Origin of the sequence: Xanthomonas sp. A1809, from assembly GCF_017746015.1 — a bacterium.
In the GTDB taxonomy this organism is placed as follows: Bacteria; Pseudomonadota; Gammaproteobacteria; order Xanthomonadales; family Xanthomonadaceae; genus Xanthomonas; species Xanthomonas euvesicatoria.
Genome location: NZ_JAGHWZ010000005.1, coordinates 517,360 through 632,702, shown reverse-complemented (window position 1 = coordinate 632,702; position 115,343 = coordinate 517,360). Strand labels below are relative to the sequence as shown.

90 protein-coding genes, 1 tRNA gene, 1 pseudogene and 1 riboswitch (2 of these 93 only partly in view) are annotated in these 115,343 nt (G+C 64.8%); of the genes and pseudogenes, 51 read left to right on the top strand and 41 right to left on the bottom strand.

Translation table 11 applies throughout. The features are described 5' to 3' along the window. The 15 genes from clpB to J7396_RS08960 form a co-directional block, all read left to right on the top strand. On the top strand, positions 1-1,642 hold the 3' portion of the coding sequence (gene clpB / locus J7396_RS09030; RefSeq protein ID WP_209261322.1) for an ATP-dependent chaperone ClpB. It extends 944 nt beyond the left edge of the window; 1,642 of the gene's 2,586 nt are visible here — the last part of the coding sequence; its start codon lies beyond the left edge, outside the window; the stop codon is at positions 1,640-1,642. Positions 1,643-1,766: 124 nt separating this feature from the next. Then, positions 1,767-2,678 (top strand): DUF6624 domain-containing protein, encoded by a 912-nt coding sequence (locus J7396_RS09025; RefSeq protein ID WP_071118752.1) that lies wholly within the window; start codon positions 1,767-1,769, stop codon positions 2,676-2,678. A gap of 159 nt (positions 2,679-2,837) precedes the next feature. Next, on the top strand, positions 2,838-4,124 hold the full coding sequence (locus J7396_RS09020) for an aminotransferase class I/II-fold pyridoxal phosphate-dependent enzyme (RefSeq protein WP_071118751.1): 1,287 nt from the start codon (positions 2,838-2,840) through the stop codon (positions 4,122-4,124). Between the two features lie 340 nt (positions 4,125-4,464). After that, positions 4,465-4,690: riboswitch (cobalamin riboswitch) on the top strand. A 116-nt stretch (positions 4,691-4,806) separates the two neighbouring features. Then, entirely contained in the window at positions 4,807-6,684 is a 1,878-nt protein-coding gene (gene btuB, locus J7396_RS09015) for a TonB-dependent vitamin B12 receptor (protein WP_209261321.1), read from the top strand. Between the two features lie 279 nt (positions 6,685-6,963). Beyond that, positions 6,964-7,557 carry a hypothetical protein gene (locus tag J7396_RS09010; protein ID WP_029820041.1) on the top strand — a complete coding sequence of 198 codons (594 nt, stop codon included), beginning with the start codon at positions 6,964-6,966 and terminating at the stop codon, positions 7,555-7,557. Beyond that, positions 7,557-8,168, top strand: a complete 612-nt coding sequence (locus J7396_RS09005) for a hypothetical protein (RefSeq protein WP_008571050.1) — start codon at positions 7,557-7,559, stop codon at positions 8,166-8,168. Before J7396_RS09010 ends, J7396_RS09005 begins: the two co-directional genes overlap by 1 nt. Continuing rightward, the gene (cobO, locus tag J7396_RS09000) at positions 8,165-8,776 is read left to right on the top strand and encodes a cob(I)yrinic acid a,c-diamide adenosyltransferase (RefSeq protein ID WP_014090833.1); all 612 of its coding nucleotides are present in this window, start codon (positions 8,165-8,167) and stop codon (positions 8,774-8,776) included. The genes J7396_RS09005 and cobO overlap by 4 nt, the downstream gene beginning before the upstream one ends. A 70-nt stretch (positions 8,777-8,846) precedes the next feature. After that, on the top strand, positions 8,847-9,761 hold the full coding sequence (gene cbiB / locus J7396_RS08995; protein WP_071117913.1) for an adenosylcobinamide-phosphate synthase CbiB: 915 nt from the start codon (positions 8,847-8,849) through the stop codon (positions 9,759-9,761). Between the two features lie 93 nt (positions 9,762-9,854). Next, a complete protein-coding gene (cobD, locus tag J7396_RS08990) occupies positions 9,855-10,838 on the top strand; it encodes a threonine-phosphate decarboxylase CobD (protein ID WP_031423821.1) in 984 nt (327 codons plus the stop codon). Further along, a complete protein-coding gene (locus tag J7396_RS08985) occupies positions 10,835-12,310 on the top strand; it encodes a cobyric acid synthase (protein ID WP_209261320.1) in 1,476 nt (491 codons plus the stop codon). Before cobD ends, J7396_RS08985 begins: the two co-directional genes overlap by 4 nt. Beyond that, on the top strand, positions 12,298-12,822 hold the full coding sequence (cobU, locus tag J7396_RS08980) for a bifunctional adenosylcobinamide kinase/adenosylcobinamide-phosphate guanylyltransferase (protein ID WP_008571057.1): 525 nt from the start codon (positions 12,298-12,300) through the stop codon (positions 12,820-12,822). The genes J7396_RS08985 and cobU overlap by 13 nt, the downstream gene beginning before the upstream one ends. Next, entirely contained in the window at positions 12,815-13,861 is a 1,047-nt protein-coding gene (cobT, locus tag J7396_RS08975; RefSeq protein WP_014090830.1) for a nicotinate-nucleotide--dimethylbenzimidazole phosphoribosyltransferase, read from the top strand. Before cobU ends, cobT begins: the two co-directional genes overlap by 8 nt. Continuing rightward, positions 13,858-14,472, top strand: coding sequence for a histidine phosphatase family protein (locus tag J7396_RS08970; protein WP_008571059.1), 615 nt, complete (start codon positions 13,858-13,860; stop codon positions 14,470-14,472). Before cobT ends, J7396_RS08970 begins: the two co-directional genes overlap by 4 nt. Beyond that, positions 14,469-15,203 (top strand): adenosylcobinamide-GDP ribazoletransferase, encoded by a 735-nt coding sequence (locus J7396_RS08965; protein WP_008571060.1) that lies wholly within the window; start codon positions 14,469-14,471, stop codon positions 15,201-15,203. The genes J7396_RS08970 and J7396_RS08965 overlap by 4 nt, the downstream gene beginning before the upstream one ends. A gap of 429 nt (positions 15,204-15,632) precedes the next feature. After that, entirely contained in the window at positions 15,633-16,769 is a 1,137-nt protein-coding gene (locus tag J7396_RS08960) for a hypothetical protein (protein ID WP_008571061.1), read from the top strand. Between the two features lie 9 nt (positions 16,770-16,778). Here the strand turns inward: J7396_RS08960 and J7396_RS08955 are convergent, their stop codons facing one another. Next, positions 16,779-17,345, bottom strand: a complete 567-nt coding sequence (locus J7396_RS08955) for a hypothetical protein (protein WP_008571062.1) — start codon at positions 17,343-17,345, stop codon at positions 16,779-16,781. Between the two features lie 472 nt (positions 17,346-17,817). On the opposite strand from J7396_RS08955, the pseudogene J7396_RS22525 reads away from it, so the two are divergent. After that, a pseudogene (locus J7396_RS22525) lies at positions 17,818-17,939 on the top strand (IS5/IS1182 family transposase); the annotation flags it as partial. Positions 17,940-18,145: 206 nt separating this feature from the next. On the opposite strand, the gene J7396_RS08950 reads toward J7396_RS22525, so the two are convergent. From J7396_RS08950 to J7396_RS08920, 7 genes are all read right to left on the bottom strand, one after another. Further along, the gene (locus tag J7396_RS08950; RefSeq protein ID WP_008571064.1) at positions 18,146-19,342 is read right to left on the bottom strand and encodes a type III PLP-dependent enzyme; all 1,197 of its coding nucleotides are present in this window, start codon (positions 19,340-19,342) and stop codon (positions 18,146-18,148) included. Then, positions 19,339-21,108, bottom strand: coding sequence for an IucA/IucC family protein (locus J7396_RS08945; RefSeq protein WP_209261319.1), 1,770 nt, complete (start codon positions 21,106-21,108; stop codon positions 19,339-19,341). Before J7396_RS08945 ends, J7396_RS08950 begins: the two co-directional genes overlap by 4 nt. Further along, the gene (locus J7396_RS08940; RefSeq protein ID WP_209261318.1) at positions 21,086-22,282 is read right to left on the bottom strand and encodes an MFS transporter; all 1,197 of its coding nucleotides are present in this window, start codon (positions 22,280-22,282) and stop codon (positions 21,086-21,088) included. The genes J7396_RS08945 and J7396_RS08940 overlap by 23 nt, the downstream gene beginning before the upstream one ends. After that, positions 22,279-24,081 carry an IucA/IucC family protein gene (locus J7396_RS08935; protein WP_209261317.1) on the bottom strand — a complete coding sequence of 601 codons (1,803 nt, stop codon included), beginning with the start codon at positions 24,079-24,081 and terminating at the stop codon, positions 22,279-22,281. The genes J7396_RS08940 and J7396_RS08935 overlap by 4 nt, the downstream gene beginning before the upstream one ends. Next, positions 24,078-25,304, bottom strand: coding sequence for an ATP-grasp domain-containing protein (locus tag J7396_RS08930; protein ID WP_209261316.1), 1,227 nt, complete (start codon positions 25,302-25,304; stop codon positions 24,078-24,080). Before J7396_RS08930 ends, J7396_RS08935 begins: the two co-directional genes overlap by 4 nt. A 236-nt stretch (positions 25,305-25,540) precedes the next feature. After that, positions 25,541-27,682, bottom strand: a complete 2,142-nt coding sequence (locus J7396_RS08925) for a TonB-dependent siderophore receptor (RefSeq protein WP_008571070.1) — start codon at positions 27,680-27,682, stop codon at positions 25,541-25,543. After that, positions 27,683-28,444, bottom strand: coding sequence for an aldolase/citrate lyase family protein (locus tag J7396_RS08920; protein ID WP_209261315.1), 762 nt, complete (start codon positions 28,442-28,444; stop codon positions 27,683-27,685). A gap of 343 nt (positions 28,445-28,787) precedes the next feature. Here J7396_RS08920 and J7396_RS08915 point away from each other — a divergent pair, with 343 nt between their 5' ends. From J7396_RS08915 to J7396_RS08905, 3 genes are read left to right on the top strand one after another with little or no spacing between them, the layout of a single operon-like run. Beyond that, on the top strand, positions 28,788-29,420 hold the full coding sequence (locus J7396_RS08915) for a hypothetical protein (RefSeq protein ID WP_046931919.1): 633 nt from the start codon (positions 28,788-28,790) through the stop codon (positions 29,418-29,420). Then, positions 29,362-30,687, top strand: a complete 1,326-nt coding sequence (locus tag J7396_RS08910) for a DUF6792 domain-containing protein (protein WP_209261314.1) — start codon at positions 29,362-29,364, stop codon at positions 30,685-30,687. The genes J7396_RS08915 and J7396_RS08910 overlap by 59 nt, the downstream gene beginning before the upstream one ends. Positions 30,688-30,716: 29 nt before the next feature. Beyond that, positions 30,717-31,286, top strand: a complete 570-nt coding sequence (locus J7396_RS08905) for a hypothetical protein (RefSeq protein WP_008571075.1) — start codon at positions 30,717-30,719, stop codon at positions 31,284-31,286. Positions 31,287-31,421: 135 nt separating this feature from the next. Here J7396_RS08905 and ybaL read toward each other — a convergent pair whose 3' ends face one another. Beyond that, positions 31,422-33,119 (bottom strand): YbaL family putative K(+) efflux transporter, encoded by a 1,698-nt coding sequence (gene ybaL / locus J7396_RS08900; protein WP_008571076.1) that lies wholly within the window; start codon positions 33,117-33,119, stop codon positions 31,422-31,424. A 445-nt stretch (positions 33,120-33,564) separates the two neighbouring features. Here ybaL and J7396_RS08895 point away from each other — a divergent pair, with 445 nt between their 5' ends. Continuing rightward, the gene (locus tag J7396_RS08895) at positions 33,565-34,758 is read left to right on the top strand and encodes a cytochrome P450 (RefSeq protein WP_127167267.1); all 1,194 of its coding nucleotides are present in this window, start codon (positions 33,565-33,567) and stop codon (positions 34,756-34,758) included. 199 nt (positions 34,759-34,957) lie between these two features. Here the strand turns inward: J7396_RS08895 and J7396_RS08890 are convergent, their stop codons facing one another. The 4 genes from J7396_RS08890 to J7396_RS08875 all read right to left on the bottom strand — a co-directional run bounded on the left by J7396_RS08890 (position 34,958) and on the right by J7396_RS08875 (position 43,597). Continuing rightward, complete coding sequence (locus J7396_RS08890; RefSeq protein ID WP_008571079.1) at positions 34,958-37,357, bottom strand: TonB-dependent receptor; 2,400 nt, start codon at positions 37,355-37,357, stop codon at positions 34,958-34,960. A 346-nt stretch (positions 37,358-37,703) separates the two neighbouring features. Continuing rightward, positions 37,704-40,091 (bottom strand): TonB-dependent receptor, encoded by a 2,388-nt coding sequence (locus tag J7396_RS08885; RefSeq protein WP_014090819.1) that lies wholly within the window; start codon positions 40,089-40,091, stop codon positions 37,704-37,706. A 273-nt stretch (positions 40,092-40,364) separates the two neighbouring features. Further along, complete coding sequence (locus tag J7396_RS08880) at positions 40,365-40,790, bottom strand: VOC family protein (RefSeq protein WP_008571081.1); 426 nt, start codon at positions 40,788-40,790, stop codon at positions 40,365-40,367. Positions 40,791-41,224: 434 nt separating this feature from the next. Beyond that, complete coding sequence (locus J7396_RS08875; RefSeq protein ID WP_209261313.1) at positions 41,225-43,597, bottom strand: TonB-dependent receptor; 2,373 nt, start codon at positions 43,595-43,597, stop codon at positions 41,225-41,227. A 180-nt stretch (positions 43,598-43,777) separates the two neighbouring features. On the opposite strand from J7396_RS08875, the gene J7396_RS08870 reads away from it, so the two are divergent. Further along, positions 43,778-45,694, top strand: a complete 1,917-nt coding sequence (locus J7396_RS08870) for an ABC-F family ATP-binding cassette domain-containing protein (RefSeq protein ID WP_031423791.1) — start codon at positions 43,778-43,780, stop codon at positions 45,692-45,694. A 192-nt stretch (positions 45,695-45,886) separates the two neighbouring features. After that, complete coding sequence (locus J7396_RS08865; RefSeq protein ID WP_209261312.1) at positions 45,887-46,387, top strand: YcxB family protein; 501 nt, start codon at positions 45,887-45,889, stop codon at positions 46,385-46,387. A gap of 15 nt (positions 46,388-46,402) precedes the next feature. Here the strand turns inward: J7396_RS08865 and ampR are convergent, their stop codons facing one another. Further along, positions 46,403-47,278 (bottom strand): LysR family transcriptional regulator AmpR, encoded by an 876-nt coding sequence (ampR, locus tag J7396_RS08860; protein ID WP_008578086.1) that lies wholly within the window; start codon positions 47,276-47,278, stop codon positions 46,403-46,405. Between the two features lie 100 nt (positions 47,279-47,378). On the opposite strand from ampR, the gene bla reads away from it, so the two are divergent. From bla to J7396_RS08845, 3 genes are all read left to right on the top strand, one after another. Next, complete coding sequence (gene bla, locus J7396_RS08855; protein WP_014090815.1) at positions 47,379-48,272, top strand: class A beta-lactamase; 894 nt, start codon at positions 47,379-47,381, stop codon at positions 48,270-48,272. Between the two features lie 113 nt (positions 48,273-48,385). Beyond that, positions 48,386-49,318, top strand: a complete 933-nt coding sequence (locus J7396_RS08850; RefSeq protein WP_209261311.1) for an alpha/beta hydrolase — start codon at positions 48,386-48,388, stop codon at positions 49,316-49,318. A gap of 206 nt (positions 49,319-49,524) precedes the next feature. Then, on the top strand, positions 49,525-51,081 hold the full coding sequence (locus tag J7396_RS08845) for a glycosyltransferase family 39 protein (protein WP_127167272.1): 1,557 nt from the start codon (positions 49,525-49,527) through the stop codon (positions 51,079-51,081). 243 nt (positions 51,082-51,324) lie between these two features. Here J7396_RS08845 and J7396_RS08840 read toward each other — a convergent pair whose 3' ends face one another. From J7396_RS08840 to J7396_RS08830, 3 genes are all read right to left on the bottom strand, one after another. Then, positions 51,325-53,478, bottom strand: a complete 2,154-nt coding sequence (locus tag J7396_RS08840) for a phospholipase C, phosphocholine-specific (protein ID WP_209261310.1) — start codon at positions 53,476-53,478, stop codon at positions 51,325-51,327. A 74-nt stretch (positions 53,479-53,552) separates the two neighbouring features. Further along, the gene (locus J7396_RS08835) at positions 53,553-56,009 is read right to left on the bottom strand and encodes a TonB-dependent receptor (RefSeq protein ID WP_209261309.1); all 2,457 of its coding nucleotides are present in this window, start codon (positions 56,007-56,009) and stop codon (positions 53,553-53,555) included. A 414-nt stretch (positions 56,010-56,423) separates the two neighbouring features. Next, positions 56,424-57,662, bottom strand: coding sequence for an MFS transporter (locus tag J7396_RS08830; protein WP_209261308.1), 1,239 nt, complete (start codon positions 57,660-57,662; stop codon positions 56,424-56,426). Positions 57,663-58,135: 473 nt separating this feature from the next. Here J7396_RS08830 and J7396_RS08825 point away from each other — a divergent pair, with 473 nt between their 5' ends. Continuing rightward, complete coding sequence (locus J7396_RS08825) at positions 58,136-58,429, top strand: zinc ribbon domain-containing protein (protein ID WP_008578079.1); 294 nt, start codon at positions 58,136-58,138, stop codon at positions 58,427-58,429. Positions 58,430-58,897: 468 nt separating this feature from the next. On the opposite strand, the gene J7396_RS08820 is transcribed toward J7396_RS08825, so the two are convergent. Beyond that, positions 58,898-59,665, bottom strand: coding sequence for a DUF3011 domain-containing protein (locus J7396_RS08820; protein ID WP_209261307.1), 768 nt, complete (start codon positions 59,663-59,665; stop codon positions 58,898-58,900). 157 nt (positions 59,666-59,822) lie between these two features. Here J7396_RS08820 and aspS point away from each other — a divergent pair, with 157 nt between their 5' ends. The 3 genes from aspS to J7396_RS08805 all read left to right on the top strand — a co-directional run bounded on the left by aspS (position 59,823) and on the right by J7396_RS08805 (position 65,236). Then, the gene (gene aspS / locus J7396_RS08815; protein ID WP_209261306.1) at positions 59,823-61,589 is read left to right on the top strand and encodes an aspartate--tRNA ligase; all 1,767 of its coding nucleotides are present in this window, start codon (positions 59,823-59,825) and stop codon (positions 61,587-61,589) included. A gap of 470 nt (positions 61,590-62,059) precedes the next feature. Then, a complete protein-coding gene (locus tag J7396_RS08810) occupies positions 62,060-62,593 on the top strand; it encodes an N-acetyltransferase (protein ID WP_008578076.1) in 534 nt (177 codons plus the stop codon). Between the two features lie 456 nt (positions 62,594-63,049). Further along, complete coding sequence (locus tag J7396_RS08805) at positions 63,050-65,236, top strand: ricin-type beta-trefoil lectin domain protein (RefSeq protein WP_074053374.1); 2,187 nt, start codon at positions 63,050-63,052, stop codon at positions 65,234-65,236. Between the two features lie 454 nt (positions 65,237-65,690). On the opposite strand, the gene J7396_RS08800 is transcribed toward J7396_RS08805, so the two are convergent. Together J7396_RS08800 and J7396_RS08795 are read right to left on the bottom strand one after the other, a co-directional pair. Then, complete coding sequence (locus tag J7396_RS08800; protein ID WP_008578075.1) at positions 65,691-65,891, bottom strand: transposase; 201 nt, start codon at positions 65,889-65,891, stop codon at positions 65,691-65,693. A gap of 272 nt (positions 65,892-66,163) precedes the next feature. Beyond that, a complete protein-coding gene (locus J7396_RS08795) occupies positions 66,164-66,430 on the bottom strand; it encodes a transposase (RefSeq protein ID WP_033479515.1) in 267 nt (88 codons plus the stop codon). A 229-nt stretch (positions 66,431-66,659) separates the two neighbouring features. On the opposite strand from J7396_RS08795, the gene J7396_RS08790 reads away from it, so the two are divergent. From J7396_RS08790 to queE, 15 genes are all read left to right on the top strand, one after another. Next, positions 66,660-67,328, top strand: coding sequence for an alpha/beta hydrolase (locus J7396_RS08790; protein ID WP_343124449.1), 669 nt, complete (start codon positions 66,660-66,662; stop codon positions 67,326-67,328). Positions 67,329-67,417: 89 nt separating this feature from the next. Beyond that, positions 67,418-68,146: a YebC/PmpR family DNA-binding transcriptional regulator gene (locus tag J7396_RS08785; protein ID WP_008578072.1), complete on the top strand. Its 729-nt coding sequence runs from the start codon at positions 67,418-67,420 to the stop codon at positions 68,144-68,146. Positions 68,147-68,276: 130 nt separating this feature from the next. Further along, on the top strand, positions 68,277-68,801 hold the full coding sequence (gene ruvC / locus J7396_RS08780; RefSeq protein ID WP_057680643.1) for a crossover junction endodeoxyribonuclease RuvC: 525 nt from the start codon (positions 68,277-68,279) through the stop codon (positions 68,799-68,801). 157 nt (positions 68,802-68,958) lie between these two features. After that, the gene (gene ruvA, locus J7396_RS08775; RefSeq protein WP_008578070.1) at positions 68,959-69,543 is read left to right on the top strand and encodes a Holliday junction branch migration protein RuvA; all 585 of its coding nucleotides are present in this window, start codon (positions 68,959-68,961) and stop codon (positions 69,541-69,543) included. Between the two features lie 196 nt (positions 69,544-69,739). Next, a complete protein-coding gene (locus J7396_RS08770) occupies positions 69,740-71,644 on the top strand; it encodes a potassium transporter Kup (protein ID WP_008578069.1) in 1,905 nt (634 codons plus the stop codon). 2 nt (positions 71,645-71,646) lie between these two features. Then, a complete protein-coding gene (locus tag J7396_RS08765; RefSeq protein WP_011348274.1) occupies positions 71,647-72,765 on the top strand; it encodes an SMI1/KNR4 family protein in 1,119 nt (372 codons plus the stop codon). A gap of 39 nt (positions 72,766-72,804) precedes the next feature. Next, positions 72,805-73,845, top strand: a complete 1,041-nt coding sequence (gene ruvB, locus J7396_RS08760) for a Holliday junction branch migration DNA helicase RuvB (RefSeq protein WP_008578065.1) — start codon at positions 72,805-72,807, stop codon at positions 73,843-73,845. Positions 73,846-73,897: 52 nt separating this feature from the next. Continuing rightward, positions 73,898-74,356: a tol-pal system-associated acyl-CoA thioesterase gene (ybgC, locus tag J7396_RS08755; RefSeq protein WP_008578064.1), complete on the top strand. Its 459-nt coding sequence runs from the start codon at positions 73,898-73,900 to the stop codon at positions 74,354-74,356. Positions 74,357-74,367: 11 nt separating this feature from the next. Beyond that, complete coding sequence (tolQ, locus tag J7396_RS08750) at positions 74,368-75,147, top strand: protein TolQ (RefSeq protein WP_008578063.1); 780 nt, start codon at positions 74,368-74,370, stop codon at positions 75,145-75,147. A gap of 157 nt (positions 75,148-75,304) precedes the next feature. Next, positions 75,305-75,754, top strand: coding sequence for a protein TolR (gene tolR / locus J7396_RS08745; protein ID WP_005913652.1), 450 nt, complete (start codon positions 75,305-75,307; stop codon positions 75,752-75,754). Next, positions 75,744-76,784, top strand: coding sequence for a cell envelope integrity protein TolA (gene tolA / locus J7396_RS08740; protein ID WP_008578062.1), 1,041 nt, complete (start codon positions 75,744-75,746; stop codon positions 76,782-76,784). The genes tolR and tolA overlap by 11 nt, the downstream gene beginning before the upstream one ends. Before the next feature lie 188 nt (positions 76,785-76,972). Further along, a complete protein-coding gene (gene tolB, locus J7396_RS08735) occupies positions 76,973-78,292 on the top strand; it encodes a Tol-Pal system beta propeller repeat protein TolB (protein WP_003482565.1) in 1,320 nt (439 codons plus the stop codon). A gap of 57 nt (positions 78,293-78,349) precedes the next feature. Next, the gene (gene pal, locus J7396_RS08730; protein ID WP_003482562.1) at positions 78,350-78,868 is read left to right on the top strand and encodes a peptidoglycan-associated lipoprotein Pal; all 519 of its coding nucleotides are present in this window, start codon (positions 78,350-78,352) and stop codon (positions 78,866-78,868) included. Between the two features lie 6 nt (positions 78,869-78,874). Further along, positions 78,875-79,693 carry a tol-pal system protein YbgF gene (gene ybgF / locus J7396_RS08725; protein ID WP_007971751.1) on the top strand — a complete coding sequence of 273 codons (819 nt, stop codon included), beginning with the start codon at positions 78,875-78,877 and terminating at the stop codon, positions 79,691-79,693. Positions 79,694-79,734: 41 nt separating this feature from the next. Beyond that, positions 79,735-80,418 carry a 7-carboxy-7-deazaguanine synthase QueE gene (gene queE / locus J7396_RS08720; RefSeq protein ID WP_008578060.1) on the top strand — a complete coding sequence of 228 codons (684 nt, stop codon included), beginning with the start codon at positions 79,735-79,737 and terminating at the stop codon, positions 80,416-80,418. A gap of 250 nt (positions 80,419-80,668) precedes the next feature. Here the strand turns inward: queE and J7396_RS08715 are convergent. Both J7396_RS08715 and queC read right to left on the bottom strand, forming a co-directional pair. After that, positions 80,669-80,744: transfer RNA gene (locus J7396_RS08715), tRNA-Lys, on the bottom strand. Between the two features lie 48 nt (positions 80,745-80,792). Continuing rightward, entirely contained in the window at positions 80,793-81,467 is a 675-nt protein-coding gene (gene queC, locus J7396_RS08710; protein ID WP_008578058.1) for a 7-cyano-7-deazaguanine synthase QueC, read from the bottom strand. A gap of 275 nt (positions 81,468-81,742) precedes the next feature. Between queC and J7396_RS08705 the strand changes: the two genes are divergently transcribed. Both J7396_RS08705 and J7396_RS08700 read left to right on the top strand, forming a co-directional pair. Then, positions 81,743-82,750, top strand: coding sequence for an HWE histidine kinase domain-containing protein (locus tag J7396_RS08705; RefSeq protein ID WP_008578056.1), 1,008 nt, complete (start codon positions 81,743-81,745; stop codon positions 82,748-82,750). Then, on the top strand, positions 82,747-83,106 hold the full coding sequence (locus J7396_RS08700) for a response regulator (protein WP_008578055.1): 360 nt from the start codon (positions 82,747-82,749) through the stop codon (positions 83,104-83,106). The genes J7396_RS08705 and J7396_RS08700 overlap by 4 nt, the downstream gene beginning before the upstream one ends. Before the next feature lie 269 nt (positions 83,107-83,375). Here J7396_RS08700 and J7396_RS08695 read toward each other — a convergent pair whose 3' ends face one another. Then, positions 83,376-84,278: a LysR family transcriptional regulator ArgP gene (locus J7396_RS08695; RefSeq protein WP_008578054.1), complete on the bottom strand. Its 903-nt coding sequence runs from the start codon at positions 84,276-84,278 to the stop codon at positions 83,376-83,378. A 101-nt stretch (positions 84,279-84,379) separates the two neighbouring features. Between J7396_RS08695 and J7396_RS08690 the strand changes: the two genes are divergently transcribed. Further along, positions 84,380-85,006, top strand: a complete 627-nt coding sequence (locus J7396_RS08690; protein ID WP_033479514.1) for a LysE/ArgO family amino acid transporter — start codon at positions 84,380-84,382, stop codon at positions 85,004-85,006. A 358-nt stretch (positions 85,007-85,364) separates the two neighbouring features. On the opposite strand, the gene J7396_RS08685 is transcribed toward J7396_RS08690, so the two are convergent. Continuing rightward, positions 85,365-87,533 (bottom strand): methyl-accepting chemotaxis protein, encoded by a 2,169-nt coding sequence (locus J7396_RS08685; RefSeq protein WP_008578052.1) that lies wholly within the window; start codon positions 87,531-87,533, stop codon positions 85,365-85,367. Positions 87,534-88,048: 515 nt separating this feature from the next. Continuing rightward, positions 88,049-88,255, bottom strand: a complete 207-nt coding sequence (locus tag J7396_RS08680; RefSeq protein ID WP_008578051.1) for a hypothetical protein — start codon at positions 88,253-88,255, stop codon at positions 88,049-88,051. Between the two features lie 231 nt (positions 88,256-88,486). On the opposite strand from J7396_RS08680, the gene J7396_RS08675 reads away from it, so the two are divergent. After that, entirely contained in the window at positions 88,487-89,197 is a 711-nt protein-coding gene (locus J7396_RS08675; RefSeq protein WP_008578050.1) for an rRNA pseudouridine synthase, read from the top strand. An 895-nt stretch (positions 89,198-90,092) separates the two neighbouring features. On the opposite strand, the gene J7396_RS08670 is transcribed toward J7396_RS08675, so the two are convergent. From J7396_RS08670 to J7396_RS08650, 6 genes are all read right to left on the bottom strand, one after another. After that, positions 90,093-90,488, bottom strand: coding sequence for a hypothetical protein (locus tag J7396_RS08670; RefSeq protein WP_244669578.1), 396 nt, complete (start codon positions 90,486-90,488; stop codon positions 90,093-90,095). Between the two features lie 87 nt (positions 90,489-90,575). Next, on the bottom strand, positions 90,576-90,803 hold the full coding sequence (locus J7396_RS22520) for a hypothetical protein (RefSeq protein WP_244669576.1): 228 nt from the start codon (positions 90,801-90,803) through the stop codon (positions 90,576-90,578). Positions 90,804-91,021: 218 nt separating this feature from the next. Then, positions 91,022-91,426, bottom strand: coding sequence for a response regulator (locus J7396_RS08665; protein WP_008578047.1), 405 nt, complete (start codon positions 91,424-91,426; stop codon positions 91,022-91,024). A 78-nt stretch (positions 91,427-91,504) separates the two neighbouring features. Then, a complete protein-coding gene (locus tag J7396_RS08660) occupies positions 91,505-92,002 on the bottom strand; it encodes a hypothetical protein (protein WP_008578046.1) in 498 nt (165 codons plus the stop codon). Positions 92,003-92,140: 138 nt separating this feature from the next. Continuing rightward, a complete protein-coding gene (recQ, locus tag J7396_RS08655; protein ID WP_071118513.1) occupies positions 92,141-93,937 on the bottom strand; it encodes a DNA helicase RecQ in 1,797 nt (598 codons plus the stop codon). A gap of 223 nt (positions 93,938-94,160) precedes the next feature. Beyond that, a complete protein-coding gene (locus J7396_RS08650; RefSeq protein WP_003482535.1) occupies positions 94,161-94,709 on the bottom strand; it encodes a Dps family protein in 549 nt (182 codons plus the stop codon). Positions 94,710-94,811: 102 nt separating this feature from the next. Here J7396_RS08650 and hrpA point away from each other — a divergent pair, with 102 nt between their 5' ends. Next, positions 94,812-98,933 carry an ATP-dependent RNA helicase HrpA gene (gene hrpA, locus J7396_RS08645; RefSeq protein ID WP_209261305.1) on the top strand — a complete coding sequence of 1,374 codons (4,122 nt, stop codon included), beginning with the start codon at positions 94,812-94,814 and terminating at the stop codon, positions 98,931-98,933. Positions 98,934-99,148: 215 nt separating this feature from the next. On the opposite strand, the gene J7396_RS08640 is transcribed toward hrpA, so the two are convergent. The 9 genes from J7396_RS08640 to pqqA form a co-directional block, all read right to left on the bottom strand. Then, a complete protein-coding gene (locus J7396_RS08640; RefSeq protein ID WP_209261304.1) occupies positions 99,149-101,785 on the bottom strand; it encodes a TonB-dependent receptor in 2,637 nt (878 codons plus the stop codon). 102 nt (positions 101,786-101,887) lie between these two features. Continuing rightward, entirely contained in the window at positions 101,888-102,922 is a 1,035-nt protein-coding gene (locus J7396_RS08635) for a glucokinase family protein (protein ID WP_209261303.1), read from the bottom strand. Positions 102,923-103,214: 292 nt separating this feature from the next. Continuing rightward, the gene (locus J7396_RS08630; protein ID WP_209261302.1) at positions 103,215-104,729 is read right to left on the bottom strand and encodes a PhoPQ-activated protein PqaA family protein; all 1,515 of its coding nucleotides are present in this window, start codon (positions 104,727-104,729) and stop codon (positions 103,215-103,217) included. Between the two features lie 428 nt (positions 104,730-105,157). Next, positions 105,158-105,670 carry a hypothetical protein gene (locus tag J7396_RS08625; protein WP_014090790.1) on the bottom strand — a complete coding sequence of 171 codons (513 nt, stop codon included), beginning with the start codon at positions 105,668-105,670 and terminating at the stop codon, positions 105,158-105,160. A 61-nt stretch (positions 105,671-105,731) separates the two neighbouring features. Continuing rightward, positions 105,732-106,850 (bottom strand): pyrroloquinoline quinone biosynthesis protein PqqE, encoded by a 1,119-nt coding sequence (pqqE, locus tag J7396_RS08620; RefSeq protein ID WP_014090789.1) that lies wholly within the window; start codon positions 106,848-106,850, stop codon positions 105,732-105,734. After that, positions 106,847-107,125, bottom strand: a complete 279-nt coding sequence (gene pqqD, locus J7396_RS08615; RefSeq protein WP_136732838.1) for a pyrroloquinoline quinone biosynthesis peptide chaperone PqqD — start codon at positions 107,123-107,125, stop codon at positions 106,847-106,849. Before pqqD ends, pqqE begins: the two co-directional genes overlap by 4 nt. Continuing rightward, positions 107,122-107,874: a pyrroloquinoline-quinone synthase PqqC gene (gene pqqC / locus J7396_RS08610; protein ID WP_014090788.1), complete on the bottom strand. Its 753-nt coding sequence runs from the start codon at positions 107,872-107,874 to the stop codon at positions 107,122-107,124. The genes pqqD and pqqC overlap by 4 nt, the downstream gene beginning before the upstream one ends. Then, complete coding sequence (gene pqqB, locus J7396_RS08605; protein WP_014090787.1) at positions 107,871-108,770, bottom strand: pyrroloquinoline quinone biosynthesis protein PqqB; 900 nt, start codon at positions 108,768-108,770, stop codon at positions 107,871-107,873. Before pqqB ends, pqqC begins: the two co-directional genes overlap by 4 nt. Positions 108,771-108,852: 82 nt before the next feature. Next, positions 108,853-108,933 carry a pyrroloquinoline quinone precursor peptide PqqA gene (gene pqqA / locus J7396_RS08600; RefSeq protein ID WP_002812057.1) on the bottom strand — a complete coding sequence of 27 codons (81 nt, stop codon included), beginning with the start codon at positions 108,931-108,933 and terminating at the stop codon, positions 108,853-108,855. A gap of 291 nt (positions 108,934-109,224) precedes the next feature. Between pqqA and J7396_RS08595 the strand changes: the two genes are divergently transcribed. Both J7396_RS08595 and J7396_RS08590 read left to right on the top strand, forming a co-directional pair. Beyond that, complete coding sequence (locus J7396_RS08595) at positions 109,225-111,411, top strand: bifunctional (p)ppGpp synthetase/guanosine-3',5'-bis(diphosphate) 3'-pyrophosphohydrolase (RefSeq protein WP_008575218.1); 2,187 nt, start codon at positions 109,225-109,227, stop codon at positions 111,409-111,411. Positions 111,412-111,671: 260 nt separating this feature from the next. Next, on the top strand, positions 111,672-113,114 hold the full coding sequence (locus tag J7396_RS08590) for a hypothetical protein (RefSeq protein ID WP_057680659.1): 1,443 nt from the start codon (positions 111,672-111,674) through the stop codon (positions 113,112-113,114). Positions 113,115-113,469: 355 nt separating this feature from the next. On the opposite strand, the gene J7396_RS08585 is transcribed toward J7396_RS08590, so the two are convergent. Beyond that, a protein-coding gene (locus J7396_RS08585) for a glycosyltransferase (protein ID WP_209261301.1) crosses the window boundary here: on the bottom strand, positions 113,470-115,343 show its 3' portion. 229 nt of this gene lie beyond the right edge of the window; only the last 1,874 of its 2,103 coding nucleotides appear in the window; its start codon lies off the right edge, out of view; its stop codon occupies positions 113,470-113,472.

Below are 115,343 nucleotides of genomic sequence, written 5' to 3'. Positions count from 1 at the left end.
GCTGGACGAATACCGCAAGTACATCGAAAAAGACGCCGCACTGGAGCGCCGTTTCCAGAAAGTGTTCGTGGGCGAGCCGACTGTGGAAGACACCATCGCGATCCTGCGCGGCCTGAAGGAGCGCTACGCGGTGCATCACGGCGTGGAGATCACCGACCCGGCCATCGTGGCCGCGGCCACGCTGTCCAACCGCTACATCACCGACCGCCAGCTGCCGGACAAGGCCATCGACCTAATGGACGAAGCGGCCTCGCGTATCCGCATGGAGATCGACTCCAAGCCCGAAGAACTCGACCGCCTGGAGCGCCGCCTGATCCAGCTCAAGATCCAGCGCGAGATGCTCAAGAAGGAAAAGGACGAGGCCTCGCGGCAGCGCCTGGCCGATCTGGAAAGCGATATCGACAAGCTCGAACGCGAGTTTTCCGACCTCAATGAAGTGTGGAAGTCGGAAAAGGCCGCGCTGCAGGGCACCACCAAGATCAAGGAGCAGATCGAGCACGCAAAGCTGGAACTGGAGGCCGCACAGCGCCGCCAGGACTACGCCAAGATGAGCGAGATCCAGTACGGCGTGCTGCCGCAACTGGAAAAGCAGATGCTGCTGGCCAACGAGGTGGAACACCACGATTTCAAGCTGGTGCAGGACCGCGTGACCGCCGAGGAAATCGCCGAAGTGGTGTCGCGCTGGACCGGTATTCCGGTCAACAAGATGCTGGAGGGCGAGCGCGACAAACTGCTGCGGATGGAAGACGAACTGCATGATCGCGTGGTTGGGCAGAACGAAGCGATCAAGGTGGTATCCGACGCGGTGCGCCGCTCGCGTGCCGGCCTGTCCGATCCCAATCGTCCCAGCGGTTCGTTTCTGTTCCTGGGTCCCACCGGCGTGGGCAAGACCGAGCTGTGCAAGGCGCTGGCGGATTTCCTGTTCGACAGCACCGAAGCGATGATCCGCATCGACATGAGCGAGTTCATGGAGAAGCACTCGGTGGCGCGGCTGATCGGTGCGCCTCCGGGCTATGTGGGCTATGAAGAGGGCGGTTATCTCACCGAGGCCGTGCGTCGTCGTCCGTATTCGCTGATCCTGCTGGACGAAGTGGAAAAGGCGCACGCAGATGTGTTCAACATCCTGCTGCAGGTGCTCGACGATGGCCGTCTCACCGATGGCCAGGGCCGCACCGTGGACTTCCGCAATACCGTCATCGTGATGACCTCCAACCTGGGTTCGCACCAGATCCAGGAGCTGTCCGGCGACGATAGTGCCGAGGCGTACACGCAGATGAAGGCGGCGGTGATGGGCGTGGTGCAGGCGCACTTCCGTCCGGAGTTCATCAACCGGCTGGACGACATCGTGGTGTTCCACCCGCTGGACAAGGCACAGATCAAGTCGATTGCGCGCATCCAGCTGCAGGGCCTGGAAAAGCGTCTGGCCGAGCGCGGCCTGAAGCTGGACCTGGACGATGCGGCGCTGGAGCTGTTGGGCAATGTCGGCTTCGACCCGGTCTACGGTGCGCGACCGCTGAAGCGCGCAATCCAGTCGCAGGTGGAAAACCCGCTGGCGCAGCAGATCCTGTCGGGCCAGTACGCCAGCGGCGAGACCGTGCGCGTGCGTGCGCAAGGTGGGCATCTGGAGTTTGGCAAGGGGTGATCGTAGGATGGGTCGTCCCGCAGGATGCGGGGTGACCCATCCTTGTCATGCCGTGGGTCTGTAGTGCGTCCACGCTGCCGCGTTTCGCCCCCCAACGCGTGATTCATCTGGCAAGGAATTTCAGATGCGCCTTGTGTATGTTCCGATCTACATCGGTGTTGCCATGGGAATGGCCGGTAGCCTCTACGCAGGCGACGCGCCGGATATCTTTGCCGCGCTCAAGGCCTATGACGCCAAGGACTATGCGCGTTGTGCCGAGGTGATGGACGCACTGCAGCGCGCGTCCAGCGAACTTCCAGAAAACGGTGAACTTCTGCGTGCAGAATGCCTGGCCGCGGCGGGAAAGACAGACCAGGCCCTGCGGTATCTCGATGTCCAGATTCCGCGCGGGCGGATCTCCATCGATGATCTGCGCAGCAAGGACCTGCCGGGCCTGAATCGGCTGCGAAAGATGGATGGGTGGCCTGCGCTGCTGGCGAAAGCCGAGCGCGTCAATGCGCAGCAGCAGGCAACACTGAATCCACAATTGCGCCAGGAGCTGATCGCGCGCGTAGAGAAGGATCAGCATGTGCGCAATGCGGCGATCGCCGCTGGGGGCAAGCCCGCCGACTGGGCATCCATTGCGCCGGTGGATGCCGACAACACCGCATGGCTCAAGCAAGTCGTCGCGACCCAGGGTTGGCCGGGCCGGCGCCTGGTGGGGGAAGATGGCGCCAAGGCGGCATGGATCCTGGTACAGCATGCCGACGCCGATCCAGCGTTTCAGGCGCAGGTTCTGGCGTTGATGGAAGCGGCGCTGGCCACGCAGGAGGTGGCGCCTGACGATGTTGCGTTGCTCACCGATCGCGTCTTGCTTGCGCAAGGCAAGCCGCAGCGCTACGGCACCCAATTCAAGAACGATGCGGATGGCGGCATGTCATTGCAGCCTACCGAAGACGAAGCGGGGCTGGACGAACGCCGCCGTCGTATGGGGTTACCGCCCATGGATCAGTACAAAAAGATGTTGCAGGACGCTTACCGACAGCCTGCGCATTGATCGGCGCATTGAGTGGGGGCAGTATCGCCAGGGCCACTGTATGCGAGTGGGTCCGCCATGCCGGACGTGATCGTTGGCGATGTCGTCATGGCGCGCCGTCATAAGAGGCGATGCGGCAGCCGCGTATCGTCGGGCCCTCTATCCAGAGCGAGCCTTGCCATGACCGATCCGCAGTGGAAGCCAGAAACCATCGCCGTGCATGGGGGCTATCGTCCCGATCCCACCACCCGCGCGGTGGCGGTGCCGATCTACCAGACCGTGGCCTATGCCTTCGACGATACCCAGCATGGTGCGGATCTGTTCGATCTGAAGGTGCAGGGCAACATCTACAGCCGCATCATGAACCCCACCAACGACGTGCTGGAGCAGCGCGTGGCGGCGCTGGAAGGCGGCATCGGGGCGCTGGCGCTGGCATCCGGGCAGGCGGCGGTGACCTATGCGATCCAGACCATCGCCGAGGCCGGCGACAACATCGTGTCGTCCAGCGCGCTGTACGGCGGCACCTACAATCTGTTCGCGCATACGCTACCGCAGTTCGGCATCGCTACGCGCTTTGCCGACTATCGCGATCCGCAGGCCTTTGCCGGGCTGATCGACGAACGCACCAAGGCCGTGTTCGTCGAATCGATCGGCAACCCGCGCGGCAACATCACCGACATCGAAGCGGTGGCCGCCGTGGCGCATGCGCACGGCGTGCCGCTGATCGTGGACAACACCGTGGCCACGCCGTCGCTGCTGCGGCCGATCGACTTCGGTGCCGACATCGTGGTGCATTCGCTGACCAAGTATTTGGGCGGGCATGGCAACAGCATCGGCGGCGCGATCGTGGATAGCGGGCGCTTTCCGTGGGCCGCGCACAAGGCGCGCTTCCCGCGCCTCAACGAGCCGGATGTGAGCTACCACGGGGTGGTGTATACCGACGCGCTGGGCGAGGCCGCCTACATCGGCCGTGCGCGGGTGGTTCCGCTGCGCAATACCGGTGCGGCGTTGTCGCCGTTCAATGCGTTCCTGATCCTTCAAGGCATCGAAACGCTGGCGCTGCGCATGGAACGCATCAATGCCAACGCGCTGGCGGTCGCCCGTTATCTGCAGCAGCATGCGCGCGTTGCCTGGGTCAATTACGCCGCGTTGCCGGATCATCCCGAGCATGCATTGGCGCAGAAGTATCTGGGCGGCCATGGCTCGGGCGTGCTGACCTTCGGCTTGCCCGGCGGGCGCGCGGCCGGTGCCCGCTTCCTGGATGCGCTGCAGCTGTTCACACGGCTGGTGAATATCGGCGATGCCAAGTCGCTGGCGACGCATCCGGCCTCCACCACGCACCGCCAGCTCGGCCCGGCCGAACTGGAACATGCCGGTGTGAGCGAGGACACCGTGCGCTTGTCGATCGGCATCGAGCATATCGATGATCTGCTGGCGGATCTGGAGCAGGCGCTGCAGGGGGCGTGAGATGCACACAAGGCTGCGCTCGCACCCTCATCCGGCGCTGCGCGCCACCTTCTCCCGAAGGGAGAAGGGAACAGGCCCCTCTCCCTTTGGGAGAGGGGTTGGGGTGAGGGTACGTAGGCGAAGCCCACTCGTATGTGAGAGATGAAGCTCGGTGGCGGACATGCGTGCAACCAGCATGCTGCTTCCATGCATCGCATGAGGCTTTGCTCCATAGCCTCATCCGGCGCCGCGCGCCACCTTCTCCCGGCGGGAGAAGGAATTGGCAATTCCCTCGTTAGGCGCTTGGCGACGCGCTGCGCCTGGTCGGCCGCCACCCCCGGAGCGGCGCCGCCAATCCTGTTACCATGCGTGCCCCTGAGGTGACTGCCGGCTGACCGGTGGTTTAAACGGGAATTCGGTGCGCGCATCGCCTTGGCGGGACGCAATTCCGGAGCTGCCCCCGCAACGGTGGGCGAGACAAGGGTCTGCACGACACGCCACTGTGCATCGCATGGGAAGGCGCAGATCCGGGGAGCGACCGCTTCCGCTCGCAAGCCCGGAGACCGGCCTGAAGGGATTGACCCGGCACGCGGTGGGCGTGGCCCTGTGCATCCGGTGCTCGCGCGCCGGACGCCTGGCCCGTTGCTGCCTGTCGACCCCATTGCCTCCGCGCGGGTAGGCGCGGTTCCAGGAGCAGCAGTCGATGTCCGTTTCTTCCGTTTTGCCGCGTCGCACCGTGCTGGCCGCGGCGCTGTCGCTATGCGCGACCAACCTGGCGCAGGCCGAGGCTGCCATCGATTTCGACGAGGTGGTGGTGACCGCCTCGCGTACCGCACAGACCCAGGACCAGACGCTGGCGCCGGTCACCGTGATCGACCGCGCGCAGATCGAGCGCCGCCAGGTCAACTCGCTGCAGGATCTGCTGCGCGGCGAAGCGGGCGTATCGCTGGCCAACAACGGTGGTCCCGGCAAGGCGACCTCGCTGTTCCTGCGCGGCACGGAGTCGGACCATCTGGTGGTATTGATCGACGGGGTACGCATCGGTTCGGCCACCGCCGGCGGTGCGGCGTTGCAGGATCTGCCGATCGAGCAGATCGAACGCGTCGAGATCGTGCGCGGGCCGTTTTCCAGCCTGTACGGCTCCGAAGCGCTGGGCGGGGTGATCCAGATCTTCACCCGTCGTCCGCAAGGCCGTTTCGTGCCCACACTCAGCGTGGCGACCGGCAGCGACAACGCGCGCCGCTACGGCGCGGGCATTGCGGGGCGCAGCCCCGGCGATCCGAGCGAAGCCGGTGGTTGGTATGCGGTGAACGCGGTGCACGACGAAACCGACGGCATCAACGCCTATCTGGACACCGGCTCCAGTGCCTACGATCCCGATCGCGACGGCTATCGCAACGATTCGTTGAGCGCGCAGGGCGGCTGGCGCTTCAACCGTCAGTGGGATGCCGATGCGCATGCCCTGCGCACGCAGAGTCGCAACGAATACGACGGCTCGGCCTTCGGCGGTAATCTCGGCAAGGGCGTGCAGCAGGCCATCGGCGGCCGCGTGCGCTATGCGCCGAGCGAGGCGCTCACGCTCACTGCCAGCGTGGGCAGCAGCGCCGATCTGAGCGATGCGTATTACCAAGGCGCCTACCTGTCGACCTACGACACCCGCCGCAAGCAGGGTGCGTTGCAGGCCGATCTCGACACCGGCCCCGGTCTGCTCACGGTCGGCTTCGATTGGCAGCGGGACGCCATCGCCAGCAGCGACAATTACAATGCCGACAGCCGCATCGACCGCGCCGCATTTGTGCAGTGGCAGCAGACTTTTGGCAGTCAATCGCTGCAAGCCAGCCTGCGCCGCAACGACAACAGCCAGTTCGGCGGCAAGACTACCGGCAGCCTGCTGTGGGGTTGGGATTTTGCCGAGCATCTGCGCCTGACGGCCAGCTACGGCACTGCGTTCAAGGCACCCACCTTCAACGAGTTGTACTACCCCGATTACGGAAACCCGCTGCTCGGGCCGGAAACCTCCAAGAGTGCCGAGCTCGGTCTGCGCGGTCGCTACGATTGGGGCACCTGGACGCTCAGCGCGTTCCAGACCCGTATCGACGATCTCATCGCCTACGACGCGTCGTTGGTGGATGCCACGCACCCGTTCGGGCAGCCGAATAATATCGATCGGGCGCGCATCCGCGGCGTGGAAGCCGGCTACGACACCGCGCTGGCCGGCTGGACCGTGCGCAGCGCGTTGACCTGGCTTGCGCCGCAGGCCGATGGTGAAGTCAATCATGGCAATTGGTTGCCGCGGCGTGCACGCCAGAGCGGGCGTATCGATGCCGACCGCAGCATCGGTGCATTCGGCATTGGCGCGAGCCTGTTCGGTTCGGGTGCTCGCTACGACGATCTGGCCAATACCGATCGGTTGGCCGGCTACGGCTTGCTGGATCTGCGCGTGAGTTATGCAGTGAATGCGGACTGGAAGGTGCAATTTGCCGCCAACAATGTGTTCGACCGCCACTACGAAACCGCACGCTGGTATGCCCAGCCAGGCCGCAATTATCAGCTGACCTTCCGCTACCAACCGGCGCACTGAGAGCAGCCGACGACACGACCGCGCAGCCACCGCATGGTTGCGGGCGGTGCCCGGATCCGCATGGACCAGGCGGATACTGCGTCTGCTCATGCTGTCTGCATGCGCCTGGCGAGTGCGCGCGACATTGTGTTAGCCCGTCCAAGCGCGCCGCCGACACCGGCTGCGCGGTCGGCGCTTGCCGCTGGGTGCAAGGATCGCTACGGTTTGCAGGGGGCGATCATTTGCCAGATGTCTGTTGCGCCATCCGGGTGGCGATCGAAAATCTGAAGGAAACCATCGATGCCACCTTTATCCCGCTCTTGCGAACGCCTGGTGTTCATCGCTTCGATGCTGCTGATGACCGCGACCCGCTTCCATCATGTCAGTGACTGGCTGCACCTGCCGGATGCCTCCATGGCGGTGTTCTTTCTCGGTGGCCTGGCATTGCGGCGGCACGGCGACTTCGTTGCCTTGCTGGGGTTGTCGGTGGCGATCGATTGGGCTGCAGTGCGCCTGGCCGGCGTCAGCGACTTCTGCATCACGGCGGCCTACGCGGCCTTGCCGGTGGCCTATGGCGTGCTCTGGTACGCCGGGCGCGCATCTCTCGCACGTGGGCGGCCAGGCGCTGCGTCGCTGAGCATCGCCTGGGGTCTGGGCACCTTGGCCGCCGTGCTGTCGTTCTTGATCTCCAATGGCGCGTTCTACTGGTGGGGCGGGCGCTATGCCGACCCGCACTGGGCGCAGTACCTGCAGCGCGCCTGGCAGTGGGGGCCGTTGTTCGTGCGCACGACAGCGCTGTATCTGGCGGTGGTGCTGGCAGCCGCATGGTGCGTGCTGCGCTGGCGTCATCTGCACGCCGCAGCGCCGTTGTCCACGCCATCGGATGTGTCGTGATGGTGGCGCGGCGCGCTGCAGCGACACCGTTGCCGTTGCCGTTGCACGGCACAGCGGCCAGAGCGTGCGGCATCGCACTTGCCGGCTTGATGGTCTGCGCGCGCGGCGAGCATTTTGCAAATGTGGATGCCTTGCCCACGGCCTCATGGGCGGTATTTTTTCTGGCCGGTGCGCTGCTACGCCCGCTGTGGATGTTGCCGCTGCTGTTCGGGATCGTATCGCTGCTGGATCTGATCGGCCTGGCCTCGGGCAGCAGCAGCGACTGGTGCCTGTCGCCGGCGTACTGGGCGTTGGCATTGGCGTACGCCGCGTTGTGGTGGGGCGGGCTGCTGTTTGCATCGCAACTGCAGCGCCAGGCCTGGCGTCGCGTCACCGGGCCGCTGTTGGCCTTGCTGATCAGCGGCAGCGCCGCCTATGTGCTCTCCAAGGCCGGTTTCTATTTCCTGTCTGGTCGCTACCCGCATGCCACGCTCAGCGGGTTCATTGCGCGCGTGCCGGCGGACTATCCACACGCACTTGCAACACTGGCCGGCTATATCGGCCTGGCTTTCGCCCTGTTGGCTGCACACCGCGCCGCTGGTGCACGTCCACCCATGGGAGCACGCGCATGACCACCCCCGAGCACGATGAGGCGCATTACCGCGAACGTGCGCAGCGCAAGAAGGAATTGATCGACCGGCGCATCGCACGTGCAGTGATCGACCGCGGTGTGCTGCTGGTCAATACCGGCAATGGCAAGGGCAAGAGCTCGTCCGGCTTCGGCATGCTGGCGCGCTCGCTTGGGCATGGCCTGCATTGCGGCGTGGTGCAATTCATCAAGGGCACGTTTTCGACCGGCGAAGAGGCGTTTTTCCGTCGCTTTCCGGATCTGCTCGATTACCACGTCATGGGCGAAGGCTTCACCTGGGAAACCCAGGACCGCGCACGCGACATCGCCGCCGCGCAGGCGGCCTGGCAGCGTGCGCGCGGCATGCTGGCCGATGCGCGCTACGACTTCTTGCTGCTGGACGAACTCAACATCGCCCTGGTGAAGGACTACATCGCGCTGGATGAGGTGCTTGCCGCCGTGGCCGCGCGGCCGCCCGGCCAGCATGTGGTGATTACCGGGCGCGGCGCGCCGGCCGGGTTGATCGAGGTCGCCGACACCGTGACCGAGATGCGCCTGGTCAAGCACGCCTTCAATGCCGGCATCAAGGCGCAACTCGGCATCGAGCTGTAGCCGTGGGCGTGCGCGCGCAATGCCTTGCATGGCTCGGCATGTTGGCTGGCATGCGCCGGGACTGCACGCCATGCTGCTGGTGACTGCCACCGTTGCCGTGCTGCTGGATTTGCTGCTCGGCGAGCCGCGGCGCGGACATCCGCTGGTGTTGTTTGGCACCTGGGCGCAACGTATCGAAGCGCGCCTGCACTCCAACCGACGCAGCGCGGGCGTCCTGGCGTGGTGCGTGAGCGTGTTGCCGTTGACCTGTATCGCTGCAGTGGTGCAATGGGGGCTGTGGTGCGTGTCGCCCTGGGCGGCGGCCGCGTTTGCCGCGATCACGCTGTATCTGGCGCTGGGCCTGCGTAGCCTGGGCGAACACGCGCAAGCGGTGATCGATGCGCTGCAGGTCACTGATCTGCCTGCCGCCCGCGCTGCAGTGGGTCGTATCGTCAGCCGCGATACGGCTGCGCTGGACGCTACCCAAGTCGCTGCCGCAGCGACCGAGTCGGTCTTGGAAAACGGCAGCGACGCCGTGTTCGCCGCGCTGTTCTGGGGCGTCGCGCTGGGCGCACCGGGCGCGGTGTTGTACCGGCTGTCCAATACGCTGGATGCCATGTGGGGCTATCGCACGCCGCGCTACGTCAACTTCGGCTGGGCCGCGGCGCGCATCGACGATGCGTTGAACTGGCTGCCGGCGCGGCTCACCGCAGCGACCTACGCCGTGCTGGGTCGCACCCGTGCGGGCATGCGCTGCGCGTGGCGGCAGGGACGCGGCTGGAAGAGCCCCAATGCCGGCCCCGTGATGGCGGCGGGCGCAGGCGCGCTGCATGTCCGATTGGGCGGGCCTGCGCCGTACCACGGCCATTGGCAGCCGCGCCCCGCGCTGGGCGAGGGCGCGGCAGCAAGCGCAAACAGCGTGCAACGCGCATTGCGGCTGGTGCGCGCCGGGGTCGCGTTCTGGCTGCTGCTGGGCGCGCTGGCAACCGCGCTGGCGATGCGATGATCGGCACGCGGATGGCCTGGCGTTGCACCAACACGCACCGGCGCACCGTTCACGCCGGCGCAGGTAGCGCCGCTCCATTACCGGGAGTGCGCAATGCTTGAACATGGCGGGCGCCTGCGCCGCGCTGCGCAGGCTTACAACATTCCGCTCGCGCACTGGCTGGACCTGTCCACCGGCGTGAGCCCGTTCGCCTGGCCGGTGCCCGCCATTCCGGAACATGCGTGGCAGCGCTTGCCGGAAGACGACGATGGCCTGGCAGAGTGCGCGGCGGCATATTACGGCGCGCCGCAGGTACTGCCGGTGGCCGGCTCGCAGGCGGCGATTCAGGCCTTGCCACTGCTGCGCGCGCCCGGCCGCGTCGGCGTACTTACGCCTGGCTACGCCGAGCATGCACAGGCATGGCGGCGTGCCGGGCATCAGGTCGTGCCGATGAGCGCCGCGCAATTGCTGCACGCGGGTGAGACGCTGGATGTGGCCGTGCTGATTCATCCCAATAATCCATGCGCCGAGTGCTTCGATCCCGACACGCTGCTGCAGTTGCATGCGCGGCTTGCAGCACGCGGCGGGTGGCTGGTGATCGACGAGGCCTTCATGGATGCGACCCCGCGACACAGCGTCTGCGCTTTCAGCCAGCGGCCCGGTCTGGTGGTGCTGCGCTCGGTGGGCAAGTTCTTCGGCATGGCAGGCGCACGTGCGGGCTTTGTCTGCGCAGATCGCGCATTGCTGGATGCCGTGCGCGAACGCTTGGGACCATGGACGCTGAGCGGGCCGGCGCGATGGGCCGTGCAGCAGGCATTGGCCGATACGCCGTGGCAGGTTCAGGCACGTGCGCGCCTGCACGCGGCATCGCAGCGGCTTGCGCAGCTGTTGCATGCGCATGCGATCGTACCTACCGCAGGCACGGCGTTCTTTCAGTGGTGCCGGCGCGACGACGCGGCTGCCTTGCACGTCGCGCTGGCGCAACGCGGCATTTTGACGCGGCTGTTCGACACACCGAACAGTCTGCGCCTGGGTCTTCCACCCGACGCCGCGGGCGAGGCGCGCCTGGACGTGGCACTGCGCCAGGTGCTGGCATGAGCGCGCGCGTACTGATGGTGCAGGGCTGCACCTCCGATGCGGGCAAGAGCACGCTGGTGGCCGCGCTGTGCCGGTGGCTGCATCGGCAGGGCATTGCGGTGGCGCCATTCAAGCCGCAGAACATGGCGTTGAATTCGGCAGTGACGGTGGACGGTGGCGAAATCGGCCGCGCGCAGGCATTGCAGGCACAGGCATGCGGGCTGGAGCCGCAGACCGATTTCAACCCGGTGTTGCTCAAGCCCAACAGCGATGCCGGTGCGCAGGTCATCGTGCACGGGCATCCGGTCGCCACCCTGGATGCGGTGGGCTATCACGCCTACAAGGCGACCGCATTCAACGCCGTGTTGGCCTCGCACGTGCGCCTGGTCGAGCGCTTCGATGTGGTGCTGGTGGAAGGTGCCGGCAGCCCGGCCGAGATCAATCTACGCGACAACGACATCGCCAACATGGGCTATGCCGAAGCGGTGGACTGCGCCGTGATCCTGGTGGCCGACATCGACCGCGGCGGCGTGTTCGCTCATCTGGTCGGCACGCTGGCGTTGCTCTCGGCCAGCGAGCGCGCACGCGTTGCCGGTGTTGTGATCAACCGGTTTCGCGGAGATCTGGCGCTGCTGCAGCCCGGCCTGGCGTGGCTGGAGCGCGAAACGGGCAAGCCGGTGCTCGGCGTCCTTCCGTATCTGCACGGCCTGCAGCTGGATGCCGAAGATGCGGTGCCACGCAACGCGCCGCAGAAACCACAGTCGCAATTGCGCGTGGTGGTGCCAGTGCTGCCGCGCATCAGCAATCACACCGATGTCGACGCGTTGCTGGCGCATCCGCAGGTGGATGTGCGCTTGATCGGTCCCGGGCAGACGCCGCCGCCGTGCGATCTGATCCTGCTGCCGGGCAGCAAATCCACCCGGCACGATCTGCAGTGGCTGCGCACGCACGGGTGGGACACCGCCATTGCCCGTCACCTGCGCTACGGCGGAAAACTGCTTGGCATCTGCGGTGGTCTGCAGATGCTGGGCACCCATCTCCACGACCCGGATGGCATCGAGGGGGCAGCGGGCAGCAGCCCCGGTCTTGGGTGGCTGTCGCTGCAAACCACGCTGCAGCCGCACAAGCAACTGCATCGCGTGCACGGGCGCCTGCTGCTGGGCGATGCCAGTGTCAGCGGCTATGAAATTCACTGCGGTCTCAGCAGCGGCGCCGCGCTGGCACGGCCATTGCTGCAGCTGGACGATGGGCGTACCGATGGCGCCATCTCCGACGACGGCCAGGTGCTCGGCACCTATGTGCATGGGGTGTTCGACCACCCGCAGGCACTGGCTGCATTGCTGGCGTGGGCCGGTCTGGCGCAGGCCGCGCCACTGGATCTTGCCGCGCTGCGCGAAGCCAGCCTGGAGCGTCTGGCCGATGCGGTGCACACGCATCTGGATACCGCGGCACTGACACGCCTCATCAGCAGGGAACCGGCATGCAGCAACTGATTCTTGGCGGCGCCCGTTCGGGCAAGAGCGCGCTGGCCGAGCGCATCGCGGCAGCGTCCGGGCGCGCAGTGACTTACCTGGCTACAGCGCAAGCCTTCGATGACGAAATGCATCGGCGCATTGCCCATCACCGCAGCGAACGCCCCGCGCATTGGCAGTGCGTGGAAGAGCCCATCGCGCTGGCGGCGACGTTGCAGGCGCATGCCGCGCCGGATCGCTGCGTGCTGGTGGATTGCCTGACCCTGTGGCTGAGCAATCTGCTCGGCCACCCGGATGCAGGCATGTTCGCGCGCGAGCGCGATGCGCTGCTGGCAACGCTGCCGCAGTTGCCGGGGCAGATCCTGCTGGTCAGCAACGAAGTGGGGCAGGGCATCGTGCCGTTGGGCGAACTCACGCGTCGGTTTGTGGACGAGGCTGGCTGGCTGCATCAGGCATTGGCGCTACAGTGCGAGCGTGTGGTGTTGGTGGTGGCAGGATTGCCGATGGTGTTGAAGGAGAGCGCGTGTGAGTAGCGATTGGATTTTTGGTGCCTGCGCAGTGCCGGACGCGCGCATGCGCTCTGCCGCGCTTGCCCGGCAGGAACAGCTGACCAAGCCGCCCGGCGCATTGGGCCGGCTGGAACACCTGGCAGTGCAGCTGGCCGCCTGGCAACGCACCGATCGGCCCGGAGTGCAGCGGGTCTGGATCGCGGTGTATGCCGCCGACCATGGCGTAGCGGCCGAAGGAGTCTCGGCTTTTCCGCAGGCAGTGACCGGCGAGATGGTGCGCAATTTCGCACGCGGTGGCGCCGCCATTGCGGTACTGGCGCGCGAGTTGGGCGCGCGGCTGGAAGTGGTGAATCTGGGCGTGGTCAACGACCCCGGCGACCTGCCGCGGGTGCGGCGTGCCTGGATTGCGCCTAGCAGCGCCAATATCTGCGAGCAGCCGGCGATGACGGCCACCCAATTGCGCGATGCGCTCGCCGCCGGCGCCGACAGCATCGCGCAGGCCAAGAGTTGCGATACCCAGCTATTTGTCGGCGGCGAGATGGGCATCGGCAACACCACCGCCGCCGCGGCGCTGGGCTGCGCCTTGCTGTCGCAGTTTCCGCAGGCGATGGCCGGCGCAGGCACCGGCCTGGATGCCGAAGGCATTGCGCACAAGGCCACCGTGATCACGCGTGCGCTGGCCTTGCATGCCGATGCATCGAGCCCGCTGGAGCGTCTGCGCCGGCTGGGCGGATTCGAAATCGCTGCCTTGGTCGGCGCCTATATCGCCGCCGCGCAGGCCGGCATCCCGGTGCTGGTGGATGGCTTCATCACCACGGCGGCGGCACTGGTGGCCACTCGCCTGAATCCCGGCGTGCGCGAGTGGTTGTTGTTCGGGCATCGCTCGCAGGAGCGTGGGCATGCAGCGCTGCTGCGCGCAATGGATGCCGAGCCCTTGCTGCAACTGGACCTGCGTCTGGGCGAAGCCAGCGGCGCGGCGGTGGCGATTCCGCTGCTGCGCAGCGCCTGCGCCTTGCATAACGGCATGGCGACGTTTGCCGAAGCCGGGGTGTCGGACGCATGAGCGCGCAAATCACCTTGTTGCGGCATGGCGACACCGGGCAACGCAGCTATCGCGGCCAGCTCGACGACCCGCTCACCGAACTGGGCTGGCAGCAATTGCGTGCGGCCACTGCCGATGGCACGTGGGACGCAGTCGTGGCGTCCACGTTGCAGCGCTGCGCGTTGTTCGCCACCGAGCTTGCCCACGCGCGTGCCATTCCGCTGCAGCTGGACCGGCGCCTGCGCGAATATCACTTCGGCCGCTGGCAGGGCGTGCCCGTGGCCGACATCGATCGCGACGAAGGGCAAGCGCTGGGCCGCTTCTGGGCCGACCCGCTGCGCCATCCGCCACCGCAGGCCGAACCGTTTACCGACTTCTGCGCGCGCCTGTCGGCCGCGCTCGATGCCATCGTCGCCAGCTACCCGGCACAGCGCGTGCTGGTGGTCACCCACGGCGGCGCCATCCGCGCGTTGCAGTGCCTGGTCGCCGGGAGTGGCTTCGGCCGGATGACCGAACTGGCAGTGCCGCATGCGTCGCTGCATTCGCTGGCCTGGCCGCCGACCGACGCGGCTGGCGGCTTGAGATCGCCGGTCTCATCCACGGCATTGCCACTGGCGCACGACACCGAATGATCGACGGGTTGCTGGCGGCGATCGGGTTCCTGACCCGCATCCCGGTGCCCGCCCGGGTGTTCACGCGCGCAGGCGCGCAGGCGCGCTCGCTGTGCTGGTACCCGCTGGTGGGCGTGTTGCTCGGTGGGGTGGTGTGCGGGTTGGCCTGGTGCCTGCGCGAGGTGGCGCCGTTGCTGGGCGCAGCGCTGCTGTTGAGCGCCTGGGTATGGCTGACCGGCGCGTTGCATCTGGATGGCCTGGCCGACACGACCGATGCGTGGGTCGGCGGCATGGGCGAGCGCGCGCGCACGCTGGCGATCATGAAGGACCCCGCCAGCGGCCCGATGGCAGTCACCGCAGTGGTGCTGGTGTTGCTGCTCAAATGCGCCGCACTGGCCAGCCTGCTGGCGCAGGCGCCGACCACGCTATGGCTGGCGCCGCTACTGGCGCGCAGCGCGCTGGTTGCCGCGTTCCTAAGTACGCCGTATGTGCGCGCCGGCGGGCTGGGCAGCGCGCTGTCGGGCGCCCCGCGTGCAGGCCTGTGGCTGGCGCTGAGCGCCGGCACCGCGGTGTGCATCGTTGCCGGGCTGGCCACCGCGGCGTTGTGCGTTGGTATCACCGCACTGGTGTTCGCACTCTGGCGCCGCGCCTGCCTGCAGCGCCTTGGCGGCATGACCGGCGATACCTGCGGCGCATTGGTGGAACTGACCGAAACGGCCGTGCTGGTGACGCTGGCGCTGTGGTCGGCTTGAACAGGCAGGCGCTGCAGCTGACGCAATCGTCCTCACGACTGATGCCCCAGCCCCCGAGTCGTCTGCGCCTGCGTAGCGGCCGTGGGCGCTGCGACCAACGGCATCCGTCAGCGTGCGTCATCTGTTGAGTTCTCCGGCGCAGGTGCAACGCCAGCGTCGCTCGTGGCTTCCCGGCACTCAGAGAAGTCCCTTGTTTGGTCTATAAGCCTAACGAGGGCATTCCGCAACAAGGCTTAGCATTTCCGACGTCGCTGCAGCACAATCGACCTGGAAGCGCCAGGTTCCGGCAGAAGCTTCAAAATTGCGTACTCAAATTTTGAGAACGTCTTGATATCAGTAACATACGTGCGCGGTAGAACGCGAGTTTGTAAAACGGGTAAGGAAGCGCTCATGACACGACAAATCACAAAACTCGTAATCGGTGCGGGCATGATGGTCATCGCAACGCAAGTCGGGGCCAGCAAGTTTCTGATCGATATGCAAGGTGCAGCCGGAAAGCGTGTCAACGTCTACGCCAGTGACGCAATTATGGACCACACACCGATCAATGCTGATCTCGCAAATCCTGACTCAAGCCGTGTCATTCAGATTGATTTGACGATGGTCTATGAAGCGGTCGACCAACCCCTATGGTTGGAATATCAACTTCAGTTCAAATGCCCCAAGTCGCTTCGGCGCGGCCGTGGCGCACCCAAGCGCAAGGCTGATTCAACCGGCATATTGGACACGCCGGATTCCGTAGAATTCCGGGTGGCCAGCGGCGCAAAGACCATGAAACAGGATCCGGCGATCATCGATCTCCAGCCCACCGATTGGCAAAGCACGACCAGCTACACGATGCGACAGGCATGGAATGTAGCCTGCAACAGTGCCAGCATTGGCGATGCCAAACAAGCTGCGGTGGTCGATCATGTAATTAAGTCCGATACATTGCGAGCGAAACTGGCAGCCATTGGCTTGAATGGACTGGAACTGGTCCCCGCCGGACTGTCGATGAGTTCGCTTGCCGATTTTACCTGGGAAACGCTGTGGTCTGACGTGCCGAAGCCCGCGATCAATGGCGGCCGCAAGCTGACGCCAGCAGAATCGACAGCGCTCAAGGCAAAATTGGCACAAGCGCAGCAACAAGTAGCCGAAGCCCAGGGGAAGGTGCAGGGCAATCTGGCAGCAATGAAGGCCGATATGGACTTTACTCAGACCGCCGCTGAATACCGTGGAAAAAGGCGTTTATCGCGCAGTGAATCGCTCCTGATCCAGGTGTGGCTGGGTAAGACTGAGCAAGAGGTCGTCGCCGCAAACGGCAACCCCGCTGTCCGTCAGGCCGGGATCGCGCGGACGCTCTCTTATGGGCAGGCCTTTGACAATCGCGTCATGTGGCAGAATCTTGTGACCGGCGCGACTTACAATGGCGGCGGTTATAAAAGTTGCAACGTCCGCTATGCGCTAATCCCGGACAGCGCCGGGATGCTGAGGGTTGCCGATGTGAATATCTTCGTTGAGTCAAGTGGCGACACAAGTGGGATGGGTCGCGCCTGCACCGACATCTTGAACGTGCCAAACGGCTGAAGTGATGGTCTATTTTCGAGCCGCGCTCATGCAAGCCGAAAGCTGGCGATACGCCAGCTGCAACTGGACAACTTTTGACCGGAACACCTCTTTCCCCTGAAGCTGGATGGCGAGCTCATTACTGTCCGGCTTTTCCTGTACCGATTTCTGCACGTCGATGGTCAGCAACAACGCCCCACTGCTCTGGCCAGGCATGCTCACATGGGCGGCCTGAACATTCTGCGTAGGGTGGTTGGTGGATGACAACGTGATCGGAGCAATCTCGGGCTTTGTCACCGGGGGGATTGCCTCGCTGATGAACCAAAGAGTGCCATGACCCTTTTTCGCCATCCCAGCGTCGGCGGGACCGCGAAACGACAAGGTGGAATTTGGCGTGATGAAATTAACCGAGCAGTGGTAACCGGTGTTGACGGGTTCGCGTACCAGCACCCAATTGCCCTCAATCCCTTTGTAGAAGGATTCGCTGAACATCGGCTTGTTCGGATCCGCGCCCCCGAGTAACTCAGGGGCGATTTGAGCAGCGCAGGGGCTAGTCCATGCCATGGTGACTACTAAGCCGATCAGCCAATTCTTCATCTGAAATCGTTCTCCATTCGTTGGTCATTGACATACGGTTTCGTGCATTCTTGTCGTGACCCCATGCAAGCGGCTACGGGCCATAGCTTAGCCTTCCAGGATTGCAGTGGGAGTTCTACCCCGTTTTCACGGACACTGACAAGAAGGTCGACTCAGGCCATGATGAGTTGTCCGTGTCAAAGCCTAGGAAGGTCAGTGCCGAGTTCAAGCGCGGTGCGGTTGAGCAACGGTTCCGAGCGTGCAGCTTCCAGCATCCGGCGCCATTCCTGCGCTTGGCAGGCGGTGAGCGACAGCCATGCCAAATCTTCCGGGAGCAGCTCGCGACCCTCGGGGAGTGATCAGGCGATCACCGAGGAAATAGAACCGGTCCGAGGGCTGGTCAGATCTATACGCTGATGCGGGTCGAACTCAATCATGCCGCGATCTCATCCTTGGCCGGGGTCTGAGGGCGCAGGCAAGAGCGGAGCCAGAGGCCAACTGATGGATGGTGCGCTGGCAATTGCTGCCGGTCCGGGGTAATGCTGCCTGGGGGCAGCTAAAACCGCTAGAAAGTTGCGGAAATCGCACCAAACCCGACATGTTGCTCGTCATTGACATGCAAGAAGCCGGAATTTGAGAGGTCTAGCGGGCCATTCAGACCATCCCTAGGAGAATTGCCACTGGGCAACGATCCGTTTGGCTAACGTCTACGAAATTTCTGTACAGCTACTTCGAGTCACCTCAGGAAATTGCGGCAACAGCATATCTGCCTGTGAGCCTGCTGACGCACGCCTGAGGGTTGTTCGTCCGCAATCGGTAAGTCAATGCCCCTCCGTTAGAAACACCATCTGCGGCGGCGGGTGCATCAGGAACTGCTGGTGCGAAATATTCCACGCATAGGCACCGGCCAGCGGGAAGGCCAGGCAATCGCCGGGTGCGAGTGCGGCGACATGCTGGTCGCGTGCCAGCACATCCTTGGGCGTGCATAACTGGCCGACCAGGGTGACCGGCGTGTCGCTGATCACGGGGGTGCGGGTGCCGCGCAATACGCGGAATGGATGATCGTGCGCCTGCGCGGCCGGCGTGCGGAAGTGATGGGTACCACCGCGCGCAACCGCAAACCAGGCGCCGTGGCTGCGTTTGAGATCGAGCACTTCCATCAAGTACCAACCGCAGCTGGCGCTGACATAGCGCCCCGGTTCCAGGCGCAGGCGCAGGTCGGTGCCATGTTCGCCCAGCAGGGCTGGTAGCCCGGCGCAGAAGCCGGCCCAGTCAAACGACGCGTCCGGTGCCCGGTAGTCCACACCGAAGCCGCCACCGGCGTTTACCCGCAGTGGACCAAGCGCATAGGTCTGTCGCCATTGCTGCACGGTGCGCAGGTAGGCGGCCACCAGATGCAGCTGCGCAGCGGCGCTGCGTTGATGCGACATCAGATGGAAATGGAAGCCTTCCAGGCGCAGCGATGGATTGGCCTGCACTCGCCGGATTGCTGCATCCAGATCGCTTGGATCCAGGCCGAACGGCGAGGGTTGCCCGCCCATCATCAAGCGCGTGCTCTGCGCGCCGGGTACGGCGATATTCATGCGCAGGAACACGGGCACGCAGCGGCCGGCGTGCGCTGCAATTGCCGCCAGGCGTTCGAGTTCGCTCAGGCTTTCCACATGCACGGTGCAGTCGGGCAGGGCGGCTGCCTGCGCGAGTTCGGTATCGAGTTTGCCCGGGCCACCGAACAACAACGGTGCCTGCGGTTGCTGCGCATGCAGCCAGGCGAGTTCGCCGCCGGATGCGGCTTCGAAGCCATCCACGTGCGCTGCCAGCGTTTGCAGAATCGGCGGTTCTGCATTGGCTTTGGCCGCATAGAACAGCTCGCACTGCGCCGGCAGCTGTGCACGCATCCAGGCCGCGTGTGCGTCCAATGCCGCCAGATCGTAGACATACGCGCAGATCGGGCCTTCGCAGCGCGCGCGCACCTGCGGCAAGGCCGCAAGCAGTGCGGCGGTATCGATGTGCAGACTCACGCCGCCACCTGCCGCTGCGCCGTGATGCGGGGGATGGGGTTGGGCAGCGCGGTGTAGTCGGATTGGCGGTCGGCACGCTGCCATAGACGGGTCCCCAGATTGTTCTTGCCCGGCAGCGGCGCGCCGTCGACCAGACCCTGCAGCGCCGCTTGCGCGCCATGGCGTTGTTGCCAGCGCAGCGCGATCTCGCCCACGCATTGCCATAGCCGCGCTTCGAGTGCGGCATCGCCTTCGCCCAGATGAAAGATCGCCTCGGCCAGATTGTTGACCAGCGCGCAATACGCCACCCGGTTCCAGCCCTGTTCTGGCGTGTAGTACAGCGATTGGCGTGCGCGTTCGCCGACGCCGCGCAGGCGCGCGGCCGGCCAGTGATGGGCGAGCAGCTTGGTGCCTTCCAGGTCGCGAACCCATACCCGCGTTGGCCAGCCGTCGGCAAAGCCGATCACGGTGTTTTGCAGATGCGGCTCCAGCGCGATGCCGTGCTGGAACAGCGCGCTCCACACTCCGTCCAGCAGCAGGCCGGCGTAGGCGCGGAACCACAGCAGCGTTGCGGTTCGGTGGCCCATCTGCGCGCTGCCGAGCGCCCGCAGGCGCGCGGCGCACACGCTATTGCCCTGCGCATCGCAGGTGAACAAGGCCGCAGCCACCTGCGGTTGCCAGCGTGCACGTTGCGCGGCGGGAATGTTTTGCCGGTACAGAATGCCGAAGCTCTCCGACAAGGTGCGCGCCGCCAACGGGTCGGCGGCATGCAATGCGGGATCGACCGACGCTACGTCCAGCGAAGTCGCCGCCGGCTCCAGCATCACATCGAAGCCCGGCACCTGTGTGGCCAGGGCACGCCAGCTCGGTGCCAACAGCTCGGTGAGCGCAACCGCGCTCTCCAGTTCGTACCATGCATTCTTGCGCACGCAGTTGGTGAGCCGCACATGCACCGAGCACTTGAGGAAATACGCAAGTTCCGGGTGGTACAGCGTGCGGACCGACGAGGTGGGCCGCAGTGCATCGCCTAATGGGCCGACCGGCGTAATCAGGCCGCGTGCCTGCAAGCTGCGCAGCAAGGGGGCGTCGAGCAGCCGCTGCGCTTCCCAGGGGTGGCAGGGATAGAGATCGTCGCTGCCGCTGAGCTGCTTTAATGTCGCGCGCACGTCGCGTCCCTGGATGCGCAGCAGGCGCGGGTCGATGCGGAACCAGAACAGCTGGAACGACGCGCGCGCTTCCGGTGCGCAGGCCAGCACCTGATCCAGATCCACGCCTTCGCGGCTCTTGGGCGTCGGGTGCAATGCATGCCCCCACAGCATCGATTGTTCGGCGTCGATCATTACCTCGCCGGTGGCGGCGGCGACCTGGGCCTTGCGCAATAACGCAGCGGTGACGGCCACGCTATTGGCGCTTTGCGCCAGCAGCTCCGGGTTGATGTCCTGCGCGCTGCCCAGGGCCTGCAACAGGCAGCGTGCCAGCGTTTGCGCATCCAGGCTATGCCACGGCTTGCCGGCGCTCTTGAGAAACGGCGCGGAGGCGAACCGGCAGCGGCCCAGGCGATCGGCATAGGCGATGCGCACGCACAGCGTACCGACCTCGCCCAGATCGATGCGCAGCCAGCGTTGTTCGGCCACGCGCGGGCCGGGTCGATCCAGCCCGCGATAGTCGAACTGCACTGCACGCTGCGGAATCGCGAATTCGCGCAGATAGCAGTTCAACCAGCAGCTGCAGGCCTGCGCGTCGGCCATGCTGTCGTACCAGGGGTCATGCATCGTGTGCGGCGACATCGGCAGTTCTCCTCGAAGGAAAGCGCACCAGAACGGTGAGCGCAGCAACGGTCGCGGCCAGCGCCGCAGCCAGGAAAGGGGTGGCGGGGCCGGACGCCTGTGCCAGTGCGCCGGCAGCGGCACCGGCGAACACGCCGGCCCATTTGCCGCAGGCATCGAAGCGGCCGAACAGGCGCCCGGCGCCATGCCCGCTGGCAATGTGCGCCAGGCTGCGGTTGAGCCCACGCAGCCCGAACAACATGCCGAAGCCAAACAACAGCCGCGCTGCCGCCAGTGCGAGGGCATCGTGCAACAGCGCCTGCCACACGCAGGCCACCGCAAACAACGCCAGGCCCGGCACAAGCCACGCCTCGCTATCGCCGCGTCGCCACCAGGGCAGCACCACCAGATAGACCAGATGCGGCAGGCTGTAGAGCAAACCGGCAAGCGCATCGTGGCCGGCGCCGCGCGCAAGCGCATACGGAATGAAATACGGGAATGTCACCACCATCGCAAAGCAGAACAAGAACTGCGCGAGCAGCAGGGCTGGCCACAACGGCGCGGCATGGGTGCGCGGCGATGCAGGCGATGAAGCTGCGTGCCCGGAAGACGTAGCAGCCTTGCCGGCAGTGTGTTCTCGCGCAGCAGGCCGATCGGCCGGCAGTCGCCACGTCAACGCAAACGCCATCAATGGCAGCAACGCCAGTGCGCGATACAGCGATTGCGCAGGACCCAGCGCCAGTGCCATGCCCAGCAGTGCCGGTGCGCTTACCATGGCAAGGCGGGCCGAATACTGTGTCCAGTCCAATGCACGCGCCAACGGGCCGGCCTGCGGCTGGCTGGCCAGATACGCATTTGCCGCCGCCAGCGAACCACCACAGGTGCCTTGTACGAGCAGGCCGATCACCAGCCAGGTCAGCGACGGCGCGAAGCCGGCAATCGCAAAGCCCAGCGCCAGGCCCAGTTGTGCGCGCAGCAGCGAACGTTTGCGTCCATGGCGGTCCGCCCAACGCCCCCAGCTGCTTGCCGTCAGTGCAGTGCAGAGCGTGGGCAAGACATACAGCACGCCGCTCCAGCCCACCGCGGCCGATGGTGCGAGTTCGGCCAACACCTGCGGCAGAAACAGCGGCATGCCCAACGCCGTGAATGCCGCCAGATAATGCGCAGCCAGCACCGGACCCAGGATGCGCCTCATCGCGGCACGCCCGCTTGCCTGCGCGGCGGTTGTCGCGTATCCGCGAACGCATCGCCGAATGGATTGGGCGCGCTGTCGCCGTAGAACTTGTTGATGTCGGTGGCGCCGGTGAGGTGCTTGCTGAGCAGGCTGCCGGCGCTGAGCAGGTATTTCACCGGCAGCCGTGGCGCAGCCAACAGCCGGCGCGCAGGGCCGGTATCGATGCCATCGGCGTCCAGTTGCGCCAGCGTCGCAACGAACTGGTCCTGCAGCTGCGCGTATAACGGTGCGCGCAATGCGGGTTGCCATTCGGCCAGGCCTTCCAGCACTGCCTGCAGATCCAGCTGCAGCACGATCGTGCAGAACATCTGCGTCAACGCCTGCGGATCGTCCACCGCAATACGCGCATCCTGCAGCGGGCCCATTGCATCCGGCTCCGGCAGCGCCGCGCGCAACTGGGGCAGCGCAATCCGCGCAGCGTCGTTGTCCTTCATCAACAGGCGCGTGGCTTGGCCATCGGCATACACCAGCACGCTGTTTTGCTGATTGGCTTCCAGTGCAATGCCATAACGCAGCCACAGGCGCAGATGTACGGCAAGCAGCAGTTCGGTGTAGTCGCGCCACCAATGCAGCAGGTCGCCATGCGCAAAACGCTCGGCAAGATGGATCGCCATCGGGCGGCCATCGGGCATGGGCGCGCATAGCGCAGCCACCGGGACCAGCGTGGCATCGTCCAGCGCGGGGTAACGCCGCACCAGATAGGCCAGATGCCGCGTCTGCCCGACATGCCCGCCGTGCGACTCGTCGACGAACACGCAGCGGCCTTGCAGCGCAGGATCCAGCGCATCGATGCGCCGCAACGCGCGCTCCATCCAGTGCCCGTCATACAGCGTGGACGGCTTGATCAAACGCAGGTTGAGGGCGCCCAGCGTGCGCATCGGAATGGGCAATTTGAGATGCAGGTGTGGATGCCGCAGCGGCACCAGCGTGCGCACCGACAGCGTCGGGCGCACGTCCAGCCAGGCGTTGGGCGCTCGCAGCACGTCCTCGGGCAGTGCGAAGCCCTCCTGCTCCAGGCGCTCCCACACCAGCGGATGCACCGGCCAGGGCAGATGCGTGGCGGCCAACTCGGGCGGCAGGCCCAGGCTGGCGAAATCCGGCCACAGCTCGGCCGGCGGGGCGCTGGTGCATTGCGCCAACGCCTGCGGAACCGCCAGCCAACGCAGCGCGAAGGTCGGCGCGAATTCCGGCGCGTAGTGGCGCAGCTCGGCCGCATCCAGCCCGGCCTTGGCGCGCGCGGTGGGATAGAACGGATGGTCGCGGTAGCTGGCCAGTTGGTCGCAGCGGTAGGCACGCTCGGCGGCATCGCGGTGATGCAGCGCAGTGCGCAACGCCGGTGCCTGCGCGTGGTAGGCCTGCCGCGCCAGCCCGCGGTGCGCGGCGGCGCAGTCGGCTTCGTCGGCGTAGGCGCGATGCAGCTGTTGCGTTTCGCTGTCGAGTTCTGCGCTCAGGCGGTGCAGCCAGGCGTGCGCGCCACGTTCGACATGCACGCTGTCGTCGCTGCGCACAATCCAGCTGTCGCCGCAGGCACCGATGTCCTGCAGCACGCCTTGACGATGGATCGGCAGCCACATCGTGCCGCCGGGCAGGTGAGCGATGCGCCACCATCCATGCACCGGGCTGGGGTCGGTCCACTGCGCCAGCACCTGCGCATCCGGCACCGCCGCACTGCCGCGGGTCGCAATCCCACGCAGGTCTTCGCGCAGGCAGGCATCGATGATGCGGGTGGCGATGTAGCGTTGGTCGTCCGTGCTGCTCATGCGCGCAGTTCCGCGCCGTCGATGCGCCACTGCAGGCCCGCTTCGGCCTGCACCACTGCGTGTTGCAGTGTCTGCGCATCGCGTGCCAACGCACTCAGCACGCCCAGGTAATCCTTGTTGGAATGGCTCAGGCGGATGCGCTCGCCCGGTGCGCGCATCCGCCGGTACTGCACGTCGCTGTGCGCATCGCGCTGGCGGCGGTCTTCGCTGGCGGCGACCAATTCGCCGTCGTGTTCGGCCACGTAGTAGCGCAGCAAAGCATGCGCATGGGCACTGCGGAGCTGTGGCAACGGCAGGCCCAGATGCGGTGCCAGCGCCGCGTTGAACCATTGCTTGGAAAACATCTCGTCGAGCAGGAATTCGCGCCGATCGCCGATGCTGCGGTAATTGATTTCCACCAGCACCGGGCCATCGGCGGTGAGGATGAATTCGCTATGGCACAGCCCGAAGCCGACACCGAACGCGCGCAGCTGTTGCAGCGCCTGCGCGATCACCGGCGTGTCCACGTTGGCATCCCACTGCGCTTCGCATTCGACGAAATGCGGAGGCGGCGACAATCGCACCTTGAAGCCGCCGATGGCTTGCAGGTGCTTGCCATCGCCCAGCGTTTCCAGCGTAAACAGCGCACCTTCCAGCATGCTTTCCAACAGCACGGTGCGCTGCGGATGGCGCTGCCATCCATCGTCCAGGTACGCCTGCAATTGCGCTGCATCGGTGCAGCAGCGCACATCCAGGCTCGCCACGCCCTCGCGGGGCTTGGCCACCACAGGCCATGGAATCTGGGCCGTCAACGCCGCGCCCGGCGCCAGCGTGCAAAACCACGGGCAGGGCAGTCCACGCGCACGCAAGCGTTGGCGCATCGCAGCCTTGTTCTTGGCGGCGTAGCACACCTGCCAGTCCTTGCCCGGCAGGCCAAGCGCTGCGGCCACCAGCGCGGTGCTGGTCTGCAGATGGTCGCTATTGCTGAACACCGCGCGCGGGGTGATGTCTGCATCGTGCAGTACGTCGAGGACGCCGAGCGGATTGAACACATCGCATTCGATCACCCGCTGCGGTGCATGGGCGGGATGCTCGCGGAAATAGGCCAGGTGATCGAGCCGGTGGTCGGTCAGCAACCATACGGGCAGGCCCAGCGCGCGCGCGGCGGGCAGGAAACCTTCGTTGATGGCCGGATGGCAGACATGGGTGAGGATCACCAACGGTGCAGCGGATGTCGCAGTCATGGCAGCTCTCGTTCGACAGGACGGTGGGGGAAACCGGTACTGAACGGGCTGCCTGGCGCCATGGCGGCGTTGGGTGGCCTGCGATACGTCGATCGCATGCCGCGTGCTGCGGCAATGATGCGTGCCTCATGCACGCCGTGTTGTCTTGGCGGCTGTCAGTACGACCGCCGTCGCTTCGCGCGCAACCTACGCCTGTGTGCGTCGGTCGTGTGCAGCGCTTGCCAGGTGATGCAGGTTCAAAACGTGTACTCCAGTCCGGCAGTGACGGTGCGCGCAGGCGCGGCCTGACGCCCCCAGGGGCTGGTGTCCACGCCACGGAACCAGTATTGCCGGTCGAACAGGTTGTTGATCGCCAACGATGCGCTGAACTTCTGTCCATCGCGTTCGAACAAGGTATGGCTCACTTGCGTGTTCCACACCATGTAGGCCGGCAACTGACCCACCGAAGCGATGGCATTCTCCTGCACGGTGTTGGCAGCGTCGCTGAAGGCCTTGCTGAAGTAATAGCCGGAAAGCGCGACAGTGGTGTGACCAAGCGCGTAAGTGCCGCCCAGCGTGATCTGGTTGCGCGAGGTGTAAGGCACGCGCAAGCCGCGGAATGCACCCGATTCCTGGCTGGCATCCAGATAGGCATAACTGGCGTTGAGGGTGAGCGCACGCAGTTGCTCCGGGCTCCATTGCAGTTCCAGCTCGCCACCTTGATGGCGGGTCTTGCCGAGATTGCGGAACACGCGCGTGGTGTTGTCGAGCTGAATCTGCTGATCGAAATCGATGAGGTAGCCGCCCAGCTGGACACGTGTCCGCTCGTTGGGCTGATAGCGCGCGCCCGCCTCGTAATTCCATGCCAGTTCGGCATCCAGGTTGTTGCCGAAGATGATCTGGGTGACCTGCGGCGCACGCATCGAACGCTGCCCGTCGGCGTAGAAAAACCATTGCTCGTTTGCCTGGAAGCCCAACGTCAGCCCCGGCAGGACATCGCGCGTCTGGTTGAGCGTGCTGACGCCGGTGGCGCGATTGAAATAGCGCGAATCCAGGCGTTCGTAGCGCAGGCCCGGCGTAATCGTCACGCGCTCGCCCGGCAGGGTGATGGCGTTGCTGAGGTATGCGGCCAACGCGCGGTCTTCGAACCGCCAATCGCGCACGGTGGTGAACAGCCCGTCGCGCAGACGCAGATTGCCCACCAGAAAATCGATGTCCTCGCGCACTGCACGCACCCCGGCTGTCCACTGCTGACGCACGCCACCGGCATCGCCCATGCTCCAGCTCAGCCGTGGCTCGCTGCCGACCACGCGGAAATCGCGCGGTGCGGTCTGGCGCAGTTGCGGCGGCAGGTCCGAGCGCCACGTTTCGGTGGAGGCCTGGCGCATGCCGACAATGAAATTGCGACTGCTGCGTGCACTGAAGTTGCTCCAATCCAGGCGCACCTCCTGCATCGGACCCCAATCGCCCAGCAGCTGTTCGTAGCTCAGCGACGCACGTGTGGTGCGGCCGTTGAAGCTGTCCAGCGGGCGGGTGGACTGGCGCGGGTCGCGCCGGTAATCGTCCGGACTGAGGGCACCGGCCAGGTCCATGTCGACCAGATAACGCTGCACGCTGGCCTTGAGCAGCTTGGTGTCGTCCAGCCACCATTCGGCACGGACGCGCAGATTGCTGATGTCGGTGTCGCTATGCGCGCGCCAGTACTCGCCATAGGTGCGATTGGCATCGACCTGCATCCCGAAGTTATCGGTGAGATATCCGCCGCTGCTGAGCGCACTGTCCTGCAGGAACCGGCCCTGGCCGCCGGCAGTGACCTTGTGCGCCAGCGTGGTGCTCCACGCGCTCGGGATCTCCTTGCTGACCAGGTTGATCACCCCGCCCACGTTGTTCGGCCCGTACTGCACCGCCGCGCCGCCGCGCACGATGTCGATGCGGTCGATCTGGCTCAGTCCTACCGGAAACAGCGACAGGCTGGTCTGCCCATACGGGGCCAACGCCAATGGAATGCCGTCTTCGAGCACCTGCACGCGACCGCTGCGGCTTTCGTACAGACCGCGCAGCATCAGCTGCGGCAGTGCGCCGGTGCCGGTTTCGTCGAAGATCTTGATGCCGGGCACGCGCTGCAATGCATCGTCCAGAGAACGGTTGCCGCCATTGCGCAACTGCTCGCGGTCGATCACCTGGCGGCTGCCGGCATAACGCTGCACATCGTCGGGTTTGGAGCGACCGAGCAGGCTGCCTTGCACCTGGATCGCATCCAGTGCACGAATCGGCGTGCCGCCACCGCTGGCATCAAGCGCATCGGTCGTCGGCGTATCGCTTGCGCGCGCCAGCTGCGGCAGCGTCAGCGTGCTCGCCGCAATAGCGATGGCCAGGGCGTGGAGACGGAACGTCGACATCTACGGCGTGCTCCTGCAGGCGGGAGGTGATTGGAGGACGGCAAGGCTGGCCAAATGGCCGCGCAGGGCGCGTTGGATCAGCGCGCGGTCTTCGCCGGCCAGCAGCCAGCGCAGCTCTGGCTGCTGCAGCCAGTGCGCACGCTGCGCGTCAGTGCGCGGGTTGGGGCAGAACGGGACGTTTGCAGCAACGCACTGCGCATGCAGTTGCAGCAGCAATTCCCACACCTGCGGGTGGGTGGGCTGCGGGCCCAGACCCAGATCCAGCGCAAGATCCAGCGCACCTTCCATCACCAGGGCCACGCCTGGGATGGCAAGAATCTCCGGCAGGGCAGCCACGCCGGCGGCGCTTTCGATCATCGGCACGATACGGGTGTTCGCATTGGCATGCGCGATGTAGGTGGGCAGATCGACATTGCCAAAGCCGGTGACACGGCCGCCGGTGATGCCGCGCCGGCCCAGCGGCGGGAAGCGCGCCGCGGCGATGGCGTCGCCGATCTGCGCCGCAGACTCGGTACGCGGAATCACGATTCCGCGCGCGCCGGCATCCAGCACGCGGCCAATCAGTTTTTCGTCCACCTCCGGCACGCGCACCCAGGCCTCGCAGCCCGACAACTCGCAGGCGCGGATGGCATGCTCCAGCGTGTCGGGCGCGTGCAGCACATGCTCCAGATCGAGCACCACGAAGCCATAGCCGAGGCGGCCCAGCAACTCGCAGAGCTGCACGCTTGGCAATGCATTGAGGATGCCGACTGCAACCGCCATGGAAGAGGCCGCCGAGGAAACGGGCGCTCATCCTGCACTTGATGGGAATGATTATCAAGTGTGTCTAGCGGTCTTTTTGGGTAACCACTGCGGCGTGATTCCGATGGGTTAGCTTGGAGCCTGTAGACAGTCATCCCCCACACCCGGATCGTTGCTGCGCACTTGGAACTGTTTAACAGCACGTGTCTTACGCCGAACCCAATGTTGTTGCTGCCCAGGAAACGCCGTAGCCTTGAGGAAACAAGGCGTTTATCGGCCAACCACTATGTACCGCACTTCAGCCGCGCTGCTATACATCTCTCTGACGATTTCGCTGTGCGCGTGCGGAGCAAAGGAGACCACGATGCAATCGAGGGACGCGCAGGCGCGCGACGAAGACGGCGATCCGATCTATCGGAAGAACCAGCATCCGAAGCAGGCCTATAGGGTGACCATGACCATTGAGAATGCGCCGGGGCCGTTTGGGGCTGCGTCAGCTAAAGCGTTTTACGACATGAAGGATCGTGATCAGTGCGCGCCATTCGATGCTTCATTGGGGATGTCGACAAAGCCAAAAGAACACGCGATACCTGTTTCTTTTCAGAAGATCAACGATACGGTTTTCACGGCGATGATTTATATGGATGGCATGGTCGATGCTGACTACTACGGCAAGGGCGTCTGCCACTGGGAATTTGGAGGTTTCGGTGTTTCCCTGAAGGCGACAGGTGGCAGGGCGGAAACAGCTTTCTCGCCTAGTCTAGAAAAAAAATACTTTGACGAACTTAAGCAAAAAACAACTTTTTTTTGGTCAGGGGGGTATCCCAGGAGTAATTTGGAAGACTATGTCGATTTTGGCGAAGAGTCTGCTGACAAATACGCAGAGCCAAATCGAAGTAACTTATTTCGTATAAATCTCAAGGCGGAAAGGGCGCCCCATGAGTCTCACCAGCCAGCAGTACGCCGCACTGACCCGCGATGGCTACGACAAGCCTGAAGATACCGGAGAGCGAAGCGCTGTTGTAAATATCGGCGGTCTACCTGTCCGACGTTTGCAATACGTGGACAAGCCGTCAGGCTACCAAGGCGTCATCTACGAGAGAGCCGATACCAGGGAAATAGTGGTTGTCCACCGAGGAAGCGAGTTTGATCGCCAGCCCTTACTGGACGGTGCACTGGCCGACGGTGGGATGGTCGCGACTCGCCACAATGCGCAGGTAGCAGACGCCATCACGTTTACGCAGCGCGCCTTGAAATATGCAGAGCAAAAGCATCTCAGTACCGGTCTACCAATCCCCGATGTGACGGTTGCTGGCCACTCGCTCGGTGGCAATTTGGCACAAGTCACTGCGCATCACTTCGGCCTTAAGGGGCAGACCTTCGACGCCTACGGCGCGGTCAGTCTGGATCGGCGGATTCCGGAAGGCGGCAGCGATGTGATCAATCACGTTATGGCCGGCGATGCAGTCAGCGCCGCAGGCCGCCATTACGGCCAAGTCAAGGTCTATGCCATACCGCAGGAAATTGCTGTCCTAAAGGCCGCGGACTACGTCAACGACCGCAGTGCGCTGGACGCGCGTGATCCGCTTTCGGCGGCTGTCAGGTTGGGTGAATCGCATCGCATGCATAACTTCCTGCCAGTCGATGGGGCCGGCAAAGCGGATACCTCCGTCTTGGAAGACCCTTCAACGCAGCAGCTCGCTCGGCGGTACGCGCCGATGATCGAGAAGTATCGCGGCGACATCGAGACGCTACGGTCCGGCTTGACGGTGTACTCGCGTGGAATCCCTGGGCTGGCCCGCGATGGGGTCGATCACCTGCGCGGTCCGTTGGAACCGGGAACAGGACGTCGAGAGATGGATGCGCCGACCTGGCAACAGCAGATGCAGCAATTCCAGCATGACCGCGAGCGCAGCCATGTGCCGCAGGCGTGGCAGGTGCCGCTCAAGGGAGAGGCGCAGGGAGCGCATGATGCGCGTGCGATGTCGCCGACTCACAGCGGAAATATGCCCTCGTTGAAGGACGACCCAAGCGCATTTCTCGATCGCATGTTGGCCGCCGCACAGAGCGGCGACCGTGATCAGTTCCGTCAGATGACGCAGAGCCTTGCCAATGAGCCGCATGGCCGCGCATTGCACGCCGAGGCCGTCGAGACGGTGAACCAGCAGGAACAGCAGGCGGCCCGGCAGGCGATGCAGGCACAGCGGCAACAGGCCGAGTCGCAGCAGCAAGAGACCATGCGCATCGGCGCACGCAGCCTGTAGTCGTCATCACCAGGAAGACTGGAGGCACGATGGACGTACAAGACCCGATGGCGCTGGTCAGCAAAGCCGCCATGCTGATGGAACAGTTCGAGCGTCGATGCGCCGAACTGGAACAACTTCAACGCCGCCTTGCCCAGCAGTTGGAGCAAGTCGCCCAGTCGTTGCCAAACGTGGTCACCCGTTCGGCCGAGCAGACGCTGCAGCGCGTACCCGACACCTTGATTCGGAGCATTCAGCAGGGCTTGGATCAACCTGTCGCCGGTTTCGAAAAGCGGCTGCAGCAGGCCGGTGGTTTGATCGGGGAAGGCGCGCAATCATTGTCCGATCAGCTCAAGCGCATCGAGCGCGGGCAGCGCCTGCTGCTGTGGAAAGGCGCTGCGGTTGTCCTGGGAGGTCTACTGCTGTTGTTGGGCGGCGGTGGGTGGTTGTTGACCCAATATCGTCAGGAAATACGTGACAATCGGTTGCGTGCCGAGTTGCTGCGCGCTTACAACGGCGCCGACGTAATGCTTTGCGGCGACCGTTTATGCGCGAACGTGGACACCAAGGGCGCTGCGTACGGCGATCGTCGTCAGTACCGACCGGTCAAGCCACGCTGATGTTGATAGCGGCTGTCGTGTGTCTTGGTGACGGCCGCGTGGCGATGCAATCGGCAGTAGCTACCCCATAGTGAGTCCATTGGGTAATGTGCGTCGTCTTGGCGCTGAGCACTGGGGGCATCGAACCAGCAACTGTCACGACGCCGGCACGTTCAACGCGCGGTACGGCGGGGTGGACATCACCATTTCGGCCAGCGAATAGGCCAGTTCGCGCTCGGCCAGTACCGCGCCGTCGGCGCCGTGTTCGAGCAGGTGCTTGACCTCGGCGTCGCTGTGGGCGCGCGCCAGCAGTGTCAGCGAGGGGTTGATGGCGCGCAGCTTGGCCAGTGCTTCGCCGGCTTCCAGCGGCTGCGGAATGGCCAGGATTGCGATCTTGGCATGCTCCGGGCGTGCCTCGGCCAGCACGCGGTCGGCCGCTGCGCTGCCCCGGATGCCGGGAATACCAGCCGCATGGGCCTTGGCGACGTGGTCGCCGTTGTCGTCGATCACCAGCACCGGCACGCCGCGGCTGCGCAGCAATTGCGCCAGCGAACTGCCGACGCGGCCGTAGCCGATCACGATGGCATGCCCATCGGCCGGCAATGGCGGGCCAGGCGGTAGTTCCGGTTCCACGGCGGCGGGCGCGTCCTGCGCCTGCTTGGCCTGCCAGCGGTCCAGCCACGAGAACAGGAACGGGTTGGCCACGATCGACAGTAGCGCGCCGGCCAGGATCAGGTCGCGCCCGGTTTCCGGCAGGATCGCCAGTTGCACGCCCAGGCCGGCCAGGATGAAGGAAAACTCGCCAATCTGCGCCAGGCTGGTGGAAATGGTGAGCGCCGTGCCGGTGGGGTGGCCGAACGCGCGCACGATCAAAAATGCCGCCAACGACTTGCCCACGGTAATGGTCAGGAAGGTCGCCAGAACCTGCCACGGGTGCGCGATCAGGATCATCGGGTCGAACAACATGCCCACCGACACGAAGAACAACACCGCAAACGCGTCGCGCAACGGCAGCGAATCGTTGGCGGCCTTATGGCTGAGTTCCGATTCCTTGAGCAGCATGCCGGCGAAGAACGCGCCGAGCGCGAACGACACACCAAACAACGTAGCCGACACGAATGCCACGCCCAGCGCGATACCGAGCACGGCCAGGGTGAACAGTTCGCGTGAGCCGGTTGCCGCCACTTTTTCCAACGACCAGGGAATCACGCGCCGGCCGATCACCAGCATCGCCGCGACGAACGCCACCATCTTGAGCAAGGTCACGCCCAGCGCGGCCAGCAGCGAGGGCGATTGCGCATCGTGCGTCGTGGCTGGTGCGCCGCTACCGAGCACATCCGCCAGCGCCGGGAGCAACACCAATGCCAGCACCATCACCAGGTCTTCGACAATCAGCCAGCCCACCGCGATGCGGCCGCGCTGGGTGTCCAGCAAACGGCGTTCTTCCAGCGCACGCAACAGCACCACCGTACTGGCCACCGACAGCGCCAGGCCGAACACCAAGCCGTGAATCAGCGACCAGCCCATGCTCCACGCCAGCGCCCAGCCGAGCAGGGTGGCCACCACGATCTGCGCCAATGCGCCAGGCACCGCGATCCACTTCACTTCCATCAAATCGTCGAGCGAAAAATGCAGCCCCACGCCGAACATCAGCAACATCACACCGAGTTCGGACAACTGGTTGGCGATGGTCTGGTCGGCCACGAATCCGGGCGTAAACGGCCCTACGCACACGCCGGCCAGCAGGTAGCCGACCAACGGCGAGAGCTTCACCTTCTGCGCGAGCGTGCCAAGGATGAAGGCGACCGCGAGGCCGACGGCGATGATGTCGATGAGGCTGGTGTCGTGATGCATTCCAATCCGTTGTGAGAGTGTCCGGGAGATCGTCGAGCCAGCCAACGGCACTGCGCCGGGCATCGCCTGCGGGCATTGCGTGGTCATGGCTGGAGTCCGGCAGGGGGAACTGGACCGCAAAACAGGTCCAGTTGGCCGGGCGCCCATAGTACACAGCGCATGATTAACGCGATGCGACACGCGGCGCATGCGTGCAAACAGATGCATGCGTCAGGTGGCGCGCGTAAACCGCTGTCGCCTGCGCCTGCGCCTGCGCCTGCGAGCCGAGACGCACGGCGCAAGTCCGGCATGCCGAGTCAACATTGACGACACCGCTTCGCGCTTGCGCAAGGCCGGGGCGCGATGCGTGCAGATAATCGGGGCATCCCGTCGAGCACCTGCGTCCTTTGGCAGGTGTACGCATGCATCGCCCCTATTTCGGGGGTGATGCCACATGAGCCAGGCTATGCATCTCAGCGATTTGGCAACACCCCAGTTCCGCCACGATCCCTATCCGACCTACGCACGCCTGCGCGAAGAAGGCCCACTGGTGCAGGTGGCGGACGGGCGGCTGATGTCCGGCCGCTACGCCGTGGTCGATCGCCTGCTCAGCGACCGACGGGTCGGTCGCGACTATCTGCAGAGCGTTCGTCTGCGCTACGGCGAGGCGGCGGTGCACCTGCCGCTGTTCCAGGGCATGAGCCGCATGTTCCTGCTGCTCAATCCGCCGCTGCACACGCAGTTGCGCGGACTGATGACGCAGGCCTTCGGTGCGCGGCAGATGGAGTCCATGCGTGAGGTAGCCAGCGATACCGCCGCCGGGTTGATCGACGCTTTCCAGGCCAACGGCCACTGCGATCTGCTGGCCGAGTTCGCGTTCCCGCTGCCGATCGCCATCATCTGCCGGATGCTGGATATCGATGCAGCCGATGTCACCGCGCTGAGTCACGCGACCAGCGCGCTGGCGAAAGTCTTCGATCCGATGATGACGGCGGAAGAACTGCAGGCCACCAGCGTTGCGTACGACCAGCTGGCAACATATTTCCACGGCGTGATCGCGCAACGTCGCAGCGCTGGCGGCGACGATCTGATCGCGCGCTTCATCCAGGCCGAGGACAACGGCCGCCGCCTGAGCGAGGAGGAGATCGTCTCCAACGTGATCCTGCTGTTCTTTGCCGGCCACGAAACCACCTCCAACATGATCTGCAATGCGCTGGTCGCGCTGCATCGGCATCCGCAGCAATTGCGCCTGCTGCAGGAAACCCCGGGCCTGCTGCCCAATGCAGTGCTCGAATGCATGCGCTACGACAGCTCGGTGCAGATGGCCACGCGCACCGCCTTGCAGGATTTCGAGATCGAGGGCGTGGCGGTTCCCCGGGGCGCCATGCTGTATCTGATGCTGGGCGCGGCCAATCACGACACGCTGCAGTTCACCGACCCGCAGGTGCTGGATATCCGCCGCCAGCAGGGCCGCGCGCTGTCGCTCGGTGGTGGTATCCACCACTGCCTGGGCAACCGGCTGGCCATGATCGAAGTGGAAGCCGCGCTGGCCTGCCTGCTTGCGCGTCTGCCGGCGCTTCGGTTGGAGCAGCTGGACACGCTGAGCTGGAACGACCGCGCCAACCTGCGCGGTGTCGACACGCTGCTCGCCTCCTGGTGAGCAGCGGTCATCCAGTGCAGTGACGTGACCAGCCGGGACGGCATCGCAGCGGCAATCACTGCGCTGGCGATCGTCGCGGCAGATGACGCGCAGCCGCGGCACCCGAATCGAGATGCCCTCAACGACAAACACCGCCGATCACTCGGCGGTGTTTGCGGATACACATGCGCGGATCGGCAGGTTCGCTCGAGCCGGCCGATCAGAAGCGGTAGGTCACCCGGCCGTACCAGTAGCGACCGTTGAAGCCGAACGGCGACAACGAGGAATACTGCAGACCGCTGGCGCGATCATCGTAGCCGGTGGTCAGCTGTGCCTTGGTCGGATACTGGTTGGTGACGTTGTCGGCACCCACGGTGAAGGTCAGCGCCTGCCAGGTGTAGTTGGCCGCCAGATTGAGGATCCAGCGCGCCGAATATGTCTGGTCCTGGCTGCCGTCGGCCGGATCGCCGATTCGCTTGATCGCGCCATAGCGGGTGGCATTGCCGTTGAGCGAGAAGCCGCCCAAGGTCCAGTCCGCTGCCAGCATGTACTTGGTGCGTGGCGTGGATTCGGTCAACAGGCCCTGGCTGGCACGTCCGAAATTCGGATTGGACAGCTCCAGAATCTTGGTCTTGTTGTAATTGGCGCTGGCGCTCAGGTTGAGGCTGCCGCCGGCACCGAGATCGGCCCGATAGCTGTTCACCCAGTCGACGCCGCGCGTGCGGCTGGTGGCGCCGTTGACGAAGAATTGCACCGCACCCACCTGGCCGATCGGCTGGGCGAGCTGGATCTGGTCCGAATACAGGATCTGGTCCCAGATGCGGATCTGGTACACGTCCAGCGTCGAGGTGAAGTTGGCGGTCGGCTGCCAGACGCTGCCGATCCCGTAGTTGGTGGACTTTTCCGGGCTCAGCGGGCGCGCGCCCAGCTGCACGGCGATCGGGTCGGAAGTGCGATAGGTGCCGACCTGGATCAGCTGCCCGTCCTGCGGCAGGGTCACCACCGAGGCGTAGTTCTGCTGCGCCAGCGAGGGCGCACGGAAGCCGTTGGAAACCGTGGCACGCATGGAGAACGTATCGGTGAACGCATAGCGTGCCGACAGCTTGCCAGAGCGGGTGGAACCGGCATCGCTGTAGTTCTCGTAACGCCCGGCGATGCCACCGGACAGCTTGTCGGTCAGGTCCGCTTCCAGCGCTGCATAGGCCGCGTTGCTGTGACGGCCGAACTTGCCCGCTACCGAGGGCTCCAGACCGGAGAACACCTGCGCACCGCCGGGGTACGGGGTTCCGGTTTCCGGGTTGATGGTGTCGGGGTCGAAGAAATACGACGCCGGCGAGCCGGCGACGATCTCGTAGCGGTCCTGGCGATGTTCCACACCGAAGGCCAGATTGACCGGATAGGCCAGGCCCCAATCGAAGGACTTGTTGAAGTCGGCGTTGAGCGTGCCTTGTTCGGTTTCGAAACCGCCGGAATTGAAGTTCGTCGGCGAGCTGCCCGTGCTCCAGTACAGATTGGTGTTGATGCTGTTGAGGATGTTGAAGGTCATGTCGTTCTTGCCATAGGTGGCCGACACGTCCCAATGCCAGTCGCTGGCCGTGGTGCCCTTGACGCCGAGCACCGCCGAGCGGTCGTTGATCGGGTTGTAGATCTGCGGCAGGAAGCCGTTGGGATACACCGCCTGCACGTTGCGGTCGGTGTTGTCGTAGGCACGGTAGTAGCCGTTGGAGGTCACTTCGCGGCGGCTGAGGCTCAGATGGCCATACAGCTCGACGTTGGGCGTGAAGTCATAACCGAACGCGACCAGGCCCTGGTAGAACCTGGCATCCGGATCGCCATGGCGCTGGTAGGGCACGCCGCTGGGATTGGCGGCGCCGGCAAGCGTGGTGGCGCGATTGGTGTTCTCGCTGCGGTTGGTGTCCATCGAATTCTGGTAATTCCACGACAGCCGCACCCAGCCAGGCGCGGTGTCGCCGCTGGTGGCGCCGAACGGCAGGCCGACCGAGCCGTCGACGCCGTTCTGTGCGCCGTCGCCCTTGTCCATGATGCCGCCATTGACCGAAATGCTGTTGCTGCCGGCCGCGGCGCCATGCTTGAGCACGATGTTGACCACGCCGGCGATCGCGTCGGAGCCGTATTGCGCCGACGCGCCATCGCGCAGCACCTCGATGCGGGCGATCGCCGACATCGGCAGCGAGTTGAGATCGGCCGGCGCTGAACCACGACCGACATAGGGGTTGTAGTTCACCAGCGAGGAGGTGTGATAGCGCTTGCCGTCGACCAGCACCAGCACGTTGTCCGGCGACAGCCCGCGCAGCGTGGCGGGACGGGCGGCGTCGTTGCCGTCGGCGATGGCCGGGCGCGGGAAGTTCAGCGACGGCAACAGCTTGCCGAGCGCGGTGGCGACATCGGTGGCGCCGGTGGCCTGCAGGGACTCCTCGGAGATGATGTCGATCGGCGATTCGGATTCGGCCACGGTCCTGTCGCTGACGCGCGTACCGGTGACGATCAGGGTGTCGAGGGTTTTCTGCGGCTGGGTCGATTGCGACTGCGCACTGGCAGCGAAGGAACAGACGGTGAGTGCGACTGAAATCGCCAGCGAGAGTGCGTTGGAGTTGTGCATGGGAGTCAAGGCTCGAAAGGAGTGATGGACGTAGCGACGAAGCACCGTAAATACCGGGGGAATGCAACTGCGAACGGGTAATCGGCCATGCCTGCGCGCCGCATGCGTCCGCAGGACGGAGCAATGCGCACGAGTGCAGCAACCGGCAATGCGCGGTGTGGCGCCTTGCGCGCTTTGCTGCGCGCATCCTTGCTGAAGCGGTGCAACGTGCAACGTGCAGCGGAAAGCGTCTAACCTGGCCACCTCATGTGTGCGAGGGTGGCCAGGGACGGTGACGTCGGCGACACGTCGAACATGCAGTGCCGCGCGACTCAAATGCCGGCCGTGACCGACCGGCATTTGGGAGTTACCACTTGTAGTTCACGTTTGCATAGACCAGCGCGCCGTTGAAACCGAACGGCGAGGCGCTGCTGTAGGGCAGGTAGGTGCGCGTGCCCAAGCCGGCTTGCTGGCGGTCAGGATATTCGTTGAGCACGTTGTCGCCACCGATGGTGAAATTCCACGCGCCCAACTTGTAGGACGCGGCCAGATCCAGCGTCCACTTGGCCGCGTAGGTCTGGTCGCTGCCGGCGTTGGTGCCGAACGTACTGAACTCGCCCCAGCGCGTGGCGGTGCCGGTGAACGACCAGTTGCCCGGCGACCAGGTCCCGCCAAGGAAGAACTTGTCGCGCGGCGTGCCTTCGGTGATACGGCCGATTTCGGCGCGACCGATGCGCACCGCACTCGGATCGATCGCCATCAGCGCTGCCGGGTTATCGGCGATGCGTTTGATTTCGGTCTTGTTGTAGTTGTAGCCGGAGGTCAGCTCTGCGCTGCCGCCATCCAGGTTCCAGCGATAGGTGCCGACCGCATCGACGCCTTGCGTCTTGGTGTCTACCGCATTGGTGAAGTAACGCCCGCCACCGATGCCCGGGAAACCATTGGCCTGCAGGTAGTTGCGGACCGCAGTCGAGGTGAGGTTTTCAGACAGCACGATGCGGTCGTCGATATCGATGCGATACGCATCCACCGTGATGTACAGATTCTCCACCGGCTGCAGCACCACGCCCAAGCCGTAATTCTTGGACTCTTCGGCCTTGAGCGGTTCGGCACCGAGCGCGATCGCGGCAGGGTTGTCGGTACGGAAGGTGCCGATCTCGAACGGAATCGCGGTCACCGTGCCGTTGGGCTGCGCCACGTTGAGGAACTGGGTGGCGATCGACTGGAAGTTCTGCTGCTGCAGCGACGGCGCGCGGAAGCCGGTGGATGCAGTCGCACGCACCGCCACCTTGTCGGTAAAGGCATAGCGCAGCGACAGCTTGCCGGTGGCGGTGTCGCCGAAATCGCTGTACTTCTCGTAGCGCCCGGCCAGCCCGGCCGAGAACTTCTCGGTCAAATCGGTTTCCAGGTCGGCGTAGAACGAATGACTGTTGCGGTTGTAGTAACCGGCATCGGAGGGCTTGAAGCCCGGAAACACCTGCGCGCCGGGAATCAACGACCCGTTGGCCGAGGGAATACCGCCGTTGGCCGAGGAAGCCGCATCGCCAGGCGATTCGTTGAATTTCTCGCCGCGCCATTCAGCACCGAAGGCCAGCGTCACCGGATAGGCCAGGCCCCAATCCAGCGTCTTGGTGAAATCGGCATTGAGCACGTTCTGCGTCACTTCCAGCGTACCGGCGTGGAAGTCGGTCGGGCTGGCCAGCCCCAAGCTGTTGTTCAAGCTGTTGCGCACATCGAAGGTGAGATTGTTCTGGCCGTAGTTGTAGCTCAGATCGATGTTCAAGCCACCTTCGGTGGAGGTCTTCAAGCCGCCCACCCACGAGACGTCCTTGCTGACGTTGTAGATCTGCGGCAGGAAGCCGTCCGGATAGATCTCCGGGCGGTTGCGATTATCACCGGCAAAGCGGAAATAGCCGTTGGACAGCACTTCGCGCCGGCTCACCATGCCGAACGAATAGAACGTGAGGTAATCGGTGGGGCTGTATTCGCCGTTGAACGAGAGCGCGCCCTGGTCGATGTCGGGGTCGCCATAACGCTGCTCCACACGGCCCTGGAACGGCAACGCGCGATTGGTCTGATCCGAATGCCCGGCCTGTGCGGCCAGGTGCACCTTGCCGGTGCCGGCGAAGCTGAAACCGGCATCGCCGGACAGTTGGTACTGCTCGCCGTCGCCAGCGCTGTACTTGCCGTAGCGGCCATTGATGCTGCCGCCTTCGCCGCTGCCCTTGAGCACGACATTGATCACGCCGGCGATGGCGTCCGAGCCGTATTGCGCAGACGCACCATCGCGCAGCACTTCGATGCGCTCCACCGCGGCGATCGGGATGGTGTTGAGGTCTGCCGGCGAAGAGCCACGCCCCTGGGTATCGTTGAGATTGATCAACGCCGTGCTGTGATAGCGCTTGCCGTTGACCAGCACCAGCACCTGATCGGGCGACAGGCCGCGCAACTGTGCCGGGCGCACCGCGTCGGAGCCGTCGGAGATGGCCGGGCGCGGAAAATTGAGCGAGGGAATCGCGCGTGAGAGCGCGGTCGCCAATTCGGTGGTGCCGGTCGATTCCAGTGCCTGCGGCGAGATGATGTCGATCGGCGATGCCGATTCGGCGACCGTGCGATCGGCCACACGCGTGCCGGTCACGATCAGGGTGTCCAGTGTTTTCTGGGCCGGCGCCTGCGATTGCGCAGACGCGGTTGAAGCGGAAAACGACAGTGCAAGAACAACGGCGACTGCGAGTGGACTGGTCTTGCAATTCATGCGGTGACAACTCCGAGTGGGGAACGGATGCATCGCAGGGGCCCCCTCCCGGGCCGCGTCCAGCGCGGCAGCTGCGGTGCGTTCTCAACCATTAACCACGCGTAACCGCATGTCAAATTTTGGTTACGTTGCGCAAGCAACTGTCATCTCTGACGTGCTACTGGCAACGTTGTCATCGTGCACCAAAGTGATGCGACGCCTGCACCAAACCTGCTGGGGCAGGCGCTCGCTTGCACCATAGTGGACGGCAATACCAGTTATGAAACTTGTGCATCAGAATGTGATCTGCACCGCATCAGCACTGCGTTGCGCAACACCATGGAAGACCGCTTCGATGTTGTTGCCGTCCGGATCGAGCACGAACGCGGCGTAGTACTGCGGGTGATAGGGGCGCAGGCCGGGCGCACCATTGTCGCGACCACCGTGGGCGAGCGCCGCCTGATGGAAGGCATGCACCATTGCCACATCGCGTGCCTGAAATGCCAGGTGGTGGCGGCCGGTGAGCACGCCCTGTGCCACCGTGTCGCGGTCGGAAACGAATAATTCGTCGGCCCAGAAGAACCCATCGCCTTCGCCGCCGACCGGAATCCCAAGAACGTCCAGCACGGCCTGGTAGAAGCGCCGGCTGGCCGGCAGGTCCTGCACCACCAGGTGCAGATGGTCGATCAAGCGTCCGCGCGACAGCTGCGATGTTTCCATGGAGCGTGCTCCGGCAATGACGGGAGCACCGTTGATACCACCGCAGCTGCCGGCAGGTCTTCACCTCGCAGCGATACGGTGCGCACAGTGGCGACCAACGCGTCGCGCGTAGTCCGTCAGGTGCGCGCCGACGGCGACACCAACCGCAGTGCACACAGAGTCGATGCCGCGGCCGCGTCCGCCTGGTGCCGGCAGCGAGTTTGTGTGCCGTTCCAAAAAGACCTTAGGCAGATGCGCACACGCCCCAGGCTGGCCGGGGCGCGTGGTCGACCCTGGATGTCGAAGGATGCAATGGCGACACGCCATGCATGCAGCGACGTTGCATTTGCCGATCACAGCAAATGCGGCGGATGTCTCGCGCTGATCGCGAGATGGCCGATCGCATCGCCCGCCTCACGATCACAAAGACAACCTCGGCTGCTCAAGCGCAGCGCTTACCAGCGGTAGTTGATGCGCCCATACACGTACGCACCATTGAAGCCGAACGGCGACAGATTGCTGTACGGGAATTGTCCGCTGGTGGAATTGGCGAAGTTGTTTTCGTCCGGGTATTGATCCAGCACATTGTCTGCGCCCAGCGTCAGCGTCCAGCGATCGATCTTGTAGCTGGCCGATGCATCCACCACCCACTTGGCGCCGAAGGTCTGGTCGTTGCTCGCGTCCGCTGGGCGGGTGCTGTACTTGCCATAGCGCGTGGCCCCCAGGGCCAGCGTCCAGTGTTCGGAGTTCCAGCTGCCGTTGATCAGGAACTTGTCGCGCGGGAAGCCTGCTTCGATGCGGCCACGCTCGGTGCGGTCGATGCGCTCCAGGCTCAGCCCGTTGGCCGACAACGCGGCCGGGTTGGCGGCCACGCTGCGCACTTCGGTTTCCGAATAGTTATAGCCGGCAGTCAGGTCCACGCTGCTGGCGGCCAGCTGCCAGCGGTAGCTGCCCACCACGTCCACGCCGCGCGTACGCGTATCCACCGCATTGGTGAAGTAACGCCCGCCATTGATGCCGAAGATGCCCTGCGACTCCAACAGACTGCGCACGCCCGCGCCGGTCAGGTTGGACGACAGCACGATACGGTCGTCCACATCGATCTGGTACGCATCCACGGTGAGGTAGAGCGCATCAGTGGGCTGCAGCACAAGGCCCAGGCTGTAGGACAGCGAGGTTTCCGCATCCAGCGGCTCGGCGCCGAGCGCGCGCGCCACGGTGCTGTCGGCGGGGAAGGTGCGAATCTCGAACGGGTTCGGGTTGCCGGCCAGGAAGGTGGTGCTGGTGGACTGGAAATACTGCTGCGCCAGCGACGGCGCGCGGAAGCCCGAGGACACCGTGCCGCGCAATGCGATCCTGTCGGTGAACGCATAGCGCGCGGAGAACTTGCCCGAGGCCTGGCTGCCGAAATCGCTGTAGTCCTCGTAGCGGCCGGCCAGGCCGGCAGAGAACTTGTCGGTGAAGTCGGCTTCGATGTCGGCGTACAACGCGTAGCTGTCGCGCGAGTAGCGGCCCGACACGCTAGGAGCGAAGCCGCCGAATCCCTGCGCGCCACCGGCCAGCGTGCCGGCCTGGAAATACGAGCCCACTTCGCCCGGCGACTGGTTCCACTTTTCGTTGCGGTATTCGGCGCCGAAGGCCACCGTTACCGGATACGCCAGGCCCCAATCGAAGCCGCGCTTGACGTCCAGGTTGACGATGTTCTGCGTAGTTTCCAGCGCGCCGTCGTAGAACGCCGTGGGCGAGGTCGGCCCCAGGCTGACATTGAGCGTATTGCGGGTGTGGAAATCGATGCGGTTGTAGCCGTAGTTGTAGCTGGCGTCCCAGTCCCAACCGCTGGCAGTGGAGCCGCGCACGCCGGCCACCAGCGAGCGGTCCTTGGCGTAAGTCTGGATTTCCGGCAGGAAGCCCTGCGGATACACCGACAGGATGTTCTGGCTGCTGCCCGGCGCGCGGAAGAACGCGAACGAGGTGATGTCGCGGTTACTGGCGGTGGCGAACGCATAGCCGGTGATGCTGTCGCTGAAGGCGAATTCGGTATTGGCCGAGACCGCCTGCGCATTGACCTCCGGGTCGCCGATCTTGAACGCCTTCTGGCCGACTGCCGGCTGCGAGACGCTGGGCGCGCCGGCGTAGGCGCGTGCACGGTCGGTCGGGTCCTGCTGGTTGAGCTGGGCGGCCACGTGCAGCCAGCCACGGTCGCCGCCGTAGGCCACGCCGGTGTCGCCGGAGAGCTCGTAGTTGTTGCCGTCGCCAGCCGAATACTGGCCGAAGCCGGCTTGCAGGCTGCCGCCCTTTTCTGCGCCCTTGAGCACGATGTTGACCACGCCGGCAATGGCGTCGGAGCCGTACTGCGCCGAGGCGCCGTCGCGCAGCACTTCCACCCGCGCGATGGCCGCGACCGGGATGGTGTTCAGATCCACCGCCGCCGCGCCACGACCGATGGTGCCGTTGAGGTTGAGCAGCGAGGAGGTGTGGCGACGCTTGCCATTGACCAGCACCAGCACTTGGTCGGGCGACAGGCCGCGCAGCTGCGCGGGACGGATCGCGCTGGTGCCGTCGCTCAGGGCAGGGCGCGGGAAGTTCAGCGATGGCAGGGCGCGCGCCAGTGCGGTGGCCAGTTCCGGGGTGCCGGTGGCTTGCAGCGATTCGGCGCTGATGATGTCGATCGGCGACTGCGACTCGGCCACGGTGCGGTCCGACACGCGGGTACCGGTGACGATGACCGTATCCAGGGTGTTGGCCGGGGCGGCGGTCTGGGCCAGGGCGGGGGAAGCAAGCAGTGCAGCGACCACGGCGGTCGCAAGCGCGGAAAGGGGGGCGTTCATGACAACTCCGAAAACGTGGGTCCAGGCAGGACCAGGCAAGGCTAGGCAGGCGGCGGTCGCGGGAGGGCGAACAAGACGGCGGCCACGCTGAAGGCGCTAATTATTCGTTAACGCTAGAATGGCGTCGCAGGAATGCTGCTCATCTGCTCATTCCTTTTCGTTCTATCGGACTGTCCATCAATGATTTCCCTGCGTAACTTCTCCATGCGACGCGGCGAGCGTCTGCTGCTCTCCAACGTCGACCTGACCATGCACGCCGGCTACCGCGTCGGTGTGGTGGGCCGTAACGGCACCGGCAAGTCCAGCCTGTTCGCTGCGGTGAAGGGCGAGCTGGAGGCCGACAAGGGCGATGTCGATCTGCCCGGCAAGGTGCGCACGGCCAGCGTGTCGCAGGAAACTCCCTCGCTGCCCGACCCGGCGCTGTCGTTCGTACTGGGCGGGGACATCGAGGTGTCTGCGGTACTGCAGGAAGAAGCCGCAGCTACCGCGCGCGAGGACTGGGAGGCAGTGGCCAATGCACACCAGAAGATGGCCGAGATCGGCGCCTACGACGCCGAAGCGCGCGCCGGCAAGTTGCTGCACGGCCTGGGCTTCCCGGCCGACACGCACCATCGCGCGGTGTCGTCGTTCTCCGGCGGCTGGCGGGTGCGGCTGAATCTGGCGCGCGCGCTGATGATGCCCAGCGACCTGCTGCTGCTCGACGAGCCGACCAACCACCTGGACATGGATGCGGTGCTGTGGCTGGAGCAGTGGTTGCTCAAGTACCCGGGCACGCTGCTGCTGATTTCGCACGACCGCGAATTTCTCGACAACGTGGCCACCCACACCCTGCACCTGCATGGCGGCACCGCCAAGCTGTATGTCGGCGGCTACACCGATTTCGAACGCCAGCGCATCGAGCATTTGCGCCAGCAGCAGATCGCGCACGAGAAGGAACAGGCCGAGCGCGCGCATCTGCAGAGCTTCATCGACCGCTTCAAGGCGCAGGCCAGCAAGGCGACCCAGGCGCAGAGCCGCATGAAGCGGCTGGCCAAGATGGCCGGCACCGAGGCGGTGCGCGCCGAGCGCGAGTTCCGCATCCAGTTCGCGCAGCCCAATCGGCTGCCGTTCTCGCTGATCCGGTTGAATCATGCGGCTTGCGGCTATGCCGCTGTGCCGCGGGAATCGGGAATGGGGAATGGGGAATCGCAAAAGCGTGGTTCCAGCGATGCCATTACCGTGCTGCATGATGTTGGATTCGGGCTAGAGGCGGGTGACCGGATTGGTTTGCTTGGGCCCAATGGCGCGGGTAAGTCCACCCTGGTCAAGACCTTGGTGGGCGAACTGGCACCGCTGGCAGGCGAGCGCAGCGCGCATCCGGATTTGCGCATCGGCTACTTCGCCCAGCACACGGTGGAGTCGCTGCACGAAGGCCAGTCGCCGATGGACCATTTCCGTGAGTTGTCGCCGGATGGTTCCAACCAGGCGTTCCGCGACTTTTTGGGGAAATGGAATTTTGCCGGCGACCGCGCCTTCGAAGTGGTGGATGGTTTCTCCGGCGGCGAGCGCGCGCGCCTGGCGCTGGCGTTGATCGCCTGGCAGCAGCCGAACGTGCTGCTGCTGGACGAACCGACCAACCACTTGGACCTGGAAATGCGCGAAGCGCTGGCCGAGGCGCTGAGCGATTTCGAAGGCGCCATCGTGATGGTCTCGCACGATCGCCATCTGATCGGCCTGGTCTGCGACAGTTTCTGGCGCGTGGCCGATGGCGTGGTCGAGCCGTTCGCCGGTGACCTGGACGAATACGCCGCCTGGTTGCGGAGCCGCCCGGCCGCGCAGGGGACCAAGCAGAAGATGGCCGAGGCGGCGCCGACCCCGCCACCGCCGACCAAGCCGCTGCCGCCGAAAAAAGCCGTCAACCCGCACAAGCTGGCCAGTGCCGAAAAGCGCGTCGGCGAGCTGGAAGCGGCGCTCGCTGCGCTGGATCGCGAGCTGGCCAATCCCGGCAACTACGCCGACAGCGAAAAGATGGCGGTGCTCGGACGCGACCGCGAAGCAACCGCGCAGCAGCTGGCTGAAGCCGAGACCGCATGGATGGAGTTGATCGACGGTGCGTAAGCGTCACTGACAAAAACGCCTGCGCAACCGTACGATGGCGTGTCAGATGGTCGTTGCGAGATGTACCAGGCGTACATCGCGGTTGCCGCGCCTGGTCTACACCTAGCGGCTGCCTGCGCGCTGCGTCGTGTTGGCCACGATGAAAGCGCGTGGGTTACGCTGCGCGTTGAGCCACACACGGATGTCGCGCGCATGATCAGCGTCACCATCAGTCTGGAAGACCATCTGGCCGCGCAGCGCTTGCATGCGCGTCACGATGCGAAACGCCTGCTCGTGTTTCTGGCAGTCCTGCTGTTGATCGGAGCGGGGCTGCTGCACCTGAGCGGCGCGAGCGAGATTATCGGCCCGGTGCTGATCGGCGGCGGTGGCGGTGGGTTGCTCGGCCTGGTGGCGTTGCACGTGTGGGGCCTGCCGCGGCGGATCAAACGCCTGCATGCGCAGCAGGCCTCGCTGCGGCATACCTACACCTACGCATGGGACGAGAACGGGCTGGAAATCACCTGGACGGACGGCCATCTGCGTCGCCCCTGGTCCGATTACATGCGCATCCGCGAAAACGACCGGGTGCTGTTGCTGTACCACAACGACCGGCTGTTCGAGCTGTTCTGCCCGCACTGGTTCGCCGACAGGGCGCAGTTCGAGGCGTTTCGCCAGTTGGCCTTGCGGGTGGAAAAGACATCCAAGGCGCTCTGAGAGTGGCAGCGCTGCTCAGCTGCTGACGTGCTGTTGGGCCAGTAGCCAATCGCGCAACCGGCGCCCGGCATCGCTTTGCGGCCGCGACCGTAGCCGCGTCAGCCAGTAGCGCCCGGCGTCGATGGTGATCGGGAACGGGCAGACCAGGCGCCCGGCATCCAGGTCCTGGCGAAACATCGGCAACGGCAACAACGCCACGCCGGCGCCGGCTGCCGCTGCGCTGGCCAGGGTAAGCGACGAATCGAACATGCTGCCGCGCGCAGGCACCTCCGTCGCACGCGCCGCGCGGAACCACTGCGGCCACTCATCCAGGCGATACGAGCGCAATAGCGGCACACGCGCCAGATCCTCCGGCACGCGCAAGCCGCGCGCCATTGCCGGCGCGCACACCGGCGCGAAGGGCGCTTCCATCACGGCTTCGGCAACCTGGCCCTGCCAATCGCCATCGCCGAAGCGGATGGCCAGATCCAGGCCCTCTCCGGCCAGGTCGACGCGGTTGTTGTGGGTGGACAGGCGCAGTTCGATATCCGCGTGCGTTGCATGAAATGCAGCCAGCCGTGGCAACAGCCAGCCGGTGGCGAAGGTGCCGACCACGCCCACGCTGAGCACCTCGCGGTAACGGCCATCGGCAAAGCGTTCCAAGGTGGCGGCGATGCGGTCGAAGGCCTCGCCGAGCACCGGCGCCAGCGCGGCGCCTTCGTCGGTCAGCGCTACACCGCGCGGCAGGCGGTGAAACAGGCTGGTGCCCAACTGCTGCTCCAGCGCCTTGATCTGGTGACTCAGCGCGGCCTGGCTGACGCATAGCTCATTGGCCGCGCGGGTCAGATTCTGATGGCGCGCGGCGGCTTCGAACGCGCGCAGGGCATTGAGCGGCAGGCGGGGGCGGGGCATGGGTAGAGATTAGTTCAATTCATGCCTGAGATCGAAACATCGCGATGGTCGGCTGCATCCTGCGCATCGATACTGCGGGCTCTCTCAAGGAGGCAACCGCATGTTGAATCGGCGACAGTTCCTGCACGCAACCGGCGCTGGCGTGCTGCTTGCAGCGTCCAGACCCGCATGGGCACTCACCCCCGCGGTAAACGTGGACGACATGCTGCGGGCGCAGTGGGCGCAGATCGAACGTGGCACCGGAGGCCGGCTGGGCATCTGCCTGCTCGACAGCGCCACCGGCAAGCGCCTCGGGCAGCGCGAGGACGAGCGCTTTCCAATGTGCAGCACCTTCAAATTTGTATTGGCTGCCGCGGTGCTGCGGCGGGTGGACCAGGGCAAGCTGACGCTGGCGCAGCAGGTCAGGATCCGTGCCTCCGACATGCTGGAGCATGCCCCGGTGACCGAACGCCATGTCGGCGGTTCGCTCAGTGTTGGCGAGCTCTGCCGGGCCACGATGATTTATAGCGACAACCCGGCCGCCAATCTGCTGTTCCCGCTAGTCGGCGAACCGGCCGGGGTGACTGCGTTCCTGCGCGGTATCGGCGATGCCCAGACCCGCACCGACCGCTACGAGCCGCAGATGAACCGGTTCGCCGACGGCGACCCCCGCGACACCACCACGCCTGCGGCAATGGCCGCCACGCTGCGCACGCTGCTGCTTGGCGACGCGCTGCAGCCAGCCTCGCGCAAGCAGCTGACCGACTGGATGATCGACAATCGCACCGGCGACGATTGCCTGCGTGCGGGGCTCACGGCCGGCTGGAAGATCGGCGACAAGACCGGCAGCAACGGCACCGACACGCGCAACGACATCGCCATCCTCTGGCCACCGAAGGGAAGCGCGCCCCTGTTGCTGACCACGTACTTGAACGGTGCCAAGGTCGACGACGCGGCACGCGATGCGGCGTTGAAGGCGGTGGCGGTCGCGGTGCGCGAGAGCATCGCGGCGTGAGTGCAAGGCTCCGGTGTCTCACGCGCGTCATTCGCGCATGAGTTCACGACGTGCTTTCTGTTTCTTCAACCCTTCAAGGTCCAATCGTGCAAATCAGGTCGTGTCATGGGTGGATGGCAGTTGCGCTGCTGCTTGTGCATGGGCTCGCACCGGCGCGCGCCTGGCAGCCAGCGCCTGGTCAGGTCGAAATACCGCTTTGGCCGCGCGCGGTGCCTGATGCGGTGCGCCACCCGAAGCCCGAATCGGTGGGCACCGGCGAGGGGCGTTACCCATGGACCAAGCTCAGCGATGTCAGCCGCCCGACGATGACGGTATACAAGCCCAAGGCTCACAACACCGGCGCGGCGGTGCTGGTGTTTCCCGGCGGTGGCTATCAAGTCCTGGCCATGGATCTGGAAGGGACCGAAATCTGCGACTGGCTGACCGCGCGCGGTATCACCTGTGTGCTGTTGAAATACCGTGTACCGAACTCGGGGCCGACCTGGGTCAACGACCGCCGCTATTACCCGAAGGTGCAAACAGCCCTGCAGGATGCCCAACGGGCGTTGGGGATGGTGCGCGCGCAGGCGGACCAGTTGGCCGTGGATCCGCACAAGATCGGTGTGCTCGGCTTTTCTGCCGGTGGTCACCTGGTGGCCGCGATCAGTACGCATTTTGCAGCGCGCACGTATCTGCCGGTGGATGCCGCCGATCGCGTGAGCTGTCGCCCGGATTTCGCCATTGCCGTGTATCCGGGCCATTTGTGGGCGCACGAGGACGAGGATGACGCCACCCGCGATCCCACCCATCTGGACCTGCGTCCGGACATTCGCGTCGTCGCCGATACCCCGCCGACCTTCCTGTTGCAGGCGCAGGACGATCACGTGGACGGCGTTTCGCAGGTGCTGGCCTACTACGTCGCGCTCAACCAGGCGGACGTGCCGGTGGAAATGCATGTGTACTCCCAGGGTGGCCATGCCTTTGGTCTGCGCGCCAAGGGGCTGCCGATTGCGCGGTGGCCGCACTTGGTGGAAAGCTGGTTGCACACGATCGGCGTGCTGCAGTGATGGATCCGCGCTGCTGAAGAGGCGGCAGCTCGATCATTGCGTGCGCCACGGTGATCGCAGGTGTGATGGCATTGCTGGACCGGCAGCTGCGGCCAGTTCCTGGCAGCTGCCGGTCCAGCGACGGCTTGCGCTCGCTGCCCGCAGAACCGACACTGCGCGCCCGGCCGCCTTGTGCCTGATGGCCGGCGCCTACAGGAGCGCGACGCGTGACCCAGCAACTGACTCCCGACCGTGGCCTGCTGCCGGCCCGGATCCTGCTGTGCTATTCGGCCATCGCGCTGTTGATCATGCTGGTCTTCAGCTGGTCGATGCCGCCCATCGATGCGTCCGGTTTCAGGCAGACGCAGACCGTCCTCTCGATCGACTGGATGCTGCGTGGCGGCCCTTTCCTGTCGTATCTCACGCCGGTGCTCGGCGCGCCGTGGTCGATCCCGTTCGAGCTGCCGCTGTTCCAGTGGCTGGCCGCGTTGCTGTCCAAAATCACCGGCATGAGCGCCGACAACAGCGGGCGTTTGTTGTCCACCCTGTTCCACGTGGGCTGCATCTGGATGAGCTATCGCATTGCCCTGGTACTGCGCCCCGACCGCGTGCTGGCACTGTGCATCGCTGGTGCGTTCGCGGTGTCGCCGCTGGCCCAGTTGTGGGGGCGCTCGGTGATGATGGAATCCACCGCGGTGTTCTTCGGCCTGGTGTTTGTCTGGGCGATGGCACGGCTGTACGCGCAGCCGCGGGCCTGGCACGGCGGGGTTGCCGTTGCCGCCGCAGTACTGGCAGCACTGATCAAGATCACCACCTTCTTCGGTTTTGCTGTCTTCACCGTCCTGGCCCTGGCCTGGGTGGCGCTGCATGAGCATGGCTGGCGTCCACAGTGGCTGGTCGGTCACTGGAAGCTGTTGGGCTGGGGCGCTGTGGCAGCTGTGGCAGCGCTGGTGGCGCTGCTGCTCTGGCTGCACCACGCTGATGCCTTGAAGGCACACTCTGTTCTGGGTCAGCAAGTTACGTCCGACAGCCTGTCGGGCTTCAATTACGGCACCCTGCAGCAGCGCCTGGATCCGGCCATCTGGTGGGGGACCATCTTCAAGAAGCGCTTCGCCGGACCGGTCGGTTCGAACTGGGTGTTCCTGATCATCCTCATCGCCGGCTTGTCGATCCGCCAGATCCGTGCGGCGGTGATAGTGCTATTGCTCGCCTACCTGGCGCCGATGCTGGCCTTCACCAATCTGCAGGTGGTGCATCCCTATTACCAGTACGCGCAGGTGGTGTTCGCCGCGTCGATCGTCGGCCTGGTGCTGTGGTGGGTGGTGCAGCGTGGCCAGGCGATCGGTAAACCCGGCCGCGGTGTGGCATTGGCGGTGTTCCTGTGCCTGTTGTCACTGGGCTCTGGCTTGGTGAGTTCGCTGAAGAACATGAAGCAAGCGCGTGCGCCGACGCCGATCTCGCAGATCGCCGAACAGATCCGTGCCGCGACCCCCGAGCAGGGCGTGGTGGTGGCTTTCGGCGATGACTGGTCTTCCGAACTACCCTATCGGTCCGGGCGCCGCGCGGTGATGATTGCCGACTGGGCGTCCGATCAGGCGTTGCAGTCGCTGGCCAGCACCGACACTGCGCTGGGTGGCCTGCCGCTGGCGGCGATGGTCGATTGCCCCAACAAGGTGGGCAGCACGCCGCAACGGGCGCAGTGGCACGCGGCGATCGTGCAGCGTTATTCCGCGGGCGCGCAGCCGCAGACGATCGGCGACTGCAGGTACTGGCTGCATCGGTAGTGCACGCCGGCGGCTTGGCCGGCGACGCGGTGTGTGTTGGCAAAGGGCGGTCAGGGGCAGCGCATCGATGGCTGTCCTTGCCGTGCCAGGCATGGTGTGACCGCGGCAGCAGACCCTGTTGCCGCCCGCACGGAACAAGGCCATCGGCGACGCCGATATGCAGGGCGCGACGCCACGATGGCGAGCCGATGACGGCACACCGATCCGCTTCGTGCCGCATCCCCGCTGCCAATCCCGCGCGTTTCAGGCAGGTCCTGGGCCGTCGATGCGGGGAGGATCGTCCTGATACAGCCGTGCCGGCCCCCCGAGCGCTGGGTCGCTGATGCCAGGCTTACCGGTTTCCACGCGCCCGGCCAGGCGCTGGCGCGCTCCGCCCTGGACCAGCCACAGGTCGTACCAGCCGCCGGTCGGTGCAGCGCTCCAGCGCTCATGGTGCTCGCTGCCGGCAGCGATGGTGATGCGCTCGCGCGGTTGCGCTTGCGTGTAGGCACCAGGTTCCAGCGTGACCTGCAGTGGGCGGTCGCCGGGATTGCGTAAGGTCAGGCACAGCACTTGCGCATCGTCGGCGTCCTGCGCGATCTCGGCCAGCAGCGGCGCTGCATCGAGGTCGCCGCGGTAATGGCGATGGAAGCCGTTGGGGCCGAGCAGCCACAGATCGTAGCGGCCGTCGTAGGTGGTCCACGTGCCGTCCACGATGGCGTCGTTTCCCACTGTGTAGCGGCGTGGAATTGCCGCTAGATCGAAGCGGTCGTAGACATGCAGCACCGCCGCCGCGCCCGCATTGGCCATGCGGAGCGTCACTTCGCCGCGCTCGGGCAGGTGGGCCAGCTCCACGCTGGGACGATATGGCAGCCCACGCGAGCGGCGCACGCCGAACGGTTGTTCGGGCGGCTGCAACGTGGCCGGCAACGGCGGCAGTGCGTGTTCGCGCAAGGCGGCCGCTCGCGTAGCGGTTGCACCGACATCCGGCAGCGCGGCGACGAACGCGCGCGCATCGGCCTGGCGGAAATCGAAGGCATTGGTCAAATCGCCGCACACTGCACGCCGCCAGGGCGTGATTTCCGGCGCGGGCACGCCGAAGCGGCGCTCGAGCAGGCGCAGCACCGAGGTGTGGTCGTACACCTGCGAATCCACCCAGCCGCCGCGGCTCCATGGCGAGACCACATACATCGGCACGCGCGGGCCAAGCCCATAGGGCCGCCCACGGAGCTCGGGAAGATCCACGTTCTGCTCGCCCGGCGCCGGGTGGCGGTGATAGTCGTCGTCGGTGGCCAGCGTCGATGCGCCGGCAAACCCGCCCGTTGCGCGTGCATCCGGCGACGGCGGTGCGGGCGGCGGCAGATGGTCGAAGAAGCCGTCGTTCTCATCGAACATCACCAGCAAGGCGGTGCGACTCCACACCGCCGGATCGGCAGTGAGCGCATCCAGCACGCGTGCGGTGTAGGCCGCGCCCTGGGCGGGGCTGGACGGATCCGGATGCTCGCTGCCGGCCGCGTCGGCAATGATGTAGCTCACTGCAGGCAGGCGCCTGCCCAGTACGTCCTGGCGCAACTGGGCGAGACCGCGCGTGCTCACGCCACGCGCGCGCAACTGCGGATCATGTCCGGGCGCGGCGCTGTACGCTTGTCGAAATGCCGCAAAGCCGGCCAGCGGGTTGTCGGTGAAGTTGTCTGCCATGTCCTGATAGATCTGCCAGGACACACCGGCGTTCTGCAGGGCTTGCACGTAGGTGCCCCAACGATACGGCTCGGCAAAGCCGCCCAGTTCCGCAAAATTGTCGTGCGAATTGCCGATCACCGGGCCGCCTGCGCGCGCCTGCGGATCGTTGCCGCCGGTCCACAGGAACACGCGATTGGAATTGGTGCCGGTCTGGATCGCAGCGTGGTACGCATCGCAGATGGTGAAGGCATCGGCCAGCGCGTACTGAAACGGAATGTCCGCACGCGTGTAATAGCCCAGTGCATGATTGTGCTTGGCGGCAGCCCAGTGCCCGAGCCGTCCATGGTCCCAGGCCTGTTGTGCATCCGGCCAGCTATGCGGGGTGCCCTTGACACGCATGAAGCCGAACTGCGCGGCCGTGTCCAACGCGAACGGCGTCAGCCACTGGCGGCCGTCCTCGCTGGGTTGCAGCCACACCGTGCGCGCGGGTGCGCCCGGCAAGGGCGGCGCAGGGATCGGGAAACGGTCGCCGAACCCGCGCACGCCGGGCAGCGCGCCGAAGTAATGATCGAACGCGCGGTTTTCCTGCATCAAAATCACCACATGCCGAAGGTCCTCCAGCGTGCCGCGGCGGCGGTCCGGCGCGATGGCTGCGGCGCGCGCGATGCTGGGCAGCAACGCGGCCGCGCCGCTGGTGAGGCCGGCTTGCAGCAGGCGGCGTCGGGGCAGATCGATCATGTGGGCTCATCGCATCGGAAGGACTGCCCGCGCCGGTGCCTGGTGCGGGCATCGCATAGCATGGCAGTTCGCCGTTACAGGTCCAGCGTCAGGGTCAGGCCGACGGTGCGCGGGGCGGCAATGAAGGCACTGTCGCTACCGTCCACACCTTCCAGATAGCGCTTGTCGGTGAGGTTGCTGACGTTGAGCGCGAGCTGCAGGCCTTTGAGCTGCGAGGTCAGTTGCGAAAGTTCCACACCCAGATTGGCATCGAAGGTGGTCACGCCATCGAGTGCGGCGCGGTTGGATGCGTCTAGGTAGCGCTTGCCCAGGTAGCGTCCGGACACACCGAAGCGCCATGCCTGGCCGCGCCAGTCGGCCGACACCACCAGCGTATTGCGCGGTTGGCCGATCACCTGCGCACCGGGCGTGATCTCCAAGGCGGTATCGCGCGCGGCATCGCCGCTGCCGAGATAATCGGCCTTGTTGTAGGTGTAGGCGCCATTGATGCGCCAGCCGTTGTCCCAGCCGTAGCCCAGCGCTGCTTCCACGCCGCGCGCATGCACACCGCCGAAGTTTTCGTACACGCCATCGGTTTCGCCCAGGTAGTCGATACCGGTGACGAAGTTGGCCGGCACGTACACGATGCGGTTGTCGAAGCGGATGTCGTACAGCGTGACGCTGCCGGTCAACGGCCAGCGGCTGACACGCAGGCCGAGTTCGATGTTGTCGGCGGTTTCCGGTTTCACCCGACTCAGCGCCACCGGGTCGGTTTCGCCCAGCACGCCGGACGCAATCGCGGCGAAGTTCTGCGAGTAGCCGGCAAAGGCCTCCAGGCCCTGCACCGGTGTGGTCCAGGTCAGGCCGGCCGACAGCAGCGGGTCGGACCGCGAATCCGATTGCACATGCTGCGCATCGCCGATGCGGCGGTCGCGGGTCTGGTCGACAAAGAACTGCTTGACGCCCACGCGCCATGCGAATGCGCCGTAACGCATCACGTCTTCGACGTAATACATCTGCTCGTCGGTCTGGTAGTTGTCCTTGAACTGCACCCAGTACGGCTGATGATCGAAGCTGATGTTGGTGCCGACGTTGAGCAGGCGGTGCCAGTCGCGGGTGACGCTGCGCTCAACGCGTTCCAGCCAGGCACCGGCACGCACGGTCTTGTCGATGGCGCCGAGATCGGTGCGCCATTCCACATCGGCCATCGCGCCGGCGCGGTGATTGTCGTAGTGGCTATGTCGATACGATTGCACCGGCATCGAACCGGCCGGATAGCAGGCCGGATTGGATTCGGCCGGCACCGCGTCGCTGCCGGCGCAACCGGCCAACATGGCGGCAGCCGCGCCGCCGGGGGTGAGGTAATACAGTTTGCCCAGATCGCTGCCGCCATACACGGTGTTGCCGCCACGCGCTTCGGATTCGGGTGCGCCGGCGCCATCGTTGCTGACATCCACCAGATACGGCGGAATCCAGTCGCCGCGCCCCTGCATGCGGTGCGCATAGCCGGTCAGCGTGGTCTTGAAACCATTGCCGCCATCGAAGGCGCCACGCAGGTAGCCGAACGTGTTCTTGCGCAAGGCACGCGAGCCGGAGCGGTAGTTCTGGTCCAGGTACGGAATGCCGGTGAGCGTGCCGGTCAACAGGTCGTGCTCCGGGTCGCGCGCGAATTGCTCCGGGGTCACGCTGGTGTATTCGGATTCGTCGGCATCGTCGTAGGATGCGTATCCGCTGAGCGTCCACTGATTCAGCACGCTGACGAATTTGCCGGCCAGGTGATCGCGGCTGGTGTGCCCGCTGCCGTCGATCCAGTCGTCATTGCGTGCCGACGAGCCACTGACCCAGGCACGCGTATTGCCGCCGATCAGGCCGGTGTCGTAGCGCGCGTAGTACTTGCGCGCCTGGTTATCGCCAATGCCGCCGATCACGCGCACACGCTGCGTTTCCAGCGGTTCGCTGGTGAGGTAATTCAAGGTGCCGCCCAGGGCTTCGTTGGAGCGCGAGGCGATGTCGGCGGTGCCCTGGCTCACTTCCACCGTTTCCAGATCCGGCATGTCGATAAAGCGATTGGCCTTGGAGCCGCCGCCGTATGCCGAGCCGCCATTGGGTACGCCGTCGATGGTGGTGCCGATCTGCTGCGTATCGCGATTGCTGACGAAGCCGCGCATGCTGATCTGCGTGCCCCAATCCGAGGAGCCGAAGGCATCGGCTTCGGTCACCACCACGCCGGGCAGTTCGTTGAGCGCATCGTTGACGCTGCCGAGCACGAACTGGCGGTCCAGCATCTCCTTGCTGACGGTGGTCTTGGAATAGGTCATTGCCTGGCCGACCACCTGCACCTGATCCAGCGTCGATACTTGCTCGTCGGTGACGGCCGGGTCGGACGTTGCGCCGTCGGGAACCTGCTGTGCATACGCCGGTAGGGTGAGCGGAACCAGCAGTAACGCCAGCGTGGCAGGACGGCGCACGCGCAAGGAGGACATCGAATCCATTGAAATCCACAGCGGGGTAGGGGGTCTGGAAAGACTGCCGCGCTTGCGTTGCGTGATCATGACCGCGCTACAGGCGAGGTCGCGATCACGCGCCGGATGTATGCAGCCTCATAGCCAGAGCGAAGACTTGGTTAGCTTGGTTAGCTTGGTTAGCGGCGTTCGGATACTTCCAGCTGAGCTGACGAAATCTTGGGCCAAGCGGGATGTGGGTTGGTGAACGGGCTGGGTCAAACGCGGAGTCGGTCGATAGCGCGATGCCTCACCGCTTTTGGACACGCCGTGAGCCCATCCCTTGAGGACTCGATGGCGGCATCCATGCCGCCAACGGTCCCGCAATCGGCGAGGCCACCGCACCAGACAGCGAGCGAAGTTTCGAGATCCAGCACAACCGCGCTGGCCGCAGTCGCAGGTGTGCAGTCCGCTGATCGAATTGTTCGACCATCCTAAAGCCAGCGCGAAAGCGCATGGTCAGCGTTACTTGGTTCGCGGTGGCGTTTCGGTCTGCTGTGTTTCCGGCATCAACTCCAGTGCCGACGGCGTGGTGCGCAGCATCGGGCGGAAGGCGATCGGATGGGGGCGGCGGCGGGTGAAGCGCAGCAGCCGCGACAACGTGAAGCCCGCCAGGGCTAACAACATCACCGCGAAGTACACCGGCAACGCGGCCGGGCCGAACTTCTGCATTGCGCCGCCGGCCAATGCAGGGCCGATCGCCGCACCCACGCCATGCACCAGCAACAAGCTGCTGCTGCCGGAAAGCAGGTCTTCGCGCGGCAGGTAATCGAGCATGTGCGCCACCGCGAACGGGTACAGCGAAAACGCCAACCCGCCATAGACGAAGAACAGCACGAACAACACGGTGGTCTGTGTCTGCACCATCGGCAACGCGGCAGCGATCGCGATGCAGGCGGCCAGCACGCTCACGGTCACCAGGCCGATGCGGCGGTCATGCCCGTCGCTGATGCGCCCGATCGGCCACTGCAGCACCGCACCGCCCACGATGGCGGTGAGCATGAACATCGCCACGCCGTCGGAATCCAGCCCGATGCGGTTGGCATATACCGGCAGCAAGCCCCAGAACGCACCCATCGCCAGGCCGGAAAGGCCGGCGCCGATCGTGGCTACCGGCGCCAGGGCATACAGCGTGACCAACCGCAGGCGCGATACATGCGGCACCTCGGGCGGGATCAGCCGCGTGGTCATCACCGGCATCACCGCTGCACAGAACAGGATCGCCGTCAGCGTGAACATCGCCGGTGCGCCTGCATCGCCGATGGTGAGCAGGACCTGGCCCAGTGCCAGCGCCGACAGATTGATCGCCATGTAGACCGAAAACACCCGGCTACGCCGGCGTGCGTCGGGCTCGGCGTTGAGCCAGCTTTCGATCACGGTGTACAGGCCGACCAACGCCGCGCCAGTCACCAGGCGCAGCACGCCCCAGCCCCAGGCGTTCAACCAGATCGGATGCAGCAACACCGCAATGGCTGCCAGCGCCGCATAAAACGCAAACGCGCGGATATGCCCGATGCGGCGAATCAGCGGCGGTGCGAAGAAGGTGCCCAGAAAGAAGCCGGCGAAGTAGCCGGACATGATCAACCCCAATGCCCGCGCATCGAAGCCGGCCTGATCGCCACGCACGGCGAGCAGCGTGCCGAGCAACCCGCTACCGGTGAGTAGCAGGGCAACGCCCAGCAGTAAGGCAGTCAACCGCAACATGGATGCGGCCCTCGTGGGGGAAAAGGCGCGTCGATCACGTGTTCGAGTGTAACAGCCTGGTCGGTGCGGCTCGATCGGCGCCGTTGGCGCGTGCGCGGTTTTCGGCGATTGTGCGTGAGGATGTGATTGCCGCGGGGGGTGTTTTGCGATTGCTCGTGCGTTGCTTGGATACGCAACCCATGCATGTGTCGATCGCATGGCGTGCACGCAGAGGTGTTGTGCGCTGCGCTCGCCCCACGCTGCCGCCAGCCACGCCTGCGCGCAGGGTGGGGCGGCATTGCGTCGGTGCGCGCAGCCCATCGGCGTGTGCGGGGCGTCGAAGCGGCCACTGCACATTGCCGCCGTCGCCTGGCGCCGGCCAAGTAGACGCATCACTGGCTGCCTGCTGCCCGTCGCAGGCGGCGCGCTGCCCTTGCCTGCCCGCATGCGTCTAGAATTTGCGCCCCTTGCAACGTCTTCAGCTGATCCCTGCCATGCCCATCTACGGTTTCCAGTGCACTACCTGCGGCCACGCATTCGACCGCCTGCAGAAAATGGCCGACCCCGATCCGCAAACCTGCCCGGCCTGCGCCGCTGCCACGATCAAGCGCCAGGTCACCGCGCCGTCGTTCCGCCTGTCCGGCAGCGGCTGGTACGAGACCGACTTCAAGTCGGCCGGCGAGAAAAAGAAGAACCTCACCGAAAGCAGCAGCGCCGGCGGCGATGCCAAACCGGCAGCAACCGCGGAGAGCAAGCCGGCCGCCAAGCCCGCATCCGATCCGGCATAAGTGGCCGCGGCGTGCAGGTTGCGCCGCACAGCGCGGTTGCGCGTTGCAATGACTCCACGTCGAGCACCGTGCTGCCGGCTGTGTCGCGGAGGATTGCGTGGGTGCTTGCCGCCAGCCCGCACGGCTGTGCCATCCCACCGCCGTTCGCCGCGGCCAGGACTGCGTTCCCCGGTAGCGCCCGGCATGCGCGGTGGACGATCTCGCTGGCCGGGCCGGTGTCGATACATCCACGTCAGCCGGCCACGTGCAGTCCCGGCAAACTGTGGTGAAGCATGGCGGGTAGCCGCGAGGCTGCAAGGCCCTGACGCACGCGTTGCGCGTGCGGTTTGCCGCCCTTCTATGGAGTGCCCCGACTGAAGTTGACAGCCGCATCCGCCTGGATGCGCGCCGTGGTCCAGAACGCTGGCGCCGGTGTCTCGCCGACGCGCGCAGGCCTATCTCACCCAGCCAGCCTGCGCGGCCAGTGCATCAACGCGCCTCGAAACGCGCCCGGCAGCCGTCGTTGACCCACACCGTGGCGCGACGATCGTCGTAGCCCCAGGTGCGACCTTCCTCACAGCGGGTGTCCGACAACTGGCGGGTCAGCACCGGGCGGCCATAGCGGCCATCCCAGGCGCAGGTGCGCAGGCGGCGGTCGTCGCTGGCGCAGGTGATCGCATAGTCGTTGCCGGGGCGGTCATCGCGGCCGCCATAGCCGCCGTCCCAGCCACCGCCACCTCGGGCCTGCGCGAATTCGCCCCGGCAGCCGTCGTCCACCCAGATCCGGCCGCCTTCCTGGCGCCAGTTGCGGCCTTCCACGCAGGGCGTGTTGGAGAGTTGGCGCACCAACATGGCGCGGCGCCAGCCGGTATCGCAGATTTTCTGGCGCTGATCGTTGCTCTCGCAGCGCACTGTTCCAGCGACCCCGCCACCGCCGCCGGGGCCATAGCCGCCGCCCCAGCCGCCACCGCTGCGGGCGTCGACGAAACGGCCGCGACAGCCATTGTCCACCCAGATCCGGCCGCGCTCGCTGCCCCAGTTGCGGCCTTCGATGCAGCGCGTGCCGGAGATGTTTTCCACCAGCACCGCGCGGCCGCGGAACGGCGTATCGCACTCGCGGCGGCGGTTGTCGTTGCTGGAACAGGTGATGCTGGGACCATTCCAGCCGCGCTCCTGGGCGCTGGCAGTGACGCTGGCAAATGCGCCGGTCAGGGTGATCAGGCCGAAGCCGGAGAGCAGCAGGGCAGTGCGCAGCATCGTGTCGTCCTTGGTGCAGGAGGGGCGTAGCGCCTATTCAGCCGGGCACCGACTTAAGCGCCCATGAGCGCCCGCGCATTTGCTCCTGCCGCTCGCCGGCCCCAGAATATCCGGCTTTCCGGCGCTGTCCTGCGTCGGGTTTTCAGCGGAGCTTTCGATGCGTACCCACTTCTGCGGCCTGGTCGACGAGACCTTGATCGGCCAAACCGTCACTCTCGCCGGCTGGACCGACGTGGCCCGCAACCTGGGCGGGGTGTGCTTCATCGACCTGCGCGACCACGAAGGCATCGTGCAGGTGACGGTGGAGCCGGTGGCCGGCGACGACGCCAGCGCAGAGCTGTTCAAGGTGGCCGCCAGCCTGGGCTACGAGGACGTGTTGCAGGTGGAAGGTGTGGTGCGCGCGCGTCATGCGGTCAACGACAAGCTGCGCAGCGGCAAGGTGGAAGTGATCGCCACGCGCATCAGCATCCTCAACAAGGCCGCGCCACTGCCGTTCCACGCGCACGAGAACCCTGGCGAAGAAACCCGCCTGAAGTACCGCTACCTGGACCTGCGCCGGCCGGAAATGCAGCGCATGCAGCGCACTCGCATCAAGCTGGTGCAGGCGCTGCGCCGGCATCTGGATGCGCGCGATTTCCAGGACATCGAAACCCCGATCCTGACCAAGGCCACCCCGGAAGGCGCACGCGACTTCCTGGTGCCGGCGCGCATGCATCCGGGCGAGTTCTACGCCTTGCCGCAGAGCCCGCAGCTGTTCAAGCAGATCCTGATGGTGGCCGGCTTCGACCGTTACTACCAGATCGCGCGCTGCTTCCGCGACGAAGCGCTGCGTGCCGACCGCCAGCTGGAATTCACCCAGCTCGACATGGAATTCGCCTTCGTGCGCGAGCGCGACGTGCAGGATTTCGTCGAAGACATGATCCGCGCCATTTTCAAGGAAGTGGTGGATGTCGACCTGGCGGCGCAGTTCCCACGCATGACCTGGGCCGAGGCGATGCGCCGCTTTGGGTCGGACAAGCCGGACCTGCGTATCGCGCTGGAACTGGTCGACGTGGCCGAGCTGGTCAAGGCCAGCCAATTCCCGGTGTTCACCGCTGCCGCCAACGATGCCGATGGCCGCGTTGCCGCGCTGCGCATTCCCGGTGGCGCCAGCCTGTCGCGCAAGCAGATCGACGAATACGCAGCGCACGCCGCCAAATACGGCGCCAAGGGGCTGGCCTACATCAAGCTGTCGGAGACCGGCGAGGTGAGTTCGCCGATCGCCAAGTTCTTCAGCGAAGAATCCTTCGCCGCGCTGCTCAAGCATGTCGGCGCCGGCAATGGCGACATCGTGTTCTTCGGTGCCGGCGGCTACACCAAGGTGTCCGACTTCATGGGCGCGCTGCGCCTGAAGGCCGGCAAGGACTTCAACCTGGTCGCCGACGGCTGGGCGCCGCTGTGGGTCACCGACTTCCCGATGTTCGAATGGGACGATGAGGCGCAGCGTTACGTCGCGTTGCATCACCCCTTCACCGCACCGGCGGTGGACGATATTGCCGACCTGCGCGCCAACGCCCGCACCGCGGTCTCGCGCGGTTACGACATGGTGCTCAACGGCAACGAAATCGGCGGCGGCTCGATCCGTATCCACCGCCCGGACATGCAGAGCGCCGTGTTCGAACTGCTCGGCATCGGCGCCGAAGAAGCGCGCGCCAAGTTCGGCTTCCTGCTGGATGCGTTGAACTACGGCGCGCCGCCGCACGGCGGCATTGCCTTCGGTATCGACCGCATCGCCGCGCTGATGGCCGGTACCGAGTCCATCCGCGACGTGATCCCGTTCCCCAAGACCACCGGCGCGCAGGATCTGATGACCGACGCCCCGTCGCCGATCGCTGCCGACCAGCTCGCCGAAGTGCACGTGCAGGTGCGCCCGAAGCAGGTCTGACCCGTCATCGAACACACGGCCACGCCCATTGCGTGGCCGTGCTGTTCATGCGCAGCGGGCAGCTGGCGCAAGGCGTTGCTGGCCGATCTGCGCTGACGCAACGCGCGTATCGAACAGCTGCACGCGCAGCGCGGCGTGCGTAACTAACTGCCAAGCAATCGCGCACCGCGACTTTCCGTAACCCTGAGTGCTTGTCAGCAACTGCACCCAAGCTCTAGCAGGTGACGCAGCGCGTTTTTTGCATGCCGCTCCGATACGCGCGGCAATTCCAACGCACGCGGCAACCAGGCCTCTGGGTGGTAAGACCACCAGCCGGGCAGACGCATCTGATGCCCGACCCGCAGGGCGCTCGGCAATTCCCATTCCCCATTCCCCACTCCCGATTCCCGATTCCCGATTCCCGATTCCCCACTTGCAGCAACGCCGCAGCATGCGAGAAGCTGCCGCGTCGACTTGCCAGAGGGGCCCGCATGACCCGCATTCGCCGCGCCACGCCGGACGATGCCGAAGCGCTGTCGCTTCTGGCCGCGCAGACCTTTACCGAAACCTTCGGGCATCTGTATCCGGAAGAGGACCTGCGCGGTTTTCTGGAAGAGACCTATGCCGTGGAGCGCGCGCGCACCGTGCTGTCGCATCCGGATTACGCGATCTGGCTGCTGGAGATGGACAACCTGCTGGTCGGCCATGCGGCCGCCGGCCCCTGCGGGCTGCCGCACGATCAGGTGCGTCCCGGCGATGGGGAGCTGAAGCGGTTGTATCTGCTGAAGGACTATCAGAACAGCGGCTGGGGCAGCCGATTGTTCGAAACTGCGCTGCAATGGTTGGAGCGCGATGGCCCACGCACCTTGTGGATCGGCGTGTGGTCGGAGAATTTCGGCGCGCAACGCTTTTACGCCCGCTATGGCTTCGAAAAGGTGGGCGAATACGCTTTTCCGGTGGGCAAGATCGTCGACCGCGAATACATCCTGCGGCGGCTTGCGCAACTAACAAAATTTATTGAATGAGATTACTAAAAAAGAGCAGGTTGTTAATTTATTTGGGGGTAGTTGGCGCAATTTAATACGATCTATCCCCTCCCTGTCTACCCTTAAAAGAAGCCACAGAATTTGATTCATATCACAATTTACACACTTAGTTCTATCATGGATTGTCTCCGGCTTAATTAATTTGGGTGTGGCTGCCGTATCAGATCTCAGATTCTCCATCTTTTTGCAGTTAAAGAAACCCTAAAGATTTCATTCTTCAGGCCGCTACCCTAGTGGGTGGGCAGTGCAATAGTCCTCAGGACTAGATCGCAAGGACTATTTGCTAGCTGACCATCGAAAGGTTGACTCACCCCAAACGTGAGGCCTTAGCCTTTGTGTAGCCAGTGGCTATGTGCGTTCTATGAAGTTGAAAGTTGGCAGGCCATCCGCAACAAAATCACTGCGCACCCGCAGTAAACAAGGAGATTTACTGAAATGTATAAGAAGAGCATCATACTGGCATCATGCGTCGCAGTAGCGACGGGTGCTTGGTATGCGGGCGCCGCAAAGGTTGACGTAACTCATTTTGTGCCTCAAAAAGCCCAAGGTATCGCGCGTTCCGGATCTCCTGCTGGTGCAGTTGACCAAATCAGTGGTTCTGGCTCGGCTAGGGCTTTGTCGGCCTACTTTGACGCGCCAGACAACGGTACCCTGGTTGCATACGAAAAAAAACCGCCGATCAAAGAAGGTCCATTCGACCTCTACCCTGCTCGTATCAGTGAAAGCTATGCATTGCGAGCGACTATAGAAGGCCAAATGACAGTTGTCGCTCCAGACGGCAGTCGCTTGAAAATGGATTATGTCCGCCACGTCGAGGGGAAAAATGGCAATTGGACATGGGTAGGTCGCCTGCCTGGCGCACAGATCGGTGAGGAATCGATCGTGACTTTTGGCAAAAATGCGGTGTTCGGATCGCTCGGTAGCAGCGGAGGCAAAGTTTATCGGATATCTACAATCAACGGCCAACCATATGTGATGGCCGCGTCTCAGGTCCAATTGCAGGCAGCAACTCCGAGCAAACGTAGCGATGCACTTATGCCTCCGCGAGCTGCTGCAGGCACGTCGACTAACCGGGCTGGTGCGATTCCTTATTACACCAGTCTGGCCCAAGTCAACGCAGCAGCTGGCACAACATCGACCAACACGATTGACATCGTTCTTGGTTACACACCTGATTACAAAGCCTATCGAGGCGGAGAGTCGGTGATTGACACTGTTATGACAAATTTGGTTGAGATTGCTAATCAAGCCTTCGCTAATGCAAACGTGCAGGCGCGATATCGCTTGGTGGGAACCATAGAGGTTGCCTATACAAACAACAATGATAACAGTCAGGCGCTGGAAGAGGTTACCTGGGTTCGCGCCTCCAATGATGCGTTCCGTCCGATACGCCAAATACGTGAAAACTACGGTGCTGACCTTGTTGCGTTAGTTCGCCGTTATAATGATGTTAGCCAAAATAACTGTGGTGTAGCGTGGGTAAATGGGCAAACTGACTCGCGCTATGCCTATGCAGTCGTTTCTGAAGGCGTAGACGGAAACTACTACTGCCCGCCGACCACACTTGGGCACGAACTAGGGCATTTGCTTGGCTCATATCATCAGAGGGAAACTGGACAGGAGACCGGCTTTAACTATGGACATCGCAGCGACGTAGGCAGCTTTCATACCTTGATGGCTTACAGTATCAACGGCCAGCGCGAAGTCAATGTGTATTCGTCGCCCTTTATCCAAGGGTGCTATGGGCAGTCATGTGGCGTGATTGGCCAAGCCGATAATGCCACGGCGTTTGTGATGACCATCCCCAATATTGTTCAATTTCGCCCCACTGTGGTCCCGTTCGACGACTCAAGTTCTCCTGGCCAAATCGTCGGTCCGTCCGGAAAGTGCTTAGATGTGACAGGTGGCTGGACTGCCGATACGGCTCCCATTCAAGTCTGGGGCTGCAATGGACTGCGGCAGCAAAAATGGCATTGGCAGAGCCAGAGTCGCTCTCTTCGAAGCAATGGCACCGACAAGGTGCTGGATATCGAAGGAAGGAATTCCAACAATGCCGCACGGCTCCAGCTTTATCAGCTGAGTAGTTCTCCTAATCAACGCTGGAACTTCAGAACGTCGTCAATCATTGCTAGCGGAGGCAAGGTTCTTGACGTCGCCAATCGAGGCACTGGAAACGGGGCGCGTCTGCAGACTTGGGACAACCTCGGGGGCTCCAATCAAATTTGGAACTTCAATCCAACCACTGGAGCAATCCAGGTCTCCACTGGCAGGTGTCTGGATGTTGCAGGATCTGGGGTTACAAGCGGTACACCTGTGCAGATCTGGGACTGCTCAGGCAACAAGAACCAAAAGTGGTCGCTTGGAAAGAACGGCTCGATCATCGGCTACGGCGGCAACTGCTTGGAAGCAGCTGGAGATTTTGGTGCAAATGGCCGCTCGATCGTGATGGCTACTTGTAACGGCACTCAAGCACAGACATGGCGCATTCGTGGGCAAATTCGTAGTGACCTGAACAACAGGTGCCTGGACGATTCTGCTGGAGGTACCACCAATGGAGCGCGTGTACAGATGTGGGACTGTATTGGCAACGCCAATCAGACGTGGGAAGTCCAGCCGAGTTGACACGAGGGCAGAGAACGCCCAAATGGCAGCCCAGCTCTATTCTGTAGCCGTTCAAGCTGTCCTTGCCCTGCAGGTGGCAAGGACAGTATCCGTAAGCTTGATATGTTATTGAGCCTTCGTAATTTGATGCTAGGTGAAGCGTCTTCGTTTGTTTGAGTCACTCAGAAGTACAGGCAGGTGGTGAATGTGTCATTGCGAAGCGGATGGGCGCCAAGCCGACGAGTGATCGATGTGGCCGTTGATGGTATATCGGTGACGCCATTCTTCTGCCATGCGCCCAACCTCTTCGAGCATAATGAACACGAAGCGGTCCAGCACTCGAATAAGGAGGGTGCGGCTGTAGCGTTCGATCTAGATGTTCTGGTTGGGTTTACCAGGCTGGATGTGGATCAGGGGGACGCCGTGCTGCTGTGCCCACTGCCTGAGTGCTGCGCTGATGAAGTCCGGCCGTTGTCTAGGCGCACTCCCGTGGGGCACCACGCAACTCGATCAACTCGTCCAGTGCACGGATGATTCGTGCCGAGGGCAGGCTGGCGTCGATTTCAATCTTCATCGATCCGCTGTCGAGGTCATCGTTGATGTTGAAGCTTGGGAGGCGACTGCCAGCCCAAGGGGCGTCGGAGATGAAGTCTGCTGACCAGGTATGGTTCACCACTTGCGGAATCTCTAGTGCCGCGAGGATGCGCTAAGGTAGCCGTCGCTTTCCCGCTACATAGAAGGTTGAGTTTTAGCGCAGTGTAGAACCGCCAGGCACGGATCTTGCCCCAGCTCGCCGCTGCAATACCCAAAACGGGCCATCGTCGCGCTGGTGCAGACAATAGTAATGCCGTGCAGATCGGGACAGCTGCGACATCCGATTAGCTTGATGGGCACTGAGGCCGTGAGCGGTTTGCATGGCCAGACCAAATTGTGGTCGACGAGGTTGGCTCAATCTTCTCGCGACACGACGTCCTTTAGCGCGTGATGATCCAAGGCCAGCTTGGCATACATGCGCTTGATCCGGGCCAGCTCGGCTTCCACGCCCTTCAAGTGGCGCAACTGCCACACCTCCATGCCGGCGAGTTTGGACTTCCGGACGTAATTAGGTCGGCTCGCTGATCCATGTTTGCGACAGGTCTCGCCGACCTTTGCAACGGCCTCGACCTCTTCGAGGCTCCGAACCATCTGTTCTTCGATGAACGTGGACTTATTCACGCAGAGCTTCGTGGGTTGGAACTCTAGTTCCAAGTGGATTCAATTAACGAGGACGCTTTAACCCTACTGCCGGCAACCCGGCCAGTCTGTCGTTGGAATGCGGGCGATATACCTGCTGTGAGTACAGTTCGAGCGCCATGCTCATGTGCCGAGGCGCGGTAGCTGTAGAGGAAGTGAGTGATTAGTTAGCTATAGGCTCCAAGTGTTAGGTCCCAAACCAGGGGCTCCAATGCAGACGAGAGCAAGCTCCTCGGACGAGCGCGACGCTTTCCGGGGGGAGGAAATCGGCCACACGGACGTGCTGCTGGTGCACGGCATCTGGAACACCGCGCACTGGCTGCTGCCATTGGCGCGGCGGATGCGTGCCTACGGGCTGGCGCCTGCGCTGTTCGGTTACGCCAGCGTGCTCGGCGGCCCCGCGCATGCGGTGCCGCGTCTGATCGAACGCCTGCGCGCCAGCCGCGCGCAGCTGGTGATCTGTCATAGCCTGGGTGGGCTGATGGCCCTGCAGGCATTGCAGGATGCCCCCGACCTGCCGGTGCGTCGCGTGGTCTGCCTGGGCTCGCCGTTGTGCGGCAGCGCCGCCGCGCGCGGGCTGGCGCAACGTGGCGGGCTATGGGCGCTGGGCCGCAGCGCCGCGATCTTGCAACAGGGCTTTGTGCGCTGGGACGGCCAGGCCGAGATCGGTCAGGTGGCCGGCAACGTGGCACGTGGGATCGGCCGCTGGCTCGCCCCGCTCGACGGCGGCTCGGACGGCACCGTGGCGCTGGCCGAAACCCGCCTGCCCGGGCTGCGCGATCATTGCGTGGTGCAGGCAAGCCACAGCGGCCTGTTGCGCTCGCCCGAGGCCGCCGCACAGGCGCTGGCCTTTCTGCGCACCGGCCGCTTCCAGTGGTGAACATGCGCAGGCGGATGTCGCTGCCCCGGTGAGGGCGGGCAATCAGGTAAAATCCGCGCCCTGTCATTGAAGCCAGTCTGGAACCACCCATGGGTAGAGGTCCCTCGATCGAAGGCCGCAAGAACGCCTCCGACGCCAAGCGCGGCAAGATGTTTACCAAGATCATCCGCGAGATCAGCGTGGCGGCCCGCGCCGGCGGCGGCGACCCGTCCAATAATCCGCGGCTGCGGACGGCCATGGACAAGGGCCTGTCGTCGAACATGTCCAAGGACGTGATGGAGCGCGCCATCAAGAAGTCCACCGGCGAGCTGGAAGGGGTGGAATACGAAGAAGTGCGCTACGAGGGCTACGCGCCCGGCGGCGTGGCGGTGATCGTGGACTGCCTGACCGACAACCGCGTGCGCACCGTGGCCGACGTGCGCCATGCCTTCAGCAAATGCGGCGGCAACATGGGCACCGAGGGCTCGGTGGCCTTCATGTTCAAGCGCCTGGGCGTGCTGAGCTTCGCCGCCGGCATCGATGAGGACACCCTCACCGATGCCGCCATCGAAGCCGGCGCCGACGATGTGGTGGTGTACCCGGAAGACGGCGCCATCGATGTGCTGACCGCCCCGGACGCCTTCGCCCAGGTCAGGGACGCCCTGGTCGCTGCCGGGCTGGAACCGGCGCACGCCGAAATCACCTTCCGCGCCGACAACGACATCGCCGTGGACGGCGAGACCGCCGTGCAGGTCCGCAAGCTGCTGGACATGCTCGAAGACCTGGACGACGTACAGGACGTGTATTCGAACGTCGATCAAGCGGCGCTTGGCGCCTGAGGCGCCGGGAATCGGGAATGGAGAATCGGGAATCGAAACAGCAGCATCCTGCATCGCTCGGCAATGTCGAGCACGCCAGTAGGCCGCTTTACCCATTCCCGATTCCCGACTCCCAATTGCTGGCCGCTCAATGACCCGCATCCTGGGCATCGATCCCGGTTCGCAGCGCACCGGCATCGGCATCATCGATATCGACGAGGGCGGTCGCAGCCGGCATGTGCACCACGCGCCGCTGATGCTGCTGGGGGAGGGTGATTTCTCCCAGCGGCTCAAGCGGCTGCTGCAGGGGCTGGGCGAGCTGATCGAGACCTACCGGCCGGATGAGGTGGCGATCGAAAGGGTGTTCATGGGCAAGAGCGCCGCTTCGGCGCTCAAGCTCGGCCACGCGCGCGGCGCGGCGATCTGCGCGGTGGTCATGCGCGACCTGCCGGTGCACGAGTACGCTGCCACCGAAGTCAAGCTGGCGCTGGTCGGCAAGGGCGGCGCGGACAAGGTGCAGGTCCAGCACATGGTCGGCATCATGCTCAACCTGAAAGGCAAGCTGCAGCCCGACGCCGCCGACGCATTGGCGGTCGCCATCACTCACGCCCACGTGCGCGCCACCGCGCAACGCCTGGGCGTCAATACCCAACAGGCCTGGAGCCGCAAGAAATGACAATCGGGATTCGGGATTTGGGATTGGGGATTCGCAACCGCGAGTTCGCGTGCGCTGTACCGCTTCGGCGGTGCGCAGCCGTCGTCAACGGCAGCGAGGGAGTTCGCCAATCCCCAATCTCGAATCCCCAATCCCGGCACCACAACGGCGGTGCCCAATGATCGGCCGTCTGCGCGGGATCCTGGCCTACAAGCAGCCGCCGTGGCTGGTGATCGACGTGGGTGGGGTGGGGTATGAGCTGGAGGCGCCGATGAGCACCTTCTACGACCTGCCCGATGTCGGTCGCGACGTGATCCTGTTCACCCATTACGCGCAGAAGGAAGACAGCGTCGCGCTGTACGGTTTCCTGCGCGAAGGCGAGCGGCGGTTGTTCCGCGATGTGCAGAAGGTCACCGGTATCGGCGCCAAGATTGCGCTGGCGGTGTTGTCCGGGGTCAGCGTGGACGAGTTCGCCCGCCTGATCACCAGTGGCGACATCACCGCGCTGACGCGCATTCCCGGCATCGGCAAGAAGACCGCCGAGCGCATGGTGGTGGAACTGCGCGACCGCGCGGCCGATTTCAGCAGCGGCGCCCCGATCACCGGCCAGTTGGGGCCCGACGCCGTTTCCGAAGCCACAGTGGCCTTGCAACAGCTGGGCTACAAGCCGGCCGAGGCCGCCCGCATGGCGCGCGACGCCGGTGCAGAAGGCGACGAGGTCGCCACGGTCATCCGCAAGGCACTGCAAGCCGCGCTGCGCTGAGCGCGGCCACGAACCTTCGCCTGGCCGCAAAGCGGGCGCGGCCGGCACTCGGCATCGACAGGGGCGGCCCGTACACTGCGCATCCTTGCCCGCGGCCAGCCCGTACCTTGGGTGTCTGTGACGTCAGTGCAGGCACCTTCGACAGGTGCTGGCTCCCTCATCATCTTCACGCTGTCTGGCGAAAACTGCCCACCTCATGTCCCACACCCCCAAATCAGCCGGCTCCAGCCACGCGCCCGCCAACAGCCAGACCGCCCTGGTCATCGGCGCGATCGGCGTCGTCTTCGGCGATATCGGTACCAGCCCGCTGTATACGCTCAAGGAAGCGTTTTCGCCGCACTACGGGCTGACCCCGGACCACGACACCGTGCTGGGCATCCTGTCGCTGGTGTTCTGGGCGCTGATGCTGGTGGTCACGCTCAAGTACGTCACCGTGATCATGCGCGCCGACAACGACGGCGAGGGCGGCATCATGGCGCTGACCGCGCTGGCGCAACGCACCCTGCCGGGCGGTTCGCGCTCGATGTACGTGGTCGGCATCCTCGGCATCTTCGGTGCCTCGCTGTTCTTTGGCGACGGCGTCATCACCCCGGCGATTTCGGTGCTGTCGGCGGTGGAGGGCCTGGAGGTGGCTGCGCCCAGGCTGGAGCCGTTCGTGGTGCCGATCACCTTGGTGGTACTGGGCATGCTGTTCCTGGCGCAGCGCTTCGGTACCGAACGTGTCGGCAAGGCATTCGGGCCGATCACGCTGCTCTGGTTCTTCGCGTTGGGCGCGATCGGCGTCTACAACATGGCCCGCGCACCGGAAGTGCTGCATGCGCTGAATCCGTGGTGGGGCGTGCGCTTCTTCGCGCAACACAACTGGCATGCGGTGTTCGTGCTGGGCGCAGTGGTGCTGGCAGTGACCGGTGGCGAAGCGCTGTACGCGGACATGGGCCATTTCGGCGCCAAGGCGATCCGCCGCTCGTGGCAGTTCGTGGTCCTGCCGATGCTGACCTTGACCTACCTAGGGCAGGGCGCGCTGATGCTGCGCAATCCGGCCGCGGTCAGCAACCCGTTCTACGAGGCGGTGCCCGAGTGGGCGCTGTACCCCATGATCGTGCTCGCCACTGCAGCCACGGTGATTGCCTCGCAGGCGCTGATCACCGGCGCCTATTCGGTGGCCAGCCAGGCCATGCAGCTCGGCTACATCCCGCGCATGCACATTCGCCATACCTCGCACTCCACCATCGGCCAGATCTATGTGCCGGCGGTGAACTGGTGCCTGCTGGCGCTGGTGGCGGTGGCCGTGATCGGTTTCGGCGACTCGGCCTCGTTGGCCACCGCGTACGGCGTTTCGGTGACCGGCACCATGCTGATCACCACCGTGTTGATGATCATCTATGCGCGCGCCAATCCGCGCGTGCCGGCGCCGCTGCTGTGGTTGTTCGCGCTGGTGTTCCTGGCGGTGGACTGCGCGTTCTTCTACGCCAACATCATCAAGTTCCTGGACGGCGCCTGGTTCCCGTTGTTGCTGGGTCTGATCCTGTTCACCCTGATGCGTACCTGGCGCCGCGGCCGCAAGCTGCTGCACGACGAGATCCGCAAGGACGGTATCAAGCTGGACACCTTCCTGCCCGGGTTGATGCTGGCGCCGCCGGTGCGCGTGCCCGGCACGGCCGTGTTCCTGACCGCCGACCCGATGGTGGTGCCGCACGCGCTGATGCATAACCTCAAGCACAACAAGGTGCTGCACGAGCGCAACGTGTTCCTGACCGTGGAAACCCTGCAGGTGCCGTACGCGGCCGCCGGGAAACGGCTCAAGATCGACGCGATCGGCGACGAGTTCTACCGCGTGCATGTGCGCTTCGGTTTCATGGAGACCCCGGACGTGCCGCTGGCGCTGATGCGCTCCTGCGATCAGGGCGGGATCTATTTCGATCCGATGGACACCACCTATTTCGCCAGCCGCGAAACCATCGTGGCCAGCGCCAATCGCGGCATGCCGATCTGGCGCGACAAGCTGTTCGCCCTGATGCATCGCAATGCCGCCCCGGCCACCGGATTCTTCCGCATCCCCGGTAACCGCCTGGTGGAGTTGGGCGCGCAAGTGGAGATCTGAGCGTGGCCGCGCTCAAGTGGATGGTCTACGGGCGCTCACCGAGCCTGGACACCTTCTGGGATGACGCACTCAACCTCGGGCGCGTGCCGGCCACCGAGGCCGCGATCGCGGCGGCGCAAGCGCGGCTCGGTGTCCGCCTGCCGGCCTGGCTGCGTGAGTTGTACGCACGCTACGACGGCGGCGCGGTGCAGATGGCGCGTGGTCAGTCCCTGGAGGAGCCGGACAACTGGCTCAAGGCCGAATGGCTGTTCCCGCGCGCGCGCCTGCTCGGCAGTGCGGAGCTGTTTTCCTTTGCGCAAGTGCGTGCCCGCGAGGAGTACCGCGACGACGCGTTTGCCGGGCTTGCTGCCGGTGGCGATGATCGCCATCTGATCGTCATCGCGGCCGATGACCGTTCGCCGAGCCGGGCGCTGTGCCTGGACTACTCCGCATTCGGTGCCGAGCCCACACTGGTCTACGTCGATGCAGGCGACAAGCGCCGGTTGGCGGTGTTCGCCAACGTGGAGGACCTGCTGGCGCAGTTGGTCGATGTCCACTATTGGTCCCCCGCGTTGCAGGCCAAGCACGACGCAGATGTGGTGCAGTGGCAGCCGCAGCCGCCGGCATTGACCACGTTCTGGAGCGGCGCCGATGGGCGGAACGACGGCGGAGCCGCAGCGGACGCCGATGCCTTCGCTGAGGCCGAAGCACGCCTGGGCGTGCGCCTGCCGGCATTGTTCAAGCGTCTCTACAGTGTCCAGGACGGGGGCGATACCGGCTGGTGCTGGGTGCCGCGTACCCGTTTTCCGTCCGATCACTACGTGGATTGGGAATGCGTGCTGGTTGATCGCGATCTATCGCCGCTGGCGCAGATCCGCAGCGTGCTGGATTTTGCCGATGCCTTCGAAGACCGGAGTGACTTCCGCGCTGCGGCCTGCCTGCACGCCGGCCTGGATCAGGTGCTGGTGCTGTCTTGCCATAACGTCGATAGCCTGCTGTGCCTGGACTACCGCGCGCGCGGCCCGCAATGCGAGCCGGAGGTCGTCTATTTCGAGAACTGGGAAGGGCTGGTGCCGACCTGGCGCGCCGCGCGCTTCGATGCCTTCTTCGCAGTGCTGCGCCAGGCCGAGCTTGATGTCTAGATGTTGGGCCATCCGCGCGCGGCATGAGAAGATGGCCGGATGACTGAGCAGCGCATCATCGCCAGCAGCTCCACCCGCGAAGACGACGCCGCCGATGCGAGCATTCGTCCCAAGCGCCTGGCCGATTATCTCGGTCAGCAGCCGGTGCGCGAGCAGATGGAGATCTACATCCAGGCGGCCAAGGCGCGTGGCGAGGCGATGGATCATGTGCTGATCTTCGGGCCGCCCGGGCTCGGCAAGACCACGCTGAGTCACGTCATCGCCAACGAGCTGGGCGTGAGCCTGCGCGTGACCTCTGGCCCGGTGATCGAAAAGGCCGGCGATCTGGCGGCGTTGCTCACCAACCTGCAGCCGCACGATGTGTTGTTCATCGACGAAATCCATCGCCTCTCGCCGGTGGTGGAAGAAGTGCTGTATCCGGCGATGGAAGATTTCCAGATCGACATCATGATCGGCGACGGCCCGGCCGCGCGCTCGATCAAGATCGACCTGCCGCCGTTCACCCTGATCGGTGCCACCACCCGTGCCGGCCTGCTCACCGCGCCCTTGCGCGACCGCTTCGGCATCGTGCAGCGGCTGGAATTCTATTCCCCGCAGGAATTGACCCGCATCGTGATTCGCTCGGCGGCCATCCTGGGCATCGACTGCACGCCCGAAGGCGCGGCGGAAATCGCACGCCGCGCGCGCGGCACCCCGCGTATCGGCAACCGGCTGCTGCGTCGCGTGCGCGACTACGCCCAGGTCAAGGCGGCCGGGCATATCGATCTGCCGGTGGCGCAGGCGGCCATGCAGATGCTGAAAGTGGATCCGGAAGGCTTTGACGAGCTCGACCGTCGCATGTTGCGCACCATCGTCGAACACTTCGATGGCGGCCCGGTCGGCGTGGAATCGCTGGCCGCCTCGTTGTCGGAGGAGCGCGGCACGCTGGAAGACGTCATCGAGCCGTATCTGATCCAGCAGGGCTTTCTGATCCGCACGGCGCGCGGCCGCATGGTCACGCCCAAGGCCTATCTGCATCTGGGCCTGAAGGTGCCGCGCGAGCGCACCCCGGGCATCGGCGAACCGGGAGATCTGTTTTGACGACGCTCTGCTGGTCGCCAACCTGGGCCGTCACGACCGAAATTCCGTGCCCATGACCATCGAATCCCCATTCTCCAATCCCCAATCCCTGCCTGTATTCAGTTGGCCGACACGCGTCTACTGGGAAGATACCGACGCCGGCGGGGTGGTCTACCACGCGCGCTACGTGGCCTTCATGGAACGTGCGCGCACGGAGTGGATGCGTGCGCTCGGCTACGGGCAGGAGCGTATGCGCCAGGAGCACGACCTGGTGTTTGCGGTCCGCGCGATGCAACTGGATTTCCTCAAGCCGGCCCGGCTCGACGACGCGCTGTCAGTGTCGGCGGTATTGCTGCGATGCAGACGGGCCAGCCTGCTGTTCGCGCAATCGGTCCGTCGCGAAGGCGAAGTGCTGCTGACCGCCGAGGTGCGTATTGCCGCGCTCGGTACCAGCGACTTCCGTCCGCGTGGCATGGACGATGCGCTGTATGACGTGTTGAAAGCTCTAGAAACCCCAGAATCCGATTACTGAGGAACGAACGGATGTCGATTGCATTGCTCCTGGCCCTGCAGGACACGGTAGTGGAAGCACTGCCGCAGGACGTCGCCGCTGCCGCGGCGCAGACCGCCAGCGTGGCGCACAACAGCAGCATCAACTATGTAGACCTGATCCTGCGCGCCAGTATCCCGGTCAAGATCATCGTGTTGCTGCTGCTGATCGGCTCGTTCATCAGCTGGGTGATCATTTTCCGCAAGGCGCGTGCGTTCAAGCTGGCCAATCGCGAGGCCGACGAGTTCGAGAACCGGTTCTGGTCCGGTGCGGACCTGGCCAAGCTGTACGCCTCGGCCACCGACCGCAACCGCACCGTGGGCGGTCTGGAATCGATGTTCGAAAGCGGCTTCCGCGAGTTCTCGCGTCTACGCGACCGCCGCCGTCTGGATGCGCGCGTGCAGCTGGAAGGCGCGCAGCGTGCCATGCGCACCGCGTTCACGCGCGAAGTCGACCAGCTCGAGCGCAACCTCGAACTGCTGGCCAACATCGGCTCCACTGCGCCGTACGTCGGCCTGGTCGGCACCGTGTTCGGCATCATGGTGACCATGCACGACATGGTCAGCAGCGGCGAGCAGGCCGGTATCGCCGCGGTGGCGCCGGGTATCTCCGAAGCGTTGTTCGCCACCGCCATCGGTCTGTTCGTGGCGATTCCGGCCGTGTGGGCCTACAACCGCTTCACCACCCGCGTGGAACGGCTGTCGGTGCGCTATGAGACCTTCGCCGACGAGTTCAGCTCCATCCTGCAGCGCCAGGCCGGCGCGGACGAGTGATGCGCGCTGCCGGCATGCCCCCGCATGGCGTGACGCGGGAAGTGTCCGGCAGGGCCAGTCGCGTCGGTGCGCAGTGCCACGTGCAGGTGTCCCTTTTCGGGGCACCGTGCAAGCGCACTGCCAGCCGGCGCCGAGGACTAATTAGGAACGTTTCGCGATGATCTCCGGTATTTCCCGTCGTAAGAAGCGCAAGCTCAAATCCGACATCAACGTCGTGCCGTATATCGACGTGATGCTGGTGCTGCTGATCATCTTCATGGTCACCGCACCGTTGCTGACCCTGAGTACCGACGTCAGCCTGCCCAGCTCGCGCGCCAAGGCGCTGGAAAGCAAGCAGGACCCGGTCGTGGTGGTGGTCGCTGCCGATGGCAAATTGGCGCTGCAGCTGCCCAAGGGCAAGCCGCAGGCGATGGACGTGGCTGCGCTGCAGGCACAGCTGGCTGCCATCGTGGCGCAGGACAAGGACGCACGTGTGGTGGTGGCCGGCGATCGCGCCGCGCCGTACCAGAAGATCATGGATGCCATCGACGTGCTCAAGCAGGCCAAGGTCGAGAAAGTGGGGCTGATTTCCGACTCCGGCGGCACCGCAGGCAGCGATGCACGCTGACGCACTCCCCACGCAGACGGCGCGCGATGACGGCTGGTTTCGACCGGTCGTCCTGGCATTGGTCGTGCACGTCCTGGTCGCGCTGGTGTTTATCGCCGGCTGGCTGTGGTCGCCCGAACGCTCGGTGGAGCCCGCGGCCGGCGACCCCAGCATGGAGGCCTCGCTGGACGTGTCGGCTGCCGAGGCGCGGGTTGCGCGCCAGGCATTGAAGGCCACGCCGGTCGAGACGCCGCCCCCGCCTGCGCCGTTGCCCGAACCCGCGCCGGAAGACAGCGTGCCACCGCCACAGCCGATCCCCGAGCCGCGCCCGCAGGATGCGCCCACGCCGCAGCAGGCGCAGGCACAGGAGCGCATAGCCCAGCCCGACAAGGTCGACCAGGAGCGCGTGGATGCACTGGCCATTTCCGCCGAAAAGGCCAAGCAGGAACAGGAAGCCAAGCGTCGCCAGGAGCAGATCGACCTGACCGAGCGGAAACGCCAGGAAGAGGCCGAGCAGAAATTGCGCCTTGCCAAGCAGCAGGAAGAGGCCGACGCCAAGAAGAAACAGGCGGCCGCACAGCAGGCGGCGGAAGAAGCCGAACGCCAGAAGAAGATCGCCGATATCCGTCGTCAGCGCGCGCAAGCCGATAAGGAGATGGCGCTGGCCGAACAGAAGTTGCGCCAGGTCGCCGCCGCACGTGCGCAGCAGGCCTCCGCGGCCGCGGCGACCAGCGCGCAGCCGACCGCAGGGCAGGGCGGTACCAGTACCGACCTGTCGGCCAAATACGCCGCGGCGATTCAGCAGAAAGTGTTGGCGCAGTGGGTGCGTCCGCCGTCGGTGCCGCCAGGCCAGAAATGCACCATCAACATCCGCCAGTTGCCGGGCGGCAGCGTGATGGAGGCCAAGGTGGCGCCGGGCTGCCCCTACGACGAGGCTGGCCAGCGTTCGATCGAAGCGGCCGTGTTGAGCGCCCAGCCATTGCCTTACCGCGGGTTCGAGTCGGTGTTCCAGCGCAACCTGACCTTTGTGTTCACTGCGCAGGATCAGTAATCGTTGTCGGGCTGCGGCGGCCACTGGCGCCGCAGCCTGGTGCCACCCCGCGTGATCGCCCATGGGGCTGTCCATGTCGTTACACCATCGCTCGCTCCGTTTTCACGTCAACTCATTCACGATTGCGAGTATGTTCACTCGTTGATTGCTATCCCTTGCACACTTTTCCTGCCCGATCCGAGCCGTCCATGAAAAAACCGCTGCGCTGGCTAGCCGCCTTGACCGCCCTGTTGTTGCCGCTGAGCGCACTCGCGCAGCAGCAAGGTCTCACCATCGATATCGTCGGCGGTAGCGCGTCTGCCACGCCGATCGCTGTCATTCCGATGCCGTATCAGGGCTCGGGCACCGCGCCGCAGACCGACGTGTCCGCCGTGGTCGGCGCCGACCTGGATCGTTCCGGGCAGTTCCGCACGTTGCCGGCCGCGCAGATCGTCGAAAAGCCGACCCGTGGCACCGAGGTGCAGTTCCAGACCTGGCGCACCCTCAAGCAGAACTACATCGTGGTCGGCCGCGTCATGGACGCCGGCGAAGGCGCATACCGGGTCGAATACGAGTTGTTCGACGTGGCCAAGGGCGAGCGCATGCTGGGCCTGGCGATGACGGCGCGTGCCAATGCAATGCGCGATGTTTCGCACCAGATGGCTGATGCCATCTACGAGAAAATCACAGGCGTGCGCGGTGCCTTCTGGACCCGCATTGCCTACGTGACCGCCAGCGGCAAGGGCGGCGCCATGCGTTATGCGCTGATGGTGGCCGACTCGGACGGCTACAACCCGCAGACCATCGTGCGTTCGGCCGAGCCGCTGCTGTCGCCCAACTGGAGCCCGGACGGCAAGAAGCTGGCATATGTGAGCTTCGAGCGCGGCAACTCGTCGATCTACCTGCAGGACATCGCCACCGGTGCACGCGAACTGGTGTCCAGCTTCCGTGGCATCAACGGCGCACCATCGTTCTCGCCGGACGGACGTCGCCTGGCGCTGGCGCTGTCGCGCAGCGGTAACCCGGAAATTTACGTGATGGATCTGGGGAGCAAGCAGCTCACCCAGCTCACCAACCACTTCGGCATCGACACCGAGCCGACCTGGGCACCGGATGGCGGCAGCATCTACTTCACCTCCGATCGCGGTGGGCGTCCGCAGATCTATCAGGTGGCAGCCAGCGGCGGCAGCGCCAACCGTGTGACCTTCCAGGGCAACTACAACGCCACCGCCAGCGTGTCGTTCGACGGCAAGAAGATTGCCGTGGCTCAGGGCAGCGGCAACACCTACCGCATCGCGATGATGGACCGCAGCCTGGGTTCGCCCAGCTGGAGCACGCTGTCGCCGGGGTCGCTGGACGAATCGCCGAGCTTTGCGCCTAACGCCAGTATGGTGTTGTACGCCGCACGCGAAGGCGGCCGTGGCGTGCTGTACGCGGTCTCCTCCGACGCTCGGGTCCGCCAGCGCCTGGTGCTGGCCGACGGCGATGTGAGAGAACCCGCATGGGGGCCTTACCGAACCGCGCATTAATGTTAATATTTCGCTGCGTTAAACCACTCATTGGCCCAGAGCCTCCATAGGTACCCCATGAACAAGTCCACCCGCGTCTTGCTTGTCTCCCTGCTGTCCGTTGCTGTGCTGGCTGGTTGCTCGAAGAAGGTGAAGGAAACTCCGCCTCCTGCGACCGATACCACCGCTGGTTCCTCGGTTCCCACCGGCCCGTCCACCTCTGGCCTGTACGGCCCGGGCGACCTGGATACCGATGCCTGCCTGCGTCAGCGCGTTGTTTACTTCGATCTGGATCAGGACTCCCTGAAGCCGGAATTCCAGGCCATCATGGCTTGCCACGCCAAGTACCTGCGTGACCGTCCTTCCTCGCGCATCACCCTGCAGGGCAATGCGGACGAGCGTGGTTCGCGTGAGTACAACATGGGTCTGGGCGAGCGTCGCGGCAATGCCGTGTCGTCCTCGCTGCAGGCTGCCGGCGGCTCGGCCAGCCAGCTGACCGTCGTCAGCTACGGCGAAGAGCGTCCGGTCTGCACCGAGTCGAACGAGTCCTGCTGGTCGCAGAACCGCCGCGTCGAAATCGTGTACACGGCTCAGTAAGAAGCGATGCGCTTTCGAGTGACATCCCTGTTCGTCGCGGCGGCCCTCGTGGTCGCCGCGCCGGCATACGCCCAGCGAGCCAGTCTCGCTGATCGTGTGGCCGTGCTCGAGCAGCAGCAGGCCAATAGTCAGGCCAACAACGATCTCCTCAATCAGCTGCAGCAGGCGCGTTCGGACCTGCAGGCATTGCGGTCGACCGTCGAACAGCTGCAGCACGACAATGAGCAACTCAAGCAGCAGTCCAAGGACCAATATCTGGACCTGGATGGACGCTTGAACCGGTTGGAAGGCGCAGGTGGCGCAACACCGCCATTGCCCCCAGCGACCGGCAGCGTGACCCCGGCCCCGGCACCTGCCGCGCGGCCCGCAGCGGCGGCAACTTCCGAGAAGCCGCCAACCGTCCATGGCGACCCAGGCACCCTGGCCGTCAGCAACGACGAACGTACGGCCTACAACGTGGCCTTCGATGCATTGAAGAACGGCAAGTACGACGATGCGTCGCAGCTGTTCCTGAGCTTTCTGGAGCTCTATCCCAACGGCGTGTATACCCCCAATGCCTTGTATTGGCTGGGCGAGAGCTATTACGCCACCCGTAATTTCCAGCTTGCCGAGGCGCAGTTCCGTGATCTCGTCAGCCGCTATCCCACGCATGACAAGGCCGCCGGCGGCTTGTTGAAGCTTGGCCTGTCGCAGTACGGCGAAGGCAAGAACAACGAGGCCCAGCAGACCTTGCAGCAGGTTGCTTCGCAGTACCCCGGCTCCGACGCGGCACGCGTTGCGCAGGAGCGCCTGCAGTCCATCCGTCTCGGCCAGCAACTGCGCTGAGCCTCGCGTTCGTGCCTGCCGGCACGGCGCATACTTTGCCCATGAATGCCGCCGCCGTCCCCAGCGAGATCGTCCAGTCGCCATTGCCGCGATTGAAGATCACCGAAATCTTTTTGTCCTTGCAAGGCGAGGCCGAAGCAGCTGGCTGGCCTACGGTATTCGTGCGCCTGACCGGCTGCCCGTTGCGCTGCCTGTACTGCGACACCGCCTACGCGTTCCATGGCGGGCAGTGGCATGACATTGACGCAATCGTTGCCGAAGTCGCCAGTCACGGCGTGCGCCATGTCTGCGTGACCGGCGGCGAGCCGTTGGCGCAGAAGCGTTGCCTGGTTCTGCTGGAGAAGCTCTGCGACGCCGGTTACGACGTCTCGTTGGAGACCTCCGGTGCGCTGGACGTGTCTGCCGTCGATCCGCGCGTCTCGCGCGTGGTCGACATCAAGACGCCCGCATCCGGCGAGGAGGCACGCAATCGCTGGGAAAACCTGCCGCTGCTGACCGCGCGCGACCAGATCAAGTTCGTGATCTGCAGCCGCGCCGACTACGAATGGTCGCGCGAGATCGTCGCCGCGCATGCACTGGATCGCCGCTGCACGGTGTGGTTTTCGCCCAGCAAAAGCGAGGTGAGCCCGCGGCAATTGGCCGACTGGATCGTGGCAGACCGCTTGCCGGTGCGCTTCCAGATGCAGCTGCACAAGCTGCTGTGGAACGACGAGCCTGGGCGGTGAGGATCAGGCGCGTAGCGCAGTGCATCAGGCGACTGCCTTGCGCTGGCAAAAAGTCCGGACGGTGTTTTGATTTGCTCAGGTAGCCGGCGATCCCGCAACGTGGCAAAGACCTGTAAGCCGCTATGCGGTGATGCGTTAGCGTAACGGCGCACCGGTGTCCGCGCGCTCGTACGGGCGAGCGAATACTGCGCAATTGCGGAGCGGATGCCTTCTGCGGAGCGATGAAGTTCGCTGAAAGCCTTGCTGGAGATGGTGGGCCGTGATGGATTCGAACCATCGACCAAAAGATTAAAAGTCTTCTGCTCTACCGACTGAGCTAACGGCCCACTGACCCCGACATTGCGTCGGGGTGCGCATTCTACCCTACGCGGGCGTCAAGACAAAATGGCGTAGTGCGTGGGGTCGGGAACGCCGGCATCGGCAAAGCCGGCCGCGCGCAGGCGGCAGGCGTCGCAGTGGCCGCAGGCGCGTCCATCGGCATCGGCGCGGTAGCAGGAGACGGTGAGGCCGAAGTCCACACCCAGGCGCACCCCTTCACGGACGATGTCGGCCTTGCTGAGGAACTGCAGCGGTGCGTGCACGCGCAGCCCTGCACCTTCCACGCCTGCCTTGGTGGCCAAGTTGGCCAGCACCTCGAAAGCGCGCACGAACTCGGGACGGCAATCGGGGTAGCCGGAGTAGTCCACCGCATTGACGCCACAGAACAGGTCGTTGGCGCCGACGACCTCGGCCCAACCGAGCGCCAGCGACAGCATGATGGTGTTGCGCGCGGGCACGTAGGTGACGGGGATGCCGTCGCCGCCAGCGTCGGGGACGTCGATGTCGTCGGTCAATGCCGAGCCGCCGATGCTGCGCAGGTCCACGTCGACCACCTTGTGTGCAACGACGCCCTGCGCGGCAGCGACGCGCGCTGCGGCGTCCAGTTCGGACGTATGGCGTTGGCCATAGCGCACGCTCAGCGCGTAGACGGCAAAGCCCTGCTCCTGCGCGAGTGCGATGACGGCGGCGGAATCCATGCCACCGGACAACAGAACAACGGCTTTTTTCATGGCGAATCGGCGATCACTGCGGAATAAGCCCGAAGGCTATCAGGGACGATGGCGCAGGGCGACCGGGAACCGGTCTTCGATCGGCTTCGGTTGGCGCGGGATTGGCCGGTGCAGGCACGAAACAGTGGAATGCGCTTGCGGCGTTGGTCGATTGCAACCGCTTTGTCTGGCGACGGCGCGCGTTTTTGTTGAGCTGGATTTGACGTCAAATACGCATGATCAGGCGTTCACGTAAGTCCATTTATCGTTCGCTTCAATTTTGGAACCATGACGCAATGGCCGAGCATCAGGAAGACGCAGCGAAATCGCGCATTTACGAGGCCCTGCTACAGGCAACACCGGATCTTTTGTATGTGTTCGATATCCAGCATCGCTTCGTCTACGCCAATCAGGCGTTGTTGACGATGTGGGGCATGCGCTGGGAAGACGCCTGCGGCAAAACCTGCCTGGAACTGGGCTACGAGCCCTGGCATGCGGCCATGCACGATGAAGAGATCGAACAGGTGATCGCAACAGGCCAGCCGGTGCGCGGCGAAGTGCCATTCCCGCATACGACCAAGGGCCTGCGCATCTACGACTACATTTTTACCCCGGTGTTCGGACCCGACGGCAAAGTCGAGGCGATCGCCGGCGCCACGCGCGACATCACCGAACACAAGCAGCATGAGCAGCATCTGCAGCTGTTGATCAACGAGCTCAACCACCGGGTCAAGAACTCGTTGGTGATGGTGCAATCGTTGGCGCGGCAGTCGTTCACCAACGCCGGTGGCCTGGCCGACGCACAGGAAAAGCTCGACGCGCGTTTGCTGGCGCTGTCGCGGGCACACGACACGCTGACGCGCGAAAACTGGGTCAGCGCCGACATCCTGGAACTGACCCGCGACGCTGCCGCGCTGTATGAGTCGCACGACAGCCAGCGCTTCACGTTGCAGGGTGATTCCTGTCGGCTTGATCCGCGGCGGGCATTGGCGCTGTCGATGGCGCTGCATGAGCTGTGCACCAACGCGCTCAAGCACGGCGCCTTATCCTTGCCAGCTGGCAATGTGCTGGTTTCGTGGGAGCGCAGCACGCGTGGCGAGCAGGAGCTGCTTGAATTGATCTGGCGGGAAACCGGCGGGCCGCCCGTGCAGCCACCCACGCGCAAGGGGTTCGGCACGCGTCTTCTGGAGCGTGGCTTGAAGCACGACCTCAAGGGCGACGTTGAGCTGTCCTTCGATCCGGCTGGCGTGCGCTTCCGCGTTTCCATCCCGTTGCCGCCCGAGCATGCCGAGGCACGGCCATGACCATGCGCGTGCTCCTGGTCGAAGACGAATCGTTGGTGGCGATGCTCTTGGAGGATTGCCTGGCGGAACTGGGCTACGAGGTGGTGGCAACCGTGGCCGACGTGGACGCCGCGTTGCAAGCGGTGCAGGCAGGCAACCTCGACCTGGCACTGCTGGACATCAATCTTGGCGGCACCTTGTCGTTTCCCATTGCGGAAGAACTGGATGCGCGCGGTGTTCCGTATATCTTCGTGACCGGCTATGCGCAGGGCGGGATTCCCGAAAAGTACCGGCACCGGCACGGCCTGCAGAAACCCTTCCATTTTCGTGATCTAAAACATGCGCTATCGCTGCTGCAGCAGCGCAGCGCCGAGTGATCAGCGCGGGTCTTGTTGCAGTTGAACGACATGGGGGCGCTGAGAAGTTCGATATCGCCGACTGCCGCAATACTCCGACGTGCATGGCACCGCGGCATTCAACCGGTGCGGACAGTGATTGGAATCGGCACTTGGGCGTGCCTGCGCAGCGATTACCCGGCTAGCGTGGCAGGTGTAGCCAATGTGGCGATGGGTGCCGGAATTCGCAGCGTATGCAGATGCATGGCAGCCCGGCGACGGGCAGGTGGTGAGAACGATGGCCGTGGTGTCTATCTGCTGCCACGCAAGCTGGTGGCAGCGGCCTCGCGCAGTGCCTGGTTGAGTTGCTGCAACACGTTCGAGCGCACAGCGGCGTACTGCCAGTACAGCGGAACATCGAGCCAGCGGGTGGGGTCGACGATGACGACCTGCTTGTTGCGCACCGCAGGCAGCACCATCGCTTCGGGCGCCAGGCACCAGCCCAGCCCGCGTGCAGCGGCTTCGACAAAACCGGTGGAGGTGGGCAGGTAATGCGTGGGCGGGCTCAGCCGGCTACGCGTGACCCGCCTGACGAAACGCGCCTGCAAGGTGTCCTTGCGATTGAACACCAGCATCGGCGCCTTTCCCAGCGCGTCGGCAGTGAAGCCGTCCTGGAAATGCGCAGCGACGAACGCCGCCGATGCGATCGCGTGGTAACGCATCACGCCCAACGCCTGGACATTGCAACCCTGCAGTGGCGCGCGCTCGGAGGTGACCGCGCCCAGCACGCTGCCAGCGCGCAGCAACTCCAGGGTGTGGTCCTGGTCGTCCATCTGCACATCGAACAAGAAGCCGTGCGCCTGGTGGAGCGAAGACAGCGCCTGCAGGAACCAGGTCTGCAACGAGTCGTCATTGACCGCGATGGCGAGGGTACGTGGGTGCCCGGCGATGCCATCGCCAGGCAGGAAGTCGGCAATCGCTTCGGCTTCGAGGACCTGCATGGGCTTGAGCCGGCGCAGCAGCCGTTCGCCGGCCGGCGTGGGCCGGCAAGGCGCCGTGCGCATGACCAGTACCTGCCCGAGTCGGTCTTCGAGCGCCTTGATGCGTTGCGAGATTGCCGAGGGCGTCAGTGCAAGACGCTGCGCGGCGGCGTCGAAGCTGCCTTCGTCCAGCACGGCTGCGAAGGCGGCCAATTGCGGATGCAGAAGATCCATGCGTTCACCTGCATTAGAAATGCTAATCAGCATACAGATTATTTAGTTTTCCTAATTCGATGTAAGGGCACACGATGCGCGCCTGCCTCGGAGACACCACCATGATCGTTCAAGCAACAGTGGCCGGTTTTCTTGCCGGTGCCGGTCTCATCGTCGCGATCGGCGCGCAGAATGCGTTCGTGCTGCGGCAAGGGCTCAAGCGCCAGCACGTGGGATTGGTGGTGGCGATCTGTGCACTTGGCGATATCGCGCTGATCCTGCTCGGCGTTGCTGGAATCGGCGCGTTGGCGCAGCAATACGCGGGCCTGCTGCAGCTGTTGCGCTACGCAGGCGCCGCATTCCTGGCGGTGTATGGGTGGATGGCCGCCTGCCGGGCCTGGCGCGGAGATGGCGCAATGTCGCCGGCAGAACACGGCGAAGACCGCTGGCAACGCGCCATGCTCACCTGCCTGGGGTTTACCTTCCTCAACCCGCACGTCTATCTCGATACGATGCTCTTGCTCGGCAGCCTGGCCACGCATTACCCCGGCGCGTTGCGCTGGGCATTTGCACTGGGTGCGTGTATCGCCAGCGTGAGCTGGTTCTCTGGCCTGGGCTATGGGGCCCGCTTGTTGCAGCCGGTGTTCCGGCATCCGCGTGCGTGGCGGATACTGGATGGACTGATCGCGGTCTTCATGCTGCTGCTGTGTGTGCTGTTGCTGCTACCCGAGCACGCGGCGCTGCGCTAATCGCTCTGGCTGGACGGTGTGATGCAGTATCGCGCATGACTTGCGACGCATCAGAGCTGGGTATCCCGATCCATCGTGATCTGTTGCCGTACACCGCCAGGCCAGGGCCACCGGATCGTCGCTGACGCTGCGATTGCGCGCCACTTCGCGGTGTTTGGGCCGTTTCATCGGCAGCGAACAGGCGGCATTGCCGTGGATGGTGCCCCTGGGATGTGGACGGCGCCGTTGCAACATCCAGGCGCGCCTCCCAGGGCGCGCTTGGGACGAGGTCAGTGGCGTGTTGCGATTGCCGCCGGCAACCGCTTCGGTGCGCTCACGCCAGCTGCGCCTCTGCAGGGCAGCCAGCGGGCCACGCCACTCAGGCGTGGCGTACCTTGTCCAACAGATACGCGACTGGTGCGGTAGCACGCGTGTCTGCGCGGCGTGCGTGCCGTGCATCGATCTTGAAGATGGCGACCGCGTCGGTGAGGTGCACGGCTTGTTCTTCCATGGAGCGGGCCGCGGCAGTGGCTTCTTCCACCAACGCCGCATTCTGTTGCGTGGTCTCGTCCATGTGCGTGATGGTGTGGTTGACCTGTTCGATGCCGGCAGATTGCTCCTGCGAGGCCGCCGAAATTTCGCCCATGATGTCGGTGACGCGCTGGACGCTGGCCACGACTTCGCCCATGGTCTTGCCGGCGCTGTGCACCAGTGCCGAGCCTTCTGCCACGCGTTGGACGGAATCGTCGATCAGGTCCTTGATCTCCTTTGCTGCGCCGGAGGAGCGTTGCGCCAGCGTGCGTACTTCCGAGGCGACAACCGCAAAACCACGGCCCTGCTCACCTGCCCGGGCAGCTTCCACGGCGGCGTTCAGCGCCAGGATGTTGGTCTGGAAGGCAATGCCGTCGATGACGGAGATGATGTCGGCGATCTTCTTGGACGAGGCTTCGATACCACTCATCGTGTCCACGACCTTGCCGACCACATTGCCCCCCTCCGAGGCCACGCGTGCGGCGCCGATCGCCAGTTGATTGGCCTGGCGCGCACTCTCGGCATTCTGCTTGACGGTGGAGGTCAGCTCTTCCATCGAAGCGGCGGTCTCTTCCAGGTTGGCCGCCTGCTGCTCGGTCCGCTGGGACAGATCCTGATTGCCCGCGGCGATCTCGCTGGCCGCCGCGTTGATCGACACGGCCGATTGCTGGATGTTGCCGACGATCTGCGCCAGCTGGCTCGCCGTTGCGTTGGCGTCATCGCGCATCTGTGCGAACACGCCGCGGAAGTCGCCGCTCATGCGTGCGGTGAGGTCGCCCGCTGCGATCGACTGCAGCAGTGCCGACAGCGATTGCAGATTTCCGTCCGCGGTGGACATCAATTGGTTCAGGCTCTCCACCATGATGCGGAAATCGAACTGGAAGCGTTCGACATCGCCACGGGCGCTGAAGTCGCCATTGGCAGCCGCCTGTGCAAGGTGCCTGATTTGGTGATTCATCGCCGACAGGTTGAGCTTGACCTGCGACATGGTGTTGCTGAAGGCGGCTTTTTCGCCCGGCAGGGGCTGCATGTCTTCGGAGAGTTCGCCGATGGCATAGCGCCCCATGATGCGCGCCAGATCGTTTTGCACGGCCACGTGCGAGGCCACCAACGCGTTGGTGTCGTTGGCCATGCGGCCGTAGTCGCCCGGGAACACGGTTGCGTCGATGCGGAAGCTGATCTGGCCGTTGTCGTGATGCTTGGCCATGTCGGTCTGCGCCGCGATGAGGTTGCGCAGCTGCAGTTGCATCTTGTCCATGGCCTGCAACAGGCGACCGGTTTCATCCGTTGCGGTGGTGTGCACATCGTTGCGCAGATTGCCTGCGGCGATGGCTTCGGCAGTGCGCGTGGCCTGGCTCAACGGCGTGGTGAGGCTGCGCGTGATCAACCATGCGAGCAGCGCACTGATCACCAGCGCAGCGATACCGCCGCTGGCCAGGATGATCTTGCCGTTGTGCATCGATGCAACCGCTGCCGCGTATGCGTCTTTGCTGAGGCGGCGCTCTAAGGCCGCATTTGCAGCAATTGCGGCTTGTTGCTCGTCCATCGCCGCAGCGGCAGCGCCTTGCAACAAGGCCTGCGCTTGCTGATTCTGGTCGCGCATGCCGTAGTCGAGAATCTGGTTGTTGAACTTGACCGAGACGTCGCGCTTTTCCTGCACCAGTGCGAGCGCGTTTTTCTCGAGTTCGCTGCTTGGCATCGCAGCCAAGGCATCGTGGGCTTGCTTGTAGCGCGCACGACTCTTTTCGATGATGTGCAGCGCGCGCCGGTTGGCCGCATCGCCGGACACCATCACCACGTCGCGCAAGCCGATCGCCACGTTGGTGTTGGCGTCGAGCATTTCGGAGGACAGCCGGATCCTTTCCATGTTGTTGTTGACGATGGTGTCCAGCTCATAACGCGCATTGGACATGGTGATCAGGCCGGTCGCCACCAGCAGGCCCGACAGCAGAATTAAGATGCCGAAGGCCATTCCGAGGCGACGGCCGACATTGAGGCGTTGCAGAAAGTCATTCATGACCGCTTCCAGGTAGTACAGCTGAGCAGCTCGGTGGATGCGGGGTGCATCGACTCAAGCGTCTTGCCCAGCTAGCGGCCGGATTTGAGGGAGCTAAAGACCGTCGATCGAAAATACTTACCGCTGATTCATTACAGATCGGAAGTTTCCTGACAGCAGTTTCCCGCGTCCTGACACGGGCGCCCCAGGGCGCGAATTCAGATGTTTCTGGCCGGATCGAAGCGTGCCAGGAATGCAGCGATTTTCCGACGTTTTGCCGACATGTGCGCTGACCGACAGACGCGTATGACCGGCCGCCGGATTGCATGCAGAGCCCAGTGCTGCATCGAACGCTGGGCAACGATCTGCCGCGAGCCCGTGGGCGGATAGGTCGTGCGAGCTACTTCATTGGAGGTGCGCCACGCCGTATGCCGAGCGGATTGCCGCGCCGCAGCATGCATGCCAGTAAGCACCGCGTGCTGCAGCGTGAGCCATCGCGTGCGCAGCGGCCCAACGCGATGGCGATCACTCTTTGCTCAGGCTTCCAGCGCAGCGACTACGTCTGCGTGCAGTTGCTTGGCGCCACTCTCGCTGTTGAAGCGCGCAAAGACTTCTTCGCCGGAGATCAGCCCGACCCGAACCGAGTGGCAATACGACCCGAAGCTTTCGCCAGCATTGAATGGGTCGCTGATGACAGAGATATGGTTGAGGCGGACCCGGGCGGTGCCGAACTGGATAAACATCTGCGATCTCCTGTGTGAGCTTCGAGTTTCCCACGTTGTCGTGCGGTGCAGAAGCGTTTGCCGGTGCCTGCGTGCACACGGCGTTTGCCATTGCGTTGGTGGCGGGCAATGCGCAACTTGCGCAGGCGCACCGTCCAATGCATTGGGCAACGCTCCATCGCTGCCGTGCAACGACTCACGCGGGCGAGCAGCCAGCACGTACACTGCCGTCCCTGATGCTGAGCTCGCCCGATGTCCGATCCGATCCGTCTCGATAAATGTGTAGCTGCCGCGTTCGGCTGCTCGCGTGGCGAGGCCCAGCAGTACATCGAGGGTGGGTGGGTCAGCGTGGACGGAGTGGTGGTCGAAGAACCGCAGACGCTGGCTACCGCGGCGCAGGTCACCCTGGCCGAAAATGCGGTACTGGCGCCTGCCGAGCCCGCCACCTTGTTGCTGCACAAGCCGGCAGGCATCTGCGTCGATGCCGCGCTGGCGCTGGCCACGCCGGCAACGCGCAGCGCACTGGATCAGGCGGACGTACGTGTGCTCAAACGGCACTTCCTACGCTTGCACGCACCGCTGCCGCTGGAAGACGCCGCAAGCGGCCTGCTGATCCTGAGCCAGGATGGCCGCGTGCTGCGCCGGTTGAGCGCTGACGCCAGCGCGATCGAGCAGGAATTTCTGGTCGAAGTGCGCGGTGAATTGCGCCCTTACGGCATGGCGCGGCTGGCGCATGGCTTGGTCTATCAGCAGCGCAGTCTGTCGCCTTGCAAGGTGAGCTGGCAAAACGAAGACCGCCTGCGGTTTGCGATCAAGCACGTGCAGCCGGGCCAATTGCGCTACATGTGCGGCGAAGTGGGCCTGGAGGTCGTGAGCATTCGCCGCCTGCGCGTGGGCCGGGTGTCGCTGGGCAAGCTGGCGATCGGCGAATGGCGCTACCTGCCGGCAGGTGAGCGGTTCTGACTGCAGCACGGAGTATGCGGCTGCAGCCGCTGGAATCACGTCGCGCTGTGTGCAAGCGTACTCAGTCACGGCCAGCAGCGCATGCAGCGATTATTTCTTGTTGCGCTTTTTCTTGGCACGCGTGACCAGAAACAGCACAACGGCAATCACACCGATGACCAGGATGATGAAGGCCGGAGATAAAAACGAATTGTCGCCCATGCGGAACTCCTGACAGTCTTGCGCAGCACAGCGCTGCGATGACGTTAGCCTAGCGAGCGGCCTGCTTGATCGCGTGAAATGCATGGCTTGCCGCAGAAGCAAGCACATATTTCTGCCGCATCGATGATCAGCGCATCGACGTAAGTGGCGCGGAAGCTGGCGTTGCCTTGCATCGATCCATGCAGCAATCAATCAGCCACCTGGCACGTGTGGGAGCGTGCCTGTGCAGCGTGATTCGAGAAAGGATGGCCCGGTGCATGAGCGGGTAGCCAAGCAGGCGCTTGCGCAATGATGCGCTCATCGGCATGCCGCGCGGATTGAGTGCCATGAAAGTGATGCGCAATCGCAACGACGGTAGAGCTGCGGTCAATCGCAGGACGGGGCAGGTCTTCCAGGCATCGAACCTGGCGACAATTCTTTGGTGCTAAGCGACTGCACGGACGAACGCACGCGCAGATCGCAGGGAAGGCGCGGCCATTCTGTCGCGCCTTTTCATCCGTGTCCCGGCAGGGGCGTGCTCTGCGCCCCGCGAGTTGAGCGGCCCAACAGGCCTCGCGTCCGGTAGCTGCAGTTTAAATGCGACATCTATCACGTAAATCGGGAGCGAGCCGACACGCTGTCGGGGCGTACCCGACAGCCGTCGCGACGATCTGCGCATGACCGTGGGCTTGTGCCCACAGCCCAGCTCACTGCATCACTGAAACGTAGAGGTGCAGCGGAAGCCGGAACAATCGATCTGCACCGTATTGCCGCTGCTGCAGACCGCGCTGAAGCGCGTGGCGCTGGTGGCCTGCATGGTGCCGCATTGCAGGCCATTGCTGATGCCCTGGGCGCGACTTGCCGCCGACGCGGTCGACATCGCCGGGCTTGCAGGCCCAGCGTTGCCCCCGACACTGGCAGACGCTGCCGCAACGTCTGCCTGCTCGGCGGCTGCCGGTTCGCTCGCCAATGGCAGGGTGACCGCCGACCCGTGCGCGGAGTTGCCTGAACTGGGATTGCCTGCAACCACCACACCGTGCGCGTTCTCGCCCTGCAACGGTTGGCCCCGGTCTTCACGATGGCGGTCGAAGCTCAGCGTCTGCCCGAACACCAACTGGATCCAGCTCGGGTAGGTATAGCCGGTGCCCTTGCTGTGATCGACGATGGCGCCAATCGCCCCGCCGATCAGAATGTTGCCCTAAATGCCCATGTTGGCGCGCGAGATGGAACGGCCGGCGGCATCACGTTGGCCGGGCAGCACACAGGTCACCTCCAGATCGCGCGCGGAACGATGCACTTGTGCGGTCTGACCGGACTTCACCGTGACGCGGCCCTTGTCGTTGCTGATGGCGCAGTCGGCGCCGGAAACCAGTTGCCCATCGGCCGTCTTGGTGTCGATGCGAATTGGCTGGGTCGCGTCGTTCATGACCGTGGCGCAACCGCTTAGCGCAACCATGGCAATGGCTGCGGTCACTAGATGTCTCATGTTTTCCCCTGGCGTAGGACACGGTACGGCCAGCCGGGCGTTACGCCGCGTCTGTGGTACTACCGTGGTGTGGTCGATCCCCGTTGCCGCCGCATCGCGCGAGGGCTGGCATTTAATACCGGGATTGTGGGCGGCCGTCCAGTCGCGGCCGCTCGTGTTTACGCGACCGGGGTGGCCAGCACGCGGTGCTTGGCCATCACGCTGCGGATCGCACTGAGCAGTTGCTCAGGGGTATACGGCTTTTCCAGAAAGGCCACGCCGTCGGGCAGGATCTCTTCCACGTATTCGACCGCCAAGCCCGAAGTCAGCAGCACCGGCAGGTTGTACGGCGCATGTGCAGTCTTGAGCGCCAGATCCACACCGGTCAGGCCGCCCGGGAAATGGATATCGGAAAACAGCACGTCCACGCGCGGGTCGCTTTCGATCAAGGCCAAGGCTTCTTCGACCGAGCCGGCGCTACGGCAAGTGAACCCATAGCTCTCCAGCACAAGGCAGCTGAGCTGTCGGGTTCCGTCGCCGTCTTCGACAACGAAGACAACCGGCCGTTCCTTGTTCTGTGGCATGAGCTGGTCTCGTAAGGCAGGCCACATTCTCAGCGATGCGGCAGTGAACCCTCTGTCAACGCACACCTCGCCGTATGGTTACCAGCCGAACGGGCCCGGACCATAGCCACCGGGTGCATAACGCGGGCCGAAAATGGAGCCCTCACCACGTCCGACGCTGATGCTGACGCCAATCTGGTGCGCCTTCCCGTCGTCGTCGTAATAGGTCTTGCAGGAATTCAAATTCACCGCCTGCCAGTTGCTGTTGCCGCCGCGGCTGGAGTAGCCCAGGCCGGTTTCGACAGCACCATGCAGCTTGCCCTGGCATTGCTCGGCGCGCTCGGCAGCGATGGAAGCGGCACTGGGCCGGGCCAGCGCCGGCTTGGGGCCGCTCTTGTCGCCGTAGAAGGTGCCCGGCGGGTCGTTGCTGTATTCCGGGTCGGAGCGGAGCTGCACCGGGGCTTGCGGAATGCTCAGGTCCAGCGAACGTGCGCTCGCCGTTTCGGGATTGCCGTCGCTGGCTTGGGCCAACGCACTTCCAGCGGCGACGCTGCCGGTGGCAAACAGAGTGACCAGGACAAGCAGGCTGCGTTTCATCGGTTGGACTCTACGAAGAGGGGCTGGCAGCGCGTGCCGGCTCGCTTTGTGAAACTAGCAACGGCTGATTGAATGCGCGCTGTCGATCCTGCGGATTTTTGTGCCGTCTGCGGTGTTGTGTTGACACATGCTGCTGCATCAGCCCTGTTCGCGCACGATCTCGATCAATTGCGCGCCATAACGCGCCAGCTTGCCGCCGCCGATGCCGCCCACCCGCGACAGCGCATCGATGCTGGTTGGCCGTTGTTCGGCGATGTTGCGCAAGGTGCTGTCGTGGAAGATCACGAAAGCCGGCACGTTCTGTTCCTTGGCCAGATCCGCGCGCAGGCCACGCAAGGCGTTGAACAGCGCCAGATCCTGCGGCTGCACCGGCAGGCCGGTGCGCTGCGCGCTGCGCTCGCGCCCGGCAGCCGGGTTTTCGCGGCGCATCATGACCTGGCGCTCGCCCTTGAGCACCTGGCGGCTGGCATCGGTGAGGCGCAGGCCGCCATGACCTTCGCTATCCACCTCCAGCAGGCTGGCGGCCACCAGCTGGCGAAATACCCCGCGCCAGGTGCGTTCGTCCAGGTCGCGGCCGATGCCGTAGGTGCTCAGCTGGTCGTGGCCCAGCTGTTTGATACGTTCGTTTTCGCTACCGCGCAGGATGTCGATCAGATGGCCCACGCCAAAGCGCTGCCCGCTGCGATACACGCAACTGAGCGCCTTCTGCGAGGCTACCGTGGCGTCCCAGGCGGCGGCCGGGGTCAGGCAGTTGTCGCAGTTGCCGCAGGGTTTGGGATAGGTCTCGCCGAAGCCGGCCAGCAGCACCTGGCGGCGGCATTGCATGGATTCGCAATAGCCCAGCAGGTGGTCGAGCTTGGCGCGCTCCAGACGCTTGCGCTCTTCGGCGGCTTCGCCTTGCTCGATCATCTGCTTGAGCAGCACCACATCGCCCAGGCCGTAACACAGCCAGGCGTCGGCGGGGTCGCCGTCGCGGCCGGCGCGTCCGGTTTCCTGGTAATAGCCCTCCAGCGATTTGGGCAGATCCACGTGCGCCACAAAGCGCACGTCCGGCTTGTCGATGCCCATGCCGAAAGCGATCGTGGCGGCCATGATGATGCCGTCCTCGCGCAGGAAGCGGCGCTGGTTTTCTGCACGCACCTCTGCCGGCAGGCCAGCGTGATAGGGCAGTGCATTGAAGCCTTGCGCGCACAGTTGCTGCGCGGTTTCTTCCACCTTGCGCCGCGACATCGCATACACGATGCCGGCCGAGCCACGATGACGGCCCAGGAATTCCTGCAGCTGTTTGCGCGCGTTGTCCTTCTGCACCACCGTGTAGCGGATGTTGGGGCGGTCGAAGGAACTGACGAAGTGGCGCGCGTCCACCAGATCCAGGCGCTCTGCGATTTCGCGCTGGGTCGGCGGGTCGGCGGTGGCCGTCAGCGCCATGCGCGGAATATGCGGCCAGCGCTCGTGCAGCACGGTGAGCTGGCGGTATTCCGGGCGGAAATCGTGGCCCCATTGCGAGACGCAATGGGCTTCGTCGATGGCGAACAGCGCAATGCGGCTACGTTCCAGCAACGAGAGGAAGCGCTGGGTCAGCAAGCGCTCGGGCGCAACGTAGAGCAGATCCAGGTCGCCGGACAACAGGGCGCGTTCCACGCGCTGGGCGTTTTCTGCATCCAGGGTGGAATTGAGGAACTCGGCGCGTACGCCGAGCTGGCGCAGGGCCTCGACCTGATCCTGCATCAGCGCGATCAGCGGCGAGACCACGATGCCGATGCCGTCGCGTAGCAGCGCCGGCACCTGGTAGCACAGCGACTTGCCGCCACCGGTGGGCATCAGGACCAGGGCATCGTTGCCGGCAGCGACGTGTTCGACAATGGCCTGCTGCGGGCCGCGGAAGTCGTCGTAGCCGAAGACGCGGCTGAGCAGTTCGTGAGCGGGGGAAGACATCGACCTAGGATACCGTGCGGGTCAAGCCCTGGCCGGATGGCATGGGAGCAGCTGCGCGCAATGGCAGATCGGAGATTGCCGCGATGTGCTGTATGTCGGCGCGCAGGGGACGCACTGAAGCCTTATGCGGTTGGGATGACGTGGGCTTCGCACCGTACCCTCACCCCAACCCCTCTCCCGGCGGGAGAGGGGCTCAAACCCGAAGGGGCGAAGCCCAGAGGGTTTACTGCAGCAGCGAGCGCAGCATCCAGGCGTACTTTTCGTGGGTCTGCAGACGCTGGGTCAGCAGGTCCACGGTCGGGTCGTCGCCGGCGTCGTCGGCGGTGCCCAGCACCTTGCGTGCGGTGCGGCAGACTGCTTCGTTGCCGCTGACCAGCTGACGCACCATTTCACGCCAGTCGGCGCTGTCGCTCAGGCCCGGCTCTTCCGGGATCGAGGTCAACGCAACGAATTCGCGGTACGAGCCCGGCGCGTTGTAGCCCAGGGCGCGGATGCGCTCGGCCACCTCGTCCAGCGCCGCCCACTGCTCAGTGTACTGGGTTTCGAACATGGTGTGCAGCGAGTTGAACATCGACCCGGTGACGTTCCAGTGGAAGTTGTGGGTCTTCAGATACAAGGTGAAGGCGTCAGCCATGTAGCGGGCCAGACCGTCGGAGATCTGCTTGCGATCGCTGTCCTTGATCCCGATATCGATATGCGGTGCCGACGCAGCAGCGACCGGCAGGGCATCACTGACGACGACGGGCTTATTGGCGTTTTTTTTCTTGGACATGGGATGGTCCTTGCAGGGTGGATGTCTTGGGGAACTGATATGGCGTCACAATAGACAGGCTAAAGGATCAAACGTCATTCAATTTTTCACATTTTTCCATCAATGAGCGCTATCGACTCCACCCTTGCCGACACCTTGCGTGAGCGCCGCCGTGCCGTGGATGGTGCGATGAGCCGCGACCGTGGCCGCTTGCTGGGCCTATGGTCGCGCTGGCAGGGCAAGCCGGGCAACCCGCAGGTGCGCGATGCGTTCGAGCAGGCGCTGGCGGCATCGCAGGCGCAACGCCAGGCGCGGGCCGAGCAGCAACCGGCCATCACGCTGGACGACCAGTTGCCGATCGCGCGCGAGGCCGAGCGCATCATCGCGCTGATCCGCGATCATCAGGTGGTGGTCATCGCCGGCGAAACCGGCTCGGGCAAGACCACCCAGCTGCCCAAGCTGTGCCTGGCGGCCGGACGTGGAGCCGCCGGGATGATCGGCTGCACCCAACCACGCCGGATCGCCGCGCGTGCAGTGGCCGCGCGCGTGGCCGACGAGCTGAAGACGCCATTGGGCACGACGGTGGGCTTCCAGGTGCGCTTCACCGATCGCGTCAGCGATCAGTCGCGCATCAAGTTCATGACCGACGGCATCCTGCTGGCGGAAATCGCCAGCGACCGTTGGCTGTCGTCCTACGACACCATCATCGTGGACGAGGCGCACGAGCGCAGCCTCAACATCGATTTCCTGCTCGGCTATCTCAAGCAGTTGCTGCGCAAGCGCTCCGACCTCAAGTTGATTGTCACCTCGGCCACCATCGACACCGAGCGCTTTGCACGGCACTTCGACGATGCGCCGGTGATCAGCGTGGAAGGCCGCACCTTCCCGGTCGAGGTGCGTTATCGCCCGCTGGAAGGCGATACGGGCGACAGCGACGATGGCGAACACGGCAGCGGCCGCGACGGCGAGCGCAGTGTCAACGATGCGATCGTGGCGGCCATCGACGAAATTACCCGCATCGACCCGCGCGGCGATGTGCTGATGTTCCTGCCGGGCGAGCGCGAGATTCGCGATGCGCACCAGTCGCTGGAACGGCGCAAATACCGTGAAACCGAAGTGGTGCCGCTGTACGCGCGGCTGTCGGCGGCCGATCAGGATCGCGTGTTCAACCCGGGCCCGCGCCGGCGCCTGGTACTGGCCACCAACGTGGCCGAGACCTCGCTGACGGTACCGCGCATCCGCTATGTGGTGGATCCGGGGCTTGCCCGCGTCAAGCGCTACAGCCCGCGCCAGAAGCTGGACCGGCTGCATATCGAGCCGATCTCGCAGGCCAGCGCCAACCAGCGTATGGGCCGTTGCGGTCGCATTGCAGAGGGTATCTGCTACCGGCTGTATGCCGAAGCGGACTTTGCCGCGCGTCCGGCGTTCACCGATCCGGAAATCCGACGTTCCTCGTTGTCCGGGGTGATCTTGCGCATGCTGCAGTTGGGGCTGGGCAGGATCGAAGACTTCCCGTTCCTGGAGGCACCCGACGAACGTGCGGTGGCCGATGGCTGGCAACAGCTGCTGGAGCTAGGCGCCATCGATGCGCAGCGGCGTCTGACCGCCACCGGGCGCCAGATGGCGCGCCTGCCAGTGGACGTCAAGCTGGCGCGCATGCTGGTGGCCGCGCAGCAACATGGGTGCCTGCGCGAGATGATCATCATCGCCGCATTCCTGGGCATCCAGGATCCGCGCGAGCGCCCGCCGGAAGCGCGCGAGGCCGCCGATAACGCGCATGCGCTGTTTGCCGACGCGCGCTCTGAATTCGTCGGCATCCTGCGCTTATGGGATGCGTACCGGCAGGTGCATGAAGATCTCACCCAATCCAAGCTGCGCGACTGGTGCAACCGGCATTTCCTCGGTTTCCTGCGCATGCGCGAGTGGCGCGAGCTGCACCGGCAGCTGCGGTTGCTGTGCGAAGAACTGGGTTGGAGCGAAGAGCCGGCCAATGTGATGCTGGCGCCGTTGCTGGCCGGTGCCAGCGCGCCCGCCCGCGAGGACGGCCACAACGTCAACCGGCCTACGCGTGGCCAACTGCACCGTGCTGCGCGGCTGGCGCGCGAAGGCAAGCCGGATCCGAATGCAGCACCTGCGCAACCTGCGCCTGCTGCGACGAACAAGCAGGCCGAGGCTGCCGAAGCCTCGGCGCGGACCACCGAGCGCGAGCGTGCGGCGGCGTATCAGGCGCTGCATCGCGCGCTGCTGGCGGGCCTGCCGACGCAGATCGGTCATCGCACCGAAAAAGGCGATTATCTGGCCGCGCGGCAACGCCGCTTCGTGCCGTTTCCGGGTTCCGCATTGGCGCGCAAACCGCCGCCGTGGATTCTGGCGGCCACGCTGCTGGACACGCAGAAAGTGTGGGGCATGACCAATGCCGCGATCGAGCCGGATTGGGCGATTGCCGAGCTGCCGCATCTGCTGGCGCGCAAGCATTTCGATGCGCACTGGTCGCGTGCGCAGGGGCAGGTGGTCGCTTCGGAACAGATCAGCCTGTTCGGGCTGGTGCTGGCGCCGAAAAAGCCCGTGCATTTCGGCAAGATCGATCCGGCCGCAGCGCATGACCTGTTCGTGCGCCAAGGCCTGGTGACGGGCGAAATCAATACGCGGGCCGCATTCGTGGCCGACAATCTCAAGGTGCTCGAGCAGGCGCGCGAAGAAGAGGCCAAGCTGCGTCGTGCCGGTATCGTTGCCGACGAAGGCTGGCAGGCGCGCTGGTATCTGGATCGCATTCCGGCCGAGCTGCATTCGGCCAGCGGTCTGGATGCGTGGTGGAAGAGCTTGCCGCCGGACAAGCGCCGCAGCCTGCATTGGTCGTTGAACGATCTGCTGCCGGGCGAAGGCAGCGAAGCCGATCGCTTTCCGAAATATTTCCCACTCGGCGATGCGCGCCTGCCGTTGCATTACCGCTTCGAGCCGGGGGCCATCGACGACGGCGTGACGCTGGAGGTGCCGTTGCACCTGCTCAATGCGCTGGATCCGGCGCGCCTGTCGTGGCTGGCGCCGGGCTTCGTCGCCGACAAGGCGTCTGCGTTGATTCGTAGCCTGCCCAAGGCGCAACGCCGCAACTATGTGCCTGCACCCGATTTCGGACGTGCGTTCTACGAGGCATTTAGCATTGCCTCGGCCGACGATATCCGCGGCGAACTGGCGCGCTTTCTGACCAAGGCCACCGGGACGCAGGTGACGGCACTGGATTTCGATGAGCAGGCGCTGGACACGCATTTGCTGATGAACCTGCGCCTGCGCGACGACGACGGCAAGGTGCTGGCCGAGTCGCGCGATCTGGACGGGCTGCGTGCGCGCTTCGGCGAGCGCGCGGGGCAGGCATTCGCCGCACGGGCCGGGCGCGCGCTGGCCGCCGAGGGCCTGCGCGACTTTCCGAGTGCGCCGATTCCCGAACAGGTGGCCGGCGAGGCCGGCGTGCCGGCATACCCGGCGCTGGTGGATCAGGGCGACAATGCGGCGCTGCGTATCTTTGCAGACCGCAACGACGCTGCGCGGGCGCATCCGCGCGGCGTGCGGCGCTTGCTGGAAATCGCATTGGCCGACAAGATCAAGCAGGTGCGCAAGCAACTGCCGGTGTCGCCCAAGACCGGTCTGCTGTATGCGGCGATCGAATCGCAGGAACGCCTGCGTGGCGATCTGGTCGATGCGGCGCTCAATGCCGTGCTGGCCGATGGCCTGGGCGCCATTCGCGACCCCGGCGCGTTTGCGCAGCGCCGCGACGATGCGGGCAAGCGGCTGTTCGGCGAAGCGATGGAGCGTTTGAAGTTGGCCGAAAGCATCCTGGGCGCCGTGGCCGAACTCAAGCCACTGCTGGAGGCGCCGTTGATGGGCTGGGCACGCGGCAACCTGGACGACATGGAGCAGCAACTGCGCGCGCTGGTGCATGCAGGCTTCCTGCGCGACACGCCGGCCGATGCATTGGCCAATTATCCGCGCTACCTCAGGGCGATGATCCTGCGTACCGAGCGCGCAAAGCGCGATCCTGCGCGCGACCAGGCGCGCATGCTCGAGCTCAAACCGTTCGTGGATGCAGTGGAAGCCGCCGCTGCGCACGGTTTGCAAGACCGCCAAGAGTGGCAGGCGCTGCGTTGGGATCTGGAAGAACTGCGCGTGTCGGTCTTTGCGCAGGAGCTGGGTGCCAAATCCGGCGTTTCGGCGAAGAAACTGTCGCAACGGGTCGCTGCACTGCGCAGTTGAGCCTTCGGTCGGGCATGTATCCGAACAAAGCCGCGTGCGTCTTTATAAGGCACGCGGCGTGCGCCTCCGATGCTGAGAACGGCCCGTATATCGTCGCGAGCAGTCGGCAGATCGGCGCAGACGGTGCGCTCGAAGCCGGGGCGTACAAGTGGTACGCCCGGCTACGAGCACCGACCGCGCCCGCCTGGCGGTGAGCGCAGTCGTTGCTAGCTGCGCTAGAACTTCAGGTGCAGGCTGGCCATGTAGCGGCGTCCGCTCTTGTAGCGTCCGGCCAGGTGGTCCTTGTCGCCCAGATACTGCAGGTATTGCTCGTCCAGCAGGTTCTGCGCATCGACCTGCAGCGACCAGTTCGGGCTGAAGGCATAGCCGATACTGGCGCCGAGTTCGGCGTAATCGTCCACGCTTGCCGGTGCCGCACCGGCCACATAACCGCCGGCCAGATAGCTGTCGCGCCAGTTGTAGGTCAGCCGGGCATTGAGTGGGCCTTTTTCATAGTAGGGGCTGAAGGCGAGGCTGTTGCGCGATTGGTAGGGCAGGGCATCGCCGGTGTTGTTTTCGCCGGCGGCATAGGTGTAGTTGGCGGTCAGGCCGAAGCCGCTGTCGCCGAACGGTTGCTGGAAGGAGATGTTGAAGCCCTTGACCTTGCCATCGCCGGCGTTGCGCGGCCGCTGGATGCTGTAGTCGCAATAGCCATCGGCGGTACAGCCGTTGCTGCCGAGCAATTGCGCCCAGCTCTGCGGCGCAGTGTCGCGCAGTGCGTTGTACTGGCGCTCCACGCTGGCGCTGGTGTCGATGTAGTTGTCGATCTTCTTGTAGAACACCGACCACGCCACCACCGCTTGCTGCGCGAAATAATATTCGGCAGAGAGATTGAAGTTCCAGGATTCATACGGCGACAGGTCTGCATTGCCGCCGCTGCCGGTCAAGGTGGTGTCGTTGAGGAAGGTGTTGTTGACCATCTGGTTGTACGGTGCCCAGGCGATGACCTTGGCCGCAGCGAAGCGGAATACCCAGTCGTCGCTGGTGTCGTACGACAGCGTCAGCGAAGGCAGCAGAAAGTCTTCCTTGCGGGTGCGGGTCTGCCACAGGCTGCCGGCCTCGGCGAGGGAGGGCGTGCCGCTGTAGACGAAGCCACTGCCTTCGGTCTTGGAATCCACGTAGCGCACGCCGAGATTGCCGCGCAGACCGCCGCCGGAAAAATTCAGCTGCGCGTAGGCCGCATTGTTGGTCTGCTCCAGCGCCCAGCTGTTGTTGAGGTAGCTGGCCGGATCCGGCGCGCTGTAATCGACCGGGCTGTTGCGGATCCAGTTCAGCACGTTGTTGCGACCTGCCTGTATATGTCGGCCGTGATCGGGATAGAACCCCTGCAGATCGGTGAGCCCGATCGTGCCCACGTCGGCCAGGGTGCCGGGGGTGACACCACCATAGACGTTGAGCTCGAAGCGCTCGTCATGCTTGCCGTGGCGCACGCCCAACAGCAGTTGATTGAACACGCCATCGAACTGCAGATTGAAATCCAGCTGGCCGTAGGTGTCTTTGCTTTCGGTAGAGAAGATGCCGTTGTTGCCGAACCAGCCGCCGGCCGAACCCCAGTTGGCGGGGTTGCGTGCCGCTGCGGGATCGTCGAAGCGGATGCCGCGGCGGGTGTCCCAGCTGAAGCCGCCGTTGTAGAACGGCTCGATGAAGTATTGCGAGAGATCGTTGTTCTCGGACTTGCTCTGGCCCACCTGTCCGTTCAAGCCCCAACCCTCGCCGCGGAAGGCGCCGCGCAGGTCCAGTCCTTTGGTGGTCACCTCCGATTCGCGCACGTTGTTGTCGTAGATCACCGTGCCGCCGAGCGGGATCGCATTGGCGCTGGAGTGGCCACTGGTGACCACGCCGTTACGGACGCCGCCAAGTTGGTCCACCGCCGCCACGGTGCCGGCATTCCAGGTCAAAAAGCTGTACATCGACTGGTTGTAGTTGTCGAAGTTCTCATTGATGTACAGGCCGCTCAGATTGAACTCCAGCGCCTCGCTGGGCTTGAGTTGCAGGTTGACCACGGCGCTGTCGCGCTCGCGATCCTGCTGGAACCAGGCCGCGTTGATCGAGTTGGGTACATCCGCATCGGCAGGCACGCCGCCTGCGGCATTGGCGAAAGTGCTGGCCGGTGCGTAGCCGAACACTTCCATGCCGCGGCGGTCGACGCGTTCTTCGTAGTGCTGCGCCGACACCGCAATGCCGAAGGTCTGCGCCGCGTTCTTCCAGCTGTAGAGCAGTGCCGCGTTGGGTTTGCCCTGGCTGGCCTGGTCGCTGTAGCTATAGCCGATGGACGCAGCCACTTCGTTGGCCTTCAGATCCAGCGGCTGCCGCGTGTGCATTAGCACCGTGCCGCCCAGGCTGCCTTCGGTCAGGCGCGCTTCGGAGGATTTGAGAATTTCCGCACGGCCCAGGATCTGCGGGGCCAGCAGGGTGTAATCGAACCCGCGGCTGGGCTGTTCGCCATAAAGCCAGATCGCCTGCGCAACCGGATGCCCGTCCAGGAACGACAGATTGAGGCTGGGGTCGGTGCCGTCGATACTCACGCGCTCGCCTTGCCCGAAGCGCCGGTCCAGGGTGACGCCGGGAATCTGCGAGAGCGCTTCGGCCACGTTGGTGCTTGGGAATTTACCGATGTCTTCGGCGGTGATCGCCTCGGAGATGCCGGTGTTGTTGCGTTTGGTATCGAGCGATTTTTCCAGGCTGGCGCGGATGCCGACCACCTGGACGGCATCCAGGTCGGTGGCTTGCGTGCCAGCGCCGTCCTGGGCTTGCGCAGCGAATGCCAGCGATAGTGCAATGGCGCTGGACAGCAGGGTGATGCTGTATTTCATGATGTCTCTCCTCATCACGCACAGGGATGGACGGCGGGCTGCCGCTCGCCGGATGCGGGGTCTTGCAGACGCGCGCTCGGGGTGGAACGCGTGGTAGATCGCTTACGACAGCTCGGTGTGGTGTTGCAGATACCAGTTGGCCGCGCCGAGCACGCCCAGTTGCCCGTGCTCGACCAATTTGACCGGGATGCGTTCGAGCACCGCGCGCATGTTTCCCTTGTCCAGGAAGCGCTCGGCTAATGTGCTGCCAGCCAGGAACTGGCCGATCGTCGGCAGGAAGCCCCCGGCCAGATAGATGCCACCGGCAGCGCCGTAGGCCAGTGCCATGTCGCCGACCGCGCTCCCCAGCAGGCCGCAAAAAATTTGCAGGCACTCGCGCGCAAGCGCATCGTTTTCGTGCAGCGCTGCGTGCGTCACGGCGGCGGGCAGGCGATGGAGCGGCGTTGCGTCATGCAGCTCGCACACCGCGTCGTAGAGATGCAGTAAGCCCGGGCCGGAAAGCACGTGCTCGAGCGGCAGATAGTGCCGGCCACGCAACAGGCGTTGCAGCAAGGCGTATTCGTGCGGGTGGGTGCTGGCCAGCGCGACCTGGCCGGCTTCGGTAGCCAGCACGATTGCGCGTGGCTTGGCATCGATCCACAGTGCTGCACCCAGACCGGTGCCGGGGCCGACCACCAAAATCGGCCCGTTGGCGCGCGCATGGCGCGGCGTGGGTCCGCTCAGCTGCAGCACGGCGCGTTGTTCCATCTGCGGCGCTGCGTAGGCCACCGCCTCGAAATCGTTGACCAGGTGCACGTTGCGCACCGCCAGTGCGGTACCGATGCGGTTGGGCGAAATCGTCCAGGGCAGGTTGTTGCTGATGAAGCTGCCATCGTCCAGCGCTACGCCGGCACTGGCGATGACCACCGCATCGACGCGGCGCCGCTGTTGCAGGAAGTCCTCGAGGATGGCCTGGAGACTGGCGTGTTCGGCGCAGCGATAGGTGCGGTAATGCGAAAGCTCGATGGCTGCATCGCGCGTCTGCAGCATGTGCCCGACACGCACATGCGTGCCACCGACATCGGCAGCGACGAAGCTGGTGGCAACGGGGACATCGGGCGAGGCAGAGGCGTAAGCGGAACGCGAAATCGCAGCCACATTCAGTCCTTTGGTCCGTCTGACCGGCCGATGCCGTCAGCGAGTAGGGGCCTGTGTAGGAGTTGGTGACAACGATGTCAATGGATCAGTCGGGTTGGATCGATCTTGGTGGCGTGCTCAAGTGCAAAAACGTGCCATTTGGCATTGTCTGTGCGGACTTCAATGCGCAACGTGGACAAATGCGTCCAACGTGGCGCGGTGGTTGCCGAAAAGCCGACCCGGCAACTGGCGCATGGCGCTCAATTGCCCGCGAGGTGCTTCAGCCGGCGATCGCCATCGTTCAAGAACTGCGTCAGCGCACGGCGGCAGCGGTGGGCACGCCGGGCAATGTGCTGCAGGCCGCGTTATCGGTGGGCGGTGCCTGGGTGGGGTAACGCTGCTTGCCGACTACATAGGTCTGGCTGGTGGCAACGAATCCGTCCGCGTAAGTGGCTTCGACGAAATACGCGCTCCAGCCGTCCTCCGGAATCTGCACCGGTACCGGGACCGTGCCGCCGCTAGCAAGCGCAATGGGCGTGGCGCTGTAGCGTATGCCGCAGGCGTAGCGGAAATCGCGCGCGTGCGGATTATGTGCACTCCATAGCTGCACCTGCGTTGGCCGCTCGGAGGAGCGGAAGCGGATCTGCGGCGCTTGGCCCATACGCAACACATCGCTTACCTGCGGTAACGGGCGCTGCTGCTGCAGGCGCGTGATAAACGGCGCCAGGGTATCGACGACGGAGGCGCGGATATTGTGCGCACTGTTGGGCAGGACGCGCAGCGCCTTGCTGCCGGGTAGTGCGTCATAGAAGAACTGGGTGTTGTCCGGCAAAAAGAAGTCGTCGCCGCTGGCGTTGACGATGTACTTGGGCACCGCCAGCCGCGTGCGGTACGGCGTGTGCAAATAGCTCAGCGGATCTTGCAGCTGCACCAACTGCGCGAAGGCGGGGGTCTGCAGTTGTGAGGTGATGCCCTGCTTTGCATAGGCGTTGAAGGCGATCGGCCAGTTGCCGCCATAGGTGCGGGACATATGCTCCAGCACGGCCGGCATGTTGAGGATGTCGATCACCAATGGCGCCACCGCCTCCACGCGCCGGTCTGCGATGGTGGCGTGCCAGCTGGCCCATCCGCGTTTGGAGGCGCCGGCAAGGACGAAGCGATGGATTCGCAGTGGGGCCAGTTCGCGCTCGGCCAGGCTCATGGTGCGCGCAATCGCGGCCGCCATCGGCACATGCAGCGGCAATGTCTTGCGCTGCTGCGGCGCCTTGAGAAACAGCGACCAGCTATAGGCCACGCTGTCGTCTTCGCGGCGCGGGGTGGCATCGCCCTGGTAGATCAGCGCCTGGTTGGGGATGTCGCTGAGCGCGATCACCACCGTGCGGGTGCGTTGCGCCAAGGCGGCCAGCGCTTCGGGCGCCAACTCGCTGGCCGGCTGCGCCGCACTGCCATCCGCCGGGTGACGCGTGCCATTGGTTGAGATCAACACCGCGCGCGTGGGCAAGGCCTCTGTCGGCACGTAAATCGCCACGTCATGCTGCCAGCGCGCCGGCATGACCAGTCCCTCGGGCGACCAGTCCTGCGAGGTCAGTAGGTAATCGCGCCGCTCGACACCGGCCACGCTGCTGGTGCCAACGCGCGTATAGGTCAGCGGTTGCTGTTCGATGGCATCGTGGTAACACACCAGGGCTTGCCCGAAGCCAACGTCCGGTGCATTGGCGCAGCGCTCCGCCGGCGACGCAGCGGACGCGATGGGATCAGCGGGCGCGACGCCTGCAAAGAGTGTCAGGGACGATAGCAGTGCAAGGCTGCAATAGGTCTTCGAGCGCATGCAGGTTCTCCAGAGTCCGTGCGTGTGGCCAGCGATTGCTGCGACCAATTGCGTGGGAAAAACGCGGTTAGCAGTGGCGTCAGCGACGGGTGGGGGGCGCGGTGTGTGCAGGAGTGTACGCGTGGTCGGAATCGGTCAGTAGGACGGCACCTATCGCTACCGCCAATGGCTGCGTGTGCGCGATGCTGAGTACGATGATTCGGCGCGCCAACGTTGGCTGCGCCTGGGCATGGCGGGTGCGCACTGACGCTTGCGCTCTGTCTGCCGCACCGGCGCCGCCTTGCGCATGCGTTGCTCTACGGCGAGCACATTGCAGCGGCTGGTTGCAATGTCGCATGCGCAACGCGCAGCGGCGGGATACGCGCGGCGCATGCCGATGCCGTGGGTGGCAACCGCTTTCGGCAGCCGCGCAAGCTCGGCGGAGGCGCTTACTTGATCCGCCGCACCTTGGCCGGGGTGTTGTAACCCTCGATCTGCAGATACCACACGCCGACCAGACCCGGCTTGATCTTGACCTTGGGTGCGTCCTTGCGCACGCCAGACAGGCTGGCGGCATCGGTCTGTTCCCACTCCTGACCGTTGGCCAGCGTGTAAACGCGGCCCTTGGCGAAGCCCTTGAATTCGCCAACCATGGTGCTCTCGATCGGCTCCTTGCTGCCGAAGTCGAAGAAGCCGCGGTTCTTGACGATCACTTCCTGGCGGCCGGCTTCCTTGGCCTGTTCGACCACCACTGCGGCCTCCTTGGCGACCTTGCCCTGCAGCCAATCGTTGAGCGCAGCCAGTTCGCTCGCATTGAGTTTGTCCAGGCCGGCGGCCTTGAACTGTTCGGCACTCATCTGCGACTGCAGGTCGCCTTGCACCGCGCGTTGCGCCAGGGCAGGGGCGGCATGCAGCGCCAAGGTCAGGCAAACCAGCAAGGGAATGCGGCGCGCGAGCGACATGGAAGCCATCCGAAGAAGAGGAGAGGCTAGTGTAGACGCTGTTGGCGCATGCCGGCGCTGCCTATTCCAGCGGGTCTGCGGTGGCTGCTGCGGGGCGTTCTGGGCGGCGATAGATGAAGGCCGGTGCCGGCGATGCCGACTCCTGCTCGGCGGTTGCGCGCACCTGCGCATGGATGGGCGAACGTTCGCAGACCGGGTCCAGCGTGGCGGCATCGCCGCTGAGCGCTAGCGCCTGGCAGCGGCAGCCACCCCAATCGATCTCGCGCTTGGGGCAGCCCTGGCACACCTCCGGCATCCATGCGGTGCCGCGAAAGCGCACGAATGCCTCGCCGTTGTTCCAGATATCGGCCAGCGAGCGCTCGCGCAGATTGTCAAAGCGCAGGCCCTCGATGGTTTCGGCGGCATGGCAGGGCAGCACGTCGCCGCGCGGGGAGATATTGACGAAGCGCTGGCCCCAGCCGCCCATGCAGGGTTTGGGCTGGCGCGCGTAGTAATCGGGCGTGACGAAATCGATCGCCAGGCGGTCGCCGAGCTGGCGTCGCGCGGTTTCCACCGCGTCGATGGTGGCCAGCAGTTGCTCGCGGCTGGGCATCAGCGCAGCGCGGTTGCGCAGGCCCCAGCCGTAGTATTGGGTGTGCGCCACTTCGATGCGCTCGGCCTGCCATTCCAGCGCCAGCGCGATCATCCCGGGCACGCGTTCGGCGTTATGGCGGTGCAGTACCGCGTTGATCGTCAGCGGCAGGCCGCGGGCGCGGACCGCGGCGGCGAATTCGCGCTTTTTGGACAAGCTGTTGCGGTAGCCGGCGATGCGGTCGGCGCCGGCCGCATCCACGTCCTGCACGCTCAACTGCACATGTTCTAGCCCGGCCGCTTGCAGTTGGTCCAGCATCGGCTCGCCGCCAGCGACGCCGGAGGTGATCAGGTTGCTGTACAGCCCGAGTGCGCGCGCATGTGCGACCAGTTCGGGCAGGTCTTTGCGCAACATGGGTTCGCCGCCGGAAAAATGCGCCTGCAGTACGCCCATGTCGGCGGCCTGCTGCAGCAGCGAGCGCCAGCCTGCGGTGTCCATTTCCTCGCGCAGCGCTGCCAGCGCGATCGGGTTGGAGCAATACGGGCACGCCAACGGGCAGCGGTGGGTCAATTCCAACAACACCGACAGCGGTGGCGGCGCGATGCTCATAGCCGCAGCAAACGCTTCTGATGCAGGGTATCGGTGAGTTCGATCACGTCCGCTTCGATTTGGGCCGCGTCCGCATCGAATTCTGCAGCTAGCTCCTGCGCGATCTGCGCCAGCGAGCGCGTGCCGTCGTAGTGCTGCGCGACCACCAAGGCGATGTCGTCCAGCTCGACCACGCGTTCGGGCGCCAGCAATACCCACTGGTCGCGTGCACGGTCATGTTGCAGGCGCACGCCTGCACGCAGGGCCGGCTGGCTATGGCGGGTAATGCCGCTCATGCCGCGACCCGGCTGGCGTCGCGGTCCGGCACGAAGGCATCCGGCCAGACGATGCCTGGGCTCACGTAGGCCACATGCAATGCATCCAGCTGCGCCCACAGCACCGAGCACTTGAAATGCAATGCAGCCTTGACCAGCGCCTGCTTTTCGACCGTATCAGCATGCTGCTTGACGTAATCCAGCGCGAAATCCGAATCGCGTGGCGCCTCGGTCAGGCGATGCTCGAAATAGGCCAACGCTTCGGACGACACGAAGTCGTAATGCTTGAGCATGCCGGCCACGCGCTGGCCGATGATGTTGGGCGCGAACAATTCGGTCAGCGACGAGGCGATCGCTTCGAGCAGGCTTTTTTCGCGCACGAAGTGCAGGTACGCCTGCACCGCAAAGCGCGTGCCGGGCAGCAGCGCGCGCCCGGACTCCACCAGCGTGCGGTCCAGGCCCAGCGCGTCGGTGAGATGCAGCCAGCGTGCGATACCCCCGTCGCTGGCGCTATTGCCGTCGTGGTCGAGGATGCGTTGCCGCCAGATCCGCCGCAGCGCGGGGTCTTCCATGCGCGCCAGAATCGCCGCGTCCTTCAGCGGAATGCAGCGCTGGTACTCGAAGCGATTCAACGCCCAGGCCTGCACCTGGCCTCGGTCGAGCTTGCCGTGGTGCAACAGCGCATGAAACGGATGCTGGTCGTGATACAGGCGCGCGCCGATGGCACGCAGGTCTGCTTCCAGTTGGTCGGGGCTGAGCAGCGCAGTCACAGGGCGATCTCCAGGCCGTCGTGGGCAACTTCCCAACCGCTGGCGCGCGCGCTGGCGAACTCGGGTGAGAGGGTGTTGAGCACGGGATTGGTGGTGTTGAGATGGATGAAGATCTTGCGCGCCACGTTCAACGGCGCGAACGCGGCAATGGTGCCATCGGGGCCATCGATGCTCATGTGGCCCATGCGTTGGCCGGTCTTCTGGCTGACGCCCAGCTGCACCATCTCGTCATCGCGCCACAACGTGCCGTCGAAGAACACCAGTTCGGCGTCCTGCAGGCGCGCACGCAAGGCGTCGGTCATCGCAGCGCAGCCGGGAATGTAATGCATGCGGTGGCGGCCATCGCCGATGGTGAGCCCGAGGGTTTCTTCATCGGACCCCGCCAGGTCGCCGCCGCTGCGCGACTCCATGAACAAGGGCACCTTGCCGGGCACCGAGAAGGGCGTGAGCTGTAATCCGCACAGCACCAGCGGAGTGTCCAGCGCGAACGGCTGCCGGCTCACGTACTGCGGATTGACGGCGTCGAAAATGGGGTTCTGCGCGAGCAGGCCCAACACGCGGCTGCTGGCATGCAACGAGAACCGCTGGCTTTCGCGCATCGAGAGCAGGCCGGCGATGTGGTCGATCTCGCCGCTGGTCAGCAGCACCGCCTCGATCGGCGAATGTCGCAGCCCGTGCTGCGGCCACAAGGCCGGTGTCGCAAGAATTTGTTGGCGGAAATCTGGCGAGGCATTGATCAGCACCCAGCGCTCGCCATCGGCGCTGACTGCGATGCTGGCCTGGGTACGACGCTGGGCACCGTCTGTTTGCTGCCACGCCCGCAGGCTCGCGGGGGTGTGGCAATTCCACTGCGGGTGCCCACCGCCGGCCGCCGATCCCAAGACGATGATACGCATGGAGAACTGGACCTAATCTGCCGGCAACTGCCGGTCATGCATCAAGAGGAAAGGCGGCAAGGTAAGCATGAAACGTGCAGGATCAAAACTCGCCGGAGACGTAGCAGTTGATTTCGGCGCCACAATTGACTTCACGAACGACAGGCTTCTTCCAGGTCTTCATACGGCTACCTCAGCAGTTGGGAAAAACGTCGCTGGCTGCAGGATGCAACGCACGACGTGCCCCGAGCATAGGCAGGCGGTCTGGCGCAGTTGTAAAGGGCACGTAAAAAGGTGCGTAGGTTCCGATTCCCGTGCGCAGCGCCGTGCCGCTTTTCGCGCCCGGCGGTTACGAATCAAGACGTTGCGGGGTGAACCTGGCCTAAGCACGCGCGTCCTCCCGCACGGCGAGCGCCGCGGTAAAACGCGTTGTGGAGAAGGTGACGCGCACGTTACCGTAGTCGTCAGCCTCCCGTTGTTGCCCGCCGCCGTGTCCACCGCTGTGACCAGTTCCTCATTTGATCGTCTGCAGGCGCTGCTGCAGCGGCCTGCCGTGGCCTCGATCGCGCCGGCAGTGCGCGACGCGCTGGCGCAGGCCTGGCAGGACCTGCCGCCTACGCAGACCGATCGCGTGCCGTGGGCATTGCTCGGCGACACCCTGGATGCATTGGCGCTGCTGGCCGCCGACGAAGCCACCCTGATTGCGGCGTTGCTGTTCGACTTGCCTGCCTTGCGCGGCGCGATCGCGGGCCTGCCGTGGCAACCGGCGGAGCGGCGGGTGGCGGTGGAAGGCCTGTTGGACGGCCTGGATGCAGCCGATCAGGTCTGGGCGCTGCATGCCGGACGCGAGGCCGGGCGCAACAGCGAAGGGTTGCGGCGTCTGCTGCTTTCCATCATCCACGACCTGCGCGTGGTGCCGATCCTGCTGGCACGGCAGCTGGCGCGCATGCGCGTGGCCGATCGTCTGAGCGAAGATGAGCGCCGCGCGCTGGCCCAGCTCACGCGCGACATCCACGCGCCGCTGGCCAACCGGCTGGGCATCTGGCAGGTGAAGTGGGAGTTGGAGGACCTGGCATTCCGGCATCTGGAGCCGGAGACCTATCGCCGCATCGCCCGCGAAGTGGACGAAACCCGCGTGGCGCGCGAGCGCTACCTGGAAGCGGTCAAGCGCACCCTGTCGGCAGCGCTTGCCCAGCAGGGCCTGCGCGCAGAGGTGAGCGGACGGCCGAAGCACATCTACAGCATCTGGCGAAAGATGCAGAAGAAGCGGCTGTCGTTCGATCAGCTGTACGACATCCGCGCGGTGCGGGTCATGGTCGAGGACGTGGCGGCGTGCTATGCCGCGCTGGGGGCGGTGCATTCGTTGTGGGCGCCGGTGCCGAGCGAGTTCGACGATTACATCGCCCGGCCCAAGGCCAACGACTACCGCTCGTTGCATACCGCGGTGGTCGGCCCGGAAGGGCGCACGATCGAAATCCAGATCCGTACCTTCGAAATGCACGCCCAGGCCGAACTCGGCGTGGCTGCGCACTGGAAATACAAGGAAGGCGGCAAGGGCGGCGAAAAGGCGTTCGATCGCAAGATTTTGTGGATGCGCCAGCTGCTGGAGCAGGTGCAGGAGGGCGAGCATGGCGAACTAGCCGGCGCGCTGGATGCCGAGCTGATCGAAGACCGCGTGTATGCGCTCACCCCCAAGGGCGAGGTGATCGATCTGCCGCAAGGTGCCACGCCGCTGGATTTTGCGTATCACGTGCACACCATGGTCGGGCATCGCTGCCGTGGCGCACGCGTCAACGACCGCATCGTGCCGCTGACCTACCGGCTGCGCAGCGGCGACCGCGTGGAAATCATGACCGCCAAGGAAGCGGACCCGCGCCGCGATTGGCTGCTGGCCTCCAACGGCTTTCTGGCCAGCGGGCGCTCGCGCGACAAGGTACGCGCCTGGTTCCACAAGCTGGACCGCGCGCGCAATGTGCAGGCGGGCAAGGACTTGCTCGATCGCGAGCTCAAGCGCCTGGGCCTGCAGCATGCGGATCTGAGCGTGGCCGCGCGCAAATTCCACGCCGAAAACGTCGACGAGCTGTATATCCAGGTCGCCCTGGGCGATACCGGCCCGAACCAGGTCAGCCGTGCGTTGCTGGAAGCCGAACGTGCCGCGTCCCAGCCGGCGATACCGGCGCCCCCGCGGCCGACCGCGCGGCGCGATGGATTGGGGAAATCCAAATTCACCGTCGAGGGAGTGGGCAATTTGCTGGTGCAGTTGGCGCGTTGCTGCCAGCCGGTGGCCGGCGAACCGATTGCCGGCTATCTCACCCGCGGTCGCGGCATCACCGTGCACCGCACCGACTGTGCGGCACTGGCGCGCCTGGCCGCCGCCCACCCGCAGCGCGTGTTGCCGGTGGAGTGGGGCAAGGCCGGCAGCGGCTATGAAGTGGATGTGCAGGTGCGCGCGGTGGACCGCCGCTGGCTGCTCAAGGACATCACCAACCTGATCGCCCAGGAAGACGCGCACGTGCTGGAAATCAACAGCGACAACGTGCGCGATACCGGCAGGGCGCAGCTACGGCTGCGCTTGAAGGTCAGCGATTACGACCAGCTGTCCGGCCTGCTCGGCAAGCTGGATGCGCTGCCCGGCGTGAGCGAGGTGCGGCGGCTGGGCTGAGGACGCCACGCACCTGGCAAGAGCGCCCGGTTGAAAACAGACAGCACATGAAAGAGGTGAGCTGTGCCTGCCTGACGATTCCCGATTCCCGATTCCCGAAGAGCCCACACCGCCTTCGCAGCCTCCACCGCTACCATAATGCGGTGAACGCGTCCCCGTCAGGTCGCGCCAAGGATGGACGCCACCGTATGTCTCCGCTCCCGCGCTGGGCCAGATCGCCCCGCCTCTGGGCGCCACTGCGCAGCCGTGCGCTCTGGCGCATGGTGTTGGCGCTGTGCGGCTGCCTGCTGCTCACCGTGGTCGTGCTGCGCAAGCCGCTGGCCGATTGGCTGTGGCCGGACACGCGCATCCAGCAATTGTTGCAGCGGGGCGATGCGGCCCTGGCGCGCGGCCAGCTCAGCGCTGCCAATGGCAGTGGTGCGCGCGAACTGTTCGCCGCCGCGCTTGCACTGGACAGCGACCGTGGGGAAGCCCGTACCGGGCTGGCGCGGACCGGCGCTGCTGCGGTAGTGCAGGCACGTGCAGCGGTTGCAGCAGGCGATGCCGCAGGAGCGCAGCGCGCGCTGGCGCTGGCCACCGCCCTGGAGACGCCGCAGGCGCAGATCGCCCCGGTTGCGGCGCGGCTGCGCGCGCTGCAGGCGCGTCGGGTCGGGCTGGATGCCTTGCTGGCGCAGGCCGCGCTCGCGCAGCAGCAGGGTCGCCTGGACGGCACGCCGGAGAGTGCGTTGCCGCTCTATCAACGCATCCTGACCCTGGCGCCCGACCGCACCGACGCACTGGAAGGCCGCGAGGACGCCCTGACCGATCTGTTGGCGCAGGCACGCCACGCACTGGCGCGCGATGCGCTCGGCGAGGCGTCGGCGTTGCTGGCCGCGGCCAAACGTTACGACCCCGGGCATGTCGACATGCCGCTGACCGAAGGCCAGTACCACCGCCTGCTGGAACAGCGACGTCAGCGCGCGCAGGCCTTGCTGCGACGTGGCCGCCTGGCCCCGGCTGCGCGCGATTTCAACGCGGTGCTGGCCGCCGAACCGGACGATGCAATCGCCCAGCGCGGCCGCGATCAGGTCGCGGACGAGTACGCCGCACAGGCCAGCCGGCAGGCGGCGGATTTCCACTTCGACGATGCGCTGCAATCCCTGCGTCAGGCGCAGCTCCTGGTGCCCGGCGCCGCATCGATCGTGCAGGCCGAGCAAGCGATTGCGCGCGCGCGCGACGCCCAGCGCGGCCCGGACGCGAGCCTGTCGCGGGGCACGCGCGAGCGCCGCCTGCGGGCATTGCTGCAGCGCGTTGCCGATGCCGAAGCGCAGCAACGCTGGATGACACCGCCTGGCGCCAGCGCCTATGACGCCGTGCGTGCCGCGCAGGCGCTGGCGCCACGCGATCCGCGTGTGCTGCAGGCCGCGGCGCGCGTGGTACCGGCCAGCCAACGTTGTTTCGAGGACGAACTGCGCAACAACCGCCTGCGCGCCGCGCGCGGGTGCCTGGATGCCTGGCAGGCGCTGACGCCCAATGCCGATGCATTGGCCGGTGCGCGACGCCGCCTTGCACAGCGCTGGGTGGCGGTCGGGAGCGAACGGCTGGGCCAGGAGGACGCAGCCTTCGCCCGCCGTGCGCAGGACGAGGCGCATCAGCTGGATCCGGGTTTGCCGGAACTTGCCGAATTCACGCGACGGGTCAAGGCGGTGGCCGAACAGCGGTGAGCAGTTGCTGGTGATGTGGGTAACGTGGAAGCCCGCCGAGCGTGTGTCGTCCCAAGGTCTCAGGCCCGTGTTGCATCAGGTACAGGCACAGTCCCACGCTCCAAGCCCCCCTATTTGCATCAGATGCAATGCGTGCTGCAGACGCAGGTGAACCAAGCTGTGCAGCCTTTCAACCGGTACGCGATCAAGCTGCGATGCACACTCCCTTCTCCACCGGGAGAAGATGCCGCGAGGGGCAGATGAGGGTGCGAGCGCAGCAGCGTGATGCGGCGCGAGCGGATCAATCGCCCATCATTGCGTGTACTGCGGCGTTTGGTGATGCAAACGATTCAGACGCCAATCCCTAGCCACCTGCTCACCCCGCAATGAACAACTCGCGCACCGTCGCCCGTGCTGCGTCCAGCGAAAAATGTTCGGCCACGTTGCGCAAGCCGTTGTCGGCCAGGCGTTGCCACAGTGCTGCGTCCTGATACAGCCGCACGATTGCAGCGGCGAAGGCGTCCGCATCGTCGGCGACGCACACATCCTCGCCGTCGCGCAAGTGCATGCCTTCCACCGCGCAGGTGGTGCCGACCACCGGCTGGCCGTGCGCCATGCTCAGATTGATCTTGCCTTTCACGCCCGCGCCAAAACGCAGCGGTGCCACTGCGATACGCGCACTGTCCATGAACGGAACCAGATCCGGGACATGACCATGCAACTGCACGCCGGGGCACTCATCGGCCAGCAATTTCAGGGCGTCAGGCAGGTCGGCACCGATGCAGTGGAAGAGCACCTCGGGCAGCTGCGCACGGACCTGCGGAAAGATGGCGCTGATGAACCATTGCACCGCATCCACATTCGGCGGATGACGAAAGCCGCCGACGAAGACCAGGTCGCGGCGTTGCGCAAAGCGATGGCCGCTGCCGGCGACTTCATGCAGGTTGGACAGCAGCGCGGTGCGGATGTGCGGCGCATCTGCGCGCAGTTGCGCCTGTTCTGCGGCCGACACCAGCACGGTGACATCGGTGGCCGCCATGATCTCCAGCTCGCGCAGGCGGGTGCGTTCTGCGCTGCGCAGCAGATTGGCATCGCGGGCCAGCTCGGCACCGCGGCGTTCGCGCAGGTAATGCAGGTCGACGGTGTCGAACAAGGTGCGCGCCTGAGGCGCGTATTGCCTGAGCAATGGCAGGCAGGCATGCGCCACGTGGTGGCGTACCAGCAGCACCACCGCAAACCGCGCACCATGGCTGCGCAGCCAGCTGCCGATGCCTTCGAGAAACGGCGCGTACCAGACTTCGACACCGAGTTGCTGCAATGCCTGGGTGTGGCGCCCGGCGTGTTCGCGGCGTGTCGGCACGAAGACGACATGCGCGCCTTCCTCGCGCAGCAGGCGGATCAGGTTGAACTGCCGCAGCGAGCCTGAGTCGCGGTCCGGCTGCGGCACGCACTCGTCCAGGATCAACACCTGTCGCTGGTGGCGGTGCAGCAGCGCAGGCCCGGGCACGGTGCCGACCGGCAACTGCGTTTTCAGCGACTGCTGCCATTTTTCGGCGAAGACGCCCTGATTGCGCACCTGGTAGGCCTTCACCCCGGTACGCGTATCGGTGCCGTTGCTGGTGCCCTCGTCATGCACCACCACGCTGGCCGGCTGCACCAGCACCTGATATCCGGCCGCGCGGACGGCAAACGCCAGATCGGTGTCTTCGTAATACGCCGGCATGTAGCGCCGGTCCAGCCCGCCCAGTGTCTGCAACAGCGCGCGCGGCAGCGCGATGGCCGCGCCCGAGCAGTAGTCCATCGCGCGGACATATGCATAGCGCGGGTCCTCGGACGATTCGAAGCGGCCGTAGCTCCAGGCGCTGCCATCGGCGAAGACCACGCCGCCGGATTCCTGCAGGCGCCCGTCCGGATACACCAGTTGCGCGCCGACCAGACCGGCGGCCGGATACCGGGCAAAGGTGTCGATCAACTGGTCCAGCCAGCCAGGTTGCGGAATGGTGTCGTTGTTGAGCAGCACCACGAACTCGCCGCGCGCCAGCGCGATGCCGTCGTTGCAGGCCGCGATGAAACCGCCGTTGCTCGCACGCACGTGGTAGTGCAGGCCGGCGATCTGCGGCAACTGTTCAGCGGTGGCGTCGCTGCTGCCGTCGTCCACGACGATGATGTCCACACTCAGCAGCGGCGGATGCGCCGCCAGCGCGCGCAGGCAGGCCAGGGTGTGCGCAATGTGGTTGTAGACCGGAATCA

Bases quoted from the DNA above. Each gene is read 5' to 3' on its own strand.
- J7396_RS09025 (WP_071118752.1), top strand. From the start codon at position 1,767: ATGCGCCTTGTGTATGTTCCGATCTACATCGGTGTTGCCATGGGAATG.
- J7396_RS09020 (WP_071118751.1), top strand. From the start codon at position 2,838: ATGACCGATCCGCAGTGGAAGCCAGAAACCATCGCCGTGCATGGGGGC.
- btuB (WP_209261321.1), top strand. From the start codon at position 4,807: ATGTCCGTTTCTTCCGTTTTGCCGCGTCGCACCGTGCTGGCCGCGGCG.
- J7396_RS09010 (WP_029820041.1), top strand. From the start codon at position 6,964: ATGCCACCTTTATCCCGCTCTTGCGAACGCCTGGTGTTCATCGCTTCG.
- J7396_RS09005 (WP_008571050.1), top strand. From the start codon at position 7,557: ATGGTGGCGCGGCGCGCTGCAGCGACACCGTTGCCGTTGCCGTTGCAC.
- cobO (WP_014090833.1), top strand. From the start codon at position 8,165: ATGACCACCCCCGAGCACGATGAGGCGCATTACCGCGAACGTGCGCAG.
- cbiB (WP_071117913.1), top strand. From the start codon at position 8,847: ATGCTGCTGGTGACTGCCACCGTTGCCGTGCTGCTGGATTTGCTGCTC.
- cobD (WP_031423821.1), top strand. From the start codon at position 9,855: ATGCTTGAACATGGCGGGCGCCTGCGCCGCGCTGCGCAGGCTTACAAC.
- J7396_RS08985 (WP_209261320.1), top strand. From the start codon at position 10,835: ATGAGCGCGCGCGTACTGATGGTGCAGGGCTGCACCTCCGATGCGGGC.
- cobU (WP_008571057.1), top strand. From the start codon at position 12,298: ATGCAGCAACTGATTCTTGGCGGCGCCCGTTCGGGCAAGAGCGCGCTG.
- J7396_RS08970 (WP_008571059.1), top strand. From the start codon at position 13,858: ATGAGCGCGCAAATCACCTTGTTGCGGCATGGCGACACCGGGCAACGC.
- J7396_RS08965 (WP_008571060.1), top strand. From the start codon at position 14,469: ATGATCGACGGGTTGCTGGCGGCGATCGGGTTCCTGACCCGCATCCCG.
- J7396_RS08960 (WP_008571061.1), top strand. From the start codon at position 15,633: ATGATGGTCATCGCAACGCAAGTCGGGGCCAGCAAGTTTCTGATCGAT.
- J7396_RS08955 (WP_008571062.1), bottom strand. From the start codon at position 17,345: ATGAAGAATTGGCTGATCGGCTTAGTAGTCACCATGGCATGGACTAGC.
- J7396_RS08945 (WP_209261319.1), bottom strand. From the start codon at position 21,108: ATGTCGCCGCACACGATGCATGACCCCTGGTACGACAGCATGGCCGAC.
- J7396_RS08940 (WP_209261318.1), bottom strand. From the start codon at position 22,282: ATGAGGCGCATCCTGGGTCCGGTGCTGGCTGCGCATTATCTGGCGGCA.
- J7396_RS08935 (WP_209261317.1), bottom strand. From the start codon at position 24,081: ATGAGCAGCACGGACGACCAACGCTACATCGCCACCCGCATCATCGAT.
- J7396_RS08930 (WP_209261316.1), bottom strand. From the start codon at position 25,304: ATGACTGCGACATCCGCTGCACCGTTGGTGATCCTCACCCATGTCTGC.
- J7396_RS08925 (WP_008571070.1), bottom strand. From the start codon at position 27,682: ATGTCGACGTTCCGTCTCCACGCCCTGGCCATCGCTATTGCGGCGAGC.
- J7396_RS08920 (WP_209261315.1), bottom strand. From the start codon at position 28,444: ATGGCGGTTGCAGTCGGCATCCTCAATGCATTGCCAAGCGTGCAGCTC.
- J7396_RS08915 (WP_046931919.1), top strand. From the start codon at position 28,788: ATGCAATCGAGGGACGCGCAGGCGCGCGACGAAGACGGCGATCCGATC.
- J7396_RS08910 (WP_209261314.1), top strand. From the start codon at position 29,362: ATGAGTCTCACCAGCCAGCAGTACGCCGCACTGACCCGCGATGGCTAC.
- J7396_RS08905 (WP_008571075.1), top strand. From the start codon at position 30,717: ATGGACGTACAAGACCCGATGGCGCTGGTCAGCAAAGCCGCCATGCTG.
- ybaL (WP_008571076.1), bottom strand. From the start codon at position 33,119: ATGCATCACGACACCAGCCTCATCGACATCATCGCCGTCGGCCTCGCG.
- J7396_RS08895 (WP_127167267.1), top strand. From the start codon at position 33,565: ATGCATCTCAGCGATTTGGCAACACCCCAGTTCCGCCACGATCCCTAT.
- J7396_RS08890 (WP_008571079.1), bottom strand. From the start codon at position 37,357: ATGCACAACTCCAACGCACTCTCGCTGGCGATTTCAGTCGCACTCACC.
- J7396_RS08885 (WP_014090819.1), bottom strand. From the start codon at position 40,091: ATGAATTGCAAGACCAGTCCACTCGCAGTCGCCGTTGTTCTTGCACTG.
- J7396_RS08880 (WP_008571081.1), bottom strand. From the start codon at position 40,790: ATGGAAACATCGCAGCTGTCGCGCGGACGCTTGATCGACCATCTGCAC.
- J7396_RS08875 (WP_209261313.1), bottom strand. From the start codon at position 43,597: ATGAACGCCCCCCTTTCCGCGCTTGCGACCGCCGTGGTCGCTGCACTG.
- J7396_RS08870 (WP_031423791.1), top strand. From the start codon at position 43,778: ATGATTTCCCTGCGTAACTTCTCCATGCGACGCGGCGAGCGTCTGCTG.
- J7396_RS08865 (WP_209261312.1), top strand. From the start codon at position 45,887: ATGATCAGCGTCACCATCAGTCTGGAAGACCATCTGGCCGCGCAGCGC.
- ampR (WP_008578086.1), bottom strand. From the start codon at position 47,278: ATGCCCCGCCCCCGCCTGCCGCTCAATGCCCTGCGCGCGTTCGAAGCC.
- bla (WP_014090815.1), top strand. From the start codon at position 47,379: ATGTTGAATCGGCGACAGTTCCTGCACGCAACCGGCGCTGGCGTGCTG.
- J7396_RS08850 (WP_209261311.1), top strand. From the start codon at position 48,386: ATGGCAGTTGCGCTGCTGCTTGTGCATGGGCTCGCACCGGCGCGCGCC.
- J7396_RS08840 (WP_209261310.1), bottom strand. From the start codon at position 53,478: ATGATCGATCTGCCCCGACGCCGCCTGCTGCAAGCCGGCCTCACCAGC.
- J7396_RS08835 (WP_209261309.1), bottom strand. From the start codon at position 56,009: ATGATCACGCAACGCAAGCGCGGCAGTCTTTCCAGACCCCCTACCCCG.
- J7396_RS08830 (WP_209261308.1), bottom strand. From the start codon at position 57,662: ATGTTGCGGTTGACTGCCTTACTGCTGGGCGTTGCCCTGCTACTCACC.
- J7396_RS08825 (WP_008578079.1), top strand. From the start codon at position 58,136: ATGCCCATCTACGGTTTCCAGTGCACTACCTGCGGCCACGCATTCGAC.
- J7396_RS08820 (WP_209261307.1), bottom strand. From the start codon at position 59,665: ATGCTGCGCACTGCCCTGCTGCTCTCCGGCTTCGGCCTGATCACCCTG.
- aspS (WP_209261306.1), top strand. From the start codon at position 59,823: ATGCGTACCCACTTCTGCGGCCTGGTCGACGAGACCTTGATCGGCCAA.
- J7396_RS08810 (WP_008578076.1), top strand. From the start codon at position 62,060: ATGACCCGCATTCGCCGCGCCACGCCGGACGATGCCGAAGCGCTGTCG.
- J7396_RS08805 (WP_074053374.1), top strand. From the start codon at position 63,050: ATGTATAAGAAGAGCATCATACTGGCATCATGCGTCGCAGTAGCGACG.
- J7396_RS08790 (WP_343124449.1), top strand. From the start codon at position 66,660: ATGCAGACGAGAGCAAGCTCCTCGGACGAGCGCGACGCTTTCCGGGGG.
- J7396_RS08785 (WP_008578072.1), top strand. From the start codon at position 67,418: ATGGGTAGAGGTCCCTCGATCGAAGGCCGCAAGAACGCCTCCGACGCC.
- ruvC (WP_057680643.1), top strand. From the start codon at position 68,277: ATGACCCGCATCCTGGGCATCGATCCCGGTTCGCAGCGCACCGGCATC.
- ruvA (WP_008578070.1), top strand. From the start codon at position 68,959: ATGATCGGCCGTCTGCGCGGGATCCTGGCCTACAAGCAGCCGCCGTGG.
- J7396_RS08770 (WP_008578069.1), top strand. From the start codon at position 69,740: ATGTCCCACACCCCCAAATCAGCCGGCTCCAGCCACGCGCCCGCCAAC.
- ruvB (WP_008578065.1), top strand. From the start codon at position 72,805: ATGACTGAGCAGCGCATCATCGCCAGCAGCTCCACCCGCGAAGACGAC.
- ybgC (WP_008578064.1), top strand. From the start codon at position 73,898: ATGACCATCGAATCCCCATTCTCCAATCCCCAATCCCTGCCTGTATTC.
- tolQ (WP_008578063.1), top strand. From the start codon at position 74,368: ATGTCGATTGCATTGCTCCTGGCCCTGCAGGACACGGTAGTGGAAGCA.
- tolR (WP_005913652.1), top strand. From the start codon at position 75,305: ATGATCTCCGGTATTTCCCGTCGTAAGAAGCGCAAGCTCAAATCCGAC.
- tolA (WP_008578062.1), top strand. From the start codon at position 75,744: ATGCACGCTGACGCACTCCCCACGCAGACGGCGCGCGATGACGGCTGG.
- tolB (WP_003482565.1), top strand. From the start codon at position 76,973: ATGAAAAAACCGCTGCGCTGGCTAGCCGCCTTGACCGCCCTGTTGTTG.
- pal (WP_003482562.1), top strand. From the start codon at position 78,350: ATGAACAAGTCCACCCGCGTCTTGCTTGTCTCCCTGCTGTCCGTTGCT.
- ybgF (WP_007971751.1), top strand. From the start codon at position 78,875: ATGCGCTTTCGAGTGACATCCCTGTTCGTCGCGGCGGCCCTCGTGGTC.
- queE (WP_008578060.1), top strand. From the start codon at position 79,735: ATGAATGCCGCCGCCGTCCCCAGCGAGATCGTCCAGTCGCCATTGCCG.
- queC (WP_008578058.1), bottom strand. From the start codon at position 81,467: ATGAAAAAAGCCGTTGTTCTGTTGTCCGGTGGCATGGATTCCGCCGCC.
- J7396_RS08705 (WP_008578056.1), top strand. From the start codon at position 81,743: ATGGCCGAGCATCAGGAAGACGCAGCGAAATCGCGCATTTACGAGGCC.
- J7396_RS08700 (WP_008578055.1), top strand. From the start codon at position 82,747: ATGACCATGCGCGTGCTCCTGGTCGAAGACGAATCGTTGGTGGCGATG.
- J7396_RS08695 (WP_008578054.1), bottom strand. From the start codon at position 84,278: ATGGATCTTCTGCATCCGCAATTGGCCGCCTTCGCAGCCGTGCTGGAC.
- J7396_RS08690 (WP_033479514.1), top strand. From the start codon at position 84,380: ATGATCGTTCAAGCAACAGTGGCCGGTTTTCTTGCCGGTGCCGGTCTC.
- J7396_RS08685 (WP_008578052.1), bottom strand. From the start codon at position 87,533: ATGAATGACTTTCTGCAACGCCTCAATGTCGGCCGTCGCCTCGGAATG.
- J7396_RS08680 (WP_008578051.1), bottom strand. From the start codon at position 88,255: ATGTTTATCCAGTTCGGCACCGCCCGGGTCCGCCTCAACCATATCTCT.
- J7396_RS08675 (WP_008578050.1), top strand. From the start codon at position 88,487: ATGTCCGATCCGATCCGTCTCGATAAATGTGTAGCTGCCGCGTTCGGC.
- J7396_RS22520 (WP_244669576.1), bottom strand. From the start codon at position 90,803: ATGAACGACGCGACCCAGCCAATTCGCATCGACACCAAGACGGCCGAT.
- J7396_RS08665 (WP_008578047.1), bottom strand. From the start codon at position 91,426: ATGCCACAGAACAAGGAACGGCCGGTTGTCTTCGTTGTCGAAGACGGC.
- J7396_RS08660 (WP_008578046.1), bottom strand. From the start codon at position 92,002: ATGAAACGCAGCCTGCTTGTCCTGGTCACTCTGTTTGCCACCGGCAGC.
- recQ (WP_071118513.1), bottom strand. From the start codon at position 93,937: ATGTCTTCCCCCGCTCACGAACTGCTCAGCCGCGTCTTCGGCTACGAC.
- J7396_RS08650 (WP_003482535.1), bottom strand. From the start codon at position 94,709: ATGTCCAAGAAAAAAAACGCCAATAAGCCCGTCGTCGTCAGTGATGCC.
- hrpA (WP_209261305.1), top strand. From the start codon at position 94,812: ATGAGCGCTATCGACTCCACCCTTGCCGACACCTTGCGTGAGCGCCGC.
- J7396_RS08640 (WP_209261304.1), bottom strand. From the start codon at position 101,785: ATGAAATACAGCATCACCCTGCTGTCCAGCGCCATTGCACTATCGCTG.
- J7396_RS08630 (WP_209261302.1), bottom strand. From the start codon at position 104,729: ATGCGCTCGAAGACCTATTGCAGCCTTGCACTGCTATCGTCCCTGACA.
- J7396_RS08625 (WP_014090790.1), bottom strand. From the start codon at position 105,670: ATGTCGCTCGCGCGCCGCATTCCCTTGCTGGTTTGCCTGACCTTGGCG.
- pqqE (WP_014090789.1), bottom strand. From the start codon at position 106,850: ATGAGCATCGCGCCGCCACCGCTGTCGGTGTTGTTGGAATTGACCCAC.
- pqqD (WP_136732838.1), bottom strand. From the start codon at position 107,125: ATGAGCGGCATTACCCGCCATAGCCAGCCGGCCCTGCGTGCAGGCGTG.
- pqqB (WP_014090787.1), bottom strand. From the start codon at position 108,770: ATGCGTATCATCGTCTTGGGATCGGCGGCCGGCGGTGGGCACCCGCAG.
- pqqA (WP_002812057.1), bottom strand. From the start codon at position 108,933: ATGAAGACCTGGAAGAAGCCTGTCGTTCGTGAAGTCAATTGTGGCGCC.
- J7396_RS08590 (WP_057680659.1), top strand. From the start codon at position 111,672: ATGGTGTTGGCGCTGTGCGGCTGCCTGCTGCTCACCGTGGTCGTGCTG.